The organism is Pseudoalteromonas sp. Cn5-37, assembly GCF_021532495.1.
GTDB lineage: Bacteria > Pseudomonadota > Gammaproteobacteria > Enterobacterales > Alteromonadaceae > Pseudoalteromonas > Pseudoalteromonas simplex.
In genome coordinates this window covers 1-115,343 of the sequence record NZ_JAKGBA010000002.1, presented here as the reverse complement: position 1 = coordinate 115,343, position 115,343 = coordinate 1, and the positions used below count along the sequence as shown (strand labels likewise).

The 115,343-nt window shown below is 41.8% G+C and carries 101 protein-coding genes (1 of these 101 running past the window's edge); 53 read left to right on the top strand and 48 right to left on the bottom strand.

All coding sequences use genetic code 11. The features are described 5' to 3' along the window. Together waaA and L1266_RS05275 are read left to right on the top strand one after the other, a co-directional pair. A protein-coding gene (gene waaA, locus L1266_RS05280; protein ID WP_235377041.1) for a lipid IV(A) 3-deoxy-D-manno-octulosonic acid transferase crosses the window boundary here: on the top strand, window positions 1–1,182 show its 3' portion. Its footprint begins 78 nt before the window's first position; only the last 1,182 of its 1,260 coding nucleotides appear in the window; the start codon falls outside the window, past its left edge; it ends in the stop codon at window positions 1,180–1,182. 32 nt (window positions 1,183–1,214) lie between these two features. Beyond that, the gene (locus L1266_RS05275) at window positions 1,215–1,775 is read left to right on the top strand and encodes a DUF1415 domain-containing protein (protein ID WP_235377040.1); all 561 of its coding nucleotides are present in this window, start codon (window positions 1,215–1,217) and stop codon (window positions 1,773–1,775) included. Window positions 1,776–1,850: 75 nt separating this feature from the next. On the opposite strand, the gene L1266_RS05270 is transcribed toward L1266_RS05275, so the two are convergent. The 4 genes from L1266_RS05270 to purL form a co-directional block, all read right to left on the bottom strand. Then, a complete protein-coding gene (locus L1266_RS05270; RefSeq protein WP_054551056.1) occupies window positions 1,851–2,186 on the bottom strand; it encodes a YdbL family protein in 336 nt (111 codons plus the stop codon). Between the two features lie 9 nt (window positions 2,187–2,195). Further along, window positions 2,196–2,378, bottom strand: coding sequence for a YnbE family lipoprotein (locus tag L1266_RS05265; RefSeq protein ID WP_054551055.1), 183 nt, complete (start codon window positions 2,376–2,378; stop codon window positions 2,196–2,198). After that, the gene (locus L1266_RS05260; RefSeq protein WP_235377039.1) at window positions 2,371–4,854 is read right to left on the bottom strand and encodes an intermembrane phospholipid transport protein YdbH family protein; all 2,484 of its coding nucleotides are present in this window, start codon (window positions 4,852–4,854) and stop codon (window positions 2,371–2,373) included. The genes L1266_RS05265 and L1266_RS05260 overlap by 8 nt, the downstream gene beginning before the upstream one ends. Window positions 4,855–5,050: 196 nt before the next feature. Next, window positions 5,051–8,935 (bottom strand): phosphoribosylformylglycinamidine synthase, encoded by a 3,885-nt coding sequence (gene purL, locus L1266_RS05255; protein ID WP_235377038.1) that lies wholly within the window; start codon window positions 8,933–8,935, stop codon window positions 5,051–5,053. Between the two features lie 311 nt (window positions 8,936–9,246). Between purL and mltF the strand changes: the two genes are divergently transcribed. Then, entirely contained in the window at window positions 9,247–10,716 is a 1,470-nt protein-coding gene (mltF, locus tag L1266_RS05250) for a membrane-bound lytic murein transglycosylase MltF (RefSeq protein ID WP_235377037.1), read from the top strand. Between the two features lie 102 nt (window positions 10,717–10,818). Then, complete coding sequence (locus tag L1266_RS05245; protein ID WP_165385080.1) at window positions 10,819–10,989, top strand: hypothetical protein; 171 nt, start codon at window positions 10,819–10,821, stop codon at window positions 10,987–10,989. On the opposite strand, the gene tadA is transcribed toward L1266_RS05245, so the two are convergent. Beyond that, window positions 10,990–11,487, bottom strand: coding sequence for a tRNA adenosine(34) deaminase TadA (gene tadA / locus L1266_RS05240; protein WP_235377036.1), 498 nt, complete (start codon window positions 11,485–11,487; stop codon window positions 10,990–10,992). Window positions 11,488–11,667: 180 nt separating this feature from the next. On the opposite strand from tadA, the gene L1266_RS05235 reads away from it, so the two are divergent. Next, on the top strand, window positions 11,668–12,972 hold the full coding sequence (locus L1266_RS05235) for an inosine/guanosine kinase (protein ID WP_054560976.1): 1,305 nt from the start codon (window positions 11,668–11,670) through the stop codon (window positions 12,970–12,972). A gap of 6 nt (window positions 12,973–12,978) precedes the next feature. Here L1266_RS05235 and glsB read toward each other — a convergent pair whose 3' ends face one another. From glsB to ftsY, 5 genes are all read right to left on the bottom strand, one after another. Beyond that, on the bottom strand, window positions 12,979–13,899 hold the full coding sequence (gene glsB, locus L1266_RS05230) for a glutaminase B (protein ID WP_235377035.1): 921 nt from the start codon (window positions 13,897–13,899) through the stop codon (window positions 12,979–12,981). Window positions 13,900–13,979: 80 nt separating this feature from the next. Next, window positions 13,980–14,843 (bottom strand): RNA polymerase sigma factor RpoH, encoded by an 864-nt coding sequence (gene rpoH, locus L1266_RS05225; protein ID WP_054551048.1) that lies wholly within the window; start codon window positions 14,841–14,843, stop codon window positions 13,980–13,982. A gap of 272 nt (window positions 14,844–15,115) precedes the next feature. Next, window positions 15,116–16,102, bottom strand: coding sequence for a permease-like cell division protein FtsX (gene ftsX, locus L1266_RS05220; protein WP_054551047.1), 987 nt, complete (start codon window positions 16,100–16,102; stop codon window positions 15,116–15,118). After that, window positions 16,099–16,776, bottom strand: a complete 678-nt coding sequence (gene ftsE, locus L1266_RS05215) for a cell division ATP-binding protein FtsE (protein WP_235377034.1) — start codon at window positions 16,774–16,776, stop codon at window positions 16,099–16,101. The genes ftsX and ftsE overlap by 4 nt, the downstream gene beginning before the upstream one ends. 53 nt (window positions 16,777–16,829) lie before the next feature. Further along, window positions 16,830–18,971 (bottom strand): signal recognition particle-docking protein FtsY, encoded by a 2,142-nt coding sequence (ftsY, locus tag L1266_RS05210; protein WP_235377133.1) that lies wholly within the window; start codon window positions 18,969–18,971, stop codon window positions 16,830–16,832. A gap of 209 nt (window positions 18,972–19,180) precedes the next feature. On the opposite strand from ftsY, the gene rsmD reads away from it, so the two are divergent. The 13 genes from rsmD (at window position 19,181) to L1266_RS05145 (ending at window position 34,491) form a co-directional block, all read left to right on the top strand. Next, complete coding sequence (rsmD, locus tag L1266_RS05205; protein ID WP_235377033.1) at window positions 19,181–19,798, top strand: 16S rRNA (guanine(966)-N(2))-methyltransferase RsmD; 618 nt, start codon at window positions 19,181–19,183, stop codon at window positions 19,796–19,798. A gap of 145 nt (window positions 19,799–19,943) precedes the next feature. After that, window positions 19,944–20,159, top strand: coding sequence for a 30S ribosomal protein S21 (gene rpsU, locus L1266_RS05200; RefSeq protein WP_002957797.1), 216 nt, complete (start codon window positions 19,944–19,946; stop codon window positions 20,157–20,159). A gap of 21 nt (window positions 20,160–20,180) precedes the next feature. Further along, on the top strand, window positions 20,181–20,627 hold the full coding sequence (locus L1266_RS05195; protein ID WP_054551044.1) for a GatB/YqeY domain-containing protein: 447 nt from the start codon (window positions 20,181–20,183) through the stop codon (window positions 20,625–20,627). Between the two features lie 136 nt (window positions 20,628–20,763). Next, a complete protein-coding gene (gene dnaG / locus L1266_RS05190; RefSeq protein WP_235377032.1) occupies window positions 20,764–22,515 on the top strand; it encodes a DNA primase in 1,752 nt (583 codons plus the stop codon). Window positions 22,516–22,638: 123 nt separating this feature from the next. After that, on the top strand, window positions 22,639–24,498 hold the full coding sequence (rpoD, locus tag L1266_RS05185) for an RNA polymerase sigma factor RpoD (RefSeq protein ID WP_054551042.1): 1,860 nt from the start codon (window positions 22,639–22,641) through the stop codon (window positions 24,496–24,498). 64 nt (window positions 24,499–24,562) lie between these two features. After that, window positions 24,563–25,444: a 50S ribosomal protein L11 methyltransferase gene (gene prmA / locus L1266_RS05180; RefSeq protein WP_138619134.1), complete on the top strand. Its 882-nt coding sequence runs from the start codon at window positions 24,563–24,565 to the stop codon at window positions 25,442–25,444. A gap of 270 nt (window positions 25,445–25,714) precedes the next feature. Further along, a complete protein-coding gene (gene dusB / locus L1266_RS05175) occupies window positions 25,715–26,686 on the top strand; it encodes a tRNA dihydrouridine synthase DusB (RefSeq protein WP_054551040.1) in 972 nt (323 codons plus the stop codon). A gap of 21 nt (window positions 26,687–26,707) precedes the next feature. Continuing rightward, window positions 26,708–26,998 (top strand): DNA-binding transcriptional regulator Fis, encoded by a 291-nt coding sequence (fis, locus tag L1266_RS05170; RefSeq protein ID WP_002957804.1) that lies wholly within the window; start codon window positions 26,708–26,710, stop codon window positions 26,996–26,998. 230 nt (window positions 26,999–27,228) lie between these two features. Then, complete coding sequence (purH, locus tag L1266_RS05165; protein WP_063703027.1) at window positions 27,229–28,815, top strand: bifunctional phosphoribosylaminoimidazolecarboxamide formyltransferase/IMP cyclohydrolase; 1,587 nt, start codon at window positions 27,229–27,231, stop codon at window positions 28,813–28,815. Window positions 28,816–28,917: 102 nt separating this feature from the next. Continuing rightward, window positions 28,918–29,739: a class I SAM-dependent methyltransferase gene (locus tag L1266_RS05160; RefSeq protein WP_235377031.1), complete on the top strand. Its 822-nt coding sequence runs from the start codon at window positions 28,918–28,920 to the stop codon at window positions 29,737–29,739. A 15-nt stretch (window positions 29,740–29,754) separates the two neighbouring features. Next, complete coding sequence (purD, locus tag L1266_RS05155; RefSeq protein ID WP_063529274.1) at window positions 29,755–31,041, top strand: phosphoribosylamine--glycine ligase; 1,287 nt, start codon at window positions 29,755–29,757, stop codon at window positions 31,039–31,041. Window positions 31,042–31,135: 94 nt separating this feature from the next. Continuing rightward, window positions 31,136–33,634, top strand: coding sequence for an EAL domain-containing protein (locus tag L1266_RS05150; RefSeq protein WP_235377030.1), 2,499 nt, complete (start codon window positions 31,136–31,138; stop codon window positions 33,632–33,634). Between the two features lie 47 nt (window positions 33,635–33,681). Then, window positions 33,682–34,491, top strand: a complete 810-nt coding sequence (locus L1266_RS05145) for a DUF2797 domain-containing protein (RefSeq protein WP_188728008.1) — start codon at window positions 33,682–33,684, stop codon at window positions 34,489–34,491. On the opposite strand, the gene L1266_RS05140 is transcribed toward L1266_RS05145, so the two are convergent. Further along, a complete protein-coding gene (locus tag L1266_RS05140) occupies window positions 34,488–36,992 on the bottom strand; it encodes an EAL domain-containing protein (RefSeq protein ID WP_138601701.1) in 2,505 nt (834 codons plus the stop codon). The genes L1266_RS05145 and L1266_RS05140 overlap by 4 nt on opposite strands. A 78-nt stretch (window positions 36,993–37,070) precedes the next feature. On the opposite strand from L1266_RS05140, the gene L1266_RS05135 reads away from it, so the two are divergent. Then, window positions 37,071–37,364 (top strand): DUF4144 domain-containing protein, encoded by a 294-nt coding sequence (locus tag L1266_RS05135; RefSeq protein WP_235377029.1) that lies wholly within the window; start codon window positions 37,071–37,073, stop codon window positions 37,362–37,364. Here the strand turns inward: L1266_RS05135 and L1266_RS05130 are convergent. The 6 genes from L1266_RS05130 to L1266_RS05105 all read right to left on the bottom strand — a co-directional run bounded on the left by L1266_RS05130 (window position 37,361) and on the right by L1266_RS05105 (window position 42,300). Further along, entirely contained in the window at window positions 37,361–38,281 is a 921-nt protein-coding gene (locus tag L1266_RS05130) for a histone deacetylase family protein (protein WP_138601705.1), read from the bottom strand. The two genes, L1266_RS05135 and L1266_RS05130, sit on opposite strands and share 4 nt — an antisense overlap. A 68-nt stretch (window positions 38,282–38,349) precedes the next feature. Beyond that, window positions 38,350–39,897, bottom strand: a complete 1,548-nt coding sequence (locus L1266_RS05125; protein ID WP_235377028.1) for a serine hydrolase — start codon at window positions 39,895–39,897, stop codon at window positions 38,350–38,352. Next, window positions 39,894–40,409 carry a gamma-glutamylcyclotransferase family protein gene (locus L1266_RS05120; protein WP_235377027.1) on the bottom strand — a complete coding sequence of 172 codons (516 nt, stop codon included), beginning with the start codon at window positions 40,407–40,409 and terminating at the stop codon, window positions 39,894–39,896. The genes L1266_RS05125 and L1266_RS05120 overlap by 4 nt, the downstream gene beginning before the upstream one ends. A gap of 7 nt (window positions 40,410–40,416) precedes the next feature. After that, on the bottom strand, window positions 40,417–41,037 hold the full coding sequence (locus tag L1266_RS05115) for a LysE family translocator (protein ID WP_054551029.1): 621 nt from the start codon (window positions 41,035–41,037) through the stop codon (window positions 40,417–40,419). A gap of 6 nt (window positions 41,038–41,043) precedes the next feature. Then, entirely contained in the window at window positions 41,044–41,826 is a 783-nt protein-coding gene (locus L1266_RS05110) for a hypothetical protein (RefSeq protein WP_054551028.1), read from the bottom strand. A gap of 3 nt (window positions 41,827–41,829) precedes the next feature. Beyond that, on the bottom strand, window positions 41,830–42,300 hold the full coding sequence (locus tag L1266_RS05105) for a CreA family protein (RefSeq protein ID WP_054551027.1): 471 nt from the start codon (window positions 42,298–42,300) through the stop codon (window positions 41,830–41,832). A 103-nt stretch (window positions 42,301–42,403) separates the two neighbouring features. Between L1266_RS05105 and L1266_RS05100 the strand changes: the two genes are divergently transcribed. Together L1266_RS05100 and L1266_RS05095 are read left to right on the top strand one after the other, a co-directional pair. Further along, window positions 42,404–42,991: an outer membrane beta-barrel protein gene (locus tag L1266_RS05100; protein ID WP_054551026.1), complete on the top strand. Its 588-nt coding sequence runs from the start codon at window positions 42,404–42,406 to the stop codon at window positions 42,989–42,991. A gap of 10 nt (window positions 42,992–43,001) precedes the next feature. Continuing rightward, a complete protein-coding gene (locus tag L1266_RS05095; protein ID WP_054551025.1) occupies window positions 43,002–43,331 on the top strand; it encodes a 5-carboxymethyl-2-hydroxymuconate Delta-isomerase in 330 nt (109 codons plus the stop codon). A gap of 1 nt (window position 43,332) precedes the next feature. On the opposite strand, the gene L1266_RS05090 is transcribed toward L1266_RS05095, so the two are convergent. Then, entirely contained in the window at window positions 43,333–45,462 is a 2,130-nt protein-coding gene (locus tag L1266_RS05090; protein WP_235377026.1) for a winged helix-turn-helix domain-containing protein, read from the bottom strand. Between the two features lie 330 nt (window positions 45,463–45,792). Between L1266_RS05090 and L1266_RS05085 the strand changes: the two genes are divergently transcribed. Then, complete coding sequence (locus L1266_RS05085) at window positions 45,793–48,813, top strand: TonB-dependent receptor domain-containing protein (protein WP_235377025.1); 3,021 nt, start codon at window positions 45,793–45,795, stop codon at window positions 48,811–48,813. Window positions 48,814–48,861: 48 nt separating this feature from the next. Here L1266_RS05085 and zapE read toward each other — a convergent pair whose 3' ends face one another. Continuing rightward, entirely contained in the window at window positions 48,862–49,971 is a 1,110-nt protein-coding gene (gene zapE / locus L1266_RS05080; protein ID WP_235377024.1) for a cell division protein ZapE, read from the bottom strand. A gap of 58 nt (window positions 49,972–50,029) precedes the next feature. Between zapE and rsuA the strand changes: the two genes are divergently transcribed. Both rsuA and L1266_RS05070 read left to right on the top strand, forming a co-directional pair. After that, window positions 50,030–50,728 (top strand): 16S rRNA pseudouridine(516) synthase RsuA, encoded by a 699-nt coding sequence (gene rsuA / locus L1266_RS05075; protein WP_235377023.1) that lies wholly within the window; start codon window positions 50,030–50,032, stop codon window positions 50,726–50,728. A 154-nt stretch (window positions 50,729–50,882) separates the two neighbouring features. Further along, window positions 50,883–52,457 (top strand): methyl-accepting chemotaxis protein, encoded by a 1,575-nt coding sequence (locus L1266_RS05070; protein ID WP_235377132.1) that lies wholly within the window; start codon window positions 50,883–50,885, stop codon window positions 52,455–52,457. Window positions 52,458–52,518: 61 nt separating this feature from the next. Here L1266_RS05070 and L1266_RS05065 read toward each other — a convergent pair whose 3' ends face one another. Next, window positions 52,519–53,301 (bottom strand): YggN family protein, encoded by a 783-nt coding sequence (locus L1266_RS05065; RefSeq protein WP_166340496.1) that lies wholly within the window; start codon window positions 53,299–53,301, stop codon window positions 52,519–52,521. A 105-nt stretch (window positions 53,302–53,406) separates the two neighbouring features. Then, complete coding sequence (locus L1266_RS05060) at window positions 53,407–55,836, bottom strand: zinc-dependent metalloprotease (protein WP_235377022.1); 2,430 nt, start codon at window positions 55,834–55,836, stop codon at window positions 53,407–53,409. Between the two features lie 160 nt (window positions 55,837–55,996). On the opposite strand from L1266_RS05060, the gene L1266_RS05055 reads away from it, so the two are divergent. Then, window positions 55,997–56,965 (top strand): class 1 fructose-bisphosphatase, encoded by a 969-nt coding sequence (locus L1266_RS05055; RefSeq protein WP_138619101.1) that lies wholly within the window; start codon window positions 55,997–55,999, stop codon window positions 56,963–56,965. Between the two features lie 146 nt (window positions 56,966–57,111). Here the strand turns inward: L1266_RS05055 and L1266_RS05050 are convergent, their stop codons facing one another. The 5 genes from L1266_RS05050 to rplU form a co-directional block, all read right to left on the bottom strand. Continuing rightward, the gene (locus L1266_RS05050) at window positions 57,112–57,489 is read right to left on the bottom strand and encodes a DUF3718 domain-containing protein (RefSeq protein WP_054551017.1); all 378 of its coding nucleotides are present in this window, start codon (window positions 57,487–57,489) and stop codon (window positions 57,112–57,114) included. A 79-nt stretch (window positions 57,490–57,568) separates the two neighbouring features. Then, the gene (gene folA, locus L1266_RS05045; RefSeq protein WP_082389164.1) at window positions 57,569–58,048 is read right to left on the bottom strand and encodes a type 3 dihydrofolate reductase; all 480 of its coding nucleotides are present in this window, start codon (window positions 58,046–58,048) and stop codon (window positions 57,569–57,571) included. Window positions 58,049–58,127: 79 nt separating this feature from the next. Further along, entirely contained in the window at window positions 58,128–59,282 is a 1,155-nt protein-coding gene (cgtA, locus tag L1266_RS05040; protein WP_235377021.1) for an Obg family GTPase CgtA, read from the bottom strand. Window positions 59,283–59,444: 162 nt separating this feature from the next. Beyond that, a complete protein-coding gene (rpmA, locus tag L1266_RS05035; protein ID WP_054551015.1) occupies window positions 59,445–59,702 on the bottom strand; it encodes a 50S ribosomal protein L27 in 258 nt (85 codons plus the stop codon). A 16-nt stretch (window positions 59,703–59,718) separates the two neighbouring features. Beyond that, window positions 59,719–60,030: a 50S ribosomal protein L21 gene (rplU, locus tag L1266_RS05030; protein WP_036965957.1), complete on the bottom strand. Its 312-nt coding sequence runs from the start codon at window positions 60,028–60,030 to the stop codon at window positions 59,719–59,721. A 410-nt stretch (window positions 60,031–60,440) separates the two neighbouring features. On the opposite strand from rplU, the gene ispB reads away from it, so the two are divergent. Then, window positions 60,441–61,412, top strand: a complete 972-nt coding sequence (ispB, locus tag L1266_RS05025; protein WP_054551014.1) for an octaprenyl diphosphate synthase — start codon at window positions 60,441–60,443, stop codon at window positions 61,410–61,412. A gap of 89 nt (window positions 61,413–61,501) precedes the next feature. Here the strand turns inward: ispB and mdh are convergent, their stop codons facing one another. After that, window positions 61,502–62,437, bottom strand: coding sequence for a malate dehydrogenase (gene mdh, locus L1266_RS05020; RefSeq protein ID WP_054551013.1), 936 nt, complete (start codon window positions 62,435–62,437; stop codon window positions 61,502–61,504). 225 nt (window positions 62,438–62,662) lie between these two features. Here mdh and argR point away from each other — a divergent pair, with 225 nt between their 5' ends. After that, the gene (argR, locus tag L1266_RS05015) at window positions 62,663–63,130 is read left to right on the top strand and encodes a transcriptional regulator ArgR (RefSeq protein WP_054551012.1); all 468 of its coding nucleotides are present in this window, start codon (window positions 62,663–62,665) and stop codon (window positions 63,128–63,130) included. Here the strand turns inward: argR and L1266_RS05010 are convergent. The 5 genes from L1266_RS05010 to L1266_RS04990 form a co-directional block, all read right to left on the bottom strand. Beyond that, the gene (locus L1266_RS05010) at window positions 63,127–64,026 is read right to left on the bottom strand and encodes a Dyp-type peroxidase (RefSeq protein WP_166340490.1); all 900 of its coding nucleotides are present in this window, start codon (window positions 64,024–64,026) and stop codon (window positions 63,127–63,129) included. The two genes, argR and L1266_RS05010, sit on opposite strands and share 4 nt — an antisense overlap. Window positions 64,027–64,087: 61 nt before the next feature. Then, entirely contained in the window at window positions 64,088–65,131 is a 1,044-nt protein-coding gene (locus L1266_RS05005; RefSeq protein ID WP_235377020.1) for an ABC transporter ATP-binding protein, read from the bottom strand. Next, on the bottom strand, window positions 65,128–66,762 hold the full coding sequence (locus L1266_RS05000) for an ABC transporter permease (protein WP_235377019.1): 1,635 nt from the start codon (window positions 66,760–66,762) through the stop codon (window positions 65,128–65,130). Before L1266_RS05000 ends, L1266_RS05005 begins: the two co-directional genes overlap by 4 nt. Before the next feature lie 77 nt (window positions 66,763–66,839). Further along, window positions 66,840–67,844, bottom strand: a complete 1,005-nt coding sequence (locus L1266_RS04995) for a Fe(3+) ABC transporter substrate-binding protein (protein ID WP_209327232.1) — start codon at window positions 67,842–67,844, stop codon at window positions 66,840–66,842. 956 nt (window positions 67,845–68,800) lie between these two features. Then, on the bottom strand, window positions 68,801–69,442 hold the full coding sequence (locus L1266_RS04990) for a tRNA-uridine aminocarboxypropyltransferase (protein ID WP_268842718.1): 642 nt from the start codon (window positions 69,440–69,442) through the stop codon (window positions 68,801–68,803). A gap of 497 nt (window positions 69,443–69,939) precedes the next feature. Between L1266_RS04990 and rluA the strand changes: the two genes are divergently transcribed. Both rluA and L1266_RS04980 read left to right on the top strand, forming a co-directional pair. Then, entirely contained in the window at window positions 69,940–70,593 is a 654-nt protein-coding gene (gene rluA / locus L1266_RS04985) for a bifunctional tRNA pseudouridine(32) synthase/23S rRNA pseudouridine(746) synthase RluA (protein WP_082401641.1), read from the top strand. 81 nt (window positions 70,594–70,674) lie between these two features. Beyond that, window positions 70,675–71,610, top strand: a complete 936-nt coding sequence (locus L1266_RS04980; RefSeq protein WP_235377018.1) for a DUF3530 family protein — start codon at window positions 70,675–70,677, stop codon at window positions 71,608–71,610. Here L1266_RS04980 and djlA read toward each other — a convergent pair. Genes djlA through L1266_RS04965 form a run of 3 tightly spaced genes read right to left on the bottom strand, consistent with a single transcriptional unit; the run spans window position 71,593 to window position 74,143 of the window. After that, window positions 71,593–72,465, bottom strand: a complete 873-nt coding sequence (gene djlA / locus L1266_RS04975) for a co-chaperone DjlA (protein ID WP_054551003.1) — start codon at window positions 72,463–72,465, stop codon at window positions 71,593–71,595. The two genes, L1266_RS04980 and djlA, sit on opposite strands and share 18 nt — an antisense overlap. A gap of 23 nt (window positions 72,466–72,488) precedes the next feature. Next, window positions 72,489–73,145 (bottom strand): N-acetylmuramate alpha-1-phosphate uridylyltransferase MurU, encoded by a 657-nt coding sequence (gene murU, locus L1266_RS04970; RefSeq protein ID WP_235377017.1) that lies wholly within the window; start codon window positions 73,143–73,145, stop codon window positions 72,489–72,491. Then, window positions 73,142–74,143, bottom strand: coding sequence for an aminoglycoside phosphotransferase family protein (locus L1266_RS04965; protein ID WP_235377016.1), 1,002 nt, complete (start codon window positions 74,141–74,143; stop codon window positions 73,142–73,144). Before L1266_RS04965 ends, murU begins: the two co-directional genes overlap by 4 nt. 103 nt (window positions 74,144–74,246) lie before the next feature. Here L1266_RS04965 and lptD point away from each other — a divergent pair, with 103 nt between their 5' ends. The 7 genes from lptD (at window position 74,247) to L1266_RS04930 (ending at window position 82,975) form a co-directional block, all read left to right on the top strand. Continuing rightward, window positions 74,247–76,493: an LPS assembly protein LptD gene (gene lptD, locus L1266_RS04960; protein WP_054551000.1), complete on the top strand. Its 2,247-nt coding sequence runs from the start codon at window positions 74,247–74,249 to the stop codon at window positions 76,491–76,493. Window positions 76,494–76,529: 36 nt separating this feature from the next. Continuing rightward, a complete protein-coding gene (gene surA / locus L1266_RS04955) occupies window positions 76,530–77,822 on the top strand; it encodes a peptidylprolyl isomerase SurA (protein WP_235377015.1) in 1,293 nt (430 codons plus the stop codon). Window positions 77,823–77,827: 5 nt separating this feature from the next. Next, entirely contained in the window at window positions 77,828–78,820 is a 993-nt protein-coding gene (gene pdxA / locus L1266_RS04950; protein ID WP_054550998.1) for a 4-hydroxythreonine-4-phosphate dehydrogenase PdxA, read from the top strand. Next, window positions 78,817–79,623, top strand: a complete 807-nt coding sequence (gene rsmA / locus L1266_RS04945; RefSeq protein WP_054550997.1) for a 16S rRNA (adenine(1518)-N(6)/adenine(1519)-N(6))-dimethyltransferase RsmA — start codon at window positions 78,817–78,819, stop codon at window positions 79,621–79,623. The genes pdxA and rsmA overlap by 4 nt, the downstream gene beginning before the upstream one ends. Continuing rightward, window positions 79,607–79,996, top strand: a complete 390-nt coding sequence (apaG, locus tag L1266_RS04940) for a Co2+/Mg2+ efflux protein ApaG (protein ID WP_054550996.1) — start codon at window positions 79,607–79,609, stop codon at window positions 79,994–79,996. Before rsmA ends, apaG begins: the two co-directional genes overlap by 17 nt. 6 nt (window positions 79,997–80,002) lie before the next feature. Beyond that, window positions 80,003–80,818 carry a symmetrical bis(5'-nucleosyl)-tetraphosphatase gene (locus tag L1266_RS04935; protein ID WP_235377014.1) on the top strand — a complete coding sequence of 272 codons (816 nt, stop codon included), beginning with the start codon at window positions 80,003–80,005 and terminating at the stop codon, window positions 80,816–80,818. A 141-nt stretch (window positions 80,819–80,959) separates the two neighbouring features. After that, window positions 80,960–82,975, top strand: a complete 2,016-nt coding sequence (locus L1266_RS04930; RefSeq protein ID WP_138601742.1) for a methyl-accepting chemotaxis protein — start codon at window positions 80,960–80,962, stop codon at window positions 82,973–82,975. A gap of 189 nt (window positions 82,976–83,164) precedes the next feature. Here L1266_RS04930 and lpdA read toward each other — a convergent pair whose 3' ends face one another. The 6 genes from lpdA to ampD form a co-directional block, all read right to left on the bottom strand. Beyond that, complete coding sequence (lpdA, locus tag L1266_RS04925; protein WP_235377013.1) at window positions 83,165–84,589, bottom strand: dihydrolipoyl dehydrogenase; 1,425 nt, start codon at window positions 84,587–84,589, stop codon at window positions 83,165–83,167. 188 nt (window positions 84,590–84,777) lie between these two features. Further along, window positions 84,778–86,631 carry a pyruvate dehydrogenase complex dihydrolipoyllysine-residue acetyltransferase gene (gene aceF, locus L1266_RS04920; RefSeq protein ID WP_235377012.1) on the bottom strand — a complete coding sequence of 618 codons (1,854 nt, stop codon included), beginning with the start codon at window positions 86,629–86,631 and terminating at the stop codon, window positions 84,778–84,780. 9 nt (window positions 86,632–86,640) lie between these two features. Further along, on the bottom strand, window positions 86,641–89,307 hold the full coding sequence (aceE, locus tag L1266_RS04915; protein WP_138602192.1) for a pyruvate dehydrogenase (acetyl-transferring), homodimeric type: 2,667 nt from the start codon (window positions 89,305–89,307) through the stop codon (window positions 86,641–86,643). 85 nt (window positions 89,308–89,392) lie between these two features. Continuing rightward, a complete protein-coding gene (pdhR, locus tag L1266_RS04910; protein WP_036965924.1) occupies window positions 89,393–90,142 on the bottom strand; it encodes a pyruvate dehydrogenase complex transcriptional repressor PdhR in 750 nt (249 codons plus the stop codon). 552 nt (window positions 90,143–90,694) lie between these two features. Next, complete coding sequence (gene ampE / locus L1266_RS04905) at window positions 90,695–91,546, bottom strand: beta-lactamase regulator AmpE (protein ID WP_166340475.1); 852 nt, start codon at window positions 91,544–91,546, stop codon at window positions 90,695–90,697. 21 nt (window positions 91,547–91,567) lie between these two features. Then, window positions 91,568–92,110: a 1,6-anhydro-N-acetylmuramyl-L-alanine amidase AmpD gene (ampD, locus tag L1266_RS04900; RefSeq protein WP_166340473.1), complete on the bottom strand. Its 543-nt coding sequence runs from the start codon at window positions 92,108–92,110 to the stop codon at window positions 91,568–91,570. 187 nt (window positions 92,111–92,297) lie between these two features. Between ampD and nadC the strand changes: the two genes are divergently transcribed. From nadC to yacG, 8 genes are all read left to right on the top strand, one after another. After that, complete coding sequence (gene nadC / locus L1266_RS04895) at window positions 92,298–93,146, top strand: carboxylating nicotinate-nucleotide diphosphorylase (protein ID WP_166340471.1); 849 nt, start codon at window positions 92,298–92,300, stop codon at window positions 93,144–93,146. Between the two features lie 491 nt (window positions 93,147–93,637). After that, window positions 93,638–94,072, top strand: a complete 435-nt coding sequence (locus L1266_RS04890; RefSeq protein ID WP_235377011.1) for a pilin — start codon at window positions 93,638–93,640, stop codon at window positions 94,070–94,072. 442 nt (window positions 94,073–94,514) lie between these two features. Next, entirely contained in the window at window positions 94,515–95,429 is a 915-nt protein-coding gene (locus tag L1266_RS04885) for an O-antigen ligase family protein (RefSeq protein ID WP_235377010.1), read from the top strand. Window positions 95,430–95,444: 15 nt separating this feature from the next. Next, on the top strand, window positions 95,445–96,674 hold the full coding sequence (locus L1266_RS04880) for a type II secretion system F family protein (RefSeq protein WP_235377009.1): 1,230 nt from the start codon (window positions 95,445–95,447) through the stop codon (window positions 96,672–96,674). 123 nt (window positions 96,675–96,797) lie between these two features. After that, window positions 96,798–97,694 (top strand): prepilin peptidase, encoded by an 897-nt coding sequence (locus L1266_RS04875; RefSeq protein ID WP_166340466.1) that lies wholly within the window; start codon window positions 96,798–96,800, stop codon window positions 97,692–97,694. A gap of 2 nt (window positions 97,695–97,696) precedes the next feature. After that, window positions 97,697–98,293 (top strand): dephospho-CoA kinase, encoded by a 597-nt coding sequence (gene coaE, locus L1266_RS04870; RefSeq protein WP_138619058.1) that lies wholly within the window; start codon window positions 97,697–97,699, stop codon window positions 98,291–98,293. 198 nt (window positions 98,294–98,491) lie between these two features. Further along, window positions 98,492–100,168: a type IV-A pilus assembly ATPase PilB gene (gene pilB, locus L1266_RS04865; RefSeq protein ID WP_138619056.1), complete on the top strand. Its 1,677-nt coding sequence runs from the start codon at window positions 98,492–98,494 to the stop codon at window positions 100,166–100,168. Window positions 100,169–100,241: 73 nt separating this feature from the next. Next, the gene (yacG, locus tag L1266_RS04860) at window positions 100,242–100,475 is read left to right on the top strand and encodes a DNA gyrase inhibitor YacG (protein WP_054550981.1); all 234 of its coding nucleotides are present in this window, start codon (window positions 100,242–100,244) and stop codon (window positions 100,473–100,475) included. Between the two features lie 60 nt (window positions 100,476–100,535). Here the strand turns inward: yacG and L1266_RS04855 are convergent, their stop codons facing one another. After that, the gene (locus tag L1266_RS04855; RefSeq protein WP_166340462.1) at window positions 100,536–101,063 is read right to left on the bottom strand and encodes a Spy/CpxP family protein refolding chaperone; all 528 of its coding nucleotides are present in this window, start codon (window positions 101,061–101,063) and stop codon (window positions 100,536–100,538) included. Window positions 101,064–101,234: 171 nt separating this feature from the next. Between L1266_RS04855 and L1266_RS04850 the strand changes: the two genes are divergently transcribed. From L1266_RS04850 to L1266_RS04840, 3 genes are read left to right on the top strand one after another with little or no spacing between them, the layout of a single operon-like run. Beyond that, window positions 101,235–101,924 (top strand): response regulator, encoded by a 690-nt coding sequence (locus tag L1266_RS04850; RefSeq protein ID WP_194441856.1) that lies wholly within the window; start codon window positions 101,235–101,237, stop codon window positions 101,922–101,924. Window position 101,925: 1 nt separating this feature from the next. After that, on the top strand, window positions 101,926–103,311 hold the full coding sequence (locus L1266_RS04845) for an ATP-binding protein (RefSeq protein ID WP_194441857.1): 1,386 nt from the start codon (window positions 101,926–101,928) through the stop codon (window positions 103,309–103,311). Continuing rightward, window positions 103,312–104,253, top strand: a complete 942-nt coding sequence (locus L1266_RS04840; protein WP_054550978.1) for an alpha/beta fold hydrolase — start codon at window positions 103,312–103,314, stop codon at window positions 104,251–104,253. Here L1266_RS04840 and L1266_RS04835 read toward each other — a convergent pair. Beyond that, window positions 104,232–105,140, bottom strand: coding sequence for a cation diffusion facilitator family transporter (locus tag L1266_RS04835; protein WP_138602166.1), 909 nt, complete (start codon window positions 105,138–105,140; stop codon window positions 104,232–104,234). The genes L1266_RS04840 and L1266_RS04835 overlap by 22 nt on opposite strands. Window positions 105,141–105,241: 101 nt before the next feature. Between L1266_RS04835 and trmL the strand changes: the two genes are divergently transcribed. Both trmL and L1266_RS04825 read left to right on the top strand, forming a co-directional pair. After that, window positions 105,242–105,706 carry a tRNA (uridine(34)/cytosine(34)/5-carboxymethylaminomethyluridine(34)-2'-O)-methyltransferase TrmL gene (gene trmL / locus L1266_RS04830; RefSeq protein ID WP_054550977.1) on the top strand — a complete coding sequence of 155 codons (465 nt, stop codon included), beginning with the start codon at window positions 105,242–105,244 and terminating at the stop codon, window positions 105,704–105,706. A gap of 102 nt (window positions 105,707–105,808) precedes the next feature. Then, complete coding sequence (locus tag L1266_RS04825; protein WP_235377008.1) at window positions 105,809–107,695, top strand: putative bifunctional diguanylate cyclase/phosphodiesterase; 1,887 nt, start codon at window positions 105,809–105,811, stop codon at window positions 107,693–107,695. Between the two features lie 72 nt (window positions 107,696–107,767). On the opposite strand, the gene gpsA is transcribed toward L1266_RS04825, so the two are convergent. Genes gpsA through L1266_RS04805 form a run of 4 tightly spaced genes read right to left on the bottom strand, consistent with a single transcriptional unit; the run spans window position 107,768 to window position 110,025 of the window. Beyond that, complete coding sequence (gpsA, locus tag L1266_RS04820; RefSeq protein WP_055022087.1) at window positions 107,768–108,775, bottom strand: NAD(P)H-dependent glycerol-3-phosphate dehydrogenase; 1,008 nt, start codon at window positions 108,773–108,775, stop codon at window positions 107,768–107,770. 3 nt (window positions 108,776–108,778) lie between these two features. Next, window positions 108,779–109,264: a protein-export chaperone SecB gene (gene secB, locus L1266_RS04815; protein WP_054550974.1), complete on the bottom strand. Its 486-nt coding sequence runs from the start codon at window positions 109,262–109,264 to the stop codon at window positions 108,779–108,781. Between the two features lie 41 nt (window positions 109,265–109,305). Then, window positions 109,306–109,563, bottom strand: a complete 258-nt coding sequence (gene grxC, locus L1266_RS04810) for a glutaredoxin 3 (protein WP_054550973.1) — start codon at window positions 109,561–109,563, stop codon at window positions 109,306–109,308. 30 nt (window positions 109,564–109,593) lie between these two features. Next, window positions 109,594–110,025, bottom strand: coding sequence for a rhodanese-like domain-containing protein (locus L1266_RS04805; protein ID WP_054551326.1), 432 nt, complete (start codon window positions 110,023–110,025; stop codon window positions 109,594–109,596). Between the two features lie 192 nt (window positions 110,026–110,217). Between L1266_RS04805 and gpmM the strand changes: the two genes are divergently transcribed. The 4 genes from gpmM to L1266_RS04785 are packed head-to-tail and all read left to right on the top strand — an operon-like array spanning window position 110,218 to window position 115,003. Then, a complete protein-coding gene (gpmM, locus tag L1266_RS04800) occupies window positions 110,218–111,762 on the top strand; it encodes a 2,3-bisphosphoglycerate-independent phosphoglycerate mutase (RefSeq protein ID WP_235377007.1) in 1,545 nt (514 codons plus the stop codon). Window positions 111,763–111,765: 3 nt separating this feature from the next. After that, the gene (locus L1266_RS04795; RefSeq protein WP_054550971.1) at window positions 111,766–112,905 is read left to right on the top strand and encodes a murein hydrolase activator EnvC family protein; all 1,140 of its coding nucleotides are present in this window, start codon (window positions 111,766–111,768) and stop codon (window positions 112,903–112,905) included. Window positions 112,906–112,940: 35 nt separating this feature from the next. Then, the gene (locus L1266_RS04790; RefSeq protein WP_235377006.1) at window positions 112,941–114,209 is read left to right on the top strand and encodes a S41 family peptidase; all 1,269 of its coding nucleotides are present in this window, start codon (window positions 112,941–112,943) and stop codon (window positions 114,207–114,209) included. Window positions 114,210–114,244: 35 nt separating this feature from the next. After that, the gene (locus L1266_RS04785) at window positions 114,245–115,003 is read left to right on the top strand and encodes a divergent polysaccharide deacetylase family protein (protein WP_187490263.1); all 759 of its coding nucleotides are present in this window, start codon (window positions 114,245–114,247) and stop codon (window positions 115,001–115,003) included. Window positions 115,004–115,164: 161 nt separating this feature from the next. Here L1266_RS04785 and L1266_RS04780 read toward each other — a convergent pair. After that, on the bottom strand, window positions 115,165–115,343 hold a 179-nt coding region (locus L1266_RS04780; RefSeq protein ID WP_235377129.1), incomplete at its 5' end, for an IS3 family transposase.

Here is a 115,343-nt window from a genome sequence, read left to right as displayed (position 1 = left end):
AAAAAGAATAAGGGTTACCGTGAACATTTTGCTGAGCGCTTTGGCTTTTCTAACTTATCTCATCACGATGTTGTTTTTCATTGTGCCTCTGTAGGTGAAGTGTTAGCTGCAACGCCGCTTATAAAGGCCGTTCAATCAGAAAACCCAACACTTACTATTTTAGTAACCTGCAATACCCCAACGGGTCGCGAACAAATAAAAAATAACTTTAAAGATGCGGTTAGCTGCTGTTATTTACCGATTGATTTTTTCTTCGCTACGAAGCGATTTTTAAAACGTATCCAGCCAAAGGTACTGTGTATTTTAGAAACGGAACTTTGGCCAAACCTTATGGCGCAAAGCAACAATAACGGCACAAAGGTACTTGTTTTAAATGCCCGGCTTTCAGCTAAATCACAGCAAGGCTACCAAAAGGTAATGCCTTTAACTAAGGTGATCATGCACTCTATTAGCGATCTGGCCAGTCATAATCAAGATGATGCAAAACGCTTTATTGAACTTGGTTTAAAGCCTGAAAAGGCACGCGTATTTGGCTCAATTAAATTTGATATCATGCCTACAGATGAGCAATTAAATAAAGTCGCAGCACTTAAAAACCAATATAACAACGAGCGATTTATCTGGGTTGCAGGCTCTACTCACCCTATTGAACACGAGCTTATTTTAACTGCTCATAAGAAGCTGTTAAAAGCGTTACCCCACGCACTTTTGATTATTGCTCCACGTCACCCAGAGCAATTTAATAAAGTCGCTGAAGTTTTAAAAAGCTCAAATTTGAGCTTTAGTCGTCGCAGTGAAGATAACTATAACAACCAACAAGTTGTGTTAGCTGATACGTTAGGTGAGTTACAATGCTTATATGGTGTGGCAAACATCAGCTATGTTGGTGGTAGTTTAATCGAGCGAGGCGGCCATAATCCGTTAGAGTCAGCAGCGTTTTCTGTTGGCGTATTAGCAGGTCCTCATACCTATAACTTTGACCATATTTATCCTGAGCTGATTAGTGCTCAAGGAGCAAAAACTGTTACCGATGAAAATCACCTTGCTGACACACTTATCGCTTTGAGTAGTGATGTACAGGAGACGATTAAGCTCGGTCAACAAGCTCAGAAATGCGTTGCTAACAACCAAGGCGCCATTAGTAAAACGGTTAAATTAATTGAGCATTACTTAGAAAAGTAAGATAGAAAAGTAAAATAGAATAGAGAAATAATGTGACTTCAAAGCAAGCGATAAATCGCCCAGAAATACAAACGCGCGAATGGGTATCAAGCGTAATCGTAAAATACAATTTCTGCCCGTTTGCCCGTAAAGAAGTAGAAAGCAATTGCATTCATTATCAAATTAGTCAGTCTATTACGCTTGATGATGCAGTAATGGATATGCTTGAGCAATGTAGCGCGTTAGACCAACAAGCAGAGCGCGAAACCACTTTGTTGATGTTTGAGCAAGGCTTTAAAGATTTTGAAGAGTTCTTAGATTTAGTCGATTTAGCCAATGCGCTTTTAGCTGCGCAAGGCTATGAAGGTAAGTATCAAATAGCCAACTTTCATCCTAACTATGTATTTGCTGATAGCGATGACAGCGATGCTGCAAACTATACGAATCGTGCACCTTACCCAACACTGCATTTAATCCGTGAAGCCAGCATGAGCGAAGCGTTAGACAACTACGATGAACCCGAATCCATCCCAGAGCACAACATTAAACTTACAAGACGCAAAGGCATCGATTTTTGGCAGCAGCTACTGCAAAACTGCATCGATAAGCGCTAACACCTACCAGCGTTCTATAGATAAAAAGCCAGTAATGCTGGCTTTTTGTTTTTTATAGCTATTAAATTTAGTGAGTTATTTTTTTACCCACTCACCGTTCACTTCAATGTAGTGACCCGGCTTCGTTTTCTCGATAGTTTTAGCAGCTGCAAGGGCTTCAACTTGCGCTAACGAAAGATTGTTCTTTTTCGCAAGTTTTAAATATTGCTCTTTACGCTTTGCATTAATTTCATCAACGACCGCTTTTGCTTCGCTGTTATTAACCACTAAACCTAAATAGCCTGAGCTGTCTTCACCTACTAAGCCTTGGCTCTTTGCATCATCAAGGCTGATAGCCCAAGCAGAGAAGGATAAACAAACAGCACTGATCAAGGTGATCACATTTAGTTTTTTAAGTTGTAATTTACGCATGTGTGCTCCTTAGAATAATTCGCTGTCATCACTGAATAAGGTATCAAGTTCTTTATCCACTTTTACGCGGATCTCATGGTCAACTTTTACATTTAAGTTGATTGTAATCGGCTCTTTTGCTGCCACCTCAACACGGTGAGTACAGGCACTCAGCATGCCTACTGCCGTCAGCATTACTAACCACTTAGCCATCATTGCTTCCTTTTTTTGCATACTCTTTCTCAACTCTTTGAGTAATTTCATCACTTAAACGCAGCGCTCTAAGTAAAGTAAATACATTCTCTTCATGATTATAATTAAAGTTCACTGCTTGCTGCTGCGCTTCATTATAACCCTCTAAATTTACACCTAAATGTAACCAACCATCCGGTTTGAGATTAACACTGCTGCGTAGTTTTTTAATATCTAAATTCTCAAGCAAACTCAGCGTGGTACTCAGCTCTTGTTGCTGCGCTTTTACCGCTTCAAAACCCGCATTATCGGTGATCAGTAATTTACCCTCACCCTGATTAACTAACTGCCCTTGCTTTACCTCGATGCCCTGTTTATTTATTACAACGGGTAAGGTGCCTGCTAAGCGCCCACTTAAGCTAATCCCAGACTCTGCATCAAGGGTGACCAATTTACTGGCATCAATATTTTCAAATTTAACAGTCGCGGTTTGGCTATCACTGAGTGGGCAGAACTTATTCACCACAAATGCCCCGCCCATAACCTGACCAGTTAGATTAGCTACGCAAGGCTGATTAGCTGTTACCTGCAACTGACCTTGTATATTTTTGACCACGGCACCTGCGCGCAGTTCATTGAGTGTAAATTTAGTCGCTGCAATATTAAGCTGCCCTGAATTAAACGTGCCGTTCAAATTCACTGCAAAATCATTCGCTAGATAATCATTATAAAGCGCACTGAATTTACTTATTTGCACGCGCCCTTGTGCTTGTTGAAGATTTACATCCCCTTTTATATTGCCCGAAACGACTCCGTCGGTCACTGTAGCAAGCGGCTCAAACTGAGCAATTATTGGGTTAAGTTTAGATACTGCCTGCTCTGGTATCACTAATTCAAATGGGTGAGCAACCTCAGACATATGATGGCTAACAAGCGCTTCAAAGCCATCTGCAAACACATGATGCGTTGCCTGCAAGGCGCGGCTTTGAAGAGCTTTTGACACAACAGACAACTTATTTAAGCTAAGCTCTGCTGTTGATAATTTAGCGGCTGTGGTTTTGGCATCAATATCAGCAAATAACTCCCCCACACTGAGATCTGTACTAAGAGTAAGCTCATTGCTAATTTTTGCTGCGTTAATATCATCATAAGTTAATGATTTAACCTTGCTATTAGCTTTAACAACGAGGTGCTGCTGGGCATTATACTCAGCGTTAATTGCGCTGCTAAAATCAGCTATCTGAGCACCCGAAATTAGGGCATTTTTAACACTGATATTAGTATTCAGTTTAGCTGTAGGGCTAGTAAATAACCCTTCAATATTTAGCTTTCCTTTAGCCCCAATACCTTCAACCCCAAAACCCTCAGTCAAAGCGCCATCAGACTGAAAATCTAAAAATGCAGGTAGTGAATCCACCGACAGTTGAAAATCAGCGCTAACGCTGCTTTCATGCAAATGCGCGTTGAACTTAAGCTCATCTATATCTTTACTATTAAAATCAATGCTAACTTGGCTATTCAGTGATGCCATCGGATCCTGTAAAGAAAGGGATGTATTACTGACTGTCACCTCACTTTGCCCTTCTATAGCTTGCAGCTTTACAGTTGGGATTGAGAGCAGCTCACCTTCTACACTAACTGGTTTGTCAATGTGTAACTGCCAAGTAAGCGGTAACTGCGCTTCAACAAATGATTGATGCTGCTGGTCTGCGATGGTGTTTAAGCAGTCTCGGTTTGCACTAAGTTGATTTTGTAAAGCTGATAAATCCGCGTATAAATGCTGTTGATTTAATTGATACTTAACACTCAATTGCCCTTCACTGGCAAAACCTAGGTCACACTCCCCTAAAGCATGCTGATAACTTGCATTGATTAAGCTTTCAATTGCAGCTGAAATTCCATCAAACTTAATCTGTGACTGAATAGTAAAATGGCTGCTTGTTGGCAATGTTACGAACCGCTCAGCCACTTGCTCATCAAAGGTGACGTTGGCTTTGACTTCATAATTAGATATTACAACGTCAGCATTGAGATCCCGTGAAATCGTAAAATGATTTAGGCGTTTTTCTTGTATCGCCAACCTAACAGGGGTGTCAGTAAACGGTGAGACTACATCAAGCTGCTCAATGCGAATTAGCGGTCTTTGCTCGGGTAATACCAAGGCAAGCTTTTTAAATTCAGTTTGTGAAGTGTCAGGTTGCTGATTATTACTCTGATTACTAATTATAAGATTGGCTCGAGAAACACTAACCTGCTGCTTATTCGCAATAATGCCAGCTAACTCTATTTGCTGTCCTTGGTAGGTTAAGCATAATTTCTCGATATTCAAATCAAGCTTGCGAGTTAATGACCAATCAATGCAGTGAAGCTCAGCGCCATTTTTACTGAGCATAGGCGTTAAGTACCACGATGTCAGTGGTAATCTGAACAAATACGCCAACAGCACCATGCTTAGCACGATACCTAGCAACCCAACACACGCCCGCTTAAAACTCAAAAAACTCTCCTTGCTTCTCGCTTCTCGCTTCTCGCTTCTCGCTTCTCGCTTCTCGCTTCTCGCTTCTCGCTTCTCGCTTCTCGCTTCTCGCTTCTCAGATCATTATAAACAAAAAGGCCACACATGATAGTGCAGCCTTTTTAGTTTTAACGGTTTGTATGAACCTAGCTTGTATAGCTAGGCACACAATTAAGTTCTAGCCAACGTTTTTACGAGCGTTGCGGAACATACGCATCCACGGGCTATCCTCTTTCCACTCATCTGGGTGCCATGAGTTAGCAACCGTACGGAATACACGCTCAGGGTGCGGCATCATAACCGTTGCACGACCATCTGTAGAAGTAATACCTGTGATACCTTCTGGCGAGCCATTCGGGTTAGCTGGGTATTGCGTTGTTGGGTTACCGTAGTTATCAACAAACTTCACTGCCACAGTACCTGATTCAAGCGCTGCTTTAACTGCATCAGCGTTTGCGAACTCAGCATGACCTTCACCGTGAGAAACAGCGATAGGCATACGTGAACCAGCCATACCGTTAAAGAATACCGATGGGTTTTCTTGCACTTCTACAAGGCTAAAGCGAGCTTCAAAACGTTCTGACTTATTCGTTACGAAACGTGGCCAGTGCTCAGTGCCAGGGATCAATTCTTTCAATGTTGAAAGCATTTGACAGCCATTACATACACCTAAGCTGAAAGTATCTTCGCGGTGGAAGAAGCTTTGGAACTGCTCACGCGCCATCTCATTAAATAAGATTGACTTAGCCCAGCCTTCACCTGCACCTAATACGTCACCGTAAGAGAAACCACCACATGCCACTAAGCCTTTAAATTGCTCAAGTGTTAAACGACCTTCAAGTATGTCGCTCATGTGCACGTCAACCGCAGCAAAGCCTGCACGGTTAAATGCCGCAGCCATTTCTAAGTGAGAGTTAACACCTTGCTCACGTAGAATCGCCATTTTCGGCTTCGCACCCGTTGCAATGTAAGGCGCTGCAACATCTTCGTTTAAGTCAAAGCTTAGTTTTACGTTAAGACCTGGGTCTTTTGCGTCAAATTTAGCGTCAAACTCTTGCTTAGCACACTCAGGGTTATCACGACGTGCCTGCATTTGGTAAGTTGTTTCTGCCCAAATCGTACGAAGCTCAGTACGCGTGTGGTTAAGAACCACATCATCACCACGAGTGAATAGCACGCGGTCATCAGCGTTTAGTGCACCAATTTCATGGCTGATAGCTGCTAAGCCATGATCTGCAAGAACCGCTTTCACTGCATCTAAGTCAGCATTTGCCACTTGGATAACTGCACCTAGCTCTTCATTATAAAGCGCTTCGATGTCTGAACCAGTTAAGCCAGCAAGGTCAACAGTTACACCTGTGTGACCAGCAAATGCCATTTCAGCGATAGTCGTGAATAAACCACCATCAGAACGGTCATGGTAAGCAAGTAACTTGTTATCAGCAACAAGCGCTTGCATTGCTTCGTAGAAGCCTTTTAATAGAGCTGGGTTATCAACGTCAGGCGTTACATCACCTAGTTGCTTATAAACCTGTGCAAGGCTTGATGCGCCCATGCGGTTTTGACCCGCACCTAAATCAACTAATAATAGTGATGACTCACCTTTATCAGTGCGTAGCTGTGGCGTTACTGTTTTACGCACATCTTCAACACGACCAAAGGCAGTAATGATCAGTGATAATGGTGCAGTAACTGATTTTTGCTCACCGTTTTCATCCCATTGAGTTTTCATCGACATTGAGTCTTTACCCACAGGGATAGTTAAACCGAGCGCCGGACAAAGCTCTTCACCTACCGCTTTTACAGCTTCGTAAAGGCCCGCATCTTCGCCAGGGTGACCTGCTGCAGCCATCCAGTTTGCAGATAGCTTGATATTTTCAAGCCCACCGATGTTCGCACACGCGATGTTCGTTAGTGACTCAGCCACAGCTAAACGAGCAGAAGCACCGTAGTTTAAAAGTGCAGCTGGTGTACGTTCACCTAGTGACATTGCTTCACCGTGGTAAGTATCAAACGCAGCGGCTGTTACCGCACAGTTTGCTACTGGCACCTGCCAAGGACCTACCATTTGGTCACGCGCAACTAAACCCGTTACCGTACGGTCACCAATGGTGATTAAGAATGTTTTCTCAGCAATCGTTGGTAAGCGTAATAAACGCTGTGCAGCATCTGCCGCATCAATGTTAGCAACGTCTAATGGTTGCGATTGTGCTTTTTTCGATTCAACTTCGCGGTGCATTTTTGGTGCTTTACCAAGTAAAACATCAAGCGGAAGATCAACTGGGTTGTTACCAAAGTGGCTATCTTCAACCGTTAAGTGACGCTCTTCTGTTGCTTCACCAATAACAGCGTATTCTGCACGTTCACGTTTACAGATTGCTTCAAAGCGCGCGAAGTCTTCTGCTGCAACTGCTAATACGTAACGCTCTTGAGATTCGTTACACCAAATTTCGTGTGGTGCCATACCCGGCTCATCGTTAGGAATATCACGAAGTTGGAATTTACCACCACGACCACCGTCGTCTACAAGCTCAGGGAATGCGTTAGAAAGACCACCTGCGCCCACATCGTGGATGAAAGCGATTGGGTTTACATCACCTAGCTGCCAACATTTATCAATAACTTCCTGACAACGACGTTCCATTTCTGGGTTTTCACGTTGTACCGATGCAAAGTCTAAGTCTTCGTTTGATTGGCCTGATGTCATACTAGACGCAGCACCACCACCTAGGCCGATGTTCATTGCCGGACCACCTAGTGCAATTAGCTTAGCACCTACAGGGATTTCGCCTTTTTGAACATGCTCAGAACGAATGTTACCTAAACCACCTGCAAGCATGATTGGCTTGTGGTAACCACGTACCTCGATACCATTATGGCTTGATACTTTCTCTTCGTATGTACGGAAGTAACCAAGTAAGTTAGGACGACCAAATTCGTTATTGAATGCCGCACCACCTAATGGGCCTTCAGTCATGATATCAAGTGCATTTACGATACGACCAGGCTTACCAAAGTCTGTTTCCCATGGCTGCTCGTAGCCAGGAATTCGTAGGTTAGATACAGTGAAACCAACTAAACCTGCTTTAGGCTTAGAACCACGGCCTGTAGCACCTTCATCACGAATTTCACCACCAGAACCTGTTGATGCACCTGAGAATGGCGCAATCGCTGTTGGGTGGTTGTGCGTTTCAACTTTCATCAAGATTTCGATGTTCTCTTGATGGTATGCGTACTCGCCTTCGTTATTTGGGAAGAAACGACCTGCTAGCGAGCCCTTCATTACCGCTGCGTTATCTTTATATGCAGATAGTACGTTTTCAGGGTTTTGCTCGTAAGTGTTTTTGATCATTTTGAACAATGATTTTGGCTGTTCGATACCATCAATTGTCCAATCGGCGTTAAAGATTTTGTGACGACAATGCTCAGAGTTTGCTTGTGCAAACATGAATAATTCGATGTCGTTCGGGTTACGCCCTAACTTTTGGAAGTTTTCTACCAAGTAATCAATTTCGTCATCTGCAAGCGCAAAACCTTGCTCAACGTTTGCTTTAGCAAGCGCTTCACGGCCACCACCTAAAATGTCAACTGATGACATTGGACGCGGCTCATCGTGACGGAATAATTTAGCTGCATCAGCCATATCCGCGTGCGTTGCTTCAGTCATACGGTCATGTAATAACGCTGCAACTTCAGCTGTTTGCTCAGCTGATAAGTTACCTTCTACGTAGTATGCAATACCACGCTCAACACGGTGAACTTGGCTTAAGCCACAGTTATGTGCGATATCAGTTGCTTTTGATGCCCAAGGCGAGATAGTACCAGGACGCGGCGTTACAAGAATTAACGTGCCAGCAGGGGTATGCTCGGCAATTGTTGGACCGTAAGTAAGCAGTTTTTCCAGCTTGGTTTGCTCATCAGCTGAAAGCTCAGCTGTAAGATCAGCAAAATGCATGAACTCTGCGTAAACGTCAGTGACTGGAAGTTGTGCCTGTTGGCAACGCGCTAAAATTTTCTGAACTCTAAAATCGGAAAGTGCTGGTGCACCACGAAGGATCAACATAGGTATTTTCATCCGGGGTTAGGGATTGAACGATATTTTAGGCGCATATTATAGTGCAAATAACGTCTAGATTTAACTCAAAATTACGCTTTTATTTAAATAATCTTCATAACCGCTTTTAAGGTTGCAACAATTAACTAGCTTAGTCGTCTTTATTTCTCTGCAGGTTCTTGTTCTGTATGACTTATCTACCAGCTGCCTTGTTATAGTTATTAATTTTTAAATAGATCTATAACACTATTCGCCAAGTGACGTGGCTTAGAAGTTTTGTTATAACACTAAGGTAATGGTTTAAGGGGCATTTATAATTTATGCAAAAATTACTCGCTATTTTTAGTTTAGTGCTCATGTTATGTGCGTGCGATATGCAACAGCAACCGTCGCAACTTGCTCATATCAAGGCGCAGAACAAAATTAGAGTCGGCACATTAGCTGGCGCGAGTAATTACTATCAGGCTCCACAAGGTGTGCAAGGCTTTGAATATGAGTTAGCCCAAGAATTTGCTGACTATGTTGGTGTTGAGCTTGAAATGGTGCCTTTTTTTAATCTATCCGATATGTTCGCACGCTTAGAAAGTGGCGATTTAGATATTATAGCGTCAGGTCTTACCTATAATACGATTCGGGCTGAGCATTACCGCTTCGGCCCAACCTATCGCACAATAAGCCAAAAATTAGTTTATAAACAAGGCCGTAATAGACCCCGTGAATTTGCGGATTTAACCGGCAATCTGACTGTTCTCGCCAAAAGCAGTCACTCGTTGGCACTACAACAATTAAAACAACTTAATCCAGAACTTAGCTGGAACGAAACAGAAGATATGGATGAAGAAGAGCTTCTGCAAGCTGTTATCGACGGTGAAATTGATTACACCCTAGCAGACTCGCACACCTTATCGCTGTTTCGCCGCTACCACCCAAACTTGAGTATAGGTTTCTCGGTTACCCGTAATGATCCTATCGCTTGGTTACTAAGAAAAGATGGTGATGACTCTTTATATGCCCTCATGGTGCCATTTTTTGGCGACGTCAAACAAAGCAACCAGCTTTATGTGTTAGAAGAAAAATACTTCGGCCATGTTCGCCAGTTTAATTATGTGAACACACTTGCTTATATCGAAGCCATAAAAGACACCTTACCCAAATATCAACCTTGGTTTGAGCAATACGCAGGTAACATAGACTGGCGATTACTGGCAGCTTTGAGTTATCAAGAATCGATGTGGAACCCAAGGGCTAAGTCACCAACTGGTGTTCGCGGTATTATGATGCTAACCCAAGCAACGGCAAAACAGGTCGGCGTAACAAATCGCCTAGAGCCTGAGCAAAATATTAAAGGCGGTGCGCAGTATCTTGCCAAAGTAATTTCTTGGATCCCTGAACGCATTCCGCAGCCCGACAGAACTTGGTTTGCCTTAGCCTCTTACAATGTTGGCTGGGGACACGTCAACGACGCACGCATTATTACCGAGCAAGAAGGTGCAAGCCCCGATAAGTGGGCTGATGTTAAAAAGCGCTTACCGCTTTTAATTAAAAAGCGTTACTATCGAAAAACCAAATATGGTTATGCCCGTGGCGATGTTGCAGTAAAATACGTTGATAATATTCGTCGCTATTACGACGCACTGGTTTGGCTTGATGAAAATGATGCGATTGCTAACCCTAGTGAAGAAGAGCAAAGCACTGAAGAAGCTAACCCTGAAGCGCAATCGAGCGAACCAAAGCCAAATGACAACACGCAACAAACCGACTCAGAGCAGCAAGAATTAGAAAACAACTAACCTCAAGCACCGAAATCTGTTTACTTGTCATCAAATGATCATTATCTTTTAGTAGAAATGGAACGGACCATGCCATGCTTTACTCTCACTTAAGGAGCACTCATGTTAAAAAGAAGACGCACGACACATAAGTTCAAGCGTAATGTTATTTACTCAACGGCGACCCGCCGTCGTATCATGCTACGTAATACACACAAAAAAGTTATTTGGCGTCGCCGCTTATTTGCGATGCAGTTAATGGAAGCACAAGTTCCTGCAACGCCGGTTGTATAACTAGGCGTTGCGAGCAGCCAGCTTTGCCGCCTTTTTCTCTTCTCTACGACGCTTAAAAAACGCTGAAATTACCGCCCCACACTGCTCACTCATAACATCACCGGTTACTTCAACTTGATGATTAAGCCTAGGCTCTTGCAGCAGATTCATAATTGATCCTGCCGATCCCGTTTTGGCATCTTTAGCACCAAATACCAATCGCTTAATACGGCTATGTACCAACAGACCTGCGCACATAGAACAAGGTTCTAACGTAACATACAAGGTGCAATCGATTAATCGGTAGTTATTAAGTATTTTACCTGCTTCGCGGATTGCCATCATTTCAGCATGAGCGGATGGGTCGTTATCGATAATTGAGCGGTTATAACCATAAGATATCAGTTGATTATCTTTTACCAGCACAGCACCAACCGGAATTTCATTAATCGCAGCCGCTTCATTGGAGTAGTTTAATGCTTTTTCCATCCAATATTGGTCGCTAAATTGTTCGCTCATATATCACACAAATCTTGTAAAACTGTGAGTAATTATACCTAGTTAGTGAAAAATGTCGGCATTAAATACTGCTACACTTAAAAATTAACGCAAAATTTAGTGGCTTTTTCATGGCTCAATGGACCCATATTGCGCTATAATCTCGCGCTTTTTTTATTTAGCTTACAACACGGGTAGCAAATGAAATTTCCTGGACGCCGCAGGCATAAACATTATTTTCCGGTGGAAGCCAAAGATCCACTGACGAATCAACTTAACTCAACCGACCGACTACAACGTAGTTATATTACGGGTATCGACCAAATTGTGGTCGATATTGAAGCGAAAGTTGATCAAGCTTTCCTAGATGAATTTCAATTGCGCCGTGGCATGTCGCAAGTGATCGATAACGATATTACCAACGCACTATACGACAGACTAAAACTCGACAATATGATCGATTATGAGTTTGCCGGTGGTACGGTAGGTAACACCATGCACAACTACTCTACCCTAGCTGACGACCGTTCAGTGTTGTTAGGGGTAATGAGTGAAAATATCAAAATCGGCAGCTATGCATACCGTTTTTTATGTAACACCTCTAGCCGCGTTGACCTTGACTACCTTCAGCCTGTAGATGGCCCTATTGGTCGTTGTTTTACCTTAATTGACGAGACCGGTGAGCGTACCTTCGCAATCAGCGCGGGGCTTATGAATCACCTTCGCCCTGAATCAATCGATCAGGCACTTATTGAGAATTCATCAGCACTAGTGATCAGCGCATACCTAATGCGTACTCAAGGTGATGAAACCATGACAGAAGCGACCATGCAGGCAGTGAAATATGCCAATGATGCAGGTGTCCCTGTGGTTTTAACCCTTGGTACTAAGTTTCTAATTGAACAAGATCCTGCTTGGTGGGCTGACTTTGTAAAAGAGCATGTTGATATTCTTGCTATGAACGAAGAGGAAGGCCTTGCGATTACCGGCTTTGAAGATCCGCTTCTGGCAGCCGACAAAGCGCTAGATTGGACTGATTTAGTTATTTGTACGGCTGGCGAAAAAGGCTTGTTTATGGCCGGTTACGTAGACGACTCATTCAAGCGTGAAACAGAATACCCGTTATTACCAGGCGCGATTGCTGACTTTAACCGTTATGAATTTTCGCGCGCAATGCGTAAAGACGACTGCCAAAACCCTATTCGTGCGTACAGCCATACAGCACCGTTTATGGGCGGCCCAGATAGTATTAAAAATACCAATGGCGCAGGCGATTGTGCTCTGGCTGCGGTACTGCATGACCTATCAGCAAACGTTTACCACAAACTTAATGTGGCAAACTCAGCGAAGCATCAGCAGCCTGCTATGACCTACTCATCGCTTGCACAAATTAGTAAATACGCTAACCGTGCAAGTTATGAAGTACTTGTTCAGCACTCGCCACGTTTATCTCGAGGCTTACCTGAACGTGAAGATTGTTTAGAGCAAGTTTACTGGGATCAGTAACAGCAACTAAAAAATCGAAATATCCAGTTTCTGGGATAAACGCTCAAGAGCCGCTATCCCAGCCACTGAGTTACCATACGAGTTAAGTCTAGGCGCCCACACAGCCACAGTAAATTGATTTGGTAACACAGCTAAAATAGTACCCGATACCCCTGACTTACCCGGCATACCAACACGGTAGCCAAAATCCCCAGCTGCATCGTATAAACCACTGGTAAACAGTAACGAGTTTAACTGCTTATTTTGCCTTGCACTGAGTACTTCATGGCCATTGGCATCTTTACCTTGGTTTGCTAAGTAATTGTAAGCTTTTGCTAATTCTACGCAGTTTAGCTCTATGGCACAGAAGTTAAAGTAAGCCCATAACACATCATCAACTTCATTATTAAAGTTGCCGAATGACTTCATTAGATGCCCCATCGCGGCGTTGCGATGACGAAACTCATATTCAGAATTTGCCACTTTCTTATCAATAACAACCTGAGCATTTCCTGATAACTGACGAAATGACTCAAGCATAGAGTGCATCGGCGCAGATAAACGGCTATATAACGCGTCACAGGTGACAATCGCGCCGGCATTAATAAATGGGTTGCGTGGTATGCCCTGTTCAAACTCAAGCTGTGTAAGTGAGTTAAAAGCGGTGCCTGATGGCTCTTTACCGACTCGCTGCCAAAGCTCATCACCATAACGCTGAAGTGCTAAGGTTAAGGTCATTACTTTAGAAACAGATTGAATCGTAAAACGCGCACCACAATCACCCGCACAATAGGTTTGCCCATTCACTGTATGAATAGCAATAGCGAACTGGTTTGGCTCAACTTCTGCAAGCGCAGGAATATAATCAGCAACCTTACCTTGGCTCAGTAATGGTTGAACTTCTTTTGTGATTTCATCTAATACATGTTGATAATCAATCTGTGACATACCGCGTCCTTTAAAACAAAAAGCCCCGCATTTGCGAGGCTTTGTAGTCTACTAAAGATGGTTTGCTATAGCGATTGCTATTAGCTCATAGCTGATTGCAGTTTTTTCATCGCTGTTTTTTCTAGCTGACGAACACGCTCTGCTGAAACGTTATATTTCTCAGCAAGCTCTTGTAATGTTGCTTTATCGTCAGCTAACCAACGTGCACTTACGATGTCTTGAGAACGTTCATCAAGGGTTTTTAACGCGCTGAATAAACGTGCATGAGACTGTTCTTGCCATTGCTGCTCTTCGATATCATCAGCAAGGTCAGCACTGCCATCTGTTAAATACTGTACTGGCGAGTATGTGCTTGTTGGTGCGTCGTCATTGTCGTCGCCCGTTAAGTCAAAGCCCATATCTTGGCCACTCATACGTGATTCCATCTCACGTACTTCTTTTTCACTTACACCTAGCTCATTAGCAACAGTGCTAACCTCAGCTTGGTTAAACCAACCTAAACGCTTTTTGTTTTTGCGTAGGTTGAAGAATAATTTACGTTGCGCTTTAGTTGTTGCAACTTTCACGATACGCCAGTTTTTAAGTACGTATTCATGAATTTCGGCTTTGATCCAGTGTACTGCGAATGAAACTAAGCGAACACCTACACTTGGGTCGAAACGTTTTACCGCTTTCATCAGACCAATGTTACCTTCCTGAATTAAATCAGCTTGCGGTAAGCCATAACCTGAATAGCTTTTCGCAATATGAGCAACAAAGCGTAGATGCGACATAATGAGTTGCTTCGCAGCTTCAAGATCACCTTCTTCCTGAAGACGTGTCGCCAACTGCTTTTCTTTCTCTGCATCAAGCATAGGAATAGTGCTAACCGCTTGAAGGTAGCCGTCCATACTTGCGCTCTGTTGACCTGCAGTAAGTGCCATTGCGTATAAATCTTTACTCATTTTTCACCTCAGTGATAAACATTTGAAACCATCTTAGCACTCTTTAAGCGAGAGTGCTAACTTCAATTAAAAACTTTTTTAAAATTCAAATCAAGTGGTTTTTTTAAGATAATTTTATTTTACTTTAAGGCGCTGAATAAGCGATGAATTCTAGCTTTTAAAGGTATTTTGAAAGATATATAGCCCACCATTCAAAATCTAAACAAACAGCATAAAGGCTTAATATGACAAATTAACGACAAGCAAAAGCGCTAAAATAATAGCGCTGATAGCTACACTTTATCGGGTTCAATTTCTTTTATATAGCGGTTAACTGATAGGTAAGAACCAACAAATCCTAACCCTGTTGCAAGAGCGACTAAAATGCCAAACTCTGTGAGTGTTAAACCAATTAAGTCAAAGCTGGTTTCATAAACACCCGCAACATCACTTACAGCAGCACCAAGCCACCACATCATTAATGCAACACAAATAAAAGAGAACAAACCGCCAATAATACCGTACCAAATCCCTGTCCATAAAAATGGCGCATGAATAAAGGTGTTTGTCGCCCCAACTAACTTCATCACCTGAATTTCATCTTTCTTATCCATGATTGATAAGCGGATAGTATTACCAATGATCAGGGTGACGGAGGTTAATAATAGTAGAGCAATGGTGATCACGCTTTCTTTTAATAAACTTAAAAGTGCATTTAATCGCTCAAGCCAAGCAATATCGAGTTTACCAAAATCCACTTCTCTTTCGCCTTCAAGCTTTTGCAGTAATTGTTTTGCTGTATTTGGCTGACGGTATCGTGCTGTCGGCGTGACGATAACAACATCAGGTAACGGGTTCGCATCTAAATATTCAAGTGCTTGGCCAAATCCTGATACTTGTTTAAATTCAGTGAGAGCATCGCCCTTTGATATAAACTCTACTTTATCTACTTCAGGGTAGAGTGCTAAACGCTTAACCAAGGTTTGCGTTTGCTGTTCGCTCATTGTTTCTTTTACGAACAACGAAATCTCTGCTGCATCTTCAAAACCACTGCTCACTTGCGAGACATTTTTAACCACTAAATAAAGCGTCGCTGGCAGTGTTAAGCTTAATCCTAATACGGCAATGGTCATCAATGAAGCAAGAGGTGTTCGCCACATTTCACCTAAGCTATGCACACCTTGGCGAATAAGATTAATAAAGAAGAAATAAGGCGCTGCTAAAAATGACTTTTTCTGACGTTCGTTTTGGCTGTTGCGGCTTTTAAACAATAAACTCATAATGCCCCCTCAGCTAACGGATCGCCAATCATACGACCATCTTTCAGTGTTAGACTGCGATAACGCATACGCGCAATTAAGCCAATATCATGGGTTGCAATCAGCACGGTTGTACCATGATTATTAAAGTCTTCGAATAAACGTAATATGTCCATTGAAAGTTCAGGGTCTAAGTTACCAGTTGGCTCATCGGCTAATAGGATTGGCGGAGAATTGACAATAGCGCGAGCAATACCAACACGCTGCTGCTCACCACCTGATAAGGTTGCAGGATTACACTTCGCTTTATCAAGTAACCCGACTTTATCAAGCGCACCATGAACACGCTTAGCTATTTGCTTGTGGTGCGTACCTTCAATAATTAAAGGTAAAGCAACATTATCAAACACTGAGTAACGTTCTAGTAAGCGGTGATTCTGAAAGATGATACCAATATCGCGGCGCACGTAAGGGATCTGACGTGATTTAACAGCATTTAAATCAACACCATTAATAAGCACCTGCCCTGCCGATGGACGCTCCATCAAACTAATAAGCTTCAATAGGGTACTTTTACCAGCGCCACTGTGCCCAGTTAAAAAGGCCAGTTCGCCAGGCTTAATATGAAAGCTGACTTTTTCAAGGGCACGATGGCCACCTGGGTATGTTTTACTGACTTGCTGAAAATTTATCATTTTAGTTATCAATCATCTTGCAGCGAAAAAGGGAGCAAACTCCCTTTAGTTAATTATGCGTCATCCTCGTCTTGGCTAAATAGTGCATCAATAAAGTCACTACTATTAAAGGTACGTAAATCATCAATACCTTCACCAACACCAATGTAACGAATTGGGATATTAAATTTATCTGCAACGGCGAAAATCACACCACCTTTAGCGGTACCATCTAGTTTAGATAAAGTAATGCCCGTTAAACCAACACATTCATTAAATAATTTAACTTGGCTAATTGCGTTTTGACCTGTACCTGCATCAATAGTTAGCATAACTTCATGCGGCGCATCTGGGTCAATTTTCTTCATTACACGGGCAATTTTCTCAAGCTCTTGCATTAGGTTATCTTTATTTTGCAAGCGACCTGCTGTATCAGCGATTAACACATCAACATTACGGGCTTTTGCCGCCTGAAATGCATCAAAAACCACTGACGCACTGTCTGCACCTGTATGCTGGGCAATCACAGGAATGCTATTACGCTCACCCCATACTTGCAGCTGCTCAACCGCTGCAGCACGGAATGTATCACCCGCAGCAAGCATCACTGACTTACCTTCGTTTTGGAACTGCTTCGCTAATTTACCAATCGTGGTAGTTTTACCTACCCCATTTACACCCACCATTAAGATAACAAATGGCTTTTTGTCACCACTTACAACCAGCGGCTGCTCAGCGGTTTTAAGCATACTTGCCATTTCTTGCTTCATTAACTCGTATAAAGCATCGCCATCTTTTAACTGCTTACGATCAGCGGCATCGGTTAGGTTATCAATCAACTTCATGGTTGTATCAACACCTAAATCGGCTGTTAGTAATTGTGTTTCTAGTTCTTCAAATAACTCATCGTCAATTTTCTTACCACTAAAAATAGACGCAAAGCCAGAACCAATATTAACGCGAGTTTTTAATAAACCTTTTTTAAGGCGTGCGAAGAAACCTTCTTTCTTAGGTTTTTCAGCAGCAGCTTGAGCAGCTTTCTCTTGCTCTAGGCGCTCTGCCTCCGCTTTCTCTGCCGCAATACGTTCTTGTTCTAAACGCTCCGCCTCTGCTTTTTCTGCCGCGATACGTTCTTGTTCTAGGCGCTCCGCCTCCGCTTTCTCTGCCGCAATACGTTCTTGCTCTAAACGCTCCGCTTCCGCTTTCTCTGCCGCGATACGCTCTTGTTCTAAACGCTCAGCTTCTGCTTTTTCTGCAGCGATACGTTCTTGTTCTAAGCGCTCCGCCTCTGCCTTTTCTGCAGCAATGCGCTCCTGCTCTAAACGTTCCGCTTCCGCTTTCTCTGCCGCGATACGCTCTTGCTCTAAGCACTCCGCCTCTGCCTTTTCTGCAGCAATACGTTCTTGTTCTAAACGCTCAGCTTCCGCCTTTTCTGCTGCGATACGTTCTTGCTCTAAACGATCCGCTTCTGCCTTTTCTGCCGCGATACGTTCTTGTTCTAAACGCTCCGCCTCTGCCTTTTCTGCTGCAATGCGTTCTTGCTCTAAACGCTCAGCTTCCGCCTTTTCTGCTGCGATACGTTCTTGCTCTATACGTTCAGCTTCTTCCTTTTCTGCTGCAATGCGTTCTTGCTCTAAACGCTCCGCTTCCGCCTTTTCTGCCGAAATACGCTCTTGCTCTAGGCGCTCCGCTTCCGCCTTTTCTGCAGCAGCTTGCTCTGCTTCACGCTGCGCCTGTTCTGCGGCAGCACGTTCTTGCTCTAATTTCATTGCTGCTTCTTGCTCAGCAAGTCGAGCTTGTTGTTCTTGACGTTGCTGCTCTGCCGCTTGCTGCTCTTGAGCTAAACGCTCAGCTTCTGCTTTTTCTGCCGCAATGCGTTCTTGCTCTAGACGCTCCGCCTCTGCCTTTTCTGCAGCGATACGCTCTTGCTCTAAACGCTCCGCTTCTGCACTTTCAGCAGCGATACGCTCTTGCTCTAAACGTTCAGCCTCTGCTTGTTCAGCAGCAATGCGTTCTTGCTCTAAACGTTCAGCCTCTGCTTGTTCAGCAGCAATACGTTCTTGTTCTAAACGTTCAGCTTCTGCCTTTTCGGCTTCAATTCGCTGTTGTTCTTCTATTTGCTTCTGGTTATCAGCCTCTTTTGCTGCTTGCTCTGCTTGTTGCTTATCTGATTTGCCAAAACCAAACCAAGACAGGAATTTACTTTTTTTTGCCATACTTGCTAATAACCACTTATAAAAATCTGATAAACTTACATGAATAATAGTTTGGTGACAGTTCAGCTTTTTAGCCAAACATAAACAGGTACCATCTATCGCTAAGGTCGCAATACTATCACTTTTAGCGCAGTAGAAAAATGACACGCTAGCTATTGCATACAATATTATCTGAGCTAGGGGTCAGTTACCAATGATTAGTGAGTTAAATGAGAAAAAAATCAACAGCTAACCGCCAAGCAAAAGCAGCGAACAATAAATCAGCAAATGGTTTTATTCGTATTATTAGTGGGCAATTTCGCGGTAGAAAATTACCAGTAAAAGATGTGCAAGGCTTGCGTCCAACCACAGACCGTATAAAAGAAACAGTATTTAACTGGCTCATGCAAGATACCCGAGGCGCAGCGGTACTCGACTGCTTTGCCGGTTCTGGCGGCTTAGGGTTTGAAGCTTTATCGCGCTTTGCTGATCATGCTGTGTTTTTCGAACTAGATAAAAGTGCCGCTAGCCAGCTAAAAGAAAACATTAACATGCTTAAATTGGATAATGCCGTCGTAAAACAAGGCAATAGCCTTTCATTATTAGAACAAAACACGCAAAACGAGCAATTTGATCTAATTTTTGTTGACCCGCCATTTCGACAAAACTTGGCTGAAAAAAGTTGTTTTTTACTCGAAAAAAATAACTGGTTATCTGCCCAAGCACTTATATATGTTGAGGTCGAAAGCGAACTAAGCGACCTAAGCTCACCGGATAACTGGATGCTTTTAAAAGAAAAAACTGCCGGACAAGTAATTTGTCGGCTATATCAACGCCAGACAAATTAACACTGTTTTGCAAACCTAGTTTCTGTTAATATTATTCTTTACATGTGGTGTTGCTTCGGATTACAATACCGCACCATTTTTGAACCACTTGGTCGTTATTCGATCAACTTGAGCAACGCTCATTATTTAGGTAGGTGAATTTTTAATGCCAGTAATTAAAGTAAGAGAGAACGAACCGTTTGACGTAGCACTTCGTCGCTTCAAGCGTTCATGTGAAAAAGCAGGTATCCTTTCAGAAGTTCGTCGTCGCGAGCACTATGAAAAACCAACAGCTGAGCGTAAGCGTAAAAAAGCTGCTGCAGTAAAGCGTCACATGAAGAAGCTTTCTCGCGATAACGCACGTCGCGTTAAATTATATTAATCAGTATTTGGTCTTGTATAAATGAGCCTTTTATTAACGCTAAAAGATGCGCAAAAAGATGCGATGAAGGCAAAAGACAAAGAACGTCTTAAGCCTATCCGCATGGTACTTGCTGCAATCAAGCAACGTGAGATTGACGAGCAAATTACGCTTGACGACGACGGTATTACCGCTGTTTTAGTAAAGCTTGTTAAGCAACGTCGCGATTCTTACACCCAGTACATTGATGCGGGTCGTGAAGATTTAGCTGAAATTGAAGCCAGTGAGATTAAAGCACTTGAAGAATTCTTACCTCAACAATTGAGTGAAGAAGAAATCATTGCTCTTATTGACTCGGCTATAGCTGATACAAACGCAGCGGGTATGCAAGACATGGGTAAGGTAATGGGAGTTATCAAAAGCAAAGCTGAAGGTCGTGCCGATTTAGGTAAGATTTCTGGCTTAATTAAGCAACGATTAACTGCCTAACCCCCACATACAGATGTATGATTCAAGCAAACCGAGCCTAGTGCTCGGTTTCTTGCTTTTAGTCTTTCATAAACACAGTAATTGTGTTCAAATCTTATTTTACAACGCATAGATAGCGCAGGAAAAAACAACAGCTATGGCCGGAAAGATCCCTCGACAGTTTATTGATGATTTACTCGCACGCACAGATATTGTTGAGTTAATTGATTCGAGAGTTGGCCTAAAAAAAGCAGGTAAAGACTACCAAGCCTGTTGCCCATTTCACAACGAAAAGTCACCCTCTTTTACCGTTTCTCAAGATAAACAGTTTTACCACTGCTTTGGTTGTGGTGCCAATGGCAATGCAATTTCGTTTGTCATGGAATACGACAAATTAGAGTTCGTTGACGCCATTGAAGAATTAGCGAGTATGCTCAATTTAGACGTACCTCGCGAACAAGGCACAAGCTCAGGCCCGCAACGCACCGCAGAACAAAAGCGCTCTGATTACGATTTAATGTTACATGCTGCTCGCTTTTACCAACATCAATTAAAGCATCATGCCAACTCGAAAACGGTTATCGACTATATCAAGGGTCGTGGTTTAAGCGGTGAAACAGCGAAAAAATTCATGATTGGTTATGCGCCAAGTGAATGGGAAGCGCTATGCCAGCAACTTGGCCGCAATAAAGAACAAAAAGAGCAGCTTGTAGAACTAAAGCTAGCCTCTGAAAAATCGCCTGGTCGTCAATTTGACTTCTTCCGTGATCGACTCATGTTTCCTATTCGCGATAAACGCGGTCGGGTGATTGCATTTGGTGGCCGTGTTATGCAAGCGGATCAAGGTCCTAAGTACCTTAATTCACCAGAAACCCGTATTTTCCATAAAGGCTTTGAGCTTTATGGTTTATACGAAGCCAAGCAAGCTCACAAAAAGCTCGACCATATTTTAATTGTTGAAGGCTACATGGATGTCGTTGCTTTAGCTGAGCAAGGCATCGAATATGCCGTCGCCGCCCTTGGCACAGCAACCACTGCAGAGCATATGCACACTTTATTTAGAACCACGGATAAAGTGATTTGCTGCTACGACGGTGACCGTGCTGGCCGCGATGCAGCTTGGCGAGCGCTTGAGAATGCACTGCCTTATCTTGGTGATGGTAAGTCGTTGAAGTTTGTGTTTTTACCAGATGGTGAAGACCCTGATTCACTGGTACAAAAGGAAGGTAAAGACGCTTTCGAAGCTAGGTTAAGCGAAGCGGATGATTTTACTAAGGTGCTGTTTAATAAGCTCAGCCAAGAGATAGACCTGACACAAGACGCAGGTAAAGCAAAGCTCCTTAGTGATGCCCTACCACTAATTGAAAAAATCCCGAGTGATTTTTACCAAGAGAATATTTTGGAACATCTTGGCCGCTTAATTGGTCGAACAAGAGAGCAATTAAATAATCGTGTTAAGTCACCAAAGCAACAGCATGCGATTGAGCGTAAATTTAAAATAACGCCGATGCGCCAAGCGATTGGTATTTTATTGCAACACCCAAGTTTGGCGACCAGCATTGCTTATATGCCGGAGTTAGCTGAGATGAAAATAGCCGGTATTGAGCTATTTTTACGCATTCAGCACTTAGCACTAGAACGTGAAGGTATCACCACCGCACAAATTTTAGAGTCATTTAGGGATGGCGCTGAATATGACGCGCTGGTGAAATTAGCCACTTGGCAGCATCAAATAAATGACGATCGTTTAGAGACGGTTTTTAAAAATACTTTTAAATTTATTGAAGACCAGTGTTTAAATTATCGACTAGAGACCCTATTAATAAAAGACAAGACCCAAGGCTTAAGCAGCGAAGAAAGGCTGGAATGCCACTTACTAACGCAAGCGTTAAAAGGCAGCAACAGCTAGTCAGAATTGAATAATGCTGTTATACTGTGCTATTCACTGCGTCTAGTTAGTTTTCGTGTCGCTTAATTAGTAAGCGAGCTGGCGCCTGTTGTATCAACTTTCAGAGTGGAAGAATAAATCTCTATGGATCCAACTCCTCAGTCACAATTAAAGCTTCTGATTCAAAAAGGTAAAGAGCAAGGTTATTTAACTTTTGCAGAAGTTAATGATCACCTTCCACAAGACATTATCGACTCAGATCAGGTAGAAGATATCATTAGCATGATTAATGATATGGGTATCAAGGTAAGTGAAAACGCACCTGATGCCGATGAATTAATGATGCAAGAAACAACGACAGACGAAGACGCAGCAGAAGCCGCGGCAGCTGCACTTGCGACTGTAGAAAAAGAGATCGGTCGAACAACTGACCCTGTACGTATGTATATGCGTGAAATGGGTACTGTTGAACTTCTTACGCGTGAAGGCGAAATCGTAATCGCTAAGCGTATTGAGGAAGGTATTAACCAAGTACAGATTTCAGTTGCTGAATACCCAGAAGCAATTACTTATCTACTAGAGCAATGGGACAAATTCGAAGCTGAAGAAATGCGCTTAAGCGATATTATCTCTGGCTTCTTTGATCCTAATAATGAAGACGAATCACAAATTTCTGCAACACACATCGGTTCTGAGTTAAACGAAGAGCAACTCGACGAAGAAGACGACGAAGACGATGATGACGAAGATAGTGATGATGATAACGATGATGATAACGATGGCGACACAGGTCCAGATCCTGAAGAAGCCCGTATTCACTTCGAAAACTTACGTGAGCTTTATAACAAAGCACGCGAAACGTTCGAAGAAAAAGGTCGCTCACACCCTGACTCACTTGTAGCTATTGCAGAAATCGGCGAACTATTTAAAACATTTAAATTAGTGCCAAAACAGTTTGACCGCATGGTTAACAACATGCGTGAAATGATGGACCGCGTTCGTGTACAAGAACGTATCATCATGAAGCAAGCTGTACAAATTGCTAAGTTACCGAAAAAGAACTTTATCAAGCACTTTGCAAATAACGAAACAGACACAAGCTGGATCGACCTTGAGATTGCTGCAAACGAGAAATACTCAGTAGCACTTGAATCAGTTAAACCAGAAATCATTCGTTGCATCAGCAAACTAAGTGCAATTGAAGAAAGCACTGGCCTTAGCATCGAACGAATTAAAGACATCAACCGCCGTATGAGTATTGGTGAAGCGAAAGCCCGCCGAGCGAAGAAAGAAATGGTTGAAGCGAACTTACGTCTTGTAATTTCAATTGCGAAAAAATACACCAACCGTGGTTTACAATTCTTAGACCTTATCCAAGAGGGTAATATTGGTCTAATGAAAGCGGTTGATAAGTTCGAATACCGCCGTGGTTATAAGTTCTCAACTTATGCAACATGGTGGATCCGTCAAGCAATCACACGTTCGATTGCTGACCAAGCACGCACCATCCGTATTCCTGTGCACATGATTGAGACGATCAACAAGTTAAACCGTATCTCTCGTCAAATGCTACAAGAGATGGGGCGTGAGCCGAGCCCAGAAGAATTAGCTGAGCGTATGTTAATGCCTGAAGACAAGATCCGTAAGGTACTTAAGATCGCTAAAGAGCCAATTTCAATGGAAACACCAATCGGTGATGATGAAGATTCGCACTTAGGTGACTTCATTGAAGATACCACAATCGATTCACCTATTGATTCTGCAACCATGGAATCACTACGTGGCGCAACAAACGATGTACTAGCGGGCTTAACAGCACGTGAAGCTAAAGTATTACGTATGCGTTTCGGTATCGACATGAACACTGACCATACATTAGAAGAAGTAGGTAAACAATTTGACGTAACACGTGAGCGTATTCGTCAAATCGAAGCGAAAGCGTTACGTAAATTACGTCACCCTTCTCGCTCTGACTTACTGAAAAGCTTCTTAGATGCTAAGTAATTTAGTATCGCGTTATTAACTAAAAGGCCGCTGTTGCGGCCTTTTTTCTATTCGAGAGATATTCATGGCTTGGATCCAAATTCGCATCAATGCAAACGCAGACAACGCTGAATTAATCAGCGACTTACTCATGGACACTGGCAGTGCCTCAGTCACTTATGTTGATGCCAAAGATACTCCTATTTATGAGCCAAAGCTTGGTACTGTGCAGTTATGGGCTGATACCACAGTGATTGGCCTGTATGACGCAAACCATGATATGGACAGCGTTGTAGCAACATTAAATGCTGAAGCAACACTCGCCGATAAGCTCGTTTATAAAATTGAACAGCTTGAAGATAAAGATTGGGAGCGTGAATGGATGGATAACTTCCACCCTATTCAATTTGGTGATCGCTTATGGATCTGTCCAAGTTGGCGCGATATTCCCGACCCTGATGCGGTTAATGTATTGCTCGACCCTGGCCTTGCTTTTGGCACAGGTACCCATGCAACCACTGCGCTTTGTTTAAAGTGGCTAGAAAGCCAAGATTTAACAGGTAAAACCGTGGTCGACTTTGGTTGTGGCTCAGGTATTTTAGGAATTGCGGCGATCAAACTCGGTGCAGAGCGTATGATCGGTATCGATATAGATCCTCAAGCCCTTGAAGCAAGCCGCGATAATGCAAAACGTAATGGCGTTGCAGATAAACTTGAAGTGTATTTACCTGAAGATCAACCAGAGTTTACAGCCGATATTGTGGTTGCAAACATCTTAGCTCAACCACTTCGTGAACTACATGAAGTGATTTTAGGTCTTTTAAAACCGAATGGTAAAATTGCTATGTCAGGAATTTTAGAAGAACAAGCTCAGTCTGTAGCCGATGTTTATGCCCCGTTTTTAGCACTTGATGAAGTGGCTGTTGAAGGTGAATGGACCCGTGTCAGCGGCGTCAAAAAAGCTTAAACAGCACTAGAGCATTTACTCAAACATAATAGGTAAAGCCTATATTTAACAGGCTTTACCTTATTTTTACAGTTAATCGTTTCGCACTTTTTTGCGAGTAAAAAAATTTCTGTTTAAATATCAAACAAATCAACCTACCCGTCAAACTGTTATCAAAAGTCAATACGAAAAGGGCAAAAAAAAGTCACTTTTGTTCAATTTATAGCCTTTGATTTTTGCCAAAAAAACCGTAAACTTAGCGCCCCTTGAAAAGAGGCCAATTGAATAACAGTGCGTATCGGTTCATACCAACTTGAGAACAATGTAATTGTCGCGCCAATGGCAGGCATTACAGACAGACCATTTAGACAACTTTGCCGTCGCTTAGGTGCGGGCCTTGCTGTTTCTGAAATGCTCTCGTCAAACCCGAAAGTATGGAAAACTGAAAAATCGATGAACCGTATGGATCACAGCGGTGAATCGGGAATTCGTTCGGTGCAAATCGCCGGAGCCGATCCTGAGCTTATGGCACAGGCAGCACAATTCAATGTCAGCAATGGTGCACAGATCATAGATATCAATATGGGGTGCCCAGCTAAAAAAGTGAATAAGAAACTCGCAGGCTCTGCCTTATTACAGTTTCCTGAATTAGTACAAGAGATACTCGATGCCGTTGTAAACGCTGTTGATGTCCCTGTCACTTTAAAAATCCGTACTGGATGGGATCAGGATAACCGTAATGGTGTCGAGATTGCGAGAATAGCTGAACGTTATGGCATTGCCTCACTGGCAGTACATGGGCGAACGCGCGCATGTATGTATAAAGGTGAAGCAGAGTACGCCACAATTAGGGATATTAAACGTTCAGTGTCTATCCCTGTCGTTGCCAATGGTGATATTACTTCACCAGAAAAAGCAAAGCAGGTTTTGGATTATACGGGTGCAGATGCCATTATGATTGGTCGAGCCGCCCAAGGTCGCCCTTGGATTTTTAGGGAGATAGACCACTATTTGCGAACTGGAGAACATTTGCCAGCACCTGAAATTGCAGAGGTGCGTAGCATTTTGATGGAGCATTTAGACAATCTTCATCAGTTTTACGGGGAGCCAATGGGAGCGCGTATCGCTCGAAAGCATGTATCTTGGTATTTGCAAACCCATGACAGTGACGGTCAGTTTAGGCGAGTATTTAATGCGTTAGATAACCCACAGGCACAAGTCGACGCATTAGAAGAATACTTTAAAACACTAGCAGCTAACTAAGAAAGAAAGAGACATATAACGATGTTCGAACAAAACGTGACTTCTCCATTTATCACAAACCCTCATGTACAGTCACACGAGAAACCACAGCCGTTGCGTGATGCAGTGAAAAAAGCTGTTCATCACTACTTAAAGCAACTTAATGGTCAAGACGTACAAGACGTATACGACCTTGTTCTTTCTGAGCTAGAAGCACCATTACTTGAAGAAGTAATGACGTACACGCGTGGTAACCAAACTCGTGCTGCAATCTTACTAGGTATCAACCGTGGTACTTTACGTAAGAAGCTTAAAAAATACGGCATGAACTGATACCCGTTATATTGAATCCGTAATCAGTTTAACGAGCTATCGTTATAATTGCTTACAGCTTCATAGTAACTGGTAATAAGTTATTTGAAAAAAGCACCTTAGGGTGCTTTTTTTATAGCTGTTAAAAACTATGCAAAATCCTCACGCTTTAAACGTCGTTTTTTAAAGCAGATTCAGTTAAAATACCGCCTTTCTAAGCTAGCTCAAACATTGAGGTAATCAAAACTACAATGGATACACATCGTCCAATTCGTCGCGCACTATTAAGTGTGTCAGATAAAACCGGTATCGTTGAATTTGCTCGCGCTCTTGAAGCACAAGGCGTGGATATTTTATCAACTGGCGGTACTTGCAAATTACTTGCTGATAACGGCATCAAAGTCACTGAAGTATCTGACCATACTGGTCACCCTGAGATCATGGATGGTCGCGTAAAAACACTTCATCCAAAAATTCACGGCGGCATCTTAGCGCGTCGCGGTCAAGATGAAGACGTAATGAGCGAGAACAACATCTCTGCTATCGATATCGTTGTAGTTAACTTATACCCCTTCGCAAACACTGTTGCGAAAGAAGACTGCAGCCTAGAAGATGCGATTGAAAACATTGATATCGGTGGTCCAACTATGGTTCGCGCTGCGGCGAAAAACCATAAAGACGTAACTATCGTAGTTAATGCAAAAGATTACGACCGTGTGATCAGCGAAATGCAAAGCAACAACGGATCAACAACTTATAAAACACGTTTTGATCTAGCTATTGCTGCTTACGAGCACACAGCTCAGTACGATGGCATGATTGCAAACTACTTCGGCAAAATGGTTCCTGACTACACAGAGGAAGCTGCTGAAGAGACTAAGTTCCCACGCACTATCAACATGCAGTTCACTAAGAAGCAAGATATGCGCTACGGTGAGAACTCACACCAAGACGCTGCTTTTTATGTTGAAAACGATCTAACTGAAGCATCTGTTGCGACTGCAGTTCAACTGCAAGGTAAAGCACTTTCTTACAACAACATTGCTGACACTGACGCAGCATTAGAGTGTGTAAAAGAATTCGACGTACCAGCGTGTGTCATCGTAAAACATGCGAACCCTTGTGGTGTGTCAATTGGTGACAACATTCTTGAAGCTTATGATCGTGCATTCAAAACTGACCCTACATCAGCATTTGGTGGCATCATCGCATTCAACAAAGAGCTTGATGCAGACACAGCTGAAGCAATTGTTTCTCGTCAATTCGTTGAAGTTATCATTGCACCTAAAGTATCTGAAGCAGCTGCACAAATCGTATCTGCTAAGCAAAACGTTCGTTTATTAGAATGTGGTGAATGGACGGGTAATGCAACAGGTCACGACATCAAGCGTGTTAATGGCGGTATTCTAGTTCAAGACCGTGACTTAGGTATGGTAACGCAAGGCGACCTTAAAGTTGTATCTAAGCGCCAACCAACTGAGCAAGAATTAAAAGATTTATTATTCTGCTGGAAAGTAGCTAAATTCGTTAAGTCTAACGCAATTGTTTATGCACGTGACGGTATGACAATTGGTGTAGGTGCAGGTCAAATGAGCCGTGTTTACTCAGCGAAAATTGCTGGTATCAAAGCTGCTGACGAAAACCTTGAAGTAAAAGGTTCAGTTATGGCATCGGATGCATTCTTCCCATTCCGTGACGGTATTGATGCAGCTGCAGAAGCTGGCATCACAGCTGTTATTCAACCAGGTGGTTCAATGCGCGATGAAGAAGTTATCGCTGCAGCTGACGAAGCTGGTATGGCAATGGTATTTACAGGTATGCGCCATTTCCGCCACTAATCACATAAAGGGTTAAGCACATAGCTTAACCCTTTTTGTTTGCCACAAATTCACGTATTCTGATTAATAATAATAATTACCCATATAATGAAGGAACAGATGATGAAATTTGCCGTAAAATCGTTACTTGTTGCAAGCCTTGCACTGACATCAGCACAGGCTTTAAGCCATTCTCATGAATCAGCGCTTACACAAGCCGTGCAATCAAGCGAACGTGATGCTAAAAATAGCGCACGTGATCAATATCGCCATCCAGTTGAGACACTTGAGTTCTTTGGCTTCAAGCCAAGCATGACCGTTGTTGAAATTGCACCGGGCGGTGGTTGGTACAGTGAAATCCTTGCACCGGCTGTTAAAGGCCATGGTGTTTACTACGCGGCACATTTCCCTGCTGATTCTGAGGTGGGTTATTACCAACGTTCATTAGCTGGTTTTAAGAAAAAGATGAGCGATGACGCACGCTTCAGTGAAGTTAAACTAACTGAGTTTGCGCCAGTGACGCATCTTGATATTGCACCAGCGGGTAGCGCAGATCTTGTCTTAACATTTAGAAATGTACACAACTGGTACATGGGTAAAGATAAAGAAGGCGCGTTAAGTGCGTTTAAAGCATTTTATAAAGCACTTAAACCTGGCGGCACTTTAGGTGTGGTTGAACACCGCCTACCTGAAGCGCGCAGTGATGAGGATCAGAAATCATCAGGTTATATGAAGCAAAGCTATGTAATTGAAATTGCAAAGCAAGCTGGCTTTGAACTAGTGGCAAGCAGTGACATTAATGCAAACCCTCTTGATACAGCGGATCACCCTAAAGGGGTGTGGACACTACCACCACGTTTAGCACTTGACGAAAAAGATGCTGCTAAATATAAAGCGATTGGTGAGAGTGATCGTATGACGCTGAAGTTTAAAAAACCGCTATAAATAGGATTATACGCCATGAATGTACTTGTCATCGGCAGTGGCGGCCGCGAACACGCTCTTGCGTTTAAGGCTGCACAAAATACTAAAGTAAACACCGTTTTCGTTGCTCCTGGTAACGCAGGTACTGCACTAGAGCCAAAACTTGAAAACGTAGCTATCAACGTTGAAGACCTAGCAGGTTTAGTTACTTTTGCTAAAGAAAACAACGTTGAGTTAACTATTGTTGGTCCAGAAGTACCGCTTGTTTTAGGTGTCGTTGATACATTCCGTGAAAACGGTCTAGCTATCTTTGGCCCAACAGCAGGTGCTGCACAGCTAGAAGGCTCGAAGTCATTCACTAAAGACTTCTTAGCACGTCACGACATTCCAACAGCTGATTACCAAACGTTTGAACAAATCGACCCTGCACTGGCTTACCTAAAAGAAAAAGGTGCGCCAATTGTTGTTAAAGCTGATGGCTTAGCAGCTGGTAAAGGCGTTATCGTTGCGATGACAGAGCTTGAAGCTGAAGAAGCTATCCGCGATATGCTTGCAGGCAACAGCTTCGGTGAAGCGGGTAGCCGTGTAGTTATCGAAGAGTTCTTAGAAGGTGAAGAAGCTTCTTTCATCGTGATGGTTGATGGCAAAAACGTACTGCCATTTGCAACCAGCCAAGACCACAAACGCGCTTACAATGGTGACCAAGGTCCAAACACTGGCGGCATGGGTGCATACTCACCGGCTCCAGTGGTGACTGATGAAATTCACCAACGCATTATGAACGAAGTGATCAACCCAACGGTTGAAGGTATGGCAAAAGAAGGCCACCCATACACTGGTTTCTTATACGCTGGTTTAATGATCACCGCTGATGGTACGCCAAAAGTAATCGAATACAACTGTCGTTTTGGCGACCCTGAAACACAACCTATGATGCTTCGTCTTAAGTCTGACCTTGTTGAACTTATCGAAGCGGCTAACCGTGAAGAACTAGATAAAACAGCAATCGAGTTCGACCCACGTGCAGCAGTCGGTGTTGTATTAGCAGCTAAAGGCTACCCAGATAGCTACCCGAAAGGTGATGCAATCAGCGGCTTGCAAGTTACTTACCCTGAAGGTGAGAAAGTATTCCATGCAGGGACTAAGCAAGACGGCGACAACGTAGTAACAGCTGGCGGTCGTGTACTGTGTGCTACGGCACTTGGCAACACAGTAACCGAAGCGCAACAACGTGCTTATAAACTGGTTGAACAAATCAGCTGGGAAGGCATGGAATATCGTACTGATATCGCTTACCGTGCAATTGCTCGCGAACAGAATTAAGGTCAAACCAGTCTAATTCTGAAAAAAGCGCAGTTTATCTGCGCTTTTTTAATGCTACACTATTAAGAACATTTACCTAGATAAAGAACTAATTTTGAATAATAAAGCACTGAAATATAACTTTGTTTCATTTCTTATTCTGACAATTTTGTTTTTTATCATTGCTACCCTAGCTGCACATTTAGCCAGCCCTACACGCTACACCATAGATAAAACAGCCCCCATCTACAGTAATACGGCGTATCGAATAGATAGCAGTAAAGCGCTAACACTCGAGCAGTTTTTAGCTGAGCCAGACAAGCTTAAACATCGCCCTTTTAAAGATGTTGAATGGGATTTAGCTGCGCAAGATTATTGGTTAAAGCTTGATTTAGAAAACCGTCAAGCTAAGCCTGTGGAGCTGGCGATTCACTTTGACAACCCTATGGTTGATTACCTTAGCGTTTATCATGTTGATGATACAGGGCAGCTTATAGATACAACCGAGCTAGGTGATAAAATCTCTGGCCTTAGTTTGTTTCAATACAGTACACCGCACAGCATGCTCACCATGCAGGGCTATGAACAAACCTCCCTCATTATAAAAATAGATACGGTTGGGATTAGCAAAACACCTATTAATATTTATGGTGAAAAAGAGTTTCAAGACCTACTACGTTCGCAATCAGGAATTTGGGGGATCTTCATTGGTGTGCTGATCATGGCAGCTCTGTATAACTTGGTATTATTTTTAGGGATCCGTGACCGCGTCTATCTTATTTATATAGGCTACATCATCTCAGCACTACTACTTATGGGTTCAGTGCTCGGCTTTGGTTTTTATTTATGGCCGTTATCGTGGCAAATATTTTTTAATGAGCAAGTGGTCTTCAGTAACTACGCGATAGCATTTTTCACCGTCGCCTTTTGCACCATGTTCTTACGCTACCATAAAGACAATTGCCGCTTATACAAGCTCAGTATCAGCTTTTTAGCTCTGCTGTTCAGCCTCAGTCTTATCAGCTTTTTTATGCTGGAATACCATTCTTCAAAAATCTTTTTTGCCATCATGGTGCCGTTATACATTTTATGTATTTGCATGATTTACAAAAAGTTGGTGAGCGGTTTTCGGTGGGCAAAGTTTTATGTCATGTCGTGGGTGCCACTGATTGTAGGCGCAGCCATTCAGCCGTTAGAGCTTACAGGCTTTATTCCCTACAGCTTTGCCGTTAGGCACATATTTTTAGTCGCCATTCTCTGTGAGATTGTGCTCATGGCAATGGCGCTGGCAGACCGTGTTCGTTATCAACGTGAAAAAGCGCTGTATCATGCAACCCATACGCAACAAACTGAGCTACTCAACCAAGCAATGCTCAAACAAGCCTATATGGCGATTACCTCGGAGCAAAGACTCGCTAACCTTTGTTTAGTGAAAATAGAGCAATTCAATGCCCTTATGAGCATTCTAAAGCCAAGCCAAAGCAGCCAAATAATTATCACTGTTGCCCAATCGCTAGAGCATCAAATTAATAAGAATAGGCAATTTATTAATTTAGAGTCAGCGCTAGATAACAGTCCAAAAGTGGCTGACTTAGGCAATGGTGTACTGGCTTTCATTTCTACCAAAATTCAATCGCAAGCAGAGCTGCACCAAGAACTGAGCAACTTATGCAAACAGCTGCCAAAGCAATATAAAGTGGCAGGCTTAGACCTGCAGCTTTACTACCGCTATAGCATTACCGAACCGGTTAGTGATGATGGCTTTGATATATGGCTACAACGTGGCTATTTAGGGTTGTCACAAAAACAGCAAAACATCGACTTTAACACTCCGCATATTGATATGGATGTGAGCCTTGCTGCTGAGTTACAACAAGCAATGCGAAGTAATACCTTAGCTATTTACTTACAACCCATTATTAGTTTACGCAGCGGTGCTATTTCTGGTGCAGAGGCATTATTACGCTGGCCAACAGCAGGTAAACATCTTGATATTGAGCAACTCATTTTATTGGCTGAGCGCACTGGTTTAATTAACGAATTGAGCTTATGGGTGATTGATCAGGCTTGCCTAGCCGCTGCAAAGCTTAATCGACAAGGCTATCGCGAGCATACCATTAGCGTTAATTTAAGTGCTAAGAATCTCGCGATCCCTAAGCTGGTCGAAAAAGTCGAAAACACCATTCTAAAACATGGCATTACTGCGGATCAGTTAAAGTTTGAATTAACTGAGTTTGCGCTTATAAAGAACCATGATGAAATGGTCAGCTTTATCAGCGAACTCAATAAACTCGGTAGCAAGGTGGTACTCGATGATTTTGGTACTGGTTACTCGTCGTTAAACTACTTAGTAAATTATTCTTTTAGTACGATTAAAGTCGATAAGAGCTTTATTCTGGATTTAGTGAATAACACTACCAACCAAGTGGTGGTAAAAACGGCCATTGATATGGCCCATAACCTTGATATGAATATCACCATCGAAGGCATTGAAGACCAAGAAACAGAAAAAATGCTGATCAAGATGGGCGCAGATCAAGGGCAAGGCTATTATTACAGCAAAGCGGTGCCGATTAATGAGTATCTAAGCTTTATTGCCTCACAATTTAAATAGGCCGTGTTACACTGCCCTTTTTTAACATCTTTAGGGGCCATGTAAAGATGCAAGGTACGATCAGAAAATTAAAGTCGACACTGACCTCTCCTGTCGAATATCAATTACCTATCGGTGATGAGCTAGTTTCATTAAATGACTATATTGGTAAGCCGCTCACGCTGACTTTCACCGGCAATATTTTTTGCTGTAACTGTGGTAAGAAAACCAAGAAAAGCTACTCTCAAGGCCACTGTTTTGTGTGTATGCGCAAACTGGCTAGCTGTGACATGTGTATCATGAAACCTGAAACGTGTCACTTTGATAAGGGCACCTGTCGTGAGCCACAGTGGGGTGAAGAAAACTGCATGATCCCGCATTACGTGTATTTAGCCAACACCTCAGGCCTAAAAGTAGGTATTACCCGCCATACTCAAATTCCTACACGCTGGATTGACCAAGGTGCGACGCAAGCTTTACCTATCTTCAAAGTACAAACCCGCCTTCAATCGGGTTTAGTTGAGGTTGCTTTAGCCGAGTTTATTGCTGATAAAACCAATTGGCGAAACATGCTAAAAGGCCAATCTGAAGCGATTGATTTAAAAGCTGCGGCAGCAGAGTTGATCCCACAAATTGATGCTAAGCTGAGTGAACTTGCAGAGCTATTTGGCGCAACAGCCATTGAAAAGCTCGATGAAGAGGTGGTCGAGCTAGACTACCCAGTAAGTGAATACCCAAGCAAGATCAGCTCTTTCAATTTTGATAAAGCACCAGAAGTATCGGGTATTTTAAAAGGCATTAAAGGCCAGTACTTAATTTTTGATACTGGCGTCATTAATATTCGTAAATTCACTTCTTACGAAATTAGCCTAGCTTAGGCTCTTTTTTCGGTATTGAGATAAAAGTCATACCATTGTTGCTTCGCTATTGGGCGGCAAAAGTAATAGCCTTGAATGGTATCGCAGTTAAGTGAACGTAAGTAATTTAACTGCTCTACCTTCTCTACCCCTTCCGCGACAACATGAATACTCAAGCTTTTCGCCAGGCTAATAATCGCCGTGACAATTTCACTATTACCGTATTCATCTGGCACTTTTGCGATAAAGCTGGCATCAATTTTTAACGTATCAATTGGCAGTTTGGTTAAGTAGCTTAAAGCCGAATAGCCCGTGCCAAAGTCATCTAACGTTATATGCACACCTAACTTTTTAAGCGCGAGTAACTCTTGCTTAGCCTCACTAAAGTGGCTGATAAAACAGCTTTCAGTAAGCTCTACTTCAAGCTTGTGTGGGTCTACATCGTAACGCTCGAGTAAGCGCTCTACATTTGATGCTAGTTGCCCCTGACGTAAGTGATTAGCCGAAATATTAATTGCTAAGCGCCCTGCTTCAATGCCTTGTTGCTGCCATTTTTCTAACTCTTTACAGGCCTGCTCGATGACCCATAAATCAAGCTTCACAATTAGGCCAAGCTCTTCAGCAAGAGGAATAAATTTAGCGGGTGATATCACCCCAAGATTTGGCTCATGCCAACGTAACAGTGCCTCTACCCCTAAAATTTTGCCAGAATTTAACTGCTGCTTAGGCTGGAAATAAAGCTCAAACTCATCGCTTTCGATGGCGTTTTGTAATCGGCTCATCATAGCCAATCGCTCTAAAGAGCGTGCATTCATCGCAGGTTTGAATAATTGAAATGAATTACGCCCCACTTCTTTAGCACGGTACATAGCAATATCGGCATGCTTGAGCAACGTAGCGCTATCTACGCCATCATCAGGGAAAACTGCAGCGCCAATTGAGGCTGTAATTGCAACCACATGCTCGTTAATAGCAAGCGGCATACTCACTTGCTGTAATACTTGTTCGGCAAAGTTGAGCAGTGTTTCAACCCGATTTACTTCACATAACAGGACAAACTCATCGCCACCTAAGCGTGCAAGGGTATCCCCTTCAGGAAGAATTGATAAAATACGCTCTGCCACTTGCTGTAATAAGTTATCGCCAGCGTCATGCCCTAAACTGTCGTTCACCTCTTTAAAGCGGTCTAAGTCGATAAACATCACCGCTAATAGATCATGGTTGCGTTTGGCGCTGCTAAGAGCTATTGAGAGTCGGTCATGAAATAAGCGCCGATTAGGCAGGCCTGTCAGTTCATCGTAATAGGCGAGCTGGGCAATTTTTTCTTCTGCACGCTTGCGCTCTGTAATGTCGCTAAAAATTGCCGCATAAAGTACTTCATCAAAGTTAGGATCTTTAATCTGGATAATGGTGAGCCACTCAACAAACTCTTCACCATCTTTTTTGCAATTGCAGATCTCCCCCTGCCAGACCCCTTCGTATTCAATGGCATGCCACATCTTTTGATAAAACGAACGGCTATGTTTTGTAGAGCTTAAAATATTAGGGCGCTTTCCAATTACTTCATGCTCAGCAAAGCCGGTCAATTTAGTAAAAGCAGGGTTAACTTGAATAATCGTGCCGTCTTTACGGGTTAACATTATGCCATCGAGTGAGGCATCAATAATTTTATTTGCCAAAAACAAGTTACGTTGTGACTTTTGCAAAGCAATATCACGCTGCTCAATTGCCCGCTCAAGCTCGCAGCAATAAGCTGACTCGATCTCAGTGATCAAATCAGCAAATGAAATCACCCCGCAAATTTCATCATCTCTGACCACCAAATGACGCACATTACGATCTGTCATAGTGCGATACGCATCAAATAAACTGCTTTCACAATCAATTTCAATGAGCGGGTAGCTGGCATATTGCCAACAAGGATTTAGCCACTCAGTTTGAATGATCAGCTCGACAATATCACGCTGAGTAATAATACCGTGCAGTTCAAGCTCTTGGTTATAAACCAGTACACTATCAAGGCGGCCTGCACGCATCAGTTGCACAACCTCTTCTATCGGTGTTTGCGCATCAACTATCTCTAGGTCAGTGCAATACTGTTCATGAATAGGTCGAAATTGTAGGTAGTGGTCCAAACCTTGGTTATGCACAATATCAGATAAGTTCAACATACCTGCAGGCTGATTCTCACTATCCATCACCAATAAATGACGAATGCCATGCTGTTGAAAACGCAGGGTTGCATCACTGACTGAGCATTGATTCGGCACTGTAATAACAGGCGCAGACATGACCTCGTGAATGGCAAGGTTCTTATAGAGCGGGCTGCTGATGTCAATTTTCAAACAATCAGCCTCAGTCCAAATACCAACAACAGACTGCTCATGCTTGATAAAAATCGCCGTTACATTGTGAACATGCATCAACCTCACCGCATCGACCAAAGGCGTATGCGCAGGACACGATACCAGCTTTTGCGAAAAAACATCACTGACCTTTTGATGTCGTCTTGGTTGATTCATAAGTCGACTTTCCTAGTTCTTACATGAATTGGCAATTATAATCATTTCAACCTTGGCAACTTTGACACAGGACAATAAATGCACTCATCATTTCCTAAGATTATTTTTTCAGACCATGAATTAGCATTAGTAGAAGATGAAGCCGATATAGAAAGCTTTGTATATGGTTTGAGTGAAGAGCAGCAGCAAGAAGCTATCTTGCTTTTAACAACAGGGCTGTATGTCAACTTGCAGGGAGAAAGCGTGAAAGCGTTAACTGACGTTGAACTTGCGAATAGAGTAACAGAGCATCTAGCACAAGAGGGAGTGTGCTGCTTAAGTAAGGTTACTCGGCTTACATCAGCGCAAGCCTTTGCGATGCTGGTAGATTAAGGGGCATCCACCAGCGCTTTAATGTGCGCAACGGCACTGCGACCAAGGGCTGATAAAGCATAGCCCCCTTCAAGATAAGAGATAATCCCTTTGCAACCTTGCTGCTGACAAAATTCAGCTAATTGCGTGGTTAGCCATGCGTAATCATCTTCAACAAACTTCAGGCTTGCCATGTCATCTTCAAGGTGAGCATCAAACCCGGCGCTAATAAACAACAGTTCAGGTTTAAATTCATTGAGTTTTGGTAGCCACTGCTCAAGATAAACAGCTTTTAAGTCATTACCATCACTGGCAATTGGCAGCGGTGAGTTCACTAACGTCGCGTTATTTTCAACGGCGGTATTTGGGTAAAACGGGTGTTGAAACAAAGAGCAAAACAACACAGTGTCATCATCTAAAAAGATATCTTGTGTGCCGTTGCCGTGGTGTACATCAAAGTCCAAAATAGCGATGCGTTTTACACCTTTGCTTTGCGCGTACTTCACGGCAATGGCTAGGTTATTAAAAACGCAAAATCCTGCAGAGGTGCTGCGGTTTGCATGATGCCCAGGTGGTCTAACAGAACAAAACGCGGCATCCAGCTTATCAGCAAGGATTTCATCAACGGCGAGTAATCCAGCACCAACGGCTCGTTCAATCGCTTTCATTGAATCTGGGCACAACCAAGTGTCGCCGTCTAATTCAGCAAGTCCTTCATCTGGAATTGTTTGCTCTACATGGCTTACCAAAGGTTCATCATGAGCACGTAAAAAGTCGTCGCGGCTGGCTTTAGGAGCTTGTAAGTGAGTAATTGCTATATCAACACCACTTGCTAGCAAGCGGTCGGTGATCACATCTAAACGCGCAGGGCATTCGGGGTGATCCTCAATCATTTTATGTTTACGACAAAATGGATGTGAGATAACTGCCGTTCTCATAATACGCTCCTTGAATTATTTTCCCTCAGTATAACAAAGCCACCTAACGGTGGCTTTGCGACTTTGGTTTACTTTTTAGCGCGTAAATCTAAATTCCTAAAGTCAAAACTAAAATCTGTCACCGCCGTTGAGACAGCGCGCATTTTTGCACTACTCACGCGGTTATCTGGGCTCATTTGAAACTCAATGTAAGCATCTGCTTCAAGTAACTTTTCATCCCACTTCACAATAAACGTATTGCCCGTGTAATGCTCAAGCTGACCTTTCAAACGCTTTGTATGAGTAAAATCAATACGTAGCTGACCATTTAACTCCTCGATTACCACATCACCATACCAGTTATCGTGCAGCGTGCCTGTGTAGTTGATGTTTGGTAGTTTCGCTTGATAATCAGCAGGTGTTTCTGGTTTTGCGTTTGCGTAAGCTTCTTTTTTACCTTCAAAGTGCTTTTTAGCAAGATCTTCAACCCAGTCTTTATCTTCAAGATCTAATGCATCTTCTAATACTTCATAGGTCACTGCAGAGAGCGCGCTGAATGCTTGCTGGTTACTCAGAATAACAATGCCGAGGTTTTTCTCTGGTAATAATGTCACTTGAGACACCATACCTAAGATACCACCACCGTGGCCTAGCTTTTTAATGCCGTGGAAATCTTCAATGCTCCAACCTAAACCATAGCCCCTAAATTGTTGGTGGTAAGCTTCATAAGCACTTTTTGATGCCATTGATGTGATGTGTGGATGCCACATTTGTTGCTGCTGTTTTTCAGTGAATAACTGCTGGCCATTTGGCATTTTGCCATGAGCAAGCTGCGTGCGCAGCCATTGGCTCATATCGCTCACGCTTGATGCAATCGCACCTGCGCCACGGAAATCTTCAAGGTAGTTCACAAAAAATGGATGAAGTTGGCCATCCATTGGAATATGACCCGTCGCCCAGTTTTTATTGCTACTAGGGATACGTGAAAAACCTGCGCGTGAGTTTTTCATATCAAGTGGCTGAAGAATATTCTTCTCGATGTAATCATTCCAGCTCATGCCTGAAACACGGGCTACTACCTCACCGGCAGTGACAAACATTAAGTTGTTATAGGCGTATTTACTACGAAAGCTACTCGCTGGTTTTAAGTATTTTAGCCCTGCGATAATTTCATCAACTGATTTGTCAGTATCTGGCCAAATCATTAAATCGCCTTGCCCTAAACCCAAACCGCTACGGTGGCTTAATAAATCGCGAATGGTCATTTCACGTGTTACATAAGGGTCATACAGACGAAACTCAGGAAGATGGTCAATTACTTTGTCATCCCAGCTAAGCTTACCTTCATCAATTAATTTAGCTAACGCTGCTGCGGTAAATGCCTTGGTGTTTGACGCGATACCGAATAAGGTGTCTTTATTTACTTTTTTACCCGTATCAAGGTTTGCGATACCAAAGCCTTTCGCTAATACGACTTTATCATTTTCAACAATCGCCACTGCCATACCCGGCACATCAAAACGTGCCATTGACGTTTCGATTACTTTTTCAATTTTTTTAGTATCAATATCGGCATAACTGTAAAACGAACAGCTCGATAACAGCGCCGCGGCAACGGCTAATTTACGAAATATCATAATATCCCTTGGTGATTTTTATTGTTGTGAATAGCGAACTCTTTCGCTGCTCGGGTTTTATCTGGATCATCGCAACTTGGTCTTGCGAGTATTGCTTCACTGTAATGATTTGGTACACCTGCTTCAAGCGCTCCGCGATGAACATGCTGAAGATACCAGTCGAATGGCAGTAAAGACTCATCTAAGGTATTAGCGATATAACAATGGGCAGCAAGTTGCTCGCCATCTAGTAGTTCAACGGTGATATCCACACAGTCATAACGCGGCCCTTCGATATCATCAAGAATCGACTTTTCAGCTTCGTTTAACTGATACACAACACCATATACCAAGGCATCTTGCTGCGCTGTTTTACGCACACTGCATTTCGCAGAGCCGTCGGTACTGACCATATCAAACGTCAACTCATAGCCCTTTAGAATAGCTGTGCCTACCCGCTTTGCTTCAGGTAACCTTGCCAGCAATCTGCTCGATGACATATTTGAACCAAATGAAAAGTTATATAACGCCATACTTACCTCACACAACAACGCGAATAGCTAAGGCAATTAAGATCACGCCAATGCCTCTATCAAACCAGTATCCGCTTTTTAAGAAAAATGCTCGCACTGATGCTTTTGATAACACCAATGATAAAAATGAAAACCACAGCCAAGTCGCCATTGCCATATACATGCCATAACCAGCCTGCACTACAACAGGTGTTTCAGGGCTTATTACAAGAGTAAACAACGACATAAAAAACAGTGTTGCTTTGGGATTAAGGGCATTGGTAAAAAAGCCGCGTCGAAATGCTTTATACACAGATTCAGGCTCAGCAGGAGCAAGGGGTTGCTGTTTACTATCGCTAGGTTTTGCGCTTCGTAAAGCATGCACACCCAAGTAAGCCAAATAAGCCCCTGCAAGGTATTTTAAAGCCATGAATAAGCTAGGTGACTGGGATAAAATTAATGCCACACCTAATACACAATAAGCAATATGCAGCAAAATAGCCGCACCAACCCCAGCACTGGTCCAAAGTGCATTTTTACGACCCTGTTGAATACTTTGCTTTAGTACAATTGCAAAGTCAGGGCCTGGGCTTGCTACTGCAAAAAAGTGAGCAATGGCTATCAATAAAAACTCATCTAAATACTGCACTCAATATTACCCTACTGCTTGTTCATCTAATGCTAATAACAACGGATTTGCACTGTCACTCACCAATGCTTTAATTTGCTTTTGCGCTTTTTTATATTGGCTGCGTAAATGGGGTTTTAAAAACTTCTTCGACTGATTATCCCCTTTAAAATGCGTAACTAGCGCATGCATAAATAGCGTTTGAGGCTCAGTCAGCGCCGCTTGGCGATTAGCATAAGGGTTATAACCGCAGCCGCAGCCTCCTTTAAATTGATACACCGTATTACTCATCATCACCCCAAAGCCTAAATAGCATGCCAACGCATCGCTCGCTTGCGGTAAGTACTCTTTACCACCGGGCGGTAATACACCTACATGGTGAATCAAAATGGTTGCTAAGGTACCAGCAAAACTTGCCACTAAATCTTGCGGTTGATTGATTTGGTTCGGGTTAAACGAGATATTCACCGGATGATTTGCCGGCACAATTAAACTCGCCTCGCTACCGCGTAAATTGTCTTGAAATTCAAAATGCGGAAACACCTGAGGTGTAAGCCCAGATGGCGCAACTAAGTTAATTGGCCACGCCTGCATCCCCGCATAATCAACAACTCGGCTAAATACTTTTTCAGCCATTTCACTGACGCTCGATACCCTATCCGGAAAGAACTGCCCGTTAGGTAAAATGATTTGTGTGTGTTTTAAAAAATATTCACTATCAAAGTGTTCAACAGCCCATAAAAAGGTATCGATTAACCACTGCTGCTCTTGCTCATCAACAAGTGGGGCTGACTTAAATAATGCTAACATAAATTACTCTTGTGATTGTGCCCACTGCCATGCATCCGTATTGTAAAGAGGCACGGTTGATAAAGCATGATGATGGCTGCCGCTCGACTCTTTCGTTGAATAAGACAAATATAATAAAGTGCGTGTTGGCGCATCATAAATACGACGCACTTTTAACGACTTAAACAAAATACTTTTCGATGACTTAAACACCACTTCGCCCGATTTACTGCGGTCAATTTGTTGTAATTGTTCAGCGGTTATAGGTCCTGTTTGACGACAAGCAATAGACATATCAGATGGATCAGCAAAATCAAGATTCGCTTCAATATGGCTAATATGGCAAGTAACACCGCTTATAAGCGGGTCTTGTTGTGATACCACTTTAATATCTTTGGTAGTGAATAGCCCCAAACTCACCGAAGCTGCATCATCCGAGCAACCGCTCAACAAAATCAGTGGCGCAGTAAGTGCAGCTAATTTTAGTAACTTCATCCTAGTGTTCCTTATTAAAAAGCGATAGTTGTCCGTTTACAACGATTTGCTTGCTATGTTTCAATACTATCTCAAAATATCTTCAACAACGAGCACCTAAACAATGAAAAAATCGCTTGGTTTACTGTGTTTAATGTTCTTAAGTAGCACTGCTCACGCTGGCTACTCTATTAGCGCTGGTTTCGGCAAAAACTTTACTAACTCAGTGCAAACCGAAGAAAACCTAAAAATTGAGCTTGAGGATGACAGCCATTTTACTGTCAGCCTAGATAGAACCCTTAATAATGCCCGCTATGGCTTCTTTTATTCAGCTACCAAACTCGACATGAAAGACCAAACCAACAAGCAAGTCGAGATGCAATACCTGCTATTTCAAAGTGCTATAGAAGTACCATTAGCAAATCGTATGGTAGGTTTTGTTGGTGCCCAAATTGGCGCAAATCATGTCAGCACTGACTTTGCCGACTCCGATACGTTTTTTACCACAGGTCTTTATGGTGGCGCCGAGTATTTATTTACTGATCAAGCACGGGTTTATATTGAAACTCGCTGGTTGGCAACTATTGTAAATAATGCAAGTAACGTATCATGCACATTACCAGCATCTGAAGACAGCCAATGTCTATGGCACTTTGATGGTGATGTATTAAACCAATTTCAAACAAACATCGGTTTTAGTTACCGCTTTTAAGGAAAACCCCATGCCGCACATTGTTATAGAACACTCAGAAGACTTGCCAATTCTGCCACAAGTGTTAGTTGAAAAAGTTCACCAAGCCGTTTTTGACTCAGGCTTATTTGATCTTTCGACCATAAAGACTCGTGCAATCGCTTATCAACATTACGAATTAGGTGAAGGTAAAGATGGCTTTATACACATCGGCGCATCAATTATGGCAGGAAGAACCGTAGAGCAAAAGCAGATGCTTAGTGAGCAATTATTAAATTGCTTAAGAACATACTGCCGCCGCTCGTATAGTCTAAGCGTTAATATTTATGATATGGATGCTGATATCTATCGTAAGTGCTAACTTACTTTGGTAAATAAGCTGCGGGTAAACGCTTGATTTCTATCTCAGGCGATAGATACGCAGTGTAAACCAACCAACGTTCATCGGGTATGTAGGTCAGACCCGATGAACGGCTATATGCGCGCTCAGGCAAAGCAATTAAATCATGATGTTGTTTACTAGCTAAGTCATAGTAGCTAATACGATAATCACCTCGGCGCTCTTTATAATAATAAATACGCCCTTCATGATACGCGTTTTTTGCTATTCGTAACCACGCATATTTGCGCGCCAACTTAACATCGTTCACCAGCATTTCTTCAACACCTGTATCATGATGTTTAATCCAAATAGCATGGCGCGAATTGGTAAATAAAATATCGCCCGATTGTGTTTCAACGCCATACTGTGCTGGCATTTCAACAGCTTTTCCTTGGTTTTTTCCTGATAAATCATAACGGTAAAGATAGTCACCATCAGAGACTAAAAAATGCTGACTATCAGCACTAAACTTGGGTTTAGCAGCATAGCTAAATGGCAGTTCGATTTGTTGGCTTTGCTCTACTTTGAAATCATAAAAAAATAAACGAGCGCTGCCGTTATCGTTCAATGAAAACAAGATATAACGTCCATCGGCTGACCAGGTCGGGTCACGGATCTCAGCGGTACTATGTGAAATATTAGTAAGCTGTTTTCGCGAGCTACTATCGGGGTTTACAATCCAAAGCTGCGAACTGCCTGACTCATTCGACACATACAGCAGTTTATTCTGTTGCTGATTATACTCGGGAAAGAGCGAGCTAAAGTTAGTCGACAACATAGAAAATGGCGAGCTTGCTACCTGTTCGTCTATTTTCAGTCGCGTGATCACCTTATCTAAATCCCATTGATGATAATAAACACTCCCATCGCCACTGAAGTTAGGTGAACTCATACCAGCAATTTGCGTGTTGATTAAGGTTTTATTCTTAATATCATAAAAATAGCCATAACGCTTACCGCCCTCTACCGCACTAAACGCTAATTGCTCTTTAGACGGATGCCAATCTACACCATGAATATCAACAAAATCATGAGTTAGCCGTTGGCTTTGCCCTGTTTTTACATCTATTAAAAACAACGCTTTTTGGTTGTTTTTAACATTACGAGTAACCACAATTCGCTGTGCATCGGGCGAAAACGACACCGACTCATACACAGTTTCGCAGTCATCATTACAAGGAATAACTGTTTCTTTTGTTTGTTTTTCCTGTAACCCAAGTAGCTTGATACGAGTCACCCTGTTGCCTGACTGCCCAGTATGATCTGCAATGTAGGCTAGAGTTTTGCCATCACTACTGATATCAAGATCTGCTGCATAGCTATTACTGCACTCGCCAAGTACAACACTGGTGGCATTCACCAAAGACAGTTTTACAATTTCACAAACATCTGACGCCATTCGGTAATAGTATAAAGTATTTGAGTCTGGGCTAAACACAGAGCGTCCTTCGGTAAAAGGTGAGTCTGTTAATTGCTTGGCTGGGTGTTCAGGAAAATGTAAATCGCGTAAATAGAGGTTATTTTGTTTCCCAAGTTGTCGCCATGAATACACCAAATAGTGTTGATCATCTGAAATTGAAGGATAAATCTCACGACCAGGGCTTGCCGTCACACTTTCGATGCTATTAAGTGGCAACACAAAGCTTGAATTGATTTGCTCTGAGGGCGATGAGAACAACCAATATATTCCTACTAGGCTTATTAAACAAAAAGCCACAAACAACTGCCTTATTTGTACTGCTGTGATACTAAAGCTCTCGGTTTTTACTTCATCGGCTGTAGCTATTGGTTCAGGCTTTAACAGTACCCGGTAACCCGTTTTACGTAATGTCTCTATATAAGTTTGTTCTGGGTCGAGTTCTTTAAATGTTTTTCGTAAATGCCAAATAGCATTCGTTAACGCTTTTTCCCCAACATAAAAATTACCTTCCCACACATGGTTAATAAGATCTTCACGGGTGATAGGTTCAGGGTAGCGCCCAACTAAACAGCCTAATAGCTCAATAAATTTAGGCTGCAAAAGCTGTTCACTGCCATTGCATATCAGTTTATTTTCGAGCGGGTTAACAACACATGGGCCCAGCTGATAAGCGCGATTAGATGTTTCCATTAACTCTAAATAAAACCTCATTTTAGATAAACAGCAGTGTAAGCCCCTACCAATCTAACGTAAAAGCCAAGTATTAACCAGTCTAGAATTGCAATTTAATTAACAATAAGAATTTTCCTAACGCACTGTTTTTAAATGAATAGATATTCAATAGATATAAAATAGAGACATAAACGAGCAACCTAAGATTGTAGTTAAGTTCACATTTCTATAATTATTTTAACGTCAATACCGACCAACCAGAGTGTTGTTCGCTGTAAATTTTAACTGCCCTTAAAAAGAGCATCACTCTGGTTCTAAAAACTAAAAATATAACAACTAGGAACGCCTGTGAGAAATCTACTAACCAAACCTTGTGCCATTGCACTTGCCGTTGCCAGTGGTTTTAGTCAACATGCTTTTGCAGATGAGGCTGAAATAGCTCGCACTGCCAATACCACCCCAACAGCCAATGAGCAAACTGAAGAACCTGAAAAAATTGTCGTGACAGGTTCACGAATAAAGCGTGATAGTTTTTCCATTTCAACCCCCTTAGTAACGATGGATCGTGACGCTATTTCCGATACAGGATTAAGCAACTTATCAGATATTTTAGTTGATAACATGCCAGCTCTTAGCGAGAGCATCGGTAACACCACCAGCCAATCAAGCGTTTCAACTACCGGTCTATCAACAGTTGAACTACGTAACTTAGGCCCTAATCGCACCTTAACGCTGATCGATGGCCGTCGTGTAGTTTCTAATAGCTACAGCGGCAACTATGTCAGTTTAAATACTATTCCGAGCGGCATGGTTGAGCGCGTTGAAATAATAAGTGGTGGCGCTTCTGCAACTTATGGTGCCGATGCTGTGGCCGGTGTTGTTAATATCATCACTCAATCAAAAAAAGAAGGGTTTGATTTTAAAGCTAAAACTGGCGAGTCAACTGAAGGAGGCAGTAAAGAGTTTAGCCTCGATTTAAACTATGGTACGTCATTCGATGATGGTCGCGGCTATGCTTATTTCAGTTCAAACTGGGACCGTGATTTCGGTATGACTTTTTACGACCGTAAACGCGCACAAATAGAAGATAGCTACGATTACGATAAAGATCGCATGTGTAATGTAATGCAAACAGCAGATGGCGATCAATGTATGCGCGACATCACGCAAGCTGATTGGGTGAGTAAAAGTGATGGTCTTCCTGGTGGTGTGTTTTTAGAAAATGGCAAAAACGACACACAGTTCTGGTACGACGGACAAACCCTGCGTGATGATTGGAAAGGTAATGAAGAAATTTATGGTATCAATTCAAATCAGTATGTAATGCTTGATGTACCAAGCGATAACTTCTCTACTGCAGTTAAAATTGATTATGACCTTACTGACAATGTGATGTTTTACGCGCAAGTGCAATACAGTGAAAGTGATTCGTTCAATCATAAATCACCAGAAGACGAATATGAGGGTGCCACAGCACCGCAGTTTGATCCGGCTACAGGTGAGCCTTTAGGGCTTGTAAAACCGGGTTATATTCCAATTGACAATCCGTATGTTCCACAAGAGATTCTTGATGCAAACCCATACAAAGACCGTATTTATTGGGATCGTCGCTTTCATGAGGTTGGTAACATCACTACTGACAATAGTCGAAAAACTATTCGCAGCTGGGCTGGCCTTCAAGGCACTCTATTTAATGACGAGTGGGACTGGGATTTTTCAGTCAGCTATGGTCGATTTAAACAACATCAAGTACGAAGCAATGAATTAAATACAGTTAGACTTAATCAAGCTTTACAAGCTGAAGAGTTAGCTGATGGCACAATTCAGTGTATTGATGAAGCGGCTCGCGCAGAAGGCTGTGTAGCAATTAACTTATTTGGTGAAGGCTCTATTACCGAAGAGATGGCCGCTTGGATCCGCAGCAACCCAATTATTGATACCGAGATAAAACAATATGGCGCGGTAGGCTACATTACTGGTGACCTGTTTGAGCTTCCTGCAGGGCCAGTTGCAGCTGTGTTTGGTGGTGAATACCGCAAAGATAGCCAAGACCTCAAAACCAGTGATGATATAAAAGCAGGCGGTATTACTTTTAATTATGTGCCTACTTTTTATGGTGAAGTTGATGTATATGAAGCTTTTGCTGAGCTTGCACTACCGCTTTTAAGGGATGCAACATTTGCAAAGTCACTTGATACAGACCTATCTTTACGTGTAGCTAACTACAGTATGAATAATGTCGGGACTGTTGCCAGTTATAAATTAGGCGTAATGTGGGAAATTACTAACGGCTATGCTTTTAGAGCTAACTATGCCCGTGCTCAACGTGCCCCAACTATCACAGAATTATTATCACCACCACGCGGCGACTATGACAGCTATGATGATATCTGTGATGGTCTAACAGCTACATCAACTGACGCAGGGCATGATAACTGCCGCAAAGAGCCAACACTTGCAGCCCTAATCGCAGAAGATCCTAACTTTGAATTTGATGATGATAACAACCGTTATTCACCGGGTGTGGGTAATAAAGAGCTCAAAGAAGAAACCGCTGATACCTATACTTTCGGTGTGAGTATTGCCCCTCAGTTTATCCCTGATTTTAATCTTGCGATTGATTTTTATGACATATCTGTCTCTGATGCTATCTCTGAATTAAGTAATGATAATATTCAACGAGAGTGTTATGACTCAGGTACACAATGGGGTGAAAATAATTCTTTTTGTAATGATATTACCCGTAATGATGAAGGTAATATCATTGAAATAGTACAACGTAAATACAACCTCGATGAGCTAACTGCACGTGGTTATGATGTTTCAGCTCAGTATGAATATGATTTACAAAGTTTAGGTCAGTTGGCATTTAAACTTGACTACAATCATGTCATCGAGAACTCGCAAACATACCAAAGCCCTGATGGCGGTAAAGTGACTACACATTATGCGGGCTATGGCGAAAGTAAAGATAAAGCTTCAATGTCTTTAACTTGGCGAAAAGATGAGTTACGGATCCGTTGGCGTACTAAATACTTAGGCTCATTTAAAGCAAGCCAAAGTAGAGAAGAAGAATACTTAGGCTACTTAGCAGATAATGATGAACGCTGCGCAGAAGGAAGCGATGAATGCGTTACGAACCCTGAAAAACTAGCTTTTCAAGATTACGGCTCATACCTAAGACATGATTTGTCAGTTTCTTATAAATTAGAACTGTCTAACAAAAGTGATTTACGTTTATTTGGTGGTGTGAATAACCTTTTTGATAATAAAGGGGACTTTTACCCATCAGGCCGCGGTAATTATTATTCAAAATACGGTGGTGGCAAGGGGCGCTATGCATACATAGGTGTATCATACAGCTTCTAGCCTCAGCGCTCGAAAATAAGAAGCACGCCTCAGTGGCGTGCTTCTTTATCAATGCCAGCTTTGCATCTCAACTAATCGAGACTCGGTCCTCGCATATTCAAATGCCAGTTTTTGTCCTTGATATAAATCGCTAATGCCCACCTCAGCCGAAATCACCAATAATCGGCTGCGATCATAAAACTCATCAACCAAAGCAATAAAGCGCCGCGCTTCATCATCTAAAAAGTGTTCTTGTAAATCCTGCTTTTCTCGCTGGTAGCTATCTTCAATACCATGCACAATTTGTTTGCCTGTGGCTCCGCGCCCCATTACTGGCACATTGAGTAAATACACCCGCTGAAAACGCTCTGCCAAATCAATATAATCCGCGGTACTTCTAGGCCCTGAGCAAAGCGCCATAAAATCAAACATAATGGCGTCTTGAGCGAGCAAGATACAGCTAAGCTCGCGATGGCAAACCTCTATCGCTGTTTGCCTTTGTATTACTTGCTCTTGCTTTAAAAAGCGCTCTGTTAGCGCATCTTTGTTATTAATAAAATAATGTGCGGTTTGTTTGCCAAAGCGAAAGCGATGATCTGTATCGCCTTCAACACTTAAAACATGGCAATGCTCATTTAATAAATCGATTGTCGGTAAAAATCGTGCGCGCTGTAAACCGTTGCGATATAACTGCTCCGGTTGACAGTTTGACGTTGCAACTAACACTACTTGTTGCTCAAACAGGGCTTTGAATAAGCCACCTAAGATCATGGCATCACCAATATCAGACACAAAAAACTCATCAAAACAAATCAAGCGAATGTGCTCTGCCCACTCTTTAGCAATCACCGTCAGCGGATTTTTTTGCCCTTGCAGCTGAGTTAAGCGCTCATGCACTTGCTTCATAAAATGATGAAAGTGCAAACGCTGCTTAGCGTCAATATTAACAAGCTTGAAAAACACGTCCATTAACATGGATTTACCACGCCCGACTGGGCCATATAAGTAAACCCCTTTTATTGGCTTAGCGCTTTGCCACCAATGGCTTGGTGCAGCCAATTCTGTGGCTAGATTATCAAGAGCATTTATCGCTATGCGCTGGGCACGGTCTTCTTGCAAATCACCTTTGGCTATTTGCGCTTGGTAATGCTGTAATATTTGTCCTTGCTGTACTGTCATAGGTAACTAGTATCCGCTATACTCGCCGCCATTGTAGCCGACTAAAAATGTGATCCCAATGAAATTTCCATGCCGTTTAGATAAATTTATTAGCCATATTGCCGAGTTACCTCGAAGCAAAACCAAAGCAGGTATCAAACGTAAATACGCCACTGTTAATGGCGAGGTGATCACCTCATTTGATTATTCAATCAACCAAGATGACGCCGTGCGCTGGCAAGGCGAGCCGCTGGTGTTTTTAGGCAAACGCTACTTTATGCTCCATAAACCAGCGGGCTATGTGTGTGCCAACAAAGATGACCTCCACCCAACTGTATTCGACTTACTTGATGAACCAAACATGAGCGACTTTCATGTTGCAGGCCGTTTAGATATCGACACCACAGGGTTAGTGATCATCACCAATGACGGCGACTGGTCACACAAAATTACTGCACCAAAGCATAACAAATTCAAAACCTATTTAGTTGAAACTCAAGAACCTATTGATGAAGAAGCCATTGCAGCGTTAGAGCAAGGGGTGCAATTGCACAACGAAAAAGAGCTAACTCGCCCTGCGGTTGTTGAAAAACTTGCAAGCTACAGCTTACGCCTTTCAATTTGCGAAGGTAAATACCATCAAGTTAAGCGAATGCTTGCGGCTGTAGGTAATAAAGTTGTTGAATTACATCGTGAAAAAATAGCTGGCATCACCCTCGATGAAAGCCTTGCAAGCGGTGAATATCGTGCCCTCACAGAAGCCGAACTAAAGCTCTAAATAGGTACTTGAGCAAAAGTCATGATAACGCTGTCATTTCTCCTTAATAAAACCAGACAAACGTGGTAAAAGTTAACAGGGGAAATAATAAAGGAGGCTGACTGTGTTATCAGGACTAGCTTTAAAAACAAAAATCACCTTATTTGCTATCGCTATGTTTATTGCGTTATCTGCGATAGCGTTACTTGGCTTACAATCTTTACGCCATGCCAGCGAAAGCGACAACATCGCGCGTATCAACCAACTCATGAAGAGCACCACCAATATTGTTGAGCAATTTGAGTTGATGGTTAAAAGCAATCAACTCGAAGAAGCACAAGCAAAGAAGCTCGCGATTCAGGTACTTCGAGAAAATAAATACCACGACTCAGAATATGTGTATGTCGTCGACAACAACTTAGATTTTGTCGCCACGCCGCACGACCCAGAACTACACGGCACCAGCTTTAACGATTTTAAAGATGCCAGCGGCAACAGTATCGGCCGTATGGTCGAAAATCTCGTGGGTAACACGACCAATAAAATCATCACCTATCACTGGGATTCGGTGCGAGACGGTGAAACCGTTGATTTAACCTCTGTAGTACAAAAAACACCGCTGTTTGGCTGGTATGTTGGTACAGGCATTAGCGCCAAAGAAGTTGATGAACGTTATTGGAATACTGCAAAGTGGCTGCTGGGCTTATCTATGCTTATTGCCATTGCGCTGACCTTTGCCATTGCCCGCTTTGGTTCATCGCTCACTAATGCCTTGGGCGGCGAAATTGACGAAGTAATTGGTATTGTAAAAAACGTCTCTCGCGGCAACTTAAACTCACATATTCGCCAAGATGCTCCACCTGAAAGCATTATTGCTGCTATGCATTACATGCAGCAAGGTTTACGTGGCGTTGTTGGCGGCATTAAAGGCGTTACAGATAGCTTAAAAAATCAAAGTGTTGATAACGAGTCTCGCTCTGTTGAGCTCGACAAACTCACTCGTAGCCTAAACGAAGAAACTCAAATGGTAGCTTCAGCTATTACCGAGTTAACAGCCTCAGCACAAACTGTTGTAGAACATGCTGAGCAAGCCGCTTACTCAGTGCAAGAAGCTGAGCAACAAGGTCAAAGCGCCAGCCACTTAACCAGCGAGGCTGCTGATACTATCGCGCTTTTAGAGCAGCAAATTGACAGCGCTGGTAATAACATTCAAGTGCTTGATGATGAAGTAAATAACATCGCAAATGTACTGAGTGTTATTCAAGGTATTGCCGAACAAACGAACTTACTTGCGCTTAATGCGGCAATAGAAGCTGCCCGTGCAGGTGAGCAAGGACGAGGTTTTGCTGTGGTTGCTGATGAAGTTCGTGGGCTTGCTCAGCGCACACAAACCAGCACTGAAGAAATCCGCAATATGATTGGCAAACTACAAGCTGCAACCCAAGATGCCAAGTCATCTGTTTCGCTCAGTATGAGTACCAGTGAACAAACCGTTGAAAAGTCGACTAAAGCCAATGAAGAGCTAAAACGCGTTGCCAGCTCACTCAGCGCAATTGCACAAATGAGCCATCAAATAGCCATTGCTGCAAAAGAGCAGCTTGATGCTGGTGAAGACACCGCCAAGCGCATCGTAACTATCTCAGACACGGCTTCACAAACGGCTAATGTATCTAATCAGGCTCATACAGCAACCGATTTGATCAAAGGCCTTACTAGCGATTTAGAAACTGAAACCGCTAAGTTTAGCTAATTCAAACAAGTAAAAACGAAAAAGCCCAGCAACTGCTGGGCTTTTTCGTTTTAAGTTCGTATTAAGACTTTATTTGTACCAAATCAAAATCGGCCATCCCCGGCACCATTTGTTGTAATCGTGACTCAGTGACATCTAATGAGTTCAAACACTCACAGTATTCTGAGGCTTTCATCTCTAATTGCTCTGCTTTCTTTTGTAGTGATTTATCAATTTCTTTTGAGATGATGTCCATACGCTGCCCCATATCATTGATACGGTCTTCGATGTTACCTTCGCGCGATTTAAAGGCATCACCTAGCGAAACTAAAATAGCGCCAAGTGAACCGTGAACTGCAGAGTGAATTTTTTGGCTGATTTCTTTGGTAAAAAAGTCATCGATTTTCGACAGCGACTGCGGAGCAATAAAGAAAAAGTCATCGCCACGCTTAAATTTATCCATTAGTGCACGCTCAACATATTGCAGTTGAGTTTTTAGCACTTCAGGCTCTTTGTCTGACATGCCCTCAACAACTTGCTCGATGGCACTTAAGCCAAGGTTTACACCATCGGTCGCCAAATCAACAAGTTCAGGAACGGTTTGCCTGATACCGCGACTGAACTGCTCCACAACTTGGCTTTCTTCTGGGCTTAAATCAACCCAATAACCTCGTATAAACAATTGGTTATCGTTGTTGATTTGTACGCGAGTTTGACCTTTATCAACAATACGAATGACATCATCAGTGATGATCAAGCCATGGCTTAGCTCTACATCGCATTGTTTTTTTTCTAGGGTTGCGTAACTGGAAAAGCTAGAGAATGTAATGGCCGCTGCTAACAACGAGCGAGAAAAGAACGCCATATACACCTCAAAAAGACAAAAAAGGAAGGCCGCTAGATTAGCAAATATCCAATTTTATGCAAGTAAAACGCCTAGCTATGCTAGGCGTCTTAAAAGAAAGGTGAGTTAAATTGGCGAACCCGGTGGCATTGGCAACACTTTAAAGTTTGCAGGCCATTCACCGTTTTCTAAAAAGTGACTGATTTGCTCGCTTAAATATTGCTTAAATGCACTATTACCAACGGATGCACTGCCTAGCATTGATTCTTGCTGGTAACTCTTTGCAAGTTTAGCTAAGTAGTAACGAAGCTGTGCTTGTACTTCGGGTGCCACCTCATTGCTTGCCACTAAATCGGCAAACTGTTTCGCCGTTAAAAGCTGTACACGTTGGCTAATTTTACCTGCCATCCCTGAAGCAATTTTTTGCTCAAAAACTTGCTGATAAGTTTGTGCTAATAACGCATCTAAACCATAAAATGCATCGCTTCGTGCTTGCTGCTGTGCTAAACGGTTAATGCGTTGGCTATTAAAAAGTAGGCTCAAGCTATGTGCTGCAGCAACTTCAGGCAGCGCCATCGCATCAAGCGTTAGTCCTGTGCGACCAACAATACTTTCGCGTGATTTAGATTCACCATACGCTTTTGGTGGAATAAGCGCTAATACTGACTCAGGTAAAACAAGGTTTTCGGCTTTTAGCGTTGCAAGGAGTGCATCCACTGCTGCTTGTTGCGTTTGCTTTGCCACAACCTGTGCCCCTTTTGGTTGCGAGCCGTCACGTACTTCGTACTCATAATTCACACCAGCAATTAGTTTAACCGCAGCTTCTACTTGATAGCGATGGAACAAATAAAGTGGCACCAGCATTTCTTCTAATTGCGATAACGCAGTGCCTGTTTTGATGTTTTCGATACCAAAGCTCGTCAGCGCTTGTTTACGAACATCAAGTACACGCATTAGCTCATCACTTGGTGAACTGCCGTTATCCCATAAATGCCCTGTTGGGTGAGCACCACCTTGAGCGCGGGCATCACTGTCTGAGATAAACTCCAACCCTTTACTTTTGTTCTCAGCTAAAATAGCAGCCAATTGCTGTGCTTCATCTTGATTGGTGAAGTCGCTATAACCGTATTTGACCACTTGGGTATCCCACACGCCCATGCCAGCAGCATAGCCACGACTTACATCTAATTTACCTTGCTCATTAAAGCTCAGTAGTGGGTGTGGATAATCCATCACAGAGGCTCTGTCTGCCACTGACGCTGCAAAGTTATGCGAAATACCTAAAGTATGCCCGACTTCATGGGCACTTAATTGACGAATACGATCAAGTGCCATGGCTTGTAAGCGCTTAGCCACTTCATTGCCTTCAAAATAGGGAGCTGCTAATGCTTCTGCAATTAGGATATCTTGACGAACACGCAGTGACCCGAGTGTCACATGGCCTTTGATAATTTCGCCAGTTCGAGGGTCAATCACTGAACTGCCATACGACCAACCACGGGTTGCACGGTGCACCCATTGAATTACGTTGTAGCGTATATCCATAGGGTCGGCATCATCAGGGAGCACTTTAACAATAAATGCGTTCTTATAACCTGCTGCATTAAAGGCATCATTCCACCATTTAGCACCATCAAGTAACGCTGTTTTAACTGGCTCAGGTACACCCGGATCTAAGTAATAAACAATCGGCTCAACGGGTTCGCTGATTGGCAGGCTCGGATCTTTTTTCGCTAAACGATGACGTGGAATGTAACGCACATACATAGACTCACCCAGCGCTGCCGCATAATCTTTGTGCTCAATGCTCCAAAAACCTGCTTGAGGGTGGAATTTGCGAGGGGTGTAGTTATCGTCCGGTAACTCAATTAATGAGTGATGCATATGTACTGTCAGCGCATAAGGGTCTGCGCTCACTTGGCGTACATACTTTCCTGGGTTATTACCATGAAAAGTAAGCACGGCTTCTAATTCTGTATTTTTTTCAAACGCTTTTGAACGTGCTAAATATACCGCACTGCGGTTGCTATCTAGATTAAAACTTCCCTGCCCGGTTGCTGATAAACGACGGCTTACACCATGAACATCGCTTAATAAATAAGGGGTGTAATCCACAAGTACCGCAGTATCTGACTGAGCTACAACACTAAAACCCGCTAAAATACTCGATGCGAACGCCTCTTTAATACTTTGTTGTTCCGCAAGGTTATTAGTATTAGCGCGGTAATAAGTATTGATGGCTCTTAGCATTACCTTATCGCCAAAACGCTCAAACTGTACTAAATGTGTGTCACCTAACTGACCGCGATCTAAGCCAATATCATTTGAACCAACACCGTAAGGTAGGCTTTGTTGTAGTAAAAATTGTTGCTCGAGTTTATCCACCTCAAGATACAATTTGCCGTTTTCTGTGTCGTAGTAAAATGAAAAATAGCCTGAAAAATGAGTCATTTCTTCAGTAAAATCATTTATAGACTTAATTGCTGCGTGTGCTTGAGTTATCATAGTTAGTAGCACAGCTAAGAGCAGATATCGTAGTAATGGTATTTTTTGCATAATCTTATCTTTGTTATTCGCGTTTTAAATACTGTATAGGTATTAAGCAGTATAAAGTACCGTTTATAAAAATCAGCTATTTAAGACGAAATTCAGCGCTTGCTAAGACATTCTCTCTCACACTAAAAATGTCTGGCTACAACGTTATCAGGAAAATAGAATGCGTAGACTCCCACCGGTATTGTTAGAAGATGGTTGCCCTCGTGAACTGATCTCATTGATCAGAACGGTACTTGCGGCATGTAAAGAAATTTCATTTCGTGTTGGTCAAGGCGCCCTATCTGGCGTATTAGGCTCAACCCTAGACGAAAACATTCAGGGTGAAACTCAGAAAAAACTCGATGTTCTAACTAACCAACTTTTAAAAGATATTTTATTAGAATCGGGCTACGTAAAAGCCATTGCCTCTGAAGAAGAAGACTTCACCGTTGCGGGTAATCCAGATGCCAACTACATTGTTGCATTCGACCCACTTGATGGCTCATCAAATACTGATATCAACTCACTCGTTGGTACGATTTTCTCAATTATGGCGGCGCCTGAAGGTTCAGATCCAGCTGATCCTAGTATTTTTATGCAACCGGGTAAAAACCAAGTTGCAGCGGGTTATGTGTTATATGGCCCATCAACCGTGCTGGCGTTAACAACTGGCAAGGGCACACGCTTTTTCACCTTAGATAAAACGCACGGTACTTTCTTATTAACACAAGATTTTGCAAGCGTACCTGAAGAGACCAGCGAATTTGCTATCAATGCTTCAAACCAACGCCATTGGCAACCGGCGATGCAAAATTACATCAATGACTTAATTGCTGGTGACACAGGCCCACGTGGTCGTAACTTCAACATGCGCTGGATTGCTGCAATGGTGGGTGATGTGCACCGTGTATTATGTCGTGGTGGTATTTTTACTTACCCAACTGACACGAAAGATCCAAATAAACCTAACAAATTACGTTTATTATACGAAGCAAATCCAATGGCAATGTTAATCGAACAAGCTGGCGGCATAGCTTCTACAGGCACTGAGCGCATCATGGACATTCAACCTGACGCTATTCACCAACGTGTGGCGGTGATCTTAGGTTCGAAGAACGAAGTAGAAACCTGTTTAAGCTACCATAAATAACAAGCAGTAAATGCCTCAAACTGGAAGGCTTCAACTTTAGAAGCTTCCAGTTTTTAATAAACGAGAGATTCTCAACAAGTTACTTACCTTACAGGCACAAAAAAACCGCAACGAGTGCGGTTTCTTAAATTCTTTTGGCGCTTAAATTAAAGGCCTGCGCGGTCTTTAATAACAGCGATTAGTGGTGAACCACCGTGACCGTTCGACTCAGCCCAAGCAATATCAGCACCATCTTCTAAAGAGCTTTTTGATAAGTTCTTAACAATATACTCACCAGTATCTGCCGCGCCGCTTTCGATTGCATGACGAAGCATGTTATTGCCATTGCATTTCACAGCATCAAAAATGTTACGAATTTTCACACGTGAGCTTTTAAGCTTACTACGCAAACGGTTTTTATCATCAGCTGCGATATATTCACAGATAGAAACCGCTAATTGATCATCAGCTTTTGCTGGTGCTGTATACGCAACTGACGCTGATACAACAGCCGCTGCAAGTAACATATTTGGTAACTTCATCATATTTTGCCCTTATGTAATACTTTTTTCTTACCAAGATTGTGTAATATTGTACCAACTAATTAATTTTACCGCAATAATGTTACGAATTTTTGTACAGGGTTACAAAAGTATACGAGTGAGGGTTTTTGTTATCAGGCTGATGCTTTTCTTGCTCGGCAACTGTCCAATTAGCAACACTTTCGTAATCTGGGAACTGCGTATCACCTTCCACTTCAAGGTCGATAAAAGTTAAGTATAGACGATCTGCTTGAGACAGGAATTGTTCGTATATATTTCCGCCACCAATAATCATTACTTCTTCAACATCAGCAACCAATTCCAGCGCAGCCTCTGGTGAAGTAACCACCTCAATACCTTCAGCTGTGTAATCAGCATTACGCGTGATAATAATATTTTGACGACCCGGTAAAGGCCGACCTATTGATTCAAATGTTTTACGGCCCATGATCACAGGCTTTGCCATGGTTACTTTTTTAAAGTGTTGCAGATCGGCGGGTAAATGCCATGGCATTTGGTTGTCTTGGCCAATTACTCGGTTATTTGCCATTGCAGCAATCATTGAAATTTTCACACTAAACCTTAATACTTTTTTCTTATTAATAAAAAAGGAGCGCATGGCTCCTTTTCAGTTTTAAATTTTATCGTTGGTAGATAACTTCCACATCGTAGTCATCATCATCCCAGTCGTCATCCCAATCATCATCGTCTTGAGAGGTCGCTTTCTGATGGTAAGTATCCCACTTAAATTCAACTTCTTCTTTCTCTTCTTCAGCGAATTTCTCTTTCGGCATACTATCAAGTAGCGCCATAATGTCATGACACAATGCTTGAGTATTTTGTTTATTCGCAGCAGAGATACGGTAAACATTAGCCTCTTCACCTAGCTCTTCGGCAATTTCATTACACAGGGCTTCAGCTTCATCTTCTGGTAATAGGTCAATTTTGTTAAATACTAACCAACGCGGCTTTTCAGCAAGTTTAGGGCTGTATTGGTGTAGCTCATTAATAATCGCAAAGGCATTATCAACCGGGTTTGTACCATCTACAGGCATAACATCAATGATATGCAGTAATACACGACAACGCTCCAAATGCTTTAAGAAGCGAATACCAAGGCCTGCGCCATCTGAAGCGCCTTCGATTAGACCTGGGATATCAGCAATTACAAATGACTTATTCGCATCTGGGCGTACTACACCAAGATTAGGAATAAGCGTCGTAAACGGGTAATCTGCCACTTTTGGTTTAGCTGCAGAAACACTGCGGATAAACGTTGATTTACCAGCATTTGGTAAACCAAGTAAGCCAACATCAGCAAGTAGCATTAGCTCTAGACGTAAGCTGCGAACTTCACCAGGTGTACCTAGTGTTTTTTGACGTGGAGCGCGGTTTGTACTTGATTTAAAACGTGCATTCCCCAAGCCATGGAAACCACCTTTTGCAACAACAACCTTTTGACCATGCTTGATCAAATCACCTAATGACTCTTCAGTGTCAACATCAATGATACGTGTACCAACAGGTACTTTAAGCGTTAAATCAGCGCCTTTTTTACCTGTCATGTTACGGCTTTGACCATTTGTGCCGCGCTCTGCTTTATGAAAACGCTCAAATTGGTAATCAATTAACGTATTTAAGTTTTCATCGGCTTGTAGATAAACGCTGCCGCCATCGCCGCCGTCGCCGCCATCAGGACCGCCATCTGGTACATATTTTTCACGTCGGAAAGATACGACACCGCTGCCGCCATCACCCGCGTCACAACGAATTTCTACTTCATCTACAAACTTCATGATTACTCACTTTAAGATTGGCTTGTTAATAACTCTATTATATACCTAAGTGCCCTATTCAGCACCCAATGCCAAGGCGCTTAGGTATATATTTATACGCACTATTATGTGCCTTAAAACAAAAAACCCCGCAAAGGCGGGGTTTTTCAAATATCGAGATGATTACTCAGCTACGATATTTACGTATTTACGGTTTAAAGGACCTTTCTGTTCGAATTGAACTTTACCATCTGCTTTTGCGAAGATAGTGTGGTCTTTACCGATACCTACGTTTGCGCCAGCGTGGAAACGAGTACCACGTTGACGAACAATGATGCTCCCCGCTAGAACTGATTCGCCACCAAAACGCTTAACACCTAGGCGTTTGCTTTCTGAATCGCGACCGTTACGAGTACTACCAGCTGCTTTTTTATGTGCCATTTCTCAGTACCTCTAATTAAGCGCTAATGCCAGTGATTTTAACTTCAGTGAACCATTGACGATGGCCCATTTGCTTACGAGAATGCTTACGACGTCTAAATTTAACAATCTTAACTTTCTCACCGCGACCGTGTGAAACAACCTCAGCTGTTACTTTACCACCGTTTACGAACGGTACACCGATCTCGATTTTCTCACCATCAGCAACTAAAAGTACTGAATCAAATTCAACTGCTGCACCAGTTTCAACGTCTAATTTCTCAAGACGAATTGTTTGACCTTCAGTCACACGGTGCTGTTTACCACCACTTTGGAAAACCGCGTACATAATTAACTCCGTCTGTGCGCCCTCAAATCGACGCAACTAAAATATTCTTCAATAGGGCGCGAAGTTTACGCTAATGTGCAAAAACTAGCAAGCCTCTTTTTCGATAAAATGAATAAAAAATAGCTGCATTGAGAGCAATTCAATATTTTCCCCTATTCTATCCTAAAAACACCACATGCCAAGCGGTTTTTACGATCTCATGACAATTAAATTACGCTAATAATAGGCACCTTTAAAATTCAAAAAGCTGATCACTTATTAATCAAGGTTATAAATTTATCTTGGCAAAATTGATCTCAAATAAAAAACTTTACAGTGTTTTTTTACTGAATCATCACAAAATATCGAGCAAGCGCTTTTTTTGTTGTACAATCAGCCCCGTATACCCATAAATATTGGCTCGGAGATCAATGGATATAAAAGCTATCCAGACGTTAATCGAAAATGAAATGGATGACGTCAATCAACTTATACATGCCCAAATGCGCTCAGATGTCGCATTGGTTAACCAACTCGGTTTATACATAGTAAACAGTGGCGGTAAACGCGTTCGTCCTATGTTGGCCATTTTAGCGGCAAAAGCACTTGGTTATGAGGGCAAAGACCATATTACGCTTGCCACTATCATCGAATTTATTCATACCGCCACTTTATTGCATGACGACGTTGTCGACGAGTCACATTTGCGCCGTGGTACGCCTACAGCCAACGCAGAGTTTGGTAATGCAGCTAGCGTTTTGGTCGGTGACTTTATCTATACACGTTCATTTCAGCTTATGGTTGGCCTAGGTAAAATGCCAATCATGCAAATTTTAGCGGATGCAACCAATGTCATCGCTGAAGGTGAAGTATTACAGCTAATGAACTGTAATGACCCTGACACCACAGAACAAAGCTATATGCAGGTTATTTACAGCAAAACGGCAAAATTGTTCGAAGCTGCAACCGGCCTTGCTGCAATTATTACCGAGCAAGACAAACAAACCCTTGAAGCATTAAACTTATACGGAATGCATCTTGGCACTGCATTCCAATTAGTGGATGATGTACTTGATTACAACGCTGATGCCGAGCAACTTGGTAAAAACATTGGCGATGATTTAGCTGAAGGTAAACCTACCCTACCGCTTATCTACGCAATGCAAAAAGGCACACCAGAGCAAGTTAAGCTAGTACGCGAAGCTATTGAGCTTGGTAATGGTATGGACCATTTAGAAAGCATTCTAGCGGCATTAGCTGACACTAAAGCCCTTGAGTTTGCAATGCAAAAAGCTGAGCAAGAAGCTGACAAAGCAATTGCTTGTATTGCGTTCTTACCAGATACACCGTACAAACAAGCCTTAGAGAGTTTGGCCCGTATCGCCGTTGCCCGCGATCACTAAACACTATTTATTCGAGCCATTAAAAAAGCCTGCATTTGCAGGCTTTTTTGTTTTCGGCGATTTAAAAATCGCCTATCATCTGTCGGGAATTAACCGTTGATGAAATCAACACCTTCTTGGATGTCTTTGTTAAGTGTAGCTAGCATGTCGTTTTTAGCTTGCTCTTCGAATGCACTTAACTCACCGTAAGAAAGGATTTCTTCAACGCCGTTTTTACCTAGACGAACTGGGTGTGCGAAGTATGCTGCGTCACCGTTTTCAACTGCAACGTATGCGTAATCAACTACTTCTTCACCTTGTAAGCCTTTAACTAAAGACATACAGAAGCGTGCTGCTGCAGCCCCCATAGAAAGAGTCGCTGAACCGCCACCCGCTTTAGCGTTAACAACTTCAGTACCTGCGTTTTGGATACGTGGAGTTAATGCTGCAACTTCTTCGTCAGTGAAAGTAACACCTTCAACTTGAGAAAGAAGAGGAAGGATTGTAGTACCTGAGTGACCGCCGATCACTGGAACTTTAACGTCAGTTGCGCTTAAACCTTTAAGTTCAGCAACAAATGCTTCTGAACGGATCACGTCAAGCGTTGTGATACCGAATACACGGCCTGCATCGTAAGTACCCGCTTTTTTGAATACTTCAGCAACGATTGGCACAGTGCCGTTTACTGGGTTAGTGATGATACCTACTAACGCTTTAGGACAGTTTTTAACGATGCCTTCAGCTAATGTTTTGATGATACCTGCGTTTACGTTGAAAAGGTCCGCACGGTCCATGCCTGGCTTACGTGGCATACCCGCTGGGATAAGAACGATATCACAACCAGCTAATGCTGCGTCTAAGCTGTCAGCACCAAAACCTTCAACTTTAACGTCTGTTGGGATGTGAGAAAGATCAACCGCTACACCAGGAACAACAGGGGCAACATCGTATAACGATAATTCAGAACCTGCAGGTAAACTTGTTTTTAATAATAAAGACAATGCTTGGCCGATACCGCCAGCTGCGCCTAAAACAGCAACTTTCATTGGAATTCTCCGTAATTTGAGGTAGGAAATATTTGTGGCCCTAAAGATAATGAAATTAGCGACTAAAAACAAATTTATCCTGCTTATTTCGCGTATAATTTCGACCATAGTTGTAAACTTGGCTGTAAAGACACAGCATTTTGGACGACTTTGTAAACTAATACTGCATAAATATGCAGAGTTGTGTAGAATTACCCTACATTTTATGAATAAAGAAACGGCAACATGCAACCACAAGACAAACAAGAAGCACTGATCAAAGCGTTTAAAGCGCTATTAAAAGAAGAAAACTTCGGTTCACAAGGTGAGATTGTCGAAGCATTAAAAGAGCAAGGCTTTGATAATATTAGTCAAAGTAAAGTATCTCGCATGTTAAGCAAATTTGGTGCGGTACGTACTCGTAATGCAAAACAAGAAATGGTTTATTGCTTACCGGCTGAAATGGGTGTGCCAACAGCGAAAAGCCCACTGCGTCAGCTTGTTATTGATATTATGCATAACGAAATGATGATCATTATTCGCACCAGTCCAGGCGCAGCACAATTAATTGCTCGTTTACTTGATTCACTCGGTAAAGCAGATGGCGTACTAGGCACTATTGCAGGCGACGACACTATTTTTATCGCCCCTGCGAAGATTTCTGAAATCGATGTGACGCTTGATCGCGTACGCACTTTATTCGATACCGTTTAAAGCTGCTTTAAGAAGTTTACTGACGGGGCGAAAAACGCAGATCCCATATCGGCTTGAGTAAAATCGAGCCAATGATCATAGCAATCGCCCTGCCCCAAGCGACTCTTTAATACCTGCTCAAACGCATCCCCTTGCGCCGCACACGAAACCATTAAAATTCCCTGCTTATGCACATCACCAAATGGCATGCTTTGGTTTAGCAAGAGAGGCTGGCCATGCTCATCTTTTAATTCACTACGAACCGCATGACTGGTTTCTACAGCAGGCACAATCAAGGTGTTATCTAGACGCGTGCGCCCCATGATTTGCTCTTGCTCTGATAACGATAAGTGCTGCCAGACACTCAAATCATGCACAAAGCGCTGAACATGAATATAGCTGCCTTGGTCTTCAAAGTGACCCGGTTTGTCGATAAGTGCTGTACTACGCTTTTGACGGCCATGAGGTGTATCGCCTGCATAAATAAAGCCGTTAAAATCACGTCCATCTAAAAACCGAAAATTACGGACCTGCTCCACCAGCTCAACATCCGGTGTTAATAATTTTAGGATTTGCAGGGCAAATAGATGGTTTACATCTTCACGGTCTGAGCGAATTTGTACAAACAAATCAAATGGCTGGGCACTCATCACATGCTCACTGTGAGTTACATTCGGAAAGCTTTGCAATTGACTAGGAATAAACTCGGGCAAGATATGCGGCCAATACTGAGCACCAAGGGCAACCACGCACGATAGCATGGCTTCTGAGAACTGATCAGCAAACTCATCTTGAATGACGCTAACGCGTTTTAGTTTTTTACGTAATGACTCATCGTGGCCATCGTAAACATTAAAAAACAGGTGCAAACCATGTAAGTTTGCTTCAGCACAAATCCCAGATTGCGCTTGCGCCATAGTGAATCCTTAGCTTCTCGTTATTTGCACAAAGCCAAGGATTCAAGATTGTTATTTATTACTAATCATGAAAAAAATTGACTGTGTGCGGCATTATTTTTATTTTTAAAGGTTGCTCAACAGCTAACACGCGGTCTTGCTCTGCAGCAACTTCACACTCTTGCCCTGCAATATTAATTCGATATACATAACGCGTACCGATAAAGCGCCTGTGCAAAATAGTTAAACTGTTTGCGTCACTGTGCGCAGCTTCACACAACTGAATATGGTGCGGTCTTATATACACTTGACCTTGCTGACAATCTGCATTGTTCGGTGTCAATGAGTGAACCACACCAAACGCCGTTTCGTATTCAGTTGGCGTTAATACTTTTGCCGTTAAGTATATGCCCGTACCAAGAAACTCTGCAACCACCTTTGAGTTAGGTTGGCTAAATAACTGCTCAGGAGAGCCTTGTTGGGCTATTTTTCCACCATGCATAACCGCAAGCGTGTCAGCAAATGCGAAAGCTTCTTCCTTTGAGTGAGTAACAAATACCGCAGAAACCTGCTGAGCTTTAATAATTCGGCGTATATCTGCAATAAGCTCAAAACGCACTTGTGTATCAATATTCGAAAATGGCTCATCAAGTAATAATAAACTTGGTTTGTAAGCAAGTGCACGGGCTATTGCCACACGTTGCTGTTGGCCACCAGAAAGCTGATGCGGGTATCGCTGTGCACAACCATCGAGTTTAACAAGGCTAAGCATTTCATCTACACGCTCTCGCTTTTGCGCTTTGCTCATATTGCTAAGACCAAACGCTATGTTGTCGCTTACCGTTAAATGAGGAAACAGCGCATAGTCTTGGAACATCATGCCAATATTACGTTTTTCCGGTGCAACAAACAGCCCACTATCGTTGACCACTTTTGAATCAATACTCATATAGCCTTGATCAGGCTGTAAAATCCCGGCAATTGCCTTTAAGGTGGTGGTTTTGCCGCAGCCACTTGCGCCAAGCAAACAGACGATTTCATCTTGTTCAACATTGAGGTTTAGTTCACTCAACACCTGAGTCGCATTGTACTGATAAGCTAAGTCTTTAATTATCAAATGACTCATGAGTGATTTTGCTCCATCGAACGATTAACGAAATACAAAGGGATTAACCCAACTAACACGATAAACAAGGCTGAAATTGACGCAAGCTCCAATTGCTCATCACTAACATATTGAAAAACATGAGTTGCTAGGGTTTCAAAATTAAAAGGTCTGAGTAATAGAGCTGCAGGTAACTCTTTCATGCACTCAATAAACACTAACAAACCAGCTGTTAAAATACCGCGTTTTAATAGCGGTAAATGTACTCGCCAAAGGGTTTGCATGGGCCCTTTGCCCATTGATTGGCTGGCCATATCTAACGATGGGCTAATACGTAAAAAACTGCTTTCAAGCGCGCCATGCGCAATCGCATAAAAACGTACAACATAAGCAAAAATCATCGCAAATAAAGTACCGCTTAAAAGTAACCCTGGTGATAGACCAAAAGGCTCAAGCCAATTATTTAATGCATCATCTAGCTGAGTTAATGGCAGCAATACAGCAATCGCTAATACAGTACCAGGTAAGGCATAGCCAGTACTTGCTAAACGCCCAGGGATCAAAGGGTAAGCTTGCTTCGCAATGCGTTGATAAAACAATACCAATAAGCTCAATAGGATAGTTGCAATGCTCACCACTACAGCCACTTTAAAGCTTTGCCAAGCGTAATTAAAGAATGCCCCATTCCATGCTTCATCTGCATAGACAATGGCATATTTAACTAATACTCCAACCGGCAGAATAAAAGCCAATACCAGCACAACGGTGCAAGCCAAGCTTGCAGCCCATGCCGCACCGCCTTTTAAGCGATACAAAGTTGCGCTGTTTACGCTTGACTGACGTTCATACACAGCTTGATTGCGACGACTAAAGCGCTCAACCATGATGGTTAAAAACAAAATCAGTAACATAATACCTGAGATTTTCGCCGCTGCGGTTAATGAGTAATAGCCAAGCCATGTATCATAAACAGCGGTCGTCAGTGTGCTCACAGCAAAGTAGTTAACAGTAGCAAAATCAGCCATAGCCTCCATACTGATCAATGTAACCCCTGCCACAATTGCCCCACGACCAAGAGGCAAACTAACGCGTAAAAAACTTTGTAATGGTGATAGCCCCATTAGTTGACTAGCTTGCACTAGTTTAAAAGACTGCTCTCTGAGTGCCGTTTTAAAAATTAGGTATAAGTAAGGATAGAGTACCAAGGCAATCATAAAAATAGCCCCAGTCAATGTACGAATATCAAAAAACCAGTAATCGTCTGGTGATTGCCAACCAAACCAGTCTCGAAGGGCGATTTGTATTGGCCCTGCGTAATCAAGTAAGTCGGTATACACGTAGGCGATAAGATAAGTTGGCATTGCTAAAGGCAGCATTAACGCCCATTCAAATTGCTTACGCCCGGGAAAGTCACAGTATGCAGTTAACCAAGCTAGCGGCAATGCAATTATACAGCTTAACAGCCCTACCCCTGCAATGAGTATGAGTGTATTACGGGTATAATCCCACAGCACCGTATCAAAAAGGTGCTGAAATACATCTGAATCCCCTTGCAGTGATTCAAATAACAAAAAGCCTAATGGCGTAACAAGCAACAGGCCAATAAGCCAGGCTGTAAGCTGCCAACGCGACAGCGAAAACTTCACATGCATAAGTGGATTAATACCAGATAAAATAAAAGCTGTTAAAAAACAGCTTTTATAAAATTGTGTAACGAGGAATGTTCTCGTTATAAATCAAACTTTACTTCATCAATCAGCTTCAGTGCCACAGGACGATATTTACTGATCTCATCAAGAGGAAGACTGTCTTCTTTAAACTCACCCCATGATGCAACCATCTCAGATAATGCAACCCCTTGCTTTACAGGGTATTCCATATTCACTGAAGCATACATATTTTGCGCCTTATTGTCGGTCATATACTCAATCAGTTTCAAGGCATTTTCAGGGTTTTTAGCATAACGGGTCATAACAACGCCCGATACATTGATATGAGAACCACGGTTTGTTTGGTTAGGGAAGTTAATATATACCGCTTCTGCCCATGATTTTTGCTGCTCATCTTGCATCATTTTGCCAAAATAGTAGCTGTTGCCTAAAGCCAGATCGCATAAACCTTCTTTTACGGCTTTGACTTGTGCTCTGTCATTACCTTGCGGCTTACGTGCTAAATTGGCTTTTACGCCCTCAAGCCATTGCTTTGTTTTTGCTTCGCCATGGTGAGCAACCATAGAAGCAACTAAACCTAAATTGTATGGATGTTTACCAGAGCGAGTGCAGATCTTACCTTTGTATTTTGGGTCCGCTAAATCTTCGTATGTTAACTCACCAAGCGCACCAACGCGCTCTTTTGCAGAGTAAACATTACGTACACGTTTAGTAAGTGCTATCCATTGACCGTCGGCATCGCGAAAAGTGCTTGGCACATTCGCATTAACTACATCACTATTAATTGATTGCGTTAAGCCTAAATCTTCTAATTGAATCAGCGCACTAAAATTTGAAGTTAATACTAAATCAGCCTTACTGTGTTTACCTTCGCGCTTAACACGCTCAATCAGCCCTTTTTTTGCAAATACCACATTAGTTTTAATGCCTGTTTGCTTAGTGAAATCATCCAAAATAGGCTGAATTAAGAATGGTTGACGAAACGAGTAAATATTTACTACATCTGCAGCAAATGTAGGCGCGCTTAATAATGCGCTAAGTAATACTAAGGCTGTTTTTTTCATTTTATAGCACCTAAATAATAACAATTATCAAAATATTTTACCTAGAGTTAGGGCAAAGTGCACCCGTTTAAACTTATATTTCAATCAACATAGCTGCCATTTAGGAATTTGCATGTAAGACATATCTCACCCGCATGGCAGTTATTGAGTAAAAAGCACCAGCAAACACTGCATAAAAAAACCTAACTAACTGAAATTTAATGAAACATATTAAATGACAATAAAATAACCAGCAGATTAAGTAAGATTTTGACCTACTCAGCTTTGCCTATTTCTCTATAATTACTTACATCAACTAAGCAAGAAGCTTAATGAGTAGATGGATAAGGAAGCATTACTCATAATACCGCGGAATAAGGTTCATTAGGAGAATAAGGAATCAAGGACAGGCTCAGGAAGAGTAACGCAATGGAGTGACAACCTACGGACAGCATCAGGATGATGTGGAATGGCATAACAACAGGATGTTGTTATACAGGAAGTTCAAAAAGTGGAATAAAGGACAGGCCGTTAGGGCATCGCAACGGATTTGCAAATAAAGGGATAGTGTCGGGATGGCACGTAAGGGAATGGTAAAGTGATTACCAGCAAGGATGTAAAGGACTAACAAGGAAACAAGGCGGGATTGCCTTATATTACACAGAACCAATAAGTAAAGTGTAATCGCATGGATTGGCAAAGTTTAGGGAGTTGATTAGATTCAATTGCAGGATGCAAAAAATTAAGAAGATTCCGCAAGCGCGACTAGAGATAGTACGCGCTTTTCTTTTGCCTACAATTTAGTAAAGAGTTATACCAATTCGCTTAATTAAGTGGTCTATTTTGGGGCAATAAAACCTCGTCGATAACAAGGCAAAAATTTCGTTATTTAGTTGTTCTAAATCAGTAATTTTTAACGCAGGTAGCGACAGGTTTAATCCCTCAAAATGATTAAGTATTATTGCGGATTGGTACTATTACTCCGGTCGCCCCTTATTTCGCTTACCTAGCAGGTAAGCATCTCTAAACTTAATAAAATGTTGCTCAAGCTTTTGAGTTGCATCTTCTTCACCAGCAAGAGCAAGAACCATAATAGCCACCTCAGCAGTACCTAGTTGATGCTCATGCGGGGCAACACGCAATCGATAATCCGAAAGCTTTTCAGGTGTAATTGAAAGCACAGGAAAATTATCTAGATAAGGGCTTTTACGGATCATTTTCTTAGCTTCGCGCCAAGTACCATCTAAAAAGATAAACAATGGACGTTTACCTTCAACAGGGGTTACTTCGGTGATCACCCGCTCTTCGTCGTCTACATCGCTAGCAGGAAAAATAACCATTGGCTGATACTGGGGATCTGCCAATAAGCTTAATAAGGCTTCATCTGGATTTGTTCTATCCCATTTAAAGGCATGGTTATCTGGCACGATTTCAGCAATTAAACGGCCAGTATTTGACGGCTTAAAACTCTCATTATGGTACATAAGTAAACAAACCGCGGCATCACACTTTGCCTGTTCAACACCATCACAAATACAATAGTGTTCGGCTAATAAACATCGCTCACAACGCGTTAACTTTGCTCCTCGCGCTTTAAATTCACGACGAGACTCAGTCATTTGCTGAGCACGAAGCTTTAACACGGAATTATTTGAGATAGTAGCCACTGTATTTACCAGATAATTAAACGGCGCGTATTGTAGCTAAAAATAAGGGGAATAGATATCTGCAAGCCCAAAGAGTAAGCTATTTCTAAAAAATGAAGAGAAGTAGTGTTATAAAAAATGCAACAAGGGTTAGCTTCCAAAAAACGGCTATTAAATCGCTATTTTTATTATGTAAATCATCTCTGTGGGACTTCTTCAAAAACACGACCTGTAAATCTGATAAGCCTTTACAGTGCGGACACTCTGGCTCAAGATAATTTACTTCTAAGCCACATCGTGAACAAGGCTTACTGCGAATTAAACCAAAGCGAAACATTTGTTTGTCCTTGTCTTAAAACTCCATAGCTGAATTTACTGTATCTTAACTACTTTTCGAAAACCAGCTCTGGCATTGTGTAAGCGCTCATACTCCTTTAAAATAGCGCCCTTGCATATCATCGAGGCTGGCTGTGTTACTCAATTATAATCCCCCAATGACACCTTATTTAAGTATTGTTTATCAAGACGATGACTTACTTATTGTGAATAAACCAAGTGGTTTACTTACTGTGCCGGGAAAAGACCCAAAACACGCCGACTGCCTTATTGCTCGCATTAATCGCGTTTTCCCAACGGCAAAAATTGTTCACCGCCTTGATATGGCGACCTCTGGCATTATTTGTTTAGCTATGCATAAAGAAGCGCATCGTAATTTAAGCATTCAGTTTCAAGATAGAAAAACTGCAAAACGCTACATTGCTCGCGTATTTGGTAAGCTTGAGCAAGAAACTGGTTCTGTAGATTTACCACTTATTTGTGATTGGCCGAACCGCCCAAAGCAAATGGTTGATCACGACAATGGCAAACCGTCATTAACCCACTTTAAAGTGCTAGAGTATGAACAGAATGCGACTCGTGTTGAGCTGACCCCTATTACTGGGCGTTCTCACCAACTACGTGTGCACATGCTGTCATTAGGTCACCCTATTTTAGGCGATAAGTTGTATGCTCACCCCGAGGCATTCGCCATGGCTCCTCGCTTACAACTGCATGCCGAAATGCTTACCTTAGCCCACCCTGCAAGCGGTGAAACACTGATTTTTGAAGCCGCTCCTGAGTTTTAAGACAATTCGCTAAATATTTAATAAAGACTGCCGATAGTTAATTTAATCACTGATTTAATTAAAGACTCTGGTAATATCGGCATGAATTTAAAACCCGCACATCGCTTAGCTTACGCAGCCTGTTTTGCGTTGATGGGTAATGTGAATGCTGCCGATTTTATTAAACCTACCCCTTGGTCAAGCTTGGTCACTAACGATATTCAGCGCTTTTTACCAAGTGATGAAATACGCACTCTGCTTGCCGGTGAAGATGAGTTCATTAGTTTATACCGTCAATCGATGGCAGCCAGTCAACGCGGAATTGTGCTAATCATTCCTGATTGGCAGCATCTCCCCACTAATAATGCTGGTATTAACTTTTTGCGCAAGCAGTTAAACGAAATTGGCTATGCAACCCTTGCCATGACCATGCCTGACATTGATTGGCACCCTGTCGATGTGACAACGCCCGAGTCACCTGAAAGCTCTGAAGCTGAGTCAACAACACAAAGTAGTCAACAAGGCGATGAGCAATCAACTCCTGCTCCACCAGCCGAAACACAACAAGCGCCGCATTTTGTTACAGGTGAACCTAATATTAGTGAAGCCGTACTTGATGATTATAAATTAAAGCTAATTGCCAGATTCAATGCCTTGTATATCAGTGCCATGGATGAAGGCGGCAACATTATTGTAGTAGCACAAGGTGCCAGTGCGGGGCTCTTGATTGAACATTATGCGAGCTTTCCAAACAACGAACTAAACGCTTTTATTAGCCTAGGTAGTTATTTACCTAACAGTATTCGTAACCAGCATCTCAATGCCACGCTTTCGACTATCAGCCCACCGTTACTGGATATTTTTTATAGTGAGGGTAACCCTGACACGCTGCAAAGTGTTAAAGACAGAAAACGTTGGGTAAGAAAACACGCAAAATATGACTACCGACAAAGAGAGTTATTTGGTGTGCCTTCAGAGCCTGAGCAGCACCAGCGACTGCTCAAAGAAGTCGACGGATTTTTACGCCGCCTTTTTTAAATACTCATAAGCCGCTTGAATATCTTGGCTTTTCTTTACCGCAACTTCCATCATATGTTTTGGTAAACCTTGCGATACCAGCTTATCGGGATGGTGCTGAGCCATGAGCTTTCGATAAGCAACTTTAATATCTCTCGCAGAAGCATCATTGTTTAAGCCTAAAAGAGCCAACGCTTGGGCACGATTCATACTATTATTCGGTGGCACACTGTGCCCTCTTTGTTCACTATGACTGCTGCGATTTTGCTGACTTTGTTGACGTTGTTGTTCATAAAAACGCTGTTGTTGCTGACGAAATGCAAATTCGGCTTGGTAGCGTTTTAATAAAATTGCAAACTGAGTACGTGAAATACCTAACTGCTTACTCACCTCTTGCAAAAGCTGCTTTTCTTGCTCTGCAAGGTGACCATCAGAAAAGGCCATTTGAATTTGTATTTCGAGGAACAGTTGCAATAAATCATGGCGTCGAGCAAAGCGCTCTTTAAAGTCATGAACGGTTTCTTTTAATGAAAAATCGCTTTCTTTACCACTACGAAAGGCATCTTGTGCTTCTCTGCGCTCATCGCCTGAGAGTCCCATTTCGTCCATAAACAAACTTGCAGCACGAATATGCGTTTCACTAACGCGACCATTCGATTTGGCGATATGCCCCATCACCGCAAAACAGCTAGAAAAGAAAAGTGCTTGGCGCTCGTTAATATCATCGCCTTTAAACAAACCAGAAAAACCACCGGCTTTATCAAAGTCTTGTTTTAAGCTGCGATCGAACATATGGCCTAGGTAAAGGCCCAGTAAGGCTCCTATAAATTTGCCAAACATAAAGCCAAAACAAAAACCGAGTACTTTTCCCCACATAATTTGGCAAACCTCTGTTGTTTTTACAAAGCGAAACGCTGATTGATTTCGTCGAGTCTGGCTGGTGTGCCAATGTCATCCCACTGACCCAAATAAAGTTCAGTCGAAACCTGGTACTCACTGAGCTTTTCGCGCAAGATTGGCCCAAGCGGGCGAATACCTGTGCTGAGACCTTTAAAGAAATCAGCATGATAACGACTTATACCGGAAAAAGTATACTTTTGACTATCAGGACTTAGATGACTCAGTGCAAAATCACCATCAGGATTATGCGCAGGATTTTCAACAAGGACAATATGCGCCTCACCGGCTTGCAGGTGCAACTGCATTAACGAAGTCACATCGTAATCAGTAAACACATCACCATTGATGACAATAAATTTTTCGCCCAATAACGGCAATGCTTGAATGATCCCCCCGGCGGTTTCAAGCCCCCCAGCCTGCTCTTGGCTGTAAGTGATCGATACACCAAACTGCGAACCATCACCGAAATACTCTGTTATTTTGTCACCCTGCCAGGCAAGGTTAATAACAATATCGGTAACCCCGGCTTGACGTAAGTTATTAATATGATGCTCTAATAATGGCTTGCCGTTAATCTTTAGCATCGGCTTTGGTTGCGTTTCGGTTAGCGGCATCATGCGTTTACCACGCCCCGCAGCTAGGATCATTGCTTTCATTTGGACTCTTTCGTTAAACGCTGCTTAGTCTGTGGCATAATTATCTGCTCTATCCACTGACCAAGGGCTGTTAACTCTGGGTATTCTTTACTGACATTACTGATGTATGTAAGGGTTGGCAGTACATTATTCAAATAGCCAGACTTACCGTCACGTAATTTTAAGCGGCAAAATATGCCCGCAGCTTTTAAATGACGCTGCACGCCGGTTAAGTCAAACCAACGTTTAAACATCGCAAACGAAGTGTCTTGCAATAGCTGCTGCTCGCTAAATTCGTCATAAGCGTAATGTAAAAGGTAGTCGAGCTCTTGTTCTGGTAGCTTGAAATAGCAATCTCTTAATAATGAAACAAGGTCATAACACACCGGCCCTTGTACGGCATCTTGATAATCGATGATTGCCCATTGCTGCCCTGTGCGCATAATATTACGACTATGGAAGTCTCGGTGCACCGTAACAATTGGTTGCTCAAGGGCATTATTAATTAATAACTCACAGGCTTGTTGCCACATTTTCTGCTCATCAGCAGAGAGTTGCTCACCAATAAAGTTATCGACTAACCAATCTCTAAAAATACTTAGCTCAAACTGTAAAAACTCGCCATCAAATACTTTCATATATTGGGCAGGCGGGATTTGCGCCCACTGTGCACTTAACTTTATTAGATGTTTGTAGTGTAAAGTGCGGTCTTCGTCGCCCAGTAAATCAGCCAAATGAGTATTGCCTAAATCACTCAGCAAGAAGAAGCCTTGTTTTTCATCAGCCTGAAGAATTTTTGGTAATTTAAACCCATGCTGAGAAAATACTTTGTTGAGTTCTATATAAGGTGTGTTATCCAGTTTGTCTGGATCTGAGTCCATGACAATATAGCTTTGATCACCTGTATTTACGCGGAAATAACGGCGAAAACTCGCATCCCCAGTGATGGCGGCTAATTGATATTCATCCTCTTTAAAGTGAGGATTTAAAAACTGCTGTAAACTTTTATAACGATTCATTTAGTAAGATATCTATTTTTCACTAAGTCAATTACTGTATTTGCCATTGTTTTCCTTTATTATGTCTAGCTTATATCCAACCAAAGAGCATTAAGGTCATTAAATGAGCAAAACCTGGGGCATAATGATGCTAAGCGTACTTAGCGCACCATCGTTCGCCGAAACTGAACTGGCACACAATTTTTGTGGCACTTCAATGCAAACCAGAGCTTGGCAACCGCTCCCTGGCCTTGAACTTAATACGATCGATATCAAATCCGATGATATTGAACTATTGGGTACCCAAAGCGCAGAATTTACCGGTAATGTAGATATTAACACCCTAACGATGAATTTGTCCGCACAAAGTGCACTGATTGACAAACAACGTGGGTTACTTAATGCAACCGGTCCTATCGTTTATCGCGATAAAGTAAGCCAAATTAATAGCTCTGGACTCAATGCAGATTTAAACAATTCTGAATTGAGCTTGCTAGGCGCAGACTATAAGTTTACTGATCAACTTGGTCATGGCGGCGCAGAAAAACTAACAGTTAATGAGTCTGGCCTAAACCTGATGAACGCAAGCTTTACTACCTGTCCGGGTGAAACACCTGTGTGGGCCATCGAAGCTGACGAAATCGACTTATCAAGAGAAGAAGGTTGGGGCGAAACACATAATACTGTGCTTAGAGTGTTTGATACCCCAGTACTTTATGTTCCTTATTTTACTTTCCCATTAGATGACCGTCGTAAGTCAGGTTTACTAACACCTAACTTCTCGAGCTCAGGCCGCTATGGTATCGAAACCATTACTCCTTATTACTGGAATATTGCACCAAATTACGACGCGACTATAACACCGCGCTATATGTCTAAACGCGGTTTACAAATGATTGGGGAGTTTCGTTATTTAACTGAGCAAAATAATGGCTTAGTTGCTGTTGAGTACCTAGACAAAGATGACGAAGAGCCAAATGTAGACTCTCGTTACCTGTTCCACTGGCAACAGCAAAGTTATTTAGGTGAAAACTGGCGTGCTAATATCGACATAACAAACGTCAGTGATGATAACTACTTAACCGATTTAAACTCTGGTTATGCGACTCGCACCGATACTCAGTTGTACCGCACCGGCTCTCTAACCCACTTAGGTGACACTTGGCGAACCAATATCAAGTTGCAAAGTTTTGAAGTACTTGGTGATCACCGTGAATCATATGCGGCGCTGCCACAAATTAGTTTTTCGCAAACTGATGCATATGATTTTTATGGCATTGATTTAACCCTTGATGGTGAGCTCAGTTATTTCACGAATGATGAAGCTGTAATTGATGAAGCAAGCCGTGTTCATATAGAGCCTAAAGCAAGTTTTGGTTACCAAGAATACGCATGGTCATTTTTATCTGAGTTCAGCTTATTACATACTGAATACAACCAACATGGTGACTTAGCTGGTACCGAGTTTGATGAAAATGTCACTCGAACCCTACCTAAAGTGCGTTTATACAGCCAATTAAATTTTGAGCGTGATACTGCATTTTTCTTTAAAGATGGTATTCAAACTCTTGAACCACAAATTCAGTACTTATATACGCCAAATAAAGACCAATCAAATATTGGTCTTTACGATACAGCAAAATTACAAGACGATTTCTTTGGCTTATTTAGAGATCGCCGTTTTTCAAGTATCGACCGGATAGCAACCGCAAACCAATTTACGTTAGGTGCAACAACACGCTTATTTAGTAGTGAAAATGAAGAAGTATTTAACTTCAGTGCCGGACAAATTTTTTATTTAAGTAATGATGCCAAGCCTACATCACAAGGTATCGACTCCGACACTAACTACAATGCCTTGTTTGCAGCGCAAACCATGTTACATTGGCACCGTCGTTGGTATTTATCAGGTGGTATCCAGTACGACACTGATGGTAAAGAAATTATTCAGTCAAATATCACCTTAGATTATAAAGGTGACGATAAACAGCTCGTGCAATTGAACCATCGCTATGCAAATGATGTCTCAGGCAATACAATCGAGCAAGTTGGTCTATTTACCAGCATTCCGCTATCAGAAGATTGGCAGTTTGTTGGCAGCTACCACCGTGATTTAGAGAGCGGTCGTAGTATTGAGGTTTTCAGCGGTCTTCAGTATGAATCATGCTGTTGGGCGTTTCAAATCACAGGCCGTCGTCAAATCGAAACTGATTTGAACCAGGCGATTGGTCAAGAGCAAGCAACCTTTGACACAAGTATTGGTTTCAATATTGTGTTAAAAGGGCTTGGAAGCAAAAGCCGTTATGATGCACAAAAATTATTACAACAAGGTATTTTTGGCTATCGTAGACCGTATTTTCTTAATAACTAGTACCGCAGTACTATTAGCAAGAGTATTAGAAAAAGTATGAATTTAAAAAAATTATTTGCATCAGCATTATTAACAGTTGGCCTATGCCAAAACGTTTTCGCAAAACCAGTTGAAATTGACAAAGTGGTGGGCGTTGTTAACCAAGGTGTTATCTTACAAAGTGAAGTAGACACCATTGTTAATCGCGTAAAGACTCAGGCTGCAGAGCAAGGTCAAGAATTACCTTCTGATGATACACTGCGAATTCAAGCCATTGAGCGTTTAGTTAGCCAAGAACTAATGATGCAACTTGCTGAGCGTATGGGTCTTGAGATTTCAGACTCGCAATTAGACCAAACTTTAGAAAATATGGCGCGTGAGCAAGGTGGCAGTATTGCTGACTTACGTCGGACAATTGAAGCGGCTGGAGACAGCTACCCTGCATATCGCGAAGAAATCCGTAAAGAGATCACCACGCAACAAGTAACTCGTATGAACGTGGATCGCCGTATTTATATCAGTACGCAAGAAATTGATAACCTGTTAAAAATCATGGAAACACAAGGTAAAAATGCCGAAGAATATGACATTGGCCATATCTTGATTGATATTCCTAGTGATGCTACTGCGGATGAAATTGCGAGCGCTAAAACGCGAGCTGAGAAAGTTATTGAGTTTTTAAAAGAAGGCAAAGAGTTCAAGCGTATTGCTATTTCATCTTCAAGCGGCTCAAAGGCACTTGAGGGTGGTCAGCTTGGTTGGATGAGCATCAACGAAATGCCATCGCTATTCGCAGAAGCTGTAAAAGGTCATAAAAAAGATGACATTGTTGGTCCGCTTCGTTCAGGTGCTGGTTTCCACATCATCAAAGTGCAAGATGTTCGTGGTCGTCAAGTTGTTGAAACAACAGAAGTTCGTTCACGCCATATCTTAGTTAAACCATCAATTATTTTAAGTGAAGAAAAAGCGCGTGACATGCTTAAAGGCTTTGCAAAAGATCTTCGTGATGGTAAAGCTGACTTTGGTGAACTTGCTAAAGAATACTCTGAAGATCCAGGTTCAGCACTAAAAGGTGGTGAGTACGACTGGACTGACCCAAGCACCTATGTACCAGAGTTTAAAAATACCCTGCTTTCTCTAGATAAAAATGAAATCAGTGAGCCATTCAGAACTCAGTTTGGTTGGCACATTGTACAGCTACTTGATAAGCGTGTAGCAGATAAAACAGAGCAAGCTAAACGTAACCGCGCTCACCAACTACTGTTTAATCGTAAATTTAAAGAAGAAAGTTTCAACTGGCAGCAAGAAATGCGTGAGCAAGCACACGTTGATATTTTCCCAACAGAATAATAATTATGACCATTAGAATTGCAATTACCCCAGGTGAGCCAGCTGGTATTGGCCCTGATTTACTTATCAAGTTAGCGCAGCACCAGTGGGATGCCCAACTGGTGGTGATTGCTGATGGCGCGTTATTAAAACAGCGCGCTAAGTTGCTTGGTTTAGATATCAATTTAATTGACTTCGATGATAGCCAAGCACCAAGCATTGCCCCTGCAGGCAGCGTTTACTTACACCAAGTAGATTTAGGCACAGACGTTGAAGTGGGCGTACTTAATGACGCTAACGGTCAATATGTGTTGGATACACTGCGCATTGCCAGTGAAAAAAATATGGATGGTACTTTTGCTGCTGTTGTTACAGGCCCTGTTCATAAAGGGATTATCAACAAAGCGGGGATTTCGTTCAGCGGTCACACAGAGTATTTTGCACAGCAATCAAATACTGCTGATGTGGTGATGTTGTTAGCAACTGAAGGCTTGCGTGTGGCACTTGTTACGACCCATATACCGCTTGCTTATGTATCGCGCGCAATCACCGTTGAGCGTTTAAGCAAAGTAGCCACAATATTAAATCATGACTTACAAACAAAGTTTGGCATTGAAAAGCCACGCATTCTCGTATGTGGCTTAAACCCACATGCCGGCGAAGATGGTCATTTAGGCACTGAAGAAATTGACACTATAACGCCAACTCTTGAGCTATTAAATAACCAAGGTATGAACTTAATTGGCCCATTGCCTGCTGATACCCTATTCCAAGATAAATATCTTTCGCAAGCAGATGCAGTGCTTGCAATGTATCACGATCAGGGATTACCTGTGCTAAAATACAAAGGTTTCGGCAATTCGGTCAACATCACTCTTGGCCTGCCATTTATTCGCACCTCAGTAGATCACGGCACGGCTCTCGATTTAGCCGGCACAGGTACTGCTGATGTAGGTAGTTTTGAATTAGCGATCCGCGAAGCAATTAAGCTCGCCCATGAAAAAGCACAGAATCAATGACAGATAAAGTACATTTAGGACACCGCGCTCGTAAGCGTTTTGGTCAAAACTTTTTAAACGATGACATGATCATCGACAAAATCGTCACGGCCATTGATCCTAAACCTGAAGATAATTTAGTAGAAATCGGCCCGGGTCTTGGTGCTATCACTGAGCCAGTCGCTGATTTAAGTGGCCACCTAACGGTTGTTGAGTTAGATAAAGACTTAGCAGAACGTTTAACGAGCCACCCATTTTTAGGGCCAAAGTTAACAGTGCATCAAGGCGATGCAATGAAGTTCGACTTTAGCTCTTTGATCAAGTCAGACGAAAAATTAAAGATTTTTGGTAACTTACCTTACAATGTTTCGACCCCGCTGTTATTCCATTTATTTGAATTTGCAGACAATGTTGAGCATATGCACTTTATGCTGCAAAAAGAAGTGGTTAAACGTATGGTCGCAGGCCCAGGCAGCAAAGCTTTTGGCCGCTTGAGTGTAATGACACAATATTACTGTCACGCAATGCCAGTGATTGATGTGCCACCAGAGTGCTTTAAGCCAGCCCCTAAGGTCGATTCAGCAGTAATTCGTTTGATCCCTAAAAAGCCTGAACAGCGTTCAGCTAAAAGTACAAAACTTCTTAACACAGTATGCTTAGAAGCCTTTAATCAGCGCCGTAAGACTCTGCGTAATAGTTTATCTAACTTACTTACAGCTGAAGAACTAACAAGCATCGGCATTGATATCACGCTGCGTGCTGAAAGCCTGTCTTTACAACAATTTATTGATATAGCTAATTGGATTTATGACAACAAGCAGTAATCTAGGTTCTCCAATTAAGGTGTCGGTTGAGACCTTCTACGTAGAAGGTCAATCAGAGCCTGAACAAGATAAATACGTTTTTGCTTATTCTATCACCATTAAAAACCACAGTTTATGCAGTGCTAAGCTCTTGAGCCGTTATTGGTTAATTACTGATGCTAACGGTAAAGAAGTGGAAGTACAAGGTGAAGGTGTTGTTGGTGAAACCCCAACCATTGCCCCAGGTGAAAGCTACAAATACACCAGTGGCGCTGTTCTTGATACCCCAGTTGGGACAATGCAAGGTCATTACACCATGCGTAACGAATTTGGGACTGAATTTGAAGCGCCAATCGAGGTGTTTCGTTTAGCTCGCCCAAACATATTGCACTAAATAACGATGGCTGATTATGCAGTTGGTGATTTACAGGGGTGTTATAATGAATTTGATGCGTTATTGAAACGGGTCAACTTCAACCCAAGCCAAGATCACCTTTACTTAGTCGGCGATATAGTCGCTCGAGGTCCTAACTCACTCGCCTGTCTCGAGCGTCTTCATACTATGCAAGGGAGTGTAACTATTACCCTTGGTAATCATGATTTACACCTTATCGCTTGTCATTATCTAAATAAACCTGCAAATCCAAAAGATAAGCTGGCCGATGTTTTTAATAGTCCAAAACGCGCTGAATATATTCATTTTTTACAGCAACAGCCATTAGCTATTTGGCTTGAACGCTATAACATGCTGATAAGTCATGCTGGCCTAAATCCTAGCTGGTCAATAAAAAAAGCATTGAAACGTGCTAGTTTTGCCCAACAATGCTATCAAGGAGCTGATGCAACTCATTACTTCGCCAATATGTACGATCCCCATCCGTTACAGTGGCAATCGAATTTAAGTAGTGAAGCTAAATTTCGCTATATTGTTAATTATTTCACTCGGATGCGGTTCGTAAACCTTACAGGTGAACTCGATTTTGCAAACAAAACCAGTATTAGTGAAGACAGCTCAATAATACCTTGGTTCGATCACCCTGATATTTCTAAGTTAAAACAGCATATTGCATTTGGCCACTGGGCTGCTTTAGAAGGTAAAGTCAAACAAGAAAACATCCACGCACTTGATACTGGCTGTGTTTGGGGTGGCGCAATGACCCTAATGGAACTCAACACAAAAGACTATTTCGTCGAAAAATCCCACTCTTTTATCTAAATAAACTGAAAAATAGCTGAACATCTGTTAGATTTATAACAATTAAAATAAATTTAATTTAAAGCTAATTAAATTTAAATACTTAACTAATTGGCAACCTTGCCGATAAGTGTTGATTAGTACTATTTTCTGGAATTGCATATGAACTTGACCGTTAGACAGCGCATTTGGGGTGGCTTTATTGTTATTACGTTACTCCTGCTTTTTATTGGTGGTAACTCGTTGGTAAAAATTACCAACATAGATCAATCAACACAGCGAGTTAACCAGCTTTCGCTGCCAGCTCTCGATAAGAGTTATGAGTTACAGGTTGAATTTATTTTAATGAGTAAGTCAGCTCAGGCAAGTTTTTATACTAGTGCGCAAGATGAACTGGCGACATTAAGAAAAAATTTCAACCAACAAAAAAAACGATATGATAATTCCTACCAAGAGCTTCAACAAATTGTTAGCAACGATCCAAAGCTAAAACAAAGCAGCCAACAAGTTGAGCAAACTTATAAGCGCTTTGTTAAGTCTGTCGACAACCTGTTTGCAGATAAACAAACTCAACTTGAGCTAAATAAAACACTACGCACCCAGCTTGAAAACATCGAAATCAGTGCTGAAGATGCAAATTCAGTGGTGCTTGATATTATTGATATAGATGGACTTGAAGAAAACCATTCACGTGCTTATCAAGCCGCCAATAACATGGAAAACAACTTCCAATCAGTCGTCACTAACAGCACTGATATGCTAACGGTGAAAACTCTCAACACATTAGACATCGTAAAAAATGAACAGGTTTATTACTTAGAAGAAGTTGAGCGTAGTTTAGGGCTCATTCGCCCAGCAATTATTGATAATAACGCCGGTTTGTATAATGATTTAAACGGCTACTTTGAAACGCTTTCAGATAATGTTCGTGGTAATAACAGTTTATCTGCAAATAAAAAACGTTTAATTGATGCAATTGCTAAAACAGAAGCTGAATTAGCAAACGCAGAAAACTCTACTAGTGAAGCATTAAAGCAATTAAAAGAACTAGTTGACCAAGCTACAGTGCTGGCTTTTGACTTGCAGCAAGATGTCAGCGGTAATGTCTCAACAGCAACTATTTGGACTTGGGTTGCCATGGTGATTGCTACTTTAATTGCTATCATCGTTGCTGCTGTGACTGTTAACCGTATAACCAAGCCCCTTTCTGAAGTAAACCGTATCCTTGATATTGTGGCAAGCGGTGACATGACACAGCGCCTAGACGACTCAGCTAAAGACGAATTCGGTGAACTATCACGTAGCTGTAACACGCTAATTGAAAGTTTGCGTACGCTTATCCAAGGTATAATCTCTCGCTCTACACAGCTAGCAGCTGCTTCTGAAGAGACATCGGCAATCACTGAAGAATCTAGCCAAGCTATACGTAATCAACAAGCACAGGTTGAACAAGCGGCAACGGCAACAACTGAGATGAGCAGTACATCACAAGCGGTAAGTAGCAGTGCACAACAAGCTCTTAGTGAAATAAAGAACGCTGACAAAGAAGCAGATCGTGTCAAAGGCATTTCATCACAAAATAAAGCAACCATTGAGCAACTAGCTCGTGAAGTCGATGATGCATCGCAAGTTATCAACCAACTTCATAAAGACAGCGCTTCAATCGGTGGCATTTTAGATGTTATTCGTGGCATTGCTGAGCAAACCAACCTACTTGCGCTTAATGCAGCCATTGAAGCAGCCCGTGCCGGTGAACAAGGCCGAGGCTTTGCCGTAGTTGCTGATGAAGTACGCTCTCTAGCAAGCAAGACTCAAGAGTCGACCCAAGAGATCCAAGCAATGATTGAATCGCTTCAGGTTGGCGCTGAGGCTGCTGTATCGGCTATGTCGAAAGGTAAGCAACAAGCTGAGTCGTGTGTTGAGCAATCAGACCTTGCAAACACGGCCCTTGATTCAATCACTGCTGCCGTTGCACAGGCTCATAACGTAAGTGAAGAGATTTCAACAGCCGCTCACGAACAACAGCAAGTATCTCAAGAGATCAGTGAACGTTTAGAGTCGATTGTAGCAATCGCAGAGCAAACAGCTGAAGGTGCAAACCAAACTAATATCTCAAGCTCTGAAGTAGCAAAACTGGCTGAAGAACTGCGTTTATCGGTAGATGCGTTTAAAGTATAGTAAGCTACAAGCTAATGAAGAATAGAAGCCGTGTTTGTGAAAGCAAACGCGGTTTTTTTGTAGTAATTCTTAACGAAGCTAACAGCTGGCTTTTGATTCAGTCTTATTGCGAATAACTAAAATGTGCTGATGGTTGAAAACAAAAAACCCAGCCGGAGCTGGGTTTTTAAAATGATTAGTCAAAAGAACTTACTTCTTTTTAACTGCTTTTTTGTTTGGAAGGTCAGTGATTGAACCTTCGAAGATTTCAGCAGCTAGACCGATTGATTCGTTTAACGTTGGGTGAGCGTGAATAGTTAACGCTAGGTCTTCACCGTCTGCGCCCATTTCAACAGCTAAGCCGATTTCACCTAGCATTTCACCTGCGTTGATACCAACCATAGCACCACCGATAACACGACCTGAGTCTTTATCGAAGATTAGCTTAGTTTGACCTTCAGTACGTGCTGAAGCGATTGCACGGCCAGAAGCAGCCCAAGGGAATACAGCAGTTTCGATGCTTAAGCCTTGCTCTTTTGCTTCTTTCTCAGTTACACCAACCCATGCGATTTCTGGATCTGTGTATGCGATTGAAGGAATGCACTTAGGATCGAAGAAGTGTTTCTGACCAGAGATAACTTCTGCAGCAACGTGAGCTTCGTGAACCGCTTTGTGTGCAAGCATTGGTTGACCAACGATATCACCGATAGCGAAGATGTGATCAACGTTTGTTTTAAGCTGTTTATCAACATTAATGAAACCACGCTCATCAACGTTAACGCCTGCCTTATCAGCGTCAAGTAATTTACCGTTAGGTGTACGACCAACAGCAACAAGTACTTTGTCGTAACGTACTGCGTCAGCTGGTGCGTTTTTGCCTTCGAATGAAACGTATAGACCGTCTTCTTTCGCTTCAACACCAACAACTTTAGTAGAAAGCATTACGTTGAACTTGTTCTTAACGTATTTTTGGTAGATTTTGATAACGTCTTTATCAGCTGCTGGTACTAATTGTTCAGCAAACTCAACAACGTCGATTTCAGAACCTAGTGCACGGTATACAGTACCCATCTCAAGACCGATGATACCACCACCTAAAACAAGTAGTTTCTCAGGAACGTCTTTAAGCTCTAGTGCACCTGTTGAGTCAATTACACGGTCATCTTCAGGGATGAAAGGTAAGTTAACAGGTTGAGAACCTGCTGCAATAATAGCATTGTCAAACGTGATTGTTGTTGTACCGTCAGTACCTTCAACAGCAATGGTGTTGCTGCCAGTGAATTTACCGTAACCGTTAACCACTTTCACTTTACGCATTTTAGCCATGCCGTCTAGGCCGCCAGTTAATTGACCGATTACAGACTCTTTCCAAGAACGGATTTTGTCTAGGTCGATTTCAGGCTTGCCAAAAGTAACGCCGTGAGATGACATTTCAGCAGCGTCATCGATCACTTTAGCTACGTGTAAAAGTGCTTTTGAAGGAATACAACCCACATTTAGACATACACCGCCTAATGTGTTGCGAGATTCTACCAATGTTACTTCTAAGCCCAAGTCAGCAGCACGGAAAGCCGCAGAATAACCACCAGGACCACCGCCTAGTACAACAACTTGAGTTTTTAATTCGTTGCTCATGCTATTACCTTAAATGTTTGAACGGGACACTGCCCCTAAGTTTAACTGCCATGTTTCTGCAAGGCAGAAAGGGAGAGCAGATATCTATACCAAGATTGTTCTATAGCAAAGATTGTATCATTGCCAATGGTAAAAATCCCAGCAAAAAACAACTTGCTGGGATTTGATTCTTATAATTAATGAGGAGATTACATCACTAGTTGACGAATATCGCTCATGTAGCTTGCTAGCGTCACAGTAAAGCGTGCTGCTAGTGCACCGTCAATAACCCTATGGTCGTATGACATTGATAATGGAACCATTAATTTAGGTTCAAACTCTTTGCCATTCCACTTAGGTTTCATTTCTGACTTAGATACACCCAAGATAGCAACTTCTGGCGCATTTACAATTGGTGTGAACGCTGTACCACCAATACCACCAAGGCTTGAGATTGTGAAACAACCGCCTTGCATATCAGATGACGTTAGCTTGCCGTCACGTGCTTTCTTAGAAATATCCATTAACTCACGAGAAAGCTCAATGATGCCTTTCTTATCAACATCTTTGAATACTGGAACAACCAAACCGTTTGGCGTATCAACAGCAACACCAATGTTGATGTACTTCTTCAAGATTAAGCTTTCGCCGTCTTCAGACAGTGAAGAGTTAAACGTTGGGAATTCAGCCAATGCTTTCGCCGCTGCTTTCATCACAAATACAAGTGGTGTGATTTTAACACCCAGCTTTTTCTTCTCTGCAAGCGCATTTTGCTCTTTACGGAATGCTTCAAGGCTGGTGATATCAGCTTCGTCAAACTGTGTAACATGCGGGATTTGCACCCAGTTACGATGTAAGTTAGCACCTGATAGCTTCTGGATACGAGAAAGTTTTTTCTCTTCGATTTCACCAAACTTAGCAAAATCAACCTTAGGCCAAGGGATAAGACCTAGCTCGCCGCCACCGGCATTACCTTTACCTGCAGATAGCTGACCTGACTCAACTTTCTTCACAAGGTCTTTCACGTAGTTTTGTACGTCTTCTTTCACAACACGATTCTTACGACCCGTGCCTTTTACGTTCGCTAGGTTAATACCAAACTCACGTGCTAAACGACGTACCACAGGCGATGCATGTGCATACGCTTTGTTATCTGCAAAGCCTTCGTTGCTTGCAGGTGCTGATGCAGGCGCTGCTTCAGCTTTTGCAGGAGCAGGTGCCGCTGCAGCTGGTGCACTACCCGCTACTTCAAATACAAAGATAAGTGAGCCAGTTGATACTTTATCCCCAGCTGCTACTTTGATTTCTTTAACAGTACCGGCAAATGGTGCTGGTACTTCCATTGATGCTTTATCGCCTTCAACGTTTAAGATTGACTGATCTTCTTCAACCTTGTCGCCTACAGCAACCATCACTTCGGTTACTTCAACTTCGTCACCACCGATATCAGGCACGTTAACTTCTTTAGTGCTTGATGCCGGCGCTGCTTCAGCTGGTGCTGATTCTGCAGCAGGCGCTTCTGAACCGCTTGAAGCTGTTTCAAAAACGAAGATTAGAGAGCCAGTTTTCACTTTATCGCCAGTCGCGATTTTGATCTCTTTAACCGTACCCGCAATTGGAGCAGGTACTTCCATTGATGCTTTATCGCCTTCAACGCTTAATAAAGATTGCTCTTCTTCAACCGTGTCACCTACCGCAACCATGATTTCAGTTACTTCAACTTCATCATCGCCGATATCTGGCACAGTTACTTCCTGTGTAGCAGAAGCTGCAAGCGCAGCTGCTGGAGCTGGCGCTTCTTCTTTAGCCTCTGCAGGAGCCGCAGCTTGTTCTTCACCTTCGAAGATCATGATAAGTGAACCAGTAGTTACCGTATCACCTTCAGCTACTTTAATTTCTTTAACCGTACCTGCTTGTGCAGCAGGTACTTCCATTGATGCTTTGTCGCCTTCAACCGTTAATAACGATTGGTCAACCTCAACCTTATCACCAACGCTAACAAGGATTTCGGTTACTTCAACTTCATCGCCACCGATATCTGGTACATTAATTTCAATACTCATTGGAACCTCTTATGCGTATAGCGGGTTAACTTTGTTTGTGTCGATGTCGAATTTCTTGATTGCTTCAACAACCACTGACTTCTCAACTTCACCACGTTTAGCAAGCTCAGATAGTGTTGCAACCACAACATAACCAGCATTCACTTCGAAGTGACGACGTAAGTTTTCACGGCTATCAGAACGACCGTAACCATCAGTACCTAACACTTTGTAGTTGCTGCTTGGTACGAATGAACGAACTTGTTCTGCGTAGTTCTTCATGTAGTCTGTTGCTGCAACAGTCACGGCATCTGTTAATGCGTTCGTGATGTAAGCGGTCTTTTGCTCTGCTTCAGGGTTAAGCATGTTGAAACGCTCAGCGTCTTGACCGTCACGCGTTAACTCATTGAATGACGTTACAGAGAATACATCTGAACCAATACCATACTCTTCGCTCAGGATTTGTGCCGCTTTGCGCACTTCAATCATGATAGTACCTGAACCTAGTAACTGTACTTTCGCTTTATCGCCAGCCACAGTTTCAAGCTTGTAGATACCTTTACGAATACCTTCTTCAGCGCCTTCTGGCATTGCCGGTTGATGGTAGTTTTCGTTCATTAGCGTTAGGTAATAGAACACGTTTTCTTGATCTTCGCCGTACATGCGACGGATACCGTCTTGCATGATTACCGCTACTTCGTATGCGAATGTCGGATCATAAGAAATACAGTTAGGAACCGTGTTAGCAAGAATGTGGCTGTGACCATCTTCGTGCTGTAAACCTTCACCGTTTAGTGTAGTACGACCTGCCGTAGCACCTAGTAAGAAACCACGTGCTTGTTGGTCACCAGCCATCCACGCCATATCACCTACACGTTGGAAACCAAACATTGAGTAGTAGATGTAGAATGGGATCATTGGTAAATCGTTAGTGCTGTATGATGTTGCAGCAGCAACCCATGATGACATTGCACCTAACTCGTTGATACCTTCTTGTAGTACCTGACCTGATGTTGCTTCTTTATAGTAAGAAACGATGTCACGATCTTGTGGCGTGTAGTTTTGGCCATGCGGATTATAAATACCGATTTGACGGAATAAACCTTCCATACCAAATGTACGCGCTTCATCAGCGATGATAGGAACGATGTTTTTACCAATGCCTTTGTCTTTTAGTAATACGTTAAGTGCACGTACAAAGCCCATTGTTGTAGAGATGTCACGTTTTTGCTCTTCAAGTAGTGGCTTGAACGCCTCAACTTCTGGCAATGTTAAGCTTTCAGAAAACTTAGGAATACGCTTAGGTGTGTAACCTTGAAGCGCTTCACGACGAGCGTGAAGATACTTGTACTCTTCAGAGCCTTCTTCAAGAGTAAGATATGGTAAATCTTTAATTTCTTCATCAGAAACTAAATCTTGTAGACCTAAACGTGAACGTAGGTGCTCAACATGAGTCATGTCCATTTTCTTAACTTGGTGCGCGATGTTTTTACCTTCAGCCGCTTCACCCATGCCGTAACCTTTTACAGTTTTAGCTAGGATCACAGTCGGACGATCTTTAGTTTCTTCCGCTTTTTTGAATGCAGCGTAAAGTTTAGAAGGCTCATGACCACCACGCTTAAGTGCGAAGATCTCTTCATCAGTCATATCAGCAACAAGTGCTGCTGTTTCTGGGTAACGACCGAAGAAGTGCTCACGAACATATGCACCGTCTTTTGCTTTATATGTTTGGTAATCACCGTCAATCGTTTCGTTCATTAACTGCAGTAATTTACCTGATGTATCTTTAGCAAGTAGGATATCCCAACCACTACCCCATACAACTTTAATCACGTTCCAGCCTGCACCTTTGAATAGGCCTTCAAGCTCTTGAATGATCTTACCGTTACCCATTACTGGGCCATCTAAACGCTGTAGGTTACAGTTGATTAGGTAACATAGGTTATCTAGCTTCTCACGCGCAGCGAATGAGATTGCACCACGTGATTCTGGCTCATCCATTTCACCATCGCCTAAGAAAGCGTATACACGTTGGTTTTTAGTGTCTTTTAAGCCACGACCATCTAGGTATTTTAAGAAACGAGCTTGGTAGATTGAAGCAATTGGACCAAGACCCATAGATACCGTAGGGAACTGCCAGAATTCAGGCATTAACTTAGGGTGTGGGTATGAAGGAAGACCTTTACCATCAACTTCTTGACGGAAGTTATCAAGCTGCTCAGCAGTTAAACGACCTTCAACAAATGCACGTGCATAGATACCTGGAGAAATGTGACCTTGGTAATAAACTAAATCACCGCCATCAACATCGTTTGGTGCTTTGAAGAAGTGGTTAAAACATACTTCATAGAATGCAGCTGAAGACTGGTAAGACGCCATATGGCCGCCTAAGTCTAGATCTTTTTTCGACGCGCGTAATACGATCATGATCGCATTCCAACGAATGATTGAACGAATACGACGTTCAATGTTTACGTCACCTGGGTAAGCAGGTTCTTGATCTACCGGAATGGTATTAACGTAGTTAGTGGTTGTGCCAGTAGGCATATCAACACCGTCTAAACGGGCTTGCTCTAACACTTGCTCAAGTAAGAATTGAGCACGTTCAACACCTTCTTCACGCACAACAGACTCAAGGGCTTGTAACCACTCTTGTGTTTCTAGCGCGTCTACGTCAATTTTATTGACTTCAGACATATGGAGGTTTCCTTATGTTTAAAATACTAATTATTTTAATAAATCTTAAAATTAAGTAGTTAACTAAACTTAGCTAATCACTTGCTTAATGTTGTTTGGTGCGTCTTAAACTACGTTCAATCCGCGAATGCTCTTTGCCAGCCTCAAGTAAGGCTTCTTCGATAAAGGCTAAGTGAGCATTACTAGCAAGACGTGCTTGCTCTGGGTTTCCTTCAATAACCGCATCCATCAACAGTCGTCTATGTTCTGCGAGCTGCTGGCTGATCTGTGGTTTTTTTAACAGTACAGTTAAATTCTGTAATACATTTTGCTCTAGCAAGGCCTGCATACCACGAACTAAATGTAGCAGTACAACATTATGGGACGCTTCTGCCACACTAAAATGAAATGCATTTATTGCTTTTGCTTTTTGCACAATGTCGTCATTAACGAGCGCAATGTTGTCAAAGCTTTGTTTTACTTTTTTGAAGTCATTCGTCGTGCCACGCATAGCTGCATAATATGCTGCAATTCCTTCAAGGGCATGACGAAATTCGAGTAAATCAAATTGTGACTCTGGATGCTTACTAATCAAATCAAAAAGCGGATCAGTGAGCCCCTCTTCAAGCTGATTTTTTACGAACGTTCCGCCCCCTTGGCGACGCGTTACTAACCCCTTGGCTTCTAGCTTTTGAATCGCCTCACGCAGTGAAGGTCGCGATACTTCAAATTGTTTCGCTAATTCACGTTCAGGAGGCAGCTTTTCGCCTGGCGCCAACGACCCCTCAAGAATCATATTCTCAAGTTGTTGTAAAATTACATCAGATAATTTTGCTGCTTTAATCTTTAAAGACATTTATTAACGTCCGCATTGTTATGCGCTAACCCCATAAATATCGGGTATTTAGCCTTGTGCTTTGACCAAAAAGGTAAATTGGTCATACCAAATTTGTCGCATACGTTATCAAAAACCCGTATTTCTGTCAATTTCACTACGTTCAGCGCCTAGTTACACCCTAACGTAATTAGCCTAAAGATTAAACAGTATGGATTAAAGTGGCTTTTTCTGAAGGAAAAAACAATAAAAAATAAATGGTCAGACCAGATTGGGCGGCAAAAGCTTTTAGAGGTCAGGTTTTAGATGTTAGTTGAATTGAGTAGCTTTGTAACAACGGGTTTACCCCGCAACAAAAGCTTTTAGAGGTCAGGTTTTCGGTGTTAGTTGAATTGAGTAGCTTTGTAGCAGCGGGGTTACCCCGCGTCGTTGAATTGAGTACTGAAAAATATTCGAAGTAGGATGCACTTCAGTGCTGAAAAAATCAGAACTCAATCGAAGTGCATTAGTAGAGCAATTAATGAATAAAGTTATACAACAAGCTTTACTCTTTCAACTCGCTAACTTTACACACTACGCCAAACCACCAAATAAAGTAAGTGCTGCGATGATCACTAAAAAGAACAATACATTTCGTTTTACAAGCTTCATCATGCAAGTAGCTTCATAAGTACAACCAAAATGTTGTTGCTCTATTTGCTCAGCGGCAAGTGCGGTTTGCGTAACAACTTTGCGGTTACTCACTGAAAAGTCGAGCACATATTTGAGCCAACAACTGGTACCTTTATTAAAGTTACCAATCACTAAATAACCAAAGCTTGCAACTCGTGCAGGTAACCAATCAAGCCAGAACAATAAGCTATGGATCAGTTTAAAACGCTTAGCGTACGCCACTTTATGGTCGTCTCTGACTTTATCAGCAAAAGTTCGAACTAGCGCATAAAGAACTGCGCCAGGCACACCTAAAACCACAAACCAAAAAATAACTGCACAGTAAAAGCGAAAATTTAGCCAAGCTAGAGTTTGGCCAAAAGTCTCACCTTGAGGATCATCTTCTGTTTTCTTTTGACCCATTTGTAATGCATATAAGGTAGCCGCTTCTTGGTCGTTGCGGGTTAACGCATTTAAGTAAGACTTATATAAAGCACGTTGTTTAGCACAGCCAAAACAAACCAGCAGCACAGCAACATTCACTGCCAGCTGCCAAATAATAAAATCAGAGAGTTGATAGACTAAACCTGCGGCAACGACAGGCAACATTAACCAAATCAAAAAGCCAATTGGCGAATTAAATAAACCTTTTTCTGAGAGTTGTTTTTGCGAGTGTTTAAGATATCTATTGGCATAAAAACCGATTTGCCAATAATCTGCTCGAGCTCCTAAACGCTCAATCACCAAAGCAATAATTATTGAAATTAAGATCATGCCTTTACCTATATCCTTTAACTAAAACACTAAATCAAAATAGTATTGCCAATCAAAACTCACACCAGGGTCAGTTTTTCTGCCCGGTGCAATATCACAATGGCCAACAATGCGCGAACGGTTTATCTCAGGGTACTTTGCCATCAACGCCTTAGTCACTAAGTGTAATGCATTATATTGGGCTTGGGTATACGCTTTGGTGTCTGTACCTTCAAGCTCAATGCCCACGCTAAAATCATTACAGCGCTCTCTACCTTCAAACGTTGAGATACCGGCGTGCCAAGCTCGTTTCTCAAAAGGCACGTACTGAATAACTTCACCGGTACGACGAATAAAGCAATGTGCTGACACTCTTAAGCCTTTTAAATCAGCAAAGCTTTCATGCGCCGTACAATCAATTGTTCCCATAAATAAATCATCAACATAAGGCGTTGCGAACTGCCCTGCTGGCAATGAAATATTATGAATAACAAGTAATGATACCTCGCCTTCTGGGCGTTCATCGTAATGTGTACAGGGCCTTTGTAACACATTGTTTAATTGACCCAATTCATTTATATGCATATTAAAAACTAACGATGACAATAAAGTTAAATAGTGTAAAGGGTTAAAATCTCAGGGTCTAGTTGCTTTGATTCAATCACTTAAAGTAACAGTGGGGATACTTTACTGTAGCCAATCTTTGTCTTCTATTGAGGGGTTAAACATAGTAAAATTTCGCCAATTTATTAATAAACAATGAGCTTTCGACATGTCAGTCCCACACACATTAATTAGCCAACTGGTAAAACTCGCCCTTGATGAAGATTTAAATTACCAAAGCGCAAATGACGGTGATATTACCGCGCAACTAATTCCAGAAAACGAGCTAGCAAATGCCAAGGTAATTACCCGTGAAGACTGCGTATTTTGTGGTAAAGACATTATTTTAGAAGTTTTTAACCAAGTCGATCCTACAGTAAACGTTGAAGTACTTGTAAATGATGGCGACAAAGTAGCAGCCAATAGCACGCTCTTCACCGCATCAGGCTCAGCTCGCGCAATTTTAACTGCTGAGCGCACTGCCCTTAACTTTGTACAAACACTCTCAGGTACAGCAACAACAACAGCTCATTATGTAAGAGAGATTGAGGGTACAACGACGCAGCTACTCGATACGCGTAAAACAATTCCTGGCTTACGTGCGCTACAAAAATACGCTGTAAAATGTGGTGGCGGTGCGAATCATCGCATCGGTTTGTTTGATGCGTTCTTAATTAAAGAAAACCACATCGCTGCCTGCGGCGGTATTGATAAAGCAGTAGCTCAAGCAAAAATCAATCACCCTACAAAGCCAGTTGAGGTTGAAGTAGAGTCACTTGATGAGCTTGAACAAGCGATCACAGCAGGTGCTGATATCATCATGCTTGATAACTTTACAGTCGAACAAATTCAACAAGCAGTCGTGCTGACAGACAAGCGAGCAAAGCTCGAAGTATCTGGCAACATGACACTCGAAACCTTAAAAGCCTATTCGCAGGCTGGCGTTGACTTTATTTCAAGTGGCGCACTTACAAAAAATTTACAATCAATCGACCTTTCAATGCGCTTTAGTGCTTAAAAATAGCTAGCCACGTATTTAATGCTTACCTAATCCGTTGACAACGAAATAAAAAAAGCATTAAATACGTACAAAGCTTGTAATAGTAACAAAAAACAAACATTTATACGGCAAAATATCACTCTTTAGTATGTCTGCACCCTAGGCTCTTACACACATTTTAGTTTCACTCTTCAAAGTATTAGCAAGGATGCCATATCAAACAGTGCAATAATTGAATTAGCTTGACCTGTCTCAAACTAAAGTAGGAAAGTTCTGAAAAAACCTCTAGCTAACAGGAAAATAGCTTTCAAAATCATTGAATAATGCTAAAGTTAATTAATGTTTTCAGAACATGGGAAGTTCTAAGAGTTTTATGTTATCGATCAAGCTTTATTTAAAGAAGTTTTAATTAAAACTGTAAGATTTATCCTGTAAATTGAGCCTTGGTTTACAACGCTGAAGTTACAGCTAAACTTACAAAATCATCATATCCTTTAGGAGAGGAACAAATGACAAAACAAAACCAACAGGGTTTCACCCTAATTGAATTAATGATTGTAGTTGCAATCATCGGTATTCTTGCTGCAGTAGCACTTCCGGCTTATCAAGATTATACAGCTAGAGCACAAGCTTCAGAGGCTGTATCTTTGACCGCAGGAATTAAAACGGGTGTTGCTGAGTTTTATCAAAGTGAAGGTGGGTATCCTACGGCCAGCACTACACCAGCTTTAAGCACTTACGCAGCAACTGGAACATATTCATCTGTGGAGTTAAAAGCGGATGGTGTTATTGAGGCGACAATGAATTCAACTGGCGTTTCTAGTGATCTACAAGGTGCTGTCTTTACATTTACGCCTTCGGTTACAGGCGGCACATTCAAATGGTCTTGCACTCACAAATTAACAAATGAGGCAATTGCACCTAAAGGATGTACGAAAAGTTAAATGAAAATGAGGCTACCACCATGTAGCCTCACTTATGATGAACCTAATCTTACATATTAATTCAAAGAAATATTTCCTAGTTTTTATAATTACTAGCATTTTATTATTATCAACTCTCCCTATCTCTTATTTTCTAGATGTTAGCCATTATAACTGGCAAAGGTTCTTACAGATAGTACTTCTTTTATTTTCAATTAAGTACCTTAAGTTAGTTGAAATTATCAACTACAAAGATAGAACATTACTACTTATTCTATTTTCTACTACACTTTTCTCTTCATATTTTAGTCAAAACAAACTAACTTCCTTTTTATACTTCACGCATTATTTATTATTATTTGGGTTAATTGGCTTCGGTATATTCTTATCGAAAAAAGTAAGAACATTTCTTTTCTTACTAGCTATAACAAATATTATTGTTATTTCAATCAGCATACTGAATATGTCATTTTACATCTATCATGGAGATTCAAATGAAATAGCAAGTGCTTATCTAGGTTTTTCTAATATCAGATTCTTTAACCAGTTTCAGGTTGCTAGTATCTTCAGTATAATTTATTTTATATTAAATAATAAATGCAAAAGACTATTCTCACTTTTTTTATTCTTTAATTTTATATTAATGTTTCTGACATCAGCGAGAGGGGCTATTTTATCAGTATTTACTGTATTAATATTAATGACATTAACAAACTTAAAGTTAAAAACAAAAAAAGTTTTAAACGCGACATTTAAAATTGCATTTTTAGCGATCGTTTTTTATATAATTTTCACATTATATTTAGATAGCAATGAACTTAATAAGCTTTCAAAGATTAGCACCTCAGGCAGACTAGATATGTGGATAGAAATCCTAAAAAAAATTAATCATAAAAGTATCTTAGGTTATGGTCCCGGCTCTTATTTCTCAAAAGATATACTCGTTAGCCATCCACACAACAGTTTATTACAGATATATCACAATTGGGGAGTTGCAGCATTTTTAACAACATTACTTTTGACATTAAAAATGTTAAGATTCTTCTTACAAAAGTTTAAAGAAATATCAATATTACACTTATCTTTATGCGGTAGTGTAGGTTCACTTCTAACCTACTCATTATTTAGTGGTGTTTTTGTTATGCCCCTTCCCCAGACTTTATTATTTATTTTTATTGGTTTATTTTTAAATTACGCTTACTCTTTTCAAGAAAAATCTGACATCAAAAAAAGACTCAAGGTAAATATATTTTCTTCAGCTCTGTACGTAAGCTACTTATTTCTTGTTATTTTAAGTTTAGATTGTTCGTATAATCATCAATATGGTCCTAACTTCTGGAGTAAAGGCCATGTATCACTTTCCCGATGTAATTTATAACTTTAAGGAGTAGCTATGGCAAAACAAAATAATGATAAGGACTTAGATACTTTCCAATGGGTAGGTGTTAACTCTCGAGGTAAAAAACTTGAAGGTGAACTTTCTGGCCAAAGTATTGCTCTGATAAAAGCACAACTCCGAAAACAAGGTATTACTCCTTCTAAGGTAAAACGCAAAGCAAAACCGTTATTTGGCATTAAATCTGTTCAAAAAATTACGCCAAAAGATATTGCCTTAATTACACGACAGATTGCCACTATGCTGATGGCAGGTGTTCCCCTAATCCAAACTATTGAGATGATCGGGAGCGGTACAAAAAATAAAAGTATTACTAAATTAATGGAAGGCATAGGTGATGAAGTCAAAGCCGGTGTGCCACTTTCTCAAGCGCTCCGTAAACACCCTCGTTATTTTGATGATTTATATTGCGACCTTGTAGCATCAGGTGAACAGTCGGGTGCCCTTGATAAAATTTTTGACCGTGTTGCGCTTTATAAAGAAAAGGCAGAGGCCTTAAAGTCAAAAATTAAAAAGGCCATGTTTTATCCAATTGCAGTTTTGGTGGTCGCAATCATTGTAACTTCTATTCTACTTATATTTGTAGTGCCACAATTCCAAGATATCTTTAATGGCTTTGGTGCTGAGTTGCCGGGCTTTACTTTAATGGTGATTGGTATTTCTGAGTTCATGCAGGAATATTGGTGGATAATTCTAATTGTAATTATCGCCGCAGGTTTTGCTTATAAAGAAGCTCTATTAAAAAGTAAAAAACTCCGAGATGCTAACGATAGAGCCATATTAAAACTCCCCGTTATTGGTATGATTTTGAATAAAGCGGCGGTTGCGCGTTACGCTCGTACTTTATCAACTACGTTTGCTGCTGGTGTACCTCTGGTTGATGCACTTGACTCTGCTGCGGGTGCTTCTGGTAATGCGGTTTATCGCTATGCTATTTTAGAAATTAAAGCAGAAGTGAGCTCTGGTAATTTAATGAACTGGGCAATGCGTAACTCTAAAATATTCCCCGATATGGTGATCCAAATGGTAGCCATTGGTGAAGAGTCTGGCTCACTTGATGGCATGCTTGCTAAAGTCGCAACTATTTATGAGCAAGAGGTTGATGATGCCGTTGACGGTTTATCAAGCTTACTTGAGCCACTCATTATGGCTGTATTAGGTGTGCTGGTTGGTGGTTTAATTGTTGCTATGTACTTGCCTATATTCCAGTTAGGGTCGGTGATTTAACACATGGCTGTAAGTAAAACTCAAAACGCTAGTTGATAACTTGCTACATAAAATAAATAATAAAAACAGTTCAACACAGCGAAATAAATTCGGCCTCTAAATGGTCAGATGTTAGGTATTTTAATGGAAAACTTTTTTCTTGATATAACCACTGCGATGCAAAGTCAGCAGTGGTTTTATTTTTTAACTGTGGGCTTAGTAAGCCTATGTATTGGTAGCTTTTTAAATGTGGTGATTTATCGTTTACCACTGATGATGAAAAGAGAATGGCAAACGGAATGCCGTATTGTATTGGCCGATGAAGTCAGCTCAAAACAGCAAACAGAACAAGCTCCCTTTAATTTAGTAAAACCTAATTCAACCTGCCCAAAATGCAAGGCTCCGATTAAAGCTTGGCAAAATATCCCTGTGCTAAGTTGGCTATTATTAAAAGGTCGCTGCGCAAATTGTCAATCACCAATATCTGTACGCTACCCTATTGTTGAAATGCTTACGGCGGTTTTAAGTTTAATTGTTGCTGCTGTTTTTGGCCCAACAACGCTTGCTCTGCTTTATATATTTATTACCTGGGTTTTAGTCGCTTTAACCTTTATCGATATAGATCACATGCTACTACCCGACCAACTAACCCTTCCTTTAGTATGGTTGGCACTGATTGCAGCCACTATGGATATTACCATTGCTCCAAGCGACGCTATTATTGGCGCAGCAATTGGCTACTTAAGCTTGTGGAGTGTCTACTGGCTATTCAAGTTAGCCACAGGTAAAGAGGGTATGGGATATGGCGACTTTAAACTATTAGCTGTGTTTGGTGCGCTATTAGGTTGGCAAGATATTTTAACCATAGTGCTGTTATCAAGTGTGGTCGGTGCCATCATCGGTATTGCGCAAATCATTATTCAAGGTAAAGATAAAACCACGCCAATTCCATTTGGGCCCTACCTTGCCATTGCCGGTTGGCTAACCTTGCTTTGGGGTGAGCAAATTCAAGCTTACTACTTTAATTATTTGGGCTACTGATTATGGCAAGCTGGATTTTAGGATTAACGGGTGGAATCGGATCAGGGAAAAGTGCAATAAGCGCCATGTTTGAAGAGCTTGGCATTCAAGTGGTTGATGCTGATATCGTGGCTAGAGAGGTCGTTGAGCCAGGTTCAACGGGACTTGAAAAAATTACTGAACACTTTGGTGATGAGATACTCACTACTGATGGCAGCCTTGATCGTGCAAAACTAAGAGCAATTATCTTTGCTGATGAATCACAAAAGCAATGGCTAAATAATTTATTGCATCCGCTTATTAGAGAGTCAATGCTCGCTCAATTACAGCAAGCCACCAGCCAATATGTAATATTAGTTGCGCCTCTACTTTTTGAAAATGGCCTAGATCAATTCTGTGATCATACTCTATTGATAGATGTTCCTGTTGAAGTGCAAATAACGAGAACCACAGCTCGAGACAATATCTCTGTTGAATTAGCTAAGCAAATCATCGCTTCACAAATGCCCAGAGCAGATAAGCAACAAAAAGCGACAGATACATTAGATAATAACCGCCTTCTTTCTGAGGTAAAAATTGATGTACAAAAGTTGCATGAGAAATACCTAACTTTAATTTAACGATATTATTGATTTAAATACTTATTTTTGTAAAAAAGCAGCCACAGAAAAACAATACCAAAGTACCAACTAACTAGCTAAACATTTGAGTTTATGGTTAATTTATTTTGCAATTTTTCCAAAATCAGACAAGACTGATGTAACCGTTTTACTTTTTCTGTTAGATTGTGGCAAATAAAGGATCAAACTAGGTGCGCAATGAATATTAACTCACCGCTACTTCGAAAATTTATCACTCTAGGTCGCATTGATGCAGAGACCGTAAAATCAAAGCAGCGCGAATACAGCTCTACTGCGGAGCTAATTTCTAAAACATGTGGTATGGCTGGCCATGAGCTAGCAGAGCAATGCACAGATCTTTTCAGAGTCCCTTATTTTGACATCAAAGATTTTGATGTATCACACATTTCTGAAGAACTTGTTAAAGACAAACTCATTCGTGAACACCACATTCTGCCTTTAGTAAAAAAAGGCCGTAAACTCTACATTGCCGCCTCTGATCCAACCGATTACGGAGCCTTTGAAAACTTTGAATTTAGTACTGGCCTTTCATGTGAAGTAGTTGTTGTTGATTACGTTCAGCTCGAAAATAAAATAGAACAATTACTTGATGCTGCAGGCGGTTTACACTTAAGTGAAGATGAGTTTAAAGAACTTGGCGATCTTGAAACCGAAGCTCCTAAAGACTTAACCAGCAAAGACGAAGATAAAGACGATGCGCCTATTATTGTCTACATCAATAAAATTTTGATGGATGCGATAAAAAAAGGTGCATCGGATCTACACTTTGAACCTTATGAACACCGTTACCGTGTACGTTTTCGTATCGATGGTATTTTGCATGAAATGGCAAGTCCACCCAATAGCTTAGCGAGCCGTTTGTCGGCGCGTATTAAGGTTATGTCTCGACTTGATATTGCAGAAAAGCGCAAACCTCAAGATGGTCGTATTAAGCTTAAAATCACTGAACGTAAAAGTATCGACTTCCGTGTAAGTACGCTACCTACCCTTTGGGGCGAGAAAATCGTAATGCGTATTCTCGACTCATCAAGCGCTATGCTAGGTATCGATGTACTTGGTTATGAACCAGAGCAGAAAAAACTCTACATGGATGCACTTGAACAGCCCCAGGGCATGATCTTAGTAACCGGTCCAACAGGTTCTGGTAAAACCGTATCACTTTATACTGGTTTGAATATTCTTAACCAGCCAGAGCGTAATATCAGTACTGCCGAGGATCCAGTAGAGATCAACCTTGAAGGGATTAACCAAGTACAAATTAATCCAAAGGCAGACATGACCTTTGCCAATGCATTAAAGGCTTTCTTACGACAAGATCCCGATGTCGTAATGGTTGGTGAGATCCGTGACCTTGAAACCGCTGAAATTGCAATAAAAGCGGCGCAAACAGGTCACTTGGTATTATCGACTCTGCATACAAACTCAGCACCAGAAACCCTTACTCGTCTTTTAAATATGGGTGTTCCTGCTTATAACGTCGCAAGTTCAATCAGTCTTATTATTGCGCAGCGTCTAGCAAGACGACTTTGTCCTAAGTGTAAAACACCAGAAACACTCCCTGATGAAGAATTGATTCGCCAAGGTTTTGATAAAGACAAACTCAATGAAGTTCAGCTATTCGCACCAAAAGGCTGTGACAGCTGTACTGAAGGGTATAAAGGTCGAGTTGGTATTTACGAGGTAATGCAAATTACCCCTGAAATAGCGCAAATTATTATGCGTGGTGGTAACTCACTCGAAATCGCTGAAGTATCTCTTCGCTCAGGCTTTAATGATCTACGTTTATCAGGCCTAAAAAAAGCCGCCGATGGTGTTACCTCTCTGGCTGAAATAAACCGAGTAACGAGTTTCTAAACAAATTCGTTACTGGATTCTCAACTAACTGTTCAGTAAGATCTGACGAAAGAGCTTAATTAAGAGTGATATCATGCCAACAGTTGTAGACTGCCCAACATGCAAAGCCAAAGTAGAATGGTCAGAACAAAGCCCACATCGTCCATTTTGTTCAAAACGCTGCCAGCTAATAGATTTAGGTGAGTGGTCGTTTGAGAACAATAAAATTTCTAGCCCAATTAGCAATGCTAATGATTTGAGCCAAGATATGATTGAAGATATCGAAGCGATGCTAGCTAAAAACGATGATTCATTCTTTAAAGAATAAAGCGTCAAATACAAAAAATGCGGCATTTGCCGCATTTTTTATATTAATAGTAATTTGGTATTAACCTTCAGAACGCTCACCTTTGCGCTCTCCGCGTGGACCATGGTGACCCTTTTTGTGACCTTTTTTACGCAGGTGCTTTTTAATCTCTTGATAGCTTTCGCGCTGTTCAGCATTTAAAACCTGCCAAATGGCATGATCAGATTTCATTTTTAGCATTGCAAACTGCTGGCCTTTTTCTTGACGCGCATTAATTAGTTCTAATGCGGCATTTTCATCAAATGTTTTAGCTGCTAATAACGCATCCATTTTCTCTTTGTGCGCAGTACGAGCGGCTTTCATTGCATCTTTATCACCACGCAGTGCTGCAAATTGTGTTTTCTGCTCGGCAAAAATCGCTTTAAGTTGCGTTTGCTGATCTTCTGTAAGCTGTAATTTATCAATACCACGCTCAGAAAGTAAAAAACGAGCTTGTGGATTCATCCCACGGTTAAAGTCACCTTTCGCCATTGCTGAAGTAGCACCGACACTCGCTGCTGCTAAACCACAAACAAGTACGAATTTAGAAAGCTTATTTGAAATAGTCATAATCATTACCTTTTGTTGGGTTGTGCTCTGTTGTCGTTTCCGACTGATGGGTTAACTATAACTAATTCAATGCAAAGGAGCGCAAACCAGTGTAAAGGTTGTGTAAAGATTCACTTTTACACAATTTACTGAGTAAAATAACCTTAAAGAAATAAATAGCTAGGTGTCAGAATGAAACTATTAATGATCGACGACGATACAGGATTGTGCGAATTACTCAGCGAGTACTTATCAGCACAAGGTTTTACAGTAGAGTGTGTTCATGATGGCGCTGAAGGCCTAAAACAAGCTATAACGCATAACTATGAGCTAATATTGCTTGATGTGATGCTACCCTCTTTGGATGGCTTTGAGGTGCTAAAGCAGTTAAGACAACATAAGCTTACTCCGGTGATCATGCTAACCGCGAAAGGCGAAGACTTTGATCGTATCTTTGGTTTAGAGCTAGGCGCAGATGATTATATTCCTAAACCATTTAACCACAGAGAACTGCTAGCCCGCGTTAAAGCAATTACCCGTCGCATCGAGCATATCAACAGCTTATCGAACCAACAGGCCAGCTCCTTGAGTGTTAACAGCATCAATGTTAATTTCGCAACTCGTGAGGCTTCTGTTAAAGACAACGTACTTAGCCTAACCGGCACTGAGTATGAGATCCTTGCCATGCTAGTACAACATGCCGGTGAAGTGATCAGCAAAGAACAAATAAGTGAGCAAGTCCTTGGTAGACGCCTTGCCCCTTTTGACCGTTCAATCGATATGCATGTCAGCAACATCCGTAAAAAGATTGCAGAACACGTTAGTAATGAACGGATCAAAACCATGCGCGGCAGTGGTTATGTATTAATACAAGGCGAATAATATGCAAACTCCAAGCTGGCTAAAGCATCCCCGCCATTATTTGTTTTTAAAAATATTTGCTTGGTTTTGGGTTACTGTCATAGCGACTATCACAATACTGGTGTTTTTAAGCCAGTTAACGAGCAATGTCGGCAATGACGACCTGCGTGGACCCATGCTGAAAAATCTTGAGTACACTGCTAAAAGTATTGAACGCATTGTTGCTAAACACGGAAAATCAACTCAAGAGGTTTTATCTCATCCGCGCTTATCAAAGCATAAATTACTGTACTTAAATGGTGAGGTTCATGGTGTTGAAATGCTTAGCGAACCTGTATCCAAAGACATTGATTTAAGCTTGCTGAACTTTACCAAATATATGCGCCCGCAAATTATTTTTACCGACGAATACCAAGCCTACGGACCGGTAGCTTTGAATGTACCCGAAGGTAAATTTTATCTTTATGAAATCGATGAAAAACGCAAGAAACCGTTTTTTGTCAGCCTATGGCTAATGCCTGTTTGGCTCAAGCTGCTTATTGCTTTAATCGCCTCATTGATGCTCAGTTTCTTCTTTAGCCGTAACTTAATTGCACCTATTAATAGTTTAAAAGAAACCGCAAAAAAACTGGCTCATGGCGATTTAACTGCCCGCGCCGATGTATCTCCTACTCGTCAAGATGAGTTAGGTGTACTTGGTCGTGACTTTAATACCATGGCGGTACAACTTGAGCAGCTTATTAGCGCGCAAAAAAGATTACTAGCAGATATTTCCCATGAACTACGCTCACCATTAACGCGCTTAAAAATGGCCACAGGCCTTGCACAAATGCAAGCAGATGACGCTCAACACGCTTATTTAGAGCGTATTGAAAAAGAGGCAAATCAGCTCGATAAAATGATTGCCGATGTACTTCAAGTTTCACGCTTAGAAGCCAAAAGCCAAACCCTAGCGTTGAGTACGCAGTCTTTACAAGTGATTGTTGATCATGTTCTCAACGATGCTCAATTTGAAGCCAAGCAAAACAATAAAGAGCTTATTGTCAATGGTACACTAACTGCCGATTTAAAATGCGATGAAACCTTAATAGCCAGCGCACTTGAAAATGTACTACGCAATGCCATTAAATACGCAGAACTTTCAATCTCAATAGGTTTAGTTGAATCAGATGCTATCTACATCACTGTTTGTGATGACGGTAAAGGGGTTGATGAAGCAAACCTAGCAAGGCTATGTGAACCTTTCTTCCGTCAGGAGCATGCTCGCGATAGAAACACTGGGGGCACAGGCTTAGGTCTTGCAATTGCAAAGAATGCTATCTCAGCACATGATGGTACACTAACACTTGAAAACCAAGAACATGGCGGACTATGCGTAAACATCCGTCTCCCATTTAAGAGTGAGTAAATGTTTTACAGTAGCGAAGCAAGTCTTGTTAGTAACCTACCTAATATTAACCAGTTTTTTTCTGAGCAATTAAAGCAAGACTTTCTGAGCACCGCTCATGGCAAGCTTTATTACGGCTATGCTATTCCTCAGCAAGCAAAAACGGCCATCGTTATCAGTACTGGCCGTATAGAATCTCTAGTTAAGTACAAAGAGTTGCTTTGGGAGCTATATCAAAATGGTTTTGCGGTTTTTAGTGTTGATCACCAGGGGCAAGGCCGCTCTTATCGTCATCTAAAAAATACTCATAAAGGCTATGTAAACCGTTTTACTGATTACGCAAATGACTTTGCTGTATTTATAGAAAAAGTGGTGCAGCAACACTGGCAAGGAAAGCAGGTTTTGCTTGGCCACTCTATGGGCAGTGCCATTGCCTATGATTACCTATCACGCTATCAGCATCAATTTGCAGGGGCTTTTTTATCAGCGCCGATGTTTGATATCTATACCAAAGGCACGCCAAAACCTGTAGCAAAACTGGCTGCTAAAATTGCATCCTTACTTGGTCTTGGCCGCAGTTACGCATTTGGCCAAAGCGATTATTTACCCGTCGACTTTGCAGCTAATGAACTAACCAGTAGTGAAATTCGATATAAGCTGTTCAGAGAGCTGTATGCAGCAGAAGGTGATTTACAACTAGGTGGCGTCACCTATGGTTGGCTTAATGCGTCGTTTGATTTTATTGCCTCTTTAGTGGATAAAAAAGTCGATATTCCTTTGTTTATCGCCAGCGCAGAGCAAGACACCGTAGTCGATAACGCTGCGCAATTTGCACTTACTCATAGACAAAAGCAAGCACAAATAAAAAGCTACGCAGGTGCTCGCCACGAGTTATTGTGTGAACGCGACGAGATCAGACAAGCAGTACTCTGTGATTTTTATCAATTTTGTGCAGAACTTTGACGTGTTTTGTTAACTACTGAAAGTGGGTCTAAGTGCATTAAAATATCCATTTCGCAATCAAAATGCGTTTGAATTAACGCTTCTACTTCATCAGCAACTTGATGTGCTCTTAATAATGATAAAGAGTCTTCCAGCTCTAAATGCATCTGAATAAACTTAATTTTACCACCTTGGCGGGTGCGAATATCATGGGCGCCAAATACGTCTTGATGACTATTCACAATGGCGAGTATCTCAGCTTTTTCTTCATCTGGCAGTTCTTTATCCATTAAATGATCAGCACTGTCACGAGCAATGTCCCAACTGTTATAAAGTAAATAAACAGCCACACCAATAGCAAATAATGGATCGGCATAAGCAACACCGTACTTAGCTAACACAATTGCCAGTAGTACGGCCAAATTTAAGATTAAATCGCCTTTATAATGAATCGAGTCTGCTTTAATGGCAATGGATTCGGTGTGATTGATCACCTTAGTTTGTACAAACACCACTACGAGCGTACAAACGATAGCGAAAATACTTACCCAGATACCAAGATCAGAATGCTTTAAGGTTACCGGATTAAATAAGCGCTCAATACCATGAAACGCTAAGAAACAACCAGAACCTGCTATAAAAGCTGCTTGTGCAAGCCCAGCTAACGCTTCGGCTTTACCGTGACCAAAGCGATGATCGTCATCAGCAGGACGCAGTGCATAGCCAAGCACTAAAAAACTCATCAGTGATGCGGTAATATCCATTAACGAATCGGTCAATGAACCCAGCATTGACGCCGAGCCAGATGCAAGCCATGCCCAGCTTTTTGCCGCAATCATTAAACTCACCATAACAATGGTGACTAGACTCGCTGTTTTAACCCAAAACTCGTAACTACGATGCTGCACAACAACTTACCTTAAGTGAGTAACTGTATTGAGTATATCATCTTTTCTTTCTAGTTCGTGTATACTCAGCAGCAGATCAAATCCTTTAAAATGAGATTCACATGCTTGATATTGTGTTGTACCAACCAGAAATTCCACCAAACACGGGTAATATCATTCGCTTATGCGCAAACACAGGTTATGCGTTACACCTAATTGAACCACTTGGTTTTGAGTGGGATGATAAACGTGTAAAGCGAGCTGGCCTTGATTATCATGAGTTTAGCCATGTACAGCGCCATGCCTCGTTTGAAGCATACCTTGAAAAATGCCAACCAAAAAAAGTCTATGCTTGCACAACAAAGGGCAGCCAATTTCATCATCAAGCACAATACCAACCCGGCGATTGTTTAGTGTTTGGGCCAGAAACGCGTGGCTTACCTGATGAACTCATTCAATCATTACCGAAAGAGCAACGTGTACGCATTCCAATGCAAAAAGACAGCCGTAGCATGAACTTATCTAACTCAGTGGCTGTATTTGTTTATGAATCTTGGCGTCAATTAGGGTTTGTGAACGGTCAATAATGCACTGAAAATGTGATTTAAAATTATCCACTAATTATTTAGCACGACCTTTTTTAATATACTAATCTAAAAGGGCTGATTTAATACTTTAGATGGAAAGTAATGCGTATTTTCACCCTAGTGTGCTGTATCATTTTACTGTTACAGCACTTTGCCAGTGCTGCAACAGTTTTCACTTCCAACCCACCGATTGCTTTAACAAGTTATGTTATCACCGCAGCACTTACCTTGTTATTACTCATCGTAGTAGTGATAATTATTAGTATTGCTCTACTGCGTAAAAAACAGAGATTGGTTTTTGTTGATGCGTTACTTTCAAAATCGAAAGACGCTGTCTGGGTTACTGATGATGAGTTCAATATCATTGAGGTTAATAGAACATTTAGCGAAATCTCAGGTTTTAGCGAGGATGATGTCATCGGTAAACGATTTAAAGCACATACATCTAATGGCCGTGACCAACAATTAGAAGCAATTATAAAGCAAGAGCTTATAGATGATGGCTATTGGTCTGGTGAAATTTGGAATGTCCGTAAAAATGGCAAACCCTACGCCCTTGATTTATCCATTACTAAAATTACGACTTCACGCTTTTTCAAGAAATCAGTTCGCTATGTCGGAGTATTTTCAGATATAACAGCCCGTAAGAATAACGAGCGCACGATGCTCAAGCTTACAACCAAAGATACTGTCACTGGTTTATCAAACCGCGCCATTTTTATAGAGTCGCTCGAAAAAGCGATTAAAGCCTGTAACGACACATACCCAAGCTTGCTAATCATATTTATCGACCTAGATAACTTCAAAAAAATAAACGACTCTTTGGGGCATACTGTTGGAGATGTTTTATTAAAAGAAGTTGCTTGCCGTCTTACTGGCGCACTCAACTCAGCTTTTACCATTGCAAGACTCGGCGCAGATGAATTCGCGATTCTTGTGCCGCCCTATCTCTACTCAGGTAAAACGGTATTCTTCGCCAAGAAGACCGCAGACATCGTACTGCAGCAATTCAAAACCCCTTTTATGTTGGATGGTTTTGAGACTTCGCTATCTGCCTGTTGCGGCCTTGCTATTTATCCAGACAACGCCTATAACTGTGAATACTTAATGCGCAGCGCAACTAGTGCTTTGAATCATGCTAAGAAAATGGGCCATAATACATATCAATTTTTTGATAAAGACCGCCACACACTCGACCCAACCGAGTTAACCAAAGAAAGCGCTTTATTTAGAGCTATCAACAACAATGAGTTTGAGCTTTATTTTCAGCCTAAGTTTGATGCCCAGCATAATCAGTTATACGGCTTTGAAGCATTAGTTCGCTGGCCACAAGAAGATGGCAGTGTGATTAACCCCGATGAGTTCATTCCGCTGGCTGAACAAAATGGTGCCATTATTCCGCTTACCCAATTACTAATGGAACAACTACTTAATCAACTGGCACAGTGGCGAAAACAAAACATTTCGTTTGGTAATGTAGCTATTAATATTTCAGCCCTACACTTTCAACAAAGTAGTCTTATAGAAACACTCGTTGATAATTTGGCTAAATTTGACGTCCCAGCACATTGCTTAGAACTCGAGATCACAGAAAGCGCTATGATGGACAACCCCGAGTTCGCAGAGCAGCAAATGAAACGTATAAAATCACTAGGTGTACATATTGCACTAGATGATTTTGGAACAGGTCATTCATCACTCAGTTACTTAAAACGCTTTCCTATTGATACGCTAAAAGTCGACAAGTCATTCGTAAAAGACATCGATAAAAACGACCAAGATCGCAATATCACCGCCACCATAGTGCGATTAGCTAAATATTTAGATATTAATGTGGTCGCCGAAGGAGTAGAAACAGAAGAACAAGCCTACATGCTACATATTATGGGCTGTCATTTTCAACAAGGTTATTATTACTGTAAGCCATTAAAAGCTGAGCAAGTTAGCGAATTTATTAACGAAAAATTAAAAAAGCAACAATCAAGCTAATGATTAGAAATATACTTTAAATAAAAAACGCGATTAATAAATCGCGTTTTTTATTTAAAGTATATTTCTAAATTATTCAGATTTTTGCTCACGGCCAAGTAGTGCCATCGCAGCTTCTTTTACATCTTTATTTTCATAAAGCACTTGGTAAATTTGCTCCGTTATTGGCATTTCGATACCAGTGCGCTCAGCAAGTAAATACACTTCTTTGGTATTTCTATAGCCTTCAACAACCTGACCAATAGATTCAATCGCAGCTTCTACGCCTTCACCCTTGCCAAGAGCAAGGCCAAAGCGACGGTTACGAGATTGGTTATCTGTACAGGTTAAGATCAAGTCACCAAGGCCGGCCATACCCATAAAGGTATCTGAACGGGCACCTAATGCACAACCTAAACGGCATAGCTCAGCTAAACCGCGAGTGATTAAAGCAGTACGTGCGTTGGCACCGAAGCCAAAACCGTCAGACATACCTGCGCCAATCGCAATGACATTTTTAACTGCGCCACCAAGCTGTATTCCAATAAAGTCATCATTGTTATACACCCTAAATGAGCGGCCACAGTGTAAAAGGTCAGCTAATTGCTTAGCAAAGTCTTTAGAAGTCGACGATACCGAAATAGCGGTTGGTAACCCCATTGCCATTTCTTTGGCAAACGTAGGTCCTGAAAGCACAGCCAGAGGAACATCATCTCCTAGCTCTTGTACCGCTACTTCTTGCAATAAACGCCCTGTATTTGGCTCTAAACCTTTGGTAGCCCATGCAACCTCAGCACCTTCTGACAACCAAGGTTTGATTTTTTGCAGCGTGCCAGCAAAAGCATGACTCGGCACAACAACCAAAATGATCTTGCTTGCTTTAACTGCCGTTTCTAAATCAGCTTCTAGTTGGAGGGTTTCAGGAAAGCTAACATCTGGAACATAACGTTGATTCTTTCGCTCAGCTGCAAGCGTAGCAACGTCATCGCTATTGCGGCCCCACAAAGTAACTGGGTGGCCATTTCTGGCAAAGCAAATAGCAAGGGCGGTGCCATATGACCCCGCCCCTAATACTGTAACAGCTGATTGTGCTGTACTCATAGCTTATGCGTCTGCAGTTGCCTGTTGATCTTGAGCTGCACGTTGTTGCATGTATTGAGCAAATAGTGCGTCGAAGTTAACTGGCGCTAAGTTTAATTGTGGGAAAGTACCACGGTTAACTAGGTTTGATACTGCTTCACGTGCGTAAGGGAAAAGTACGTTCGGGCAGAAAGCACCTAACATGTGTGCAAGTTGAACTTCTTCAACTTCACCAATTGTGAAAATACCCGCTTGTTGGATTTCACATAGGAATGCAGTTTCTTCACCGATTGAAGCCGTTACTGTTAAAGCAAGAACAACTTCAAACACACCTTCTTCTAATTTGTTAGAACGAGTATCTAAGTCAAGCTTAACTTCAGGAGTCCACTCTTTTTGGAAAATAGCAGGTGAGTTAGGCGTCTCAAATGAAACATCTTTTGTGTAGATGCGTTGGATTGAGAATTGAGCGCCGGCTTGTTCTGCTGCTGCGTTTTGATTTTCTTCGTTCATTGTAATTCCTAACTTGTATTCGTTTTTATATTTAAAATTTATTAAGCGTTAAGCTTTGCGTCTAAAAGGCCTTGCGCTTCAATTGCCATCATGTCGTCACAACCGCCGATATGTTCATCATTAATGAAAATTTGCGGAACTGTGTAACCACCATTTGCTTTGTCGATCATTTCATCACGACGCTCAGGGTGAACACCAATATCGATATTCGTGTAGTCTACACCTTTACTGTCTAATAACGCCAAAGCACGTTGGCAGAATGGGCAGTATGCTTTTGTGTAAAGAACAACATTACTCATAATAATTCCTCTATCGGGCAGTGAGCCTTATTAACGACCGGTCGTTGTTGGTAAGCTAGCTGATTGCCAAGCGCCCATACCGCCCGCTAATACATAAACACGCTCAAAACCTGCTTTATGCATTGCAGTTGCGATACCTGAGGCTGTCATGCCCGTGGTACATACTAGTATAATGGGTTTCGTCTTAAACTTTTCAAGGCTTGAAAAATCAGATTGCTTTGCTTTTTCCGGATTTAAGTGAGTTGCGCCTGCAATACGGCCAGAGTTAAACTCTTTTTGTGAACGTATATCAATCACTTGGCCATCATCACGGTTGATTAGCAAGGTAAGTTGCTGTGGGTTGATTTGACGGATAGCCGAAAATTTACTTTTAAACCAACTGCTGATCAGCATTGCAACTAATGCCAACCAGATAATGCTCAAAACCGGATGATTCGAGATAAATTCAATATATTGATCCATGCGTTTTCCACTAAGAAATTTAGGTACCACAGCGCATAGCCATGGGTTAATTAAAATTTGCCACGCAAGTATACGTGCTTGAATTGAAAATGCTAGGGCGTGAAATATTTTAATATGACATATTGATAGCTGATCAAAACCATAAAACACGGTATGCTAGTGATATATAAGTGCCAATCTTCAGGAGCTATAATGACAGAGCATAAAAAACCATTGGTATTAATGATCTTAGACGGTTGGGGATACCGTGAAGACACAGAAAGTAACGCCGTACTTGCTGCTAATACCCCAGTACTCGACAACCTTTGGGCAACCCGCCCACATACATTAATTTCAGGTTCGGGACTTGATGTTGGTTTACCTGCAGGACAAATGGGTAACTCTGAAGTAGGTCACGTAAATTTAGGTGCTGGCCGAATCGTTTACCAAGATTTCACTCGCATCACTAAAGCCATTGAAGATGGTGAGTTCGATAGTAACCCTGCACTTGTTGATAATATCGATAAAGCTGTAAATGCAGGCAAAGCCGTGCATATCATGGGCCTTTTAAGCCCAGGTGGCGTTCATAGTCACGAAGACCACATTGTTGCAACAATCGAACTAGCTGCTAAACGCGGGGCAAAAGAAGTTTACTTCCATGGTTTCTTAGACGGTCGAGACACGCCACCACGCAGTGCAAAAGCCTCAATTGAGCGTATCGAAGCTGTATTTGCTGAACTTGGCTGTGGCCGTTTAGCCACGCTTGTTGGTCGTTATTATGCAATGGACCGTGATAACCGTTGGAATCGTGTCGAGCTTGCTTATGATGTTATGGTGAGTGGCATTGCTGAATACAGCTACACTGACGGTGTAACCGCACTAGAAGCCGCTTATGCACGTGACGAGAACGACGAGTTCGTGGCTGCAACAACGGTTGTACCTGAAGGCCAAGCAGCTGCAGAGATCAATGACGGCGACACTGTTATCTTTGCTAACTTCAGAGCAGACCGAGCACGTGAAATGACTCGTGCCTTTGTTGATGCTGACTTCAGTGGTTTTGATAAGAAAAAAACACCTAAGTTAAGCGCTTTTGTAATGATGACAGAGTACGCAGCAGACATTAAAGCGCCGATTGCGTTTGCTCCGGAGCCTTTAACAAATGTATTAGGCGAATGGTTAGAGAAACAAGGTAAAACACAGCTACGTATTTCTGAAACAGAAAAATACGCACACGTGACCTTTTTCTTTAGTGGTGGTCGTGAAAATGAATTTGTTGGTGAGACTCGCGAACTGATTCCATCACCACAAGTAGCAACCTACGATCTGCAACCAGAAATGAACTCTGAAATGCTGACCGATAAACTTGTTGAAGCAATCGCTAGCGGCAAATACGATGCCATCATCTGTAACTACCCTAACGGAGACATGGTAGGTCACTCAGGCGTATTCGAAGCAGCAGTGAAAGCATGTGAAGCAGTTGATCATTGTATTGGTCGTGTAGTTGCAGCACTTGAAGAACATGGTGGTGAAGCGCTTATTACAGCCGATCATGGTAATGCTGAACAAATGGCTAACCCAGCAACGGGCCAAGCACATACCGCACACACCAGTGAGCCAGTGCCATTTATCTATGTTGGCCGTGATGCGACACCACATGATGGTAAAACACTGAGTGACGTGGCTCCAACCATGCTTCACCTACTCGGCTTAGAGCAGCCAAGTGAAATGACTGGTAAACCAATCATGACGCTGAAATAAGCTATGAGTAAATGTATTAACCACTTCCTTAAAACTGGTTTAATACTGACTTCATTAGTAGCAACTACGGTTGTTGCTAATGAAGATCAAACCAAAAAAGACTTATCAGACATTCAATCAGCTTTACAAAAAACAGAGGCTGAGCTTAAAGGTCAACGCAAGTCCATTGCCCAAATGCGTAAAGATCTGCGCGCCCATGAGCTCGACATCGCCAAAAATGCCAAAGCATTAAACCTTGCCGCCCAATCTGTTAAAGAAAATGAGCAACAACAACGCGAACAACAAGCTAAAGCTGAGCAACTTAAAGCCCAGCAAGCACAACGCCAAACCTTATTAGCTGCACAACTAAAAAGCGCCTATATGGCGGGTAGTCATGACTATTCAAAGATGTTGCTTAACCAACAAGACACAGCCAAAATTGAGCGTACACTAAGTTATTATAATTACTTAAATAAAGCACGTATTGAGCAAATTGAAGAACTCAAAGCACTGCAGCAAGAAATTGCAGACAACCAAGCTGAGCTTGAAAAAACCAAACAACGTCTAGTTGCCTTATATGATGAGCAAAAAAGACGCCAGCAAGCTCTAGTCAATGCACAGCAAGAGCGTAAAACTAACCTCAATAAACTCCAGTCAGCGTTAAAAGAAACGAAGAGCTCAATTGATTATTTAAAAGAAAATGAGCAAACCCTGATCACCGCCATTGAAGAGCTTGAACAAGAACGAAACGAAAAAGTTGAATTACTAGGCTTACAAAGTAGTAAGGGCAAACTCGACTGGCCAACCAAAGGAGCATTACGCCACCGCTTTGGACAACGCAAGCACGGCAACATAGATTGGAAAGGCGTACTAATCAGCGCCAAAGAAGGCAGTAATGTTAAAAGCGTACAGAACGGCCAAGTGGTTTACGCTGACTGGCTAAATGGCTTTGGCTGGGTTATCGCTATTGATCATGGCGATGGCTTTATGAGCTTATATGGTCATGCTCAAACCCTTCTTCGCGATGTTGGCGACCTTGTTAGAGAAGGCGAAACGATTGCTTTAGTCGGTCAAAGCGGCGGACAACCAGATCCTGGTCTATACTTTGAAATACGCCACAAAGGACGCGCAGTAAATCCTGTAAAATGGTGCAGACGCATTTAATTGATTAAATAGCTGCACTCTATGAGGAGCAGCTGATGCTAAACACAACTTACTCTTACAATGCTCATTTTTCCCCAGCTAAGTTTTTTACTCAGCTGTCTTTTCTATTACTTGTCAGCTTGCTATGCCTGATATTGCAATCGTTTCAGGTTGTTGCAAAACCCTCGTTACAATCACTACAGCATCAGCAACTGAACGAAATCCTATTTAATATTCATACGTATTATGTTGATGATCTGAAGCTACAAAACGCATTTGTAACTCAACCTGATAACTTACAAGTCGAAGCGTTATTCGAGCGCCTTGATCCATATTCAAAATATCTCGATGAAACTGAACTCGATGCTATCTTCAGTAGCACTAATGGTAGGTACACAGGACTCGGTATAGAAGTAAAGATCGAAGAGGGTCGGGTATATATTGTTAACACTATTAATAACTCACCTGCGGCGCTTGCGGGTCTTCAGGTAAATGATGAAGTTATTGCGATTAATCAACAGCCTATTTTAGACAAAAGCATCGAAGAAGTGGCTAAGTTGATTCGCCAAAGCGGTGAGAACGCCGTTGATGTAGTTGTTAAAAGAGACACAAATACTGAGCTTAATTTCTTGGTTAAGCGCCAACAGATTAACCTAGAAAGTGTTAGTGGCCATTTAGCAGATACAGGCGTTGCACTGATCAGTATCAATGCATTTAACAATCATACATTGCACGATGTTGCTCGAGAGCTTGCAAAAATGCAGGTCACCAATAGCTTCCCTCTTTCAGGTTTAATCATTGATTTACGCGATAACCCTGGCGGTACATTACAAGGGGCGATTGAAGTTGCAGATCTGTTTTTAGATAACGGCACCATCGTATCCACCAAAGGTCGCTTTAATGAAGCTAATCAGAAGTTTAAAGCCCATAAAGGCGACATACTCAGTGGCGCTCCTATTGCCGTGCTAATTAACGAAAACTCAGCCTCTGCAGCTGAAATACTCGCAGCAGCACTGAGAGACAATCAACGAGCGGTGCTAATTGGCGAAACTTCATTTGGTAAAGGCTCAGTGCAATCATTGATACCTCTAGGTAACGGTAATACCGCATTAAAACTGACTACAGCACGTTATTACACACCTTTGGGTCAATCTATCGATGGGAAAGGGATCACTCCAGATGTGAGTATTAATCAAACAATGCTTTCAGAAATTGACCAAGGCGTTATAATAAAAAATATCCAAGAATTGGCGCTTTTTAGCTCACTTCTAGATAGACAAGACAAAAAGCAACTTACAGCAAAGCAGCTCGTTATTATGCAGTAAGTAAATGCTCACAACGGATATAATAATTACAAAAAGTGAACTTAAAAAAAGGCTTATTACTCGCCGTATGTTGCCTACCGCTATTCTGCCAAGCAAAGCAAATAGCCATAGTAATCGATGATATAGGCAATCATCAGCGCGACCTTGAAATATTAAACTTACCAGGGCAAGTGACCTTTTCAATCTTGCCCCATACACCCTATTCGCAAATATTTGCTGAACGCGCCAGTAGAACTCATAAAGAACTACTTTTACATGTTCCCATGCAAGCGCTTGATAAAACCAAAGCACTTGGTCCGGGTGCGCTCACCGATACTATGAGTAAGTCAGAGTTACAAACAACCCTTGGCCATGCATTAGCCTCTTTACCACAAGTAAAAGGGGTCAATAACCACATGGGATCTGAGCTAACACAGCTTACCGAGCCAATGAAATGGACGATGGAAGTATTAAAGAAACGTGGTTTGTATTTCTTAGACAGCCGTACAACGAGTCAAAGTGAAGCACAAAATGTTGCTAACCTGTATGGTGTCGCAAATGTATCTCGCCATGTATTTCTTGATAACAATGTCACCCAAAGTCAGCTACAACACCAACTAGAAGAGCTAAAAACCAAAGCTCAACACTTCAACTACGCAATCGCCATTGCCCACCCCTACCCAGAGACCGTTGCTTTTCTACAACAAGCCCTCCCAGAACTACAACAGCAAGGCTTCGAACTTGTTCCCCTCTCACAACTAGTCGAAACAAAGTACATTCAACTAGCCAAAGCAGAGCAAAAACAAGGGGAATGAGTGTTATAAACGAGAGTTAGCGAGGGGAAAGTTGCAAGAGTAAAGTTTGGAAATCTGGCGTAGGTTGGGTAGAGCGAAGCGAAACCAAACACAGAGCTATCAGCTTTCAGCCGTCAGCTATCAGCCGCGGTGATCTGACCCCGATAAAGTAGACACGGGGTTTAATTAACTTGTTCGTACTGCATGGGACTTTTATACCCTAGGGTGCCATGTCTTCTTACTGAGTTGTAGTATTTTTCAATATAAAAATACGTTTGTGTTGTCATTTCACTACGACTCAGTTCATTTAAATTCTTTATCCACTCCTTTTTATACTGCGCGAAAAAGCTTTCTGAGCACG

What these genes read in the sequence shown, in the direction of transcription:
- grxC (WP_054550973.1), bottom strand. Translation starts at nt 109,563, where the DNA reads ATGAGTAATGTTGTTCTTTACACAAAAGCATACTGCCCATTCTGCCAA.
- ispB (WP_054551014.1), top strand. Translation starts at nt 60,441, where the DNA reads ATGGATATAAAAGCTATCCAGACGTTAATCGAAAATGAAATGGATGAC.
- mdh (WP_054551013.1), bottom strand. Translation starts at nt 62,437, where the DNA reads ATGAAAGTTGCTGTTTTAGGCGCAGCTGGCGGTATCGGCCAAGCATTG.
- L1266_RS05140 (WP_138601701.1), bottom strand. Translation starts at nt 36,992, where the DNA reads ATGAATCAACCAAGACGACATCAAAAGGTCAGTGATGTTTTTTCGCAA.
- L1266_RS05090 (WP_235377026.1), bottom strand. Translation starts at nt 45,462, where the DNA reads ATGGAAACATCTAATCGCGCTTATCAGCTGGGCCCATGTGTTGTTAAC.
- ftsY (WP_235377133.1), bottom strand. Translation starts at nt 18,971, where the DNA reads ATGGCAAAAAAAAGTAAATTCCTGTCTTGGTTTGGTTTTGGCAAATCA.
- rsmA (WP_054550997.1), top strand. Translation starts at nt 78,817, where the DNA reads ATGACAGATAAAGTACATTTAGGACACCGCGCTCGTAAGCGTTTTGGT.
- surA (WP_235377015.1), top strand. Translation starts at nt 76,530, where the DNA reads ATGAATTTAAAAAAATTATTTGCATCAGCATTATTAACAGTTGGCCTA.
- L1266_RS05010 (WP_166340490.1), bottom strand. Translation starts at nt 64,026, where the DNA reads ATGGCGCAAGCGCAATCTGGGATTTGTGCTGAAGCAAACTTACATGGT.
- L1266_RS04875 (WP_166340466.1), top strand. Translation starts at nt 96,798, where the DNA reads ATGGAAAACTTTTTTCTTGATATAACCACTGCGATGCAAAGTCAGCAG.
- L1266_RS04790 (WP_235377006.1), top strand. Translation starts at nt 112,941, where the DNA reads ATGCTAAACACAACTTACTCTTACAATGCTCATTTTTCCCCAGCTAAG.
- L1266_RS05070 (WP_235377132.1), top strand. Translation starts at nt 50,883, where the DNA reads ATGTTTATTGCGTTATCTGCGATAGCGTTACTTGGCTTACAATCTTTA.
- tadA (WP_235377036.1), bottom strand. Translation starts at nt 11,487, where the DNA reads ATGAGCGAACAATTTAGCGACCAATATTGGATGGAAAAAGCATTAAAC.
- L1266_RS05125 (WP_235377028.1), bottom strand. Translation starts at nt 39,897, where the DNA reads ATGATATTTCGTAAATTAGCCGTTGCCGCGGCGCTGTTATCGAGCTGT.
- coaE (WP_138619058.1), top strand. Translation starts at nt 97,697, where the DNA reads ATGGCAAGCTGGATTTTAGGATTAACGGGTGGAATCGGATCAGGGAAA.
- gpmM (WP_235377007.1), top strand. Translation starts at nt 110,218, where the DNA reads ATGACAGAGCATAAAAAACCATTGGTATTAATGATCTTAGACGGTTGG.
- L1266_RS04805 (WP_054551326.1), bottom strand. Translation starts at nt 110,025, where the DNA reads ATGGATCAATATATTGAATTTATCTCGAATCATCCGGTTTTGAGCATT.
- lpdA (WP_235377013.1), bottom strand. Translation starts at nt 84,589, where the DNA reads ATGAGCAACGAATTAAAAACTCAAGTTGTTGTACTAGGCGGTGGTCCT.
- aceE (WP_138602192.1), bottom strand. Translation starts at nt 89,307, where the DNA reads ATGTCTGAAGTCAATAAAATTGACGTAGACGCGCTAGAAACACAAGAG.
- L1266_RS04935 (WP_235377014.1), top strand. Translation starts at nt 80,003, where the DNA reads ATGGCTGATTATGCAGTTGGTGATTTACAGGGGTGTTATAATGAATTT.
- aceF (WP_235377012.1), bottom strand. Translation starts at nt 86,631, where the DNA reads ATGAGTATTGAAATTAATGTACCAGATATCGGTGGCGATGAAGTTGAA.
- L1266_RS04965 (WP_235377016.1), bottom strand. Translation starts at nt 74,143, where the DNA reads ATGAATCGTTATAAAAGTTTACAGCAGTTTTTAAATCCTCACTTTAAA.
- rpmA (WP_054551015.1), bottom strand. Translation starts at nt 59,702, where the DNA reads ATGGCACATAAAAAAGCAGCTGGTAGTACTCGTAACGGTCGCGATTCA.
- rsmD (WP_235377033.1), top strand. Translation starts at nt 19,181, where the DNA reads ATGAGAAAAAAATCAACAGCTAACCGCCAAGCAAAAGCAGCGAACAAT.
- ampE (WP_166340475.1), bottom strand. Translation starts at nt 91,546, where the DNA reads ATGATCTTAATTTCAATAATTATTGCTTTGGTGATTGAGCGTTTAGGA.
- L1266_RS05000 (WP_235377019.1), bottom strand. Translation starts at nt 66,762, where the DNA reads ATGCATGTGAAGTTTTCGCTGTCGCGTTGGCAGCTTACAGCCTGGCTT.
- secB (WP_054550974.1), bottom strand. Translation starts at nt 109,264, where the DNA reads ATGAACGAAGAAAATCAAAACGCAGCAGCAGAACAAGCCGGCGCTCAA.
- L1266_RS04795 (WP_054550971.1), top strand. Translation starts at nt 111,766, where the DNA reads ATGAGTAAATGTATTAACCACTTCCTTAAAACTGGTTTAATACTGACT.
- L1266_RS05100 (WP_054551026.1), top strand. Translation starts at nt 42,404, where the DNA reads ATGAAAAAATCGCTTGGTTTACTGTGTTTAATGTTCTTAAGTAGCACT.
- ampD (WP_166340473.1), bottom strand. Translation starts at nt 92,110, where the DNA reads ATGCATATAAATGAATTGGGTCAATTAAACAATGTGTTACAAAGGCCC.
- L1266_RS05130 (WP_138601705.1), bottom strand. Translation starts at nt 38,281, where the DNA reads ATGAGAACGGCAGTTATCTCACATCCATTTTGTCGTAAACATAAAATG.
- fis (WP_002957804.1), top strand. Translation starts at nt 26,708, where the DNA reads ATGTTCGAACAAAACGTGACTTCTCCATTTATCACAAACCCTCATGTA.
- folA (WP_082389164.1), bottom strand. Translation starts at nt 58,048, where the DNA reads ATGATTGCTGCAATGGCAAATAACCGAGTAATTGGCCAAGACAACCAA.
- rsuA (WP_235377023.1), top strand. Translation starts at nt 50,030, where the DNA reads ATGAAATTTCCATGCCGTTTAGATAAATTTATTAGCCATATTGCCGAG.
- rpoD (WP_054551042.1), top strand. Translation starts at nt 22,639, where the DNA reads ATGGATCCAACTCCTCAGTCACAATTAAAGCTTCTGATTCAAAAAGGT.
- pilB (WP_138619056.1), top strand. Translation starts at nt 98,492, where the DNA reads ATGAATATTAACTCACCGCTACTTCGAAAATTTATCACTCTAGGTCGC.
- L1266_RS04990 (WP_268842718.1), bottom strand. Translation starts at nt 69,442, where the DNA reads ATGACTGAGTCTCGTCGTGAATTTAAAGCGCGAGGAGCAAAGTTAACG.
- lptD (WP_054551000.1), top strand. Translation starts at nt 74,247, where the DNA reads ATGAGCAAAACCTGGGGCATAATGATGCTAAGCGTACTTAGCGCACCA.
- djlA (WP_054551003.1), bottom strand. Translation starts at nt 72,465, where the DNA reads ATGTGGGGAAAAGTACTCGGTTTTTGTTTTGGCTTTATGTTTGGCAAA.
- L1266_RS04880 (WP_235377009.1), top strand. Translation starts at nt 95,445, where the DNA reads ATGGCAAAACAAAATAATGATAAGGACTTAGATACTTTCCAATGGGTA.
- L1266_RS05145 (WP_188728008.1), top strand. Translation starts at nt 33,682, where the DNA reads ATGCAAGGTACGATCAGAAAATTAAAGTCGACACTGACCTCTCCTGTC.
- L1266_RS05005 (WP_235377020.1), bottom strand. Translation starts at nt 65,131, where the DNA reads ATGAGTCATTTGATAATTAAAGACTTAGCTTATCAGTACAATGCGACT.
- glsB (WP_235377035.1), bottom strand. Translation starts at nt 13,899, where the DNA reads ATGTCACAGATTGATTATCAACATGTATTAGATGAAATCACAAAAGAA.
- L1266_RS05160 (WP_235377031.1), top strand. Translation starts at nt 28,918, where the DNA reads ATGAAATTTGCCGTAAAATCGTTACTTGTTGCAAGCCTTGCACTGACA.
- murU (WP_235377017.1), bottom strand. Translation starts at nt 73,145, where the DNA reads ATGAAAGCAATGATCCTAGCTGCGGGGCGTGGTAAACGCATGATGCCG.
- L1266_RS04930 (WP_138601742.1), top strand. Translation starts at nt 80,960, where the DNA reads ATGAACTTGACCGTTAGACAGCGCATTTGGGGTGGCTTTATTGTTATT.
- prmA (WP_138619134.1), top strand. Translation starts at nt 24,563, where the DNA reads ATGGCTTGGATCCAAATTCGCATCAATGCAAACGCAGACAACGCTGAA.
- L1266_RS04850 (WP_194441856.1), top strand. Translation starts at nt 101,235, where the DNA reads ATGAAACTATTAATGATCGACGACGATACAGGATTGTGCGAATTACTC.
- L1266_RS04840 (WP_054550978.1), top strand. Translation starts at nt 103,312, where the DNA reads ATGTTTTACAGTAGCGAAGCAAGTCTTGTTAGTAACCTACCTAATATT.
- L1266_RS05270 (WP_054551056.1), bottom strand. Translation starts at nt 2,186, where the DNA reads ATGCGTAAATTACAACTTAAAAAACTAAATGTGATCACCTTGATCAGT.
- L1266_RS04885 (WP_235377010.1), top strand. Translation starts at nt 94,515, where the DNA reads ATGTCATTTTACATCTATCATGGAGATTCAAATGAAATAGCAAGTGCT.
- L1266_RS05195 (WP_054551044.1), top strand. Translation starts at nt 20,181, where the DNA reads ATGAGCCTTTTATTAACGCTAAAAGATGCGCAAAAAGATGCGATGAAG.
- pdhR (WP_036965924.1), bottom strand. Translation starts at nt 90,142, where the DNA reads ATGTCTTTAAAGATTAAAGCAGCAAAATTATCTGATGTAATTTTACAA.
- yacG (WP_054550981.1), top strand. Translation starts at nt 100,242, where the DNA reads ATGCCAACAGTTGTAGACTGCCCAACATGCAAAGCCAAAGTAGAATGG.
- L1266_RS05245 (WP_165385080.1), top strand. Translation starts at nt 10,819, where the DNA reads ATGTTAAAAAGAAGACGCACGACACATAAGTTCAAGCGTAATGTTATT.
- L1266_RS04995 (WP_209327232.1), bottom strand. Translation starts at nt 67,844, where the DNA reads ATGAAAAAAACAGCCTTAGTATTACTTAGCGCATTATTAAGCGCGCCT.
- cgtA (WP_235377021.1), bottom strand. Translation starts at nt 59,282, where the DNA reads ATGAAGTTTGTAGATGAAGTAGAAATTCGTTGTGACGCGGGTGATGGC.
- rpsU (WP_002957797.1), top strand. Translation starts at nt 19,944, where the DNA reads ATGCCAGTAATTAAAGTAAGAGAGAACGAACCGTTTGACGTAGCACTT.
- L1266_RS05055 (WP_138619101.1), top strand. Translation starts at nt 55,997, where the DNA reads ATGCGTAGACTCCCACCGGTATTGTTAGAAGATGGTTGCCCTCGTGAA.
- ftsX (WP_054551047.1), bottom strand. Translation starts at nt 16,102, where the DNA reads ATGAGTTTATTGTTTAAAAGCCGCAACAGCCAAAACGAACGTCAGAAA.
- dnaG (WP_235377032.1), top strand. Translation starts at nt 20,764, where the DNA reads ATGGCCGGAAAGATCCCTCGACAGTTTATTGATGATTTACTCGCACGC.
- L1266_RS04980 (WP_235377018.1), top strand. Translation starts at nt 70,675, where the DNA reads ATGAATTTAAAACCCGCACATCGCTTAGCTTACGCAGCCTGTTTTGCG.
- L1266_RS05105 (WP_054551027.1), bottom strand. Translation starts at nt 42,300, where the DNA reads ATGAAGTTACTAAAATTAGCTGCACTTACTGCGCCACTGATTTTGTTG.
- zapE (WP_235377024.1), bottom strand. Translation starts at nt 49,971, where the DNA reads ATGACAGTACAGCAAGGACAAATATTACAGCATTACCAAGCGCAAATA.
- L1266_RS05235 (WP_054560976.1), top strand. Translation starts at nt 11,668, where the DNA reads ATGAAATTTCCTGGACGCCGCAGGCATAAACATTATTTTCCGGTGGAA.
- rplU (WP_036965957.1), bottom strand. Translation starts at nt 60,030, where the DNA reads ATGTACGCGGTTTTCCAAAGTGGTGGTAAACAGCACCGTGTGACTGAA.
- argR (WP_054551012.1), top strand. Translation starts at nt 62,663, where the DNA reads ATGCAACCACAAGACAAACAAGAAGCACTGATCAAAGCGTTTAAAGCG.
- pdxA (WP_054550998.1), top strand. Translation starts at nt 77,828, where the DNA reads ATGACCATTAGAATTGCAATTACCCCAGGTGAGCCAGCTGGTATTGGC.
- L1266_RS05050 (WP_054551017.1), bottom strand. Translation starts at nt 57,489, where the DNA reads ATGATGAAGTTACCAAATATGTTACTTGCAGCGGCTGTTGTATCAGCG.
- L1266_RS05065 (WP_166340496.1), bottom strand. Translation starts at nt 53,301, where the DNA reads ATGGCGTTCTTTTCTCGCTCGTTGTTAGCAGCGGCCATTACATTCTCT.
- L1266_RS04845 (WP_194441857.1), top strand. Translation starts at nt 101,926, where the DNA reads ATGCAAACTCCAAGCTGGCTAAAGCATCCCCGCCATTATTTGTTTTTA.
- mltF (WP_235377037.1), top strand. Translation starts at nt 9,247, where the DNA reads ATGCAAAAATTACTCGCTATTTTTAGTTTAGTGCTCATGTTATGTGCG.
- purH (WP_063703027.1), top strand. Translation starts at nt 27,229, where the DNA reads ATGGATACACATCGTCCAATTCGTCGCGCACTATTAAGTGTGTCAGAT.
- trmL (WP_054550977.1), top strand. Translation starts at nt 105,242, where the DNA reads ATGCTTGATATTGTGTTGTACCAACCAGAAATTCCACCAAACACGGGT.
- purD (WP_063529274.1), top strand. Translation starts at nt 29,755, where the DNA reads ATGAATGTACTTGTCATCGGCAGTGGCGGCCGCGAACACGCTCTTGCG.
- L1266_RS05135 (WP_235377029.1), top strand. Translation starts at nt 37,071, where the DNA reads ATGCACTCATCATTTCCTAAGATTATTTTTTCAGACCATGAATTAGCA.
- L1266_RS05060 (WP_235377022.1), bottom strand. Translation starts at nt 55,836, where the DNA reads ATGCAAAAAATACCATTACTACGATATCTGCTCTTAGCTGTGCTACTA.
- L1266_RS04890 (WP_235377011.1), top strand. Translation starts at nt 93,638, where the DNA reads ATGACAAAACAAAACCAACAGGGTTTCACCCTAATTGAATTAATGATT.
- rpoH (WP_054551048.1), bottom strand. Translation starts at nt 14,843, where the DNA reads ATGAGTAAAGATTTATACGCAATGGCACTTACTGCAGGTCAACAGAGC.
- L1266_RS05265 (WP_054551055.1), bottom strand. Translation starts at nt 2,378, where the DNA reads ATGGCTAAGTGGTTAGTAATGCTGACGGCAGTAGGCATGCTGAGTGCC.
- ftsE (WP_235377034.1), bottom strand. Translation starts at nt 16,776, where the DNA reads ATGATAAATTTTCAGCAAGTCAGTAAAACATACCCAGGTGGCCATCGT.
- L1266_RS04855 (WP_166340462.1), bottom strand. Translation starts at nt 101,063, where the DNA reads ATGACTATTTCAAATAAGCTTTCTAAATTCGTACTTGTTTGTGGTTTA.
- purL (WP_235377038.1), bottom strand. Translation starts at nt 8,935, where the DNA reads ATGTTGATCCTTCGTGGTGCACCAGCACTTTCCGATTTTAGAGTTCAG.
- gpsA (WP_055022087.1), bottom strand. Translation starts at nt 108,775, where the DNA reads ATGAGTACAGCACAATCAGCTGTTACAGTATTAGGGGCGGGGTCATAT.
- L1266_RS05095 (WP_054551025.1), top strand. Translation starts at nt 43,002, where the DNA reads ATGCCGCACATTGTTATAGAACACTCAGAAGACTTGCCAATTCTGCCA.
- L1266_RS04825 (WP_235377008.1), top strand. Translation starts at nt 105,809, where the DNA reads ATGCGTATTTTCACCCTAGTGTGCTGTATCATTTTACTGTTACAGCAC.
- L1266_RS05120 (WP_235377027.1), bottom strand. Translation starts at nt 40,409, where the DNA reads ATGGCGTTATATAACTTTTCATTTGGTTCAAATATGTCATCGAGCAGA.
- apaG (WP_054550996.1), top strand. Translation starts at nt 79,607, where the DNA reads ATGACAACAAGCAGTAATCTAGGTTCTCCAATTAAGGTGTCGGTTGAG.
- nadC (WP_166340471.1), top strand. Translation starts at nt 92,298, where the DNA reads ATGTCAGTCCCACACACATTAATTAGCCAACTGGTAAAACTCGCCCTT.
- L1266_RS05110 (WP_054551028.1), bottom strand. Translation starts at nt 41,826, where the DNA reads ATGTTAGCATTATTTAAGTCAGCCCCACTTGTTGATGAGCAAGAGCAG.